Genomic DNA, 106,034 nt, shown 5'->3' on the forward strand with positions numbered 1-106,034 from the left:
GGAGCGGCTGATGGCCAGCTGGATGAGGGAGGCGGCGAGCGGGCCCAGGATCATGATCAGGAGCATGCCGAGCAGGCCGGGGCCGTCGTCGTCGTCCGAGCGGCCGACCGGGATGAGCCAGGCGAAGTTCACCAGGAACATGATCACCGAGGCGAGCGCGCCGGCCACCGAGGAGATGAGGATGTCCCGGTTGTAGACGTGACTGAGCTCGTGGCCGATCACGCCTCGCAGTTCGCGCTCGTCCAGCAGGCGCAGGATGCCCTCGGTGCAGCACACGGCCGCGTTGCGCGGATTGCGGCCGGTCGCGAAGGCGTTGGGGGCCTCCGTCGGGGAGATGTAGAGCCGGGGCATGGGCTGACGGGCCTGCGTGGACAGCTCGCGGACCATCCGGTACAGCGCCGGGGCCTCGAACTCGCTGACCGGGCGGGCGCGCATCGCGCGAAGGGCCAGCTTGTCGCTGTTCCAGTACGCGTACGCGTTCGTGCCGAGGGCGATCAGGACCGCGATGACCAGACCGGCACGGCCGAAGAAGCTGCCGATGACGATGATGAGTGCGGACAGTCCCCCGAGGAGTACTGCGGTCCTGAGCCCGTTGTGCCGGCGGTGCACCGTACGCCCTCCAAGTCGTGCAGCAGGGAACCCTCAGGTCCAGTGGATCCTCCTGTACTGCTCAACGCCAGGCGGTCGGCGCGAGTTCCCTGGTGCGGGCGGTGCCGTGCCTCCGCCGTACGGGTGAGGCGGCCGGCGGCACGCGCGCGTGGGAGCGCGGACACGGCTGGAAGGGCTCGCGGGTCCTGTGTGCAAGGGCTCCGCGGCACTCCGGGTGACCGCGGCCGACGCCCGGGTGAGCCCGCCGCTCGGGGGCCGGGCCGAGCCGTTTCGACACGGCCTTGAGGAGGAGGCGCGGTTGGCCCGGTGGCCGACCGACGCGTCGATGTCTTCCGGGCCCAGCCCACGGTGTCGGCCACACTCCGGGCGGGCTCCGTCATGCTCTGCACGGCCCGTGCGGTGACGTCTCCTCCCCGCATCGTCAGGGATGGTGATGAAGTCGGCTCCGTCGCTGTCGCTGCTCAGGTCCATGTGGAGCACCGCCCCGGGGCCGTACGTCCGCCCGGCTCCAGGACGACGGCGGCCGCCCCGATGACCAGGGCACGCTCGCAGGCGCCCGCGGTGATCATCGAGGCCGAACCAGACAGGGCGCAGTGGTGAGGGTGTGTCGGGGCCGGGACCGGCGACCGGTCGGGGGAAGCCGTGTCATCTCCCACAGGGGCGAACGTTGCCCGCCGGGCGTACTGCGAGCTGGTGGTGCGGCGCGGACCGGCAACAGCCCCTCGCCCAGCGGTGTCAGACCGGAGCGGTCCTCCTCGCCCGGGACCAGGCAGATCACGCCCAGCGCGGAACGTGCGGCGGCGGTGAGCGCCGACAGCTCCTGCCCCTCGTACACGGGCTCCCAGGGGATGCCGGACGTTGCTCCACGCGCGCGTGGGGGCGCAGACGGGCGCTCGGGTGACGGCTTCTCAGAAGAGGGCGCCGGCCGCGAAGCGGAGGACCAGCTGGGGTGCTCCGGAAAGGGCGACGCCGAGTACGCCGGTGAGGGTGAGGGCGGCCGTGAGGGGGGCCGGGACGAGGTGCCGGGCGGGTTCGCCCTCGGGGGCGCGGAACAGCAGGGCCGTCCACTGCAGGTAGTAGAAGAGGGCGATCACCACGTTGACGGCCATGAGGACGGCGAGCCAGCCGAGGCCCGCGTCGACGGCCGCCGAGAACACGGTGACCTTTGCGAACAGCCCGATGACGCCCGGCGGCAGCCCGGCCAGGCACAGCAGGAAGAACGCCAGGAGGAGGGCCGTCAGCGGATTGGTGGCGTACAGGCCGCGGTAGTCGCTGATCCGGTTCAGGGCCCGGCTACGGCCCACCAGGGCGGCCACTGCGAACGCGCCGAGGTTCACGGCGGCGTACATCAGTGCGTAGGCCACCGTGGAGCCGATCGCCTTCTGCGGATCCTTGGCGTAGCCGGCGGCGGCGATCGGCACCAGCAGGTATCCGGCCTGGCCGACGGAGGACCAGGCGAGCAGCCGTACGGCGCTGTACGCGCGCGTGGCCTGCTGGCGCAGGGCGCCGACGTTGCCGACGGTCATGGTGAGGCCGGCCAGCACGGCGAGCGCGGGGCCCCAGATGTCGGCGTACGACGGGAACGCGATGACGGTGACGAGGATCAGGCCGGAGAAGCCGACCGCCTTGCCGACGACCGACAGGTAGGCGGCGACGGGCAGCGGCGCGCCGACATAGGTGTCGGGCACCCAGAAGTGGAACGGGACGGCAGCCGTCTTGAAGGCGAAGCCGATCAGGGTGAGGACGACACCTGTCTGGGCGAGCGTGTGCAGTTGTCCGCCGACGTGCGGCAGGCGCTGGGCGACCTGGGTGAGGTAGAGGGTGCCCGTGGAGGCGTAGACGAAGCTGATGCCCATCAGACTGACCGCGGTGGCCGTCACCGAGGACAGGAAGAACTTCAGGGCGGCTTCGGAGGACCGCTTGTCGCCGTGCCGGATGCCGACGAGGGCGAAGGCGGGCAGGGAGGCGACCTCCAGGGCGACGATCAGGGTGGCCAGGTCGCGGGAGGCGGGCAGCAGGGCTGCGCCGGCCGCGGAGGACAGCAGCAGGAACCAGAACTCGCCCGGCGGGACGCGCCGCTGGTCGTCCCTGAGGTTCGTGACCGACAGCAGCGCAGCGAGCAGGGCGCCGCCGAGCACGAGGAACTGGATGACGAGCGTGAAGTGGTCGGCGGTGTAGCTGCACGCGCGCGTGGGGCCGTTCAGGCAGAAGGTGCTGCGGTCGCCGTCCAGGAGGGGCAGCAGCATCAGCGCGGCCACGGCCAGCCCGGCGACCGAGACCCAGCCGAGGACGGCCTTGCGGGCCTCGGGCAGGAACAGGTCGGCGACCAGGACGGCGAGTCCCACCGCGGCGGCGATGACCGGCGGGGCGACGGCGAGCCAGTCGACGGACTGGACCAGCGACTCGGCGAGGGGCTGGGCGCTCATCGGGTGCCTCCTGCGAGGAGCTGGTGCACGGCCGGGTCGGTGAGACCGAGCAGCGCCCTCGGCCACAGTCCGGCGACGACGGTGAGGGCGACGAGCGGGGTCCAGGCGGCGAACTCGTAGCCGTGGACGTCGGCGAGCTTCGGGACCTCCGTCTCCACGCCGCCCATGCAGACGCGGCGGACCACGATCAGCATGTATGCGGCGGTCAGCAGGGTGCCGAACGCGCCGATCGCCATGAACGTGAGGAACGCCGGCCGGCTGAGGCCGGCGGCGGGCCTGAACGCGCCGAACAGGGCCAGCATCTCGCCCCAGAACCCGGCGAGGCCGGGCAGGCCGAGCGAGGCGACGGCGCCGAAGGCGAGCAGGCCGCCGAGCCGCGGGGCCTTGCCGTACAGCGCGGCGCCGCTCTCCTCGGCCAGGGCGTCGAGGTCGGTCGTGCCCGTACGGTCCTTCAGCCCGCCGACCAGGAAGAAGAGCAGGCCGGTGATGAGGCCGTGGGCGATGTTGGCGAAGAGGGCGCCGTTCACGCCGGTCGGGGTCATGGTGGCGATGCCCAGCAGGACGAAGCCCATGTGGCCGACGGACGAGTAGGCGATCAGCCGCTTGAGATCGCCCTTGGCGCCCCGCTTGGCCAGGGCCAGGCAGGCCAGGGACCCGTAGATGATCCCGACGACGGCGAACGCGGCGAGGTACGGCGCGAAGGTGTGGAAGCCATGGGGAGCGATCGGCAACAGGATCCGCACGAACCCGTACGTACCCATCTTCAGCAGGACACCGGCCAGCAGGACCGAGCCGACGGTCGGCGCGGCGGTGTGGGCATCGGGCAGCCAGCTGTGCAACGGCCACATCGGCGTCTTGACCGCGAGCCCGATCCCGATCGCCAGTACGGCGATGACCTGCACGGATGCGGTCAGTGACCGGCCGTTGTCAGTGGCGAGTGCCACCATGTCGAACGTGCCCGCCTTGATTCCGATCAGGAGCAGGCCGAGCAGCATGACGACGGAGCCGAGCAGCGTGAACAGGATGAACTTCCACGCGGCCCGGGCCCGGCCCTCGCCGCCCCAGCGGGCGATGAGGAAGTACATCGGGATGAGCACCATCTCGAACGCGAGGAAGAACAGCAGCAGATCGAGGACGGCGAAGGTCGCGAGGGTGCCGGACTCGAGCAGGAGCAGCAGCGCGACGAACGCCTTCGGGGACGGGCCCTTGGGCGGGTTGAAGTAGGAGTACAGCGCGCACAGGAAGGTCAGCAGCGCGGTCAGGACGACAAGGGGGAGGGAGATGCCGTCGATGCCGAGGTGGATCCGCACGTCGAGCGCGGGGATCCAGCTGATGTCGGTCGTGGCCTGCATCTTCGACGCATGGTCGTGGTCGAAGCCGAGCGCGAGGACGATCGCGGCGATGAGGATCACGCCGGTCACGGTCACGCCGTGGCGCAGCACGGCCTGCTCGGGTGACTTCCCCTTCAGTCCGGGCGGGGCCGGGAGGAGGGCGGCGACGGCGCCGAGGAGCGGGCCGACGACGACGAACGCCAGAAGGAACTGCATCACGGACTCATTGATATCGATCACGCCTGCTCACGCTCCCGTGGCGACGAGGACGACGGCGACCGCCAGGACGACGGTGCCGGCGAGCAGCGCGCTCACATAGGTCTGCACATTGCCGGTCTGCGCCCGCCGTACGGCGGCCCCGAGCCACCCGGGCAGGGCGGCGGCGCCGCGTACGTAGGTGTCGACGACCTCGCGGTCGAGGAACCGGACGAGGCTCGCTCCGGCCTGGACCGGGCGGACGAACAGCGCCGTGTACACGGCGTCCAGGTGGAAGCCGGCGGCTGCGGGCCGGTGCAGCGGGCCGAGCAGCAGCCGGCCGGGGTCCGCCGGGTCGGGGGCGTGAGCGATGTCGCCGTAGGCCGGCTCGTGGGTGGCGATGGCCTCGGCCTCGACCAGTCCGGCGTCGCCCTCGGGGTGGGCGGCGACCGCGCCCAGCGGGAAGCGGGCGGTGAGTTGCGTGGTGCGCTGCCAGGCGCCGTAGGTGAGCAGCCCGCCGACCAGGGCGAGGCCCGTGCCGAGGATGGAGGTGAGCAGGGTCGGGGTCAGGTCACGGCCGTCGAACCAGCCGGGCAGCGAGCGGTAGGCGAGCCCGCCGAAGGCCAGCGACGGCGCGGCGAGCACCCAGAGCACCACGGTCATCGTCAGCGGCTGGCGGCCGTGGTCGGGGGCCTCGGCGCCCCGGCCACGGAAGGCCAGCAGCCACAGCCGGGTCGCGTAGGCGGCGGTCAGCAGGGCGGTGAGCAGACCGGCGACGAGGACGATCCAGCCGGCGGTGACGGGCGCGTGCCCGGTGCTCCCGGTGGCGACGTGCTCGGCGGCGCCGAGGACCGACTCCTTGGAGAAGAAGCCGCTGAACGGCGGGATCGCGGCGAGCGCGAGCAGGGCCACGGTCATCGTCCAGTAGGCGTCCGGGACCCGGTCGCGCAGGCCGTGCATGCGGGACATGGCGGCCAGCGAGTTGGTGCCGGCGGCGTGGATGATCACGCCGGCGGCGAGGAAGAGCAGCGCCTTGAAGGCGCCGTGGGACAGGAGGTGGAAGACGGCGGCACCGCGGTCGCCGACGGCGAGGGCGCCGGTCATATAGCCGAGCTGGCCGATCGTCGAGTACGCGAGGACCCGCTTGATGTCGTCCTGGGCGAGCGCGGCGAGACCCGAGCCGGTCATGGTCACGGCGGCCATGACGGCCAGCACGATCATCGCGGCCTGGGAGGCCTCGAACACCGGAAGGAGACGGGCGATGAAGTAGACACCGGCGGCGACCATCGTCGCGGCGTGGATGAGCGCCGAGACGGGCGTGGGTCCCGCCATCGCGTCCGGCAACCAGGTGTGCAGCGGGAACTGCGCCGACTTGCCCGCGACACCCGCGAGGAGCAGCAGGGCGATGAGGGTCGGGTGGTGCAGGTTGCCGCTCGCGACGGCGCCGAGGACGCGGGTGATGCGGAAGGAGCCGGCGTCGGTGGCAAGCGCGAACAGGCCGATCAGGAACGGCACGTCGCCGAGCTTGGTGACCAGGAAGGCCTTCAGGGAGGCGGCGCGGGCCTCCGGGGTCTCCCAGTAGTGGCCGACCAGGAAGTAGGAGCAGATGCCCATGACTTCCCAGCCGACCAGCAGCACGATCAGGTCGCCGGAGTAGACGACCAGGAGCATCGCGGAGGTGAACAGGGAGACCAGAGCGGCGTACGAGGGGTAGCGCGGGTCGTCGCGCAGATAGCCCGTCGAGTAGATCTGCACGCAGGCGGCGACGAACGCGACCAGGATCGCGACGAGCGCGGCGAAGCCGTCGATGTGCAGCGCCAGCTCGATGGGGACCGAACCGGTGGGCGTCAGCCCGGTGTGGGCGTCGATGGCCCGGTCACCGCCCTGACGCACGGCGACCAGTGCGGCCAGCACGAGCGAGGCCAGCGGCGGCAGGACGGCCAGCGGGCGGACGAACCCGGGCGCGGTGCGGCCGAGCAGCAGTCCGGTCGCGGCGCCGAGGAACGGCAGGAGGGGGACGAGTACGGCGAGGGTGGTCGTGGTCACGCGGTGGCCTCAGCCTTCTCGGCCGCCGAGGAGCCCGGTCCCTCGGTGCCGGGGCCCTCGGCGGTGTCGCGGAGCTTGTCGATGTCGGAGGTGCCGCGGTTCCGGTAGACGGCGAGCACGATCGCCAGGCCGATGCCGATCTCGGCGGCGGCGATGGCGATGGTGAACAGGGTCAGCGCCTGGCCGGAGTGCAGGGTCTCCTTCGCGGCCCGGCTGAGCCAGACGTCGAAGGCGACCAGGTTGAGGTTGACGGCGTTGAGCATCAGCTCGACCGACATCAGGACCAGGATGGCGTTGCGGCGGGCGAGGACGCCGTACAGGCCGGTGCAGAAGAGGAGGGCGGAGAGTACGGCCGGGTAGGCGAGGTGCATCAGCGGGCGCCTTCCTTCTCGCCGGTGGTGTCCGCGGTGGCCGCGGGGGTGGCGTCCGCCTTCGCCTTGCGGGACAGGACGATCGCGCCGACCAGGGCCGCGAGGAGCAGCACGGACAGGGCCTCGAAGGGCAGCACCCAGGTCCGGAACAGGCTCTCGCCGGTGACCCGGGTGGTGCCGGCGGCCGGGCCGTCCAGGTCGATCCAGGTGGTGCGGAAGGCGTCGACGACCACCCACACCAGGGCGACGGCGGCGGCGACCGCGACGGCCAGGGCGGCCCAGCGGTTGCCGGAGTCGGCGTCCGGTGAGCGGCCGATGGGCGCCTTGGTGAGCATCAGCCCGAACAGGAGGAGGACGACGACGGAACCGACGTAGATCAGGACCTGTACCCAGGCGATGAACTCGGCCGTGAGCAGCAGGTACTCCACGGCGAGGCCGCCGAGGGCGACCACCAGCCACAGGGCGGCGTGCACCAGCTGGCGGGTGGTGACGGTGACGAGCGCGGCGCCGAAGGTGACCAGGCCGACGAGGAGGAAGGCGATCTCGACGCCGGTCGGGGACAGGAAGCCGTGGGTGCCGGAGGCGGTCACCGTGGCGGTGGCTGCGGCGAGGCTCATGAGTCGCCCTCCCCCGGCTCGGCCTGCGCGGCCGCCAGCTTCTCGGCGGTCTTGCGGGCGGCGGCGATCTCCTTGGGCTCCTCGGCCGCGGGGTCGAGGGCGGGCGGGGCCGGGACGGTCCACATCCACTCGCGGAGCTTGTCCCGCTCGTGGGTGAGGTCCCGGATGTCGGTCTCGGCGTACTCGAACTCCGGGGACCAGAACAGCGCGTCGAAAGGACAGACCTCGATGCAGATACCGCAGTACATGCACAGGGAGAAGTCGATGGCGAACCGGTCGAGGACGTTGCGGCTGCGCTCGCGGCCACCGGGGGCGGCCGGCGGGACCGTCTCCTTGTGGGAGTCGATGTAGATGCACCAGTCCGGGCACTCGCGGGCGCAGAGCATGCAGACCGTGCAGTTCTCCTCGAACAGGCCGATCACGCCGCGGGTGCGGGGCGGCAGTTCGGGCAGGGCGTCCGGGTACTGCTCGGTGACCGTCTTCCGGGTCATCGTGCGGAGGGTGACGGCCAGGCCCTTGGCGAGGCCACTGCCAGGAATGGGGGCCATGGTTAGCTGATCACCACCTTGACGATGCCGGTGAGGGCGATCTGGGCGAGGGAGAGGGGGACGAGGAGGGTCCAGGAGAGCTTCTGGAGCTGGTCCTCGCGCAGCCGCGGGTAGGTCACGCGGAGCCAGATGACGAGGAAGGCGAGGATCGCGGTCTTCAGCAGGGTCCACAGCCAGCCCAGGCCGTCGTGGCCCCAGGGGCCGTGCCAGCCGCCCAGGAACAGGACGGTGGTCAGGCCGCACAGGACGACGATCCCGGCGTACTCGGCGAGGAGGAAGAGGGCGAACCGCAGTCCGGTGTACTCGGTGTACGCGCCGAAGATGATCTCGGAGTCGGCGACGGGCATGTCGAACGGCGGGCGCTGCAGTTCGGCGAGGCCGGCGACGAAGAAGACGACCGCGCCGACGATCTGCCAGGGCACCCACCACCAGTGGAAGCCGTGCAGGATGCCGGGCAGCGAGACAGTGCCCGCCGCCATGGCGACCGAGGCCGCGGCGAGCAGCATGGGGAGTTCGTAGGCGAGCAGCTGGGCGGCCGTGCGCAGGCCGCCGAGCAGGGAGAACTTGTTCGCGCTGGCCCAGCCGGCCATGAGCGAGCCGAGCACGCCGATGCCCATCACCGCGAGTACGAAGAACACGCCCGCGTCGATGACCTGGCCGACCGCGCCCTCGCTCGGACCGATCGGGATGGCGAGCAGGACGAGGAGGTACGGCAGCAGGGCGACGGCGGGGGCGAGCTGGAAGACGCGGCGGTCGGCGCCGGCCGGGACCACGTCCTCCTTCTGCGCGAACTTCACGCCGTCTGCGATGAGCTGGGCCCAGCCGTGGAAGCCGCCCGCGTACATCGGGCCGAGCCGGCCCTGCATGTGGGCCATCACCTTGTGTTCGGTCTGGCCGATGATCAGCGGGAAGGTGAGGAAGACGACGAACACGACGAGGAGTCGCAGGGCGACGTCCAGCGCGCCGTTCACTGCGGGCCTCCTGTGCGGTGGGGATCGTCGGGTGTGTCTGGGGTGTCTGGGGTGACGGGTTTGCGGTTGTCGGAGGTGCCGGCGGCGGTGGGGGCGGCACGGTCGTCGCGGGTGGCGGGGTCGTCACCCGCGACGGGCCGTCCGGGTCGGCGCGGGGCGGGGCCGGGTTCCGCAGGGGTCGGCTCCGGTTCCGCGGGGATCGGCTCCGTGTCGACGGCGGCCGGCTCCGGTTCCGCGGGGGCACGCTCGGCCTCCGCATGCGTCCGCTCGCGCGCCGTAGGGGTCAGCTCCGGTTCCGCGGGGGCATGCGCGGCCTCCGCAGGGGTGGGCTCGGGCTCGGCAGAGGGGCGCTGAGGCTCCGCAGATGTCCGCTCCGGCTCCGCAGGGGTCCGGTTGGCTCCCTCGGTGGTGGTCCGCTCGGGCTCGCCAGGAGGTTGCTCGGCTTCCGCGGGAGCCGTCTCGGCCTCCCCAGGCGTCCGCTCCGACTCCGTCGGTTCGTCGAAGGCCGGCCGGGCGTGGTGCCAAGGGGCGTCCGAGCTGCGCGGGGCCTTGCTCCTGCGGGCGGGGCGAGCCGCGCTGTCCGGTGCAGTCGCCCTCCCCGAAGGCGGAGCCGCCGGCTCACCCGAAACCGGACCCGTCGGCTCACCAGAAGTCGCTGCCGCCGACTCACCCGAAACCGCACCCGCCAGCTCATCCGAAACCGGTGCCACCGGCTCCCCGGAAGCCGGTGCAGCCACCTCACCCGAAACGGGGCCCGCCACCTCACCCGAAACCGGTGCTGCCGACTCGCCCGAAACCGGTGCCGTCGGCTCCGGTGTTCCGGGCCGCTGTGAGGCCGAGCCCTCCGAGGCGCTGCGGGCGCGGCGCGGGCGGGCCGGCGCGGGGCCGGGCTCGTGGGCCACGGACGCCTCGGCCGCCGGGCCTTCGGCAGTCGCTGCGCGGGGCGCGTCGCCCTCGGCGGCTGCCTGCTTCTGCTCGGCCGCGTCCTTCGGCGCGGGCGCCCCGGTCTGGCTCACCGAGCCTTCGCTCGCACTGCGCATCCGCCGTGGCCCGGCACCAGCAGCCCCAATGGCATCAGAGGCACCAGCACCGGCACCGGCACCGGCACCGGCACCAGCAGGAGTCTCTCCCTGTTGGCTCGCGGAGCCCTCCGCCGTCGTGCGGGTGCGTCGTACCGGACGGTCTCCCGCCGCGCGGGCCGGACGCTCGGCCGCCGCGCGCCCCGCCGCCGCCGCACGGGCCGGGCGGGCCGGCGCAGGGGGAAGCTGGCCCTTCAGCGGGCCCCATTCATTCGGGTCCGGCACGCCGGGGGGCAGCATCTGGCGGCGCTTCGGGGCGCCGCCCGCGGCGGAGCCGTGAGCCGCAGCGGATTCGCCCGGCTCCTTCGCGCCCGGCCACGCCTTGGCGACGCGGGCGGCGAGGACGAAGTCCTTGCGGAGCGGGTGGCCCTCGAAGTTCTCGGGGAGGAGAAGGTGTTCCAGCGACGGATGGCCCTCGAAGCGGACGCCGAACATCTCATGGGTCTCGCGCTCGTGCCATGCGGCTCCCGCGTAGACGCCGACGGCGGACGGCAGCGTCGGCGCCTCGTGCGGGACGGTCGTGCGGACGAGGAGACGGCGGACCGGGGCGAGGGCGACGACGTGGGCCGAGACACGGAAGCCCGTGCCCGGTTCGTCGACCGCGCTCAGCCAGTCGAAGTAGGTGCAGCCCAGGGTCGTACGGGCTGTCTCCAGGGCGGTGAGCCAGGAGGACGGCGGGACGTCGACCGTCAGGACCTCGTACGACTCCTCGGCCACCGCCTCGGCGCCGAAGAGGCCCTCGACCGGGGCGGGCAGCCAGCCGACGGTGTTCATCGGGCGTCCCCCTCGGCCGCGGTGGGCGCCGGGGGCTGCACCAGGCCGCTGGTCAGGGCGGCCGCGGACGGCTGGGCGGAACCGGTGCCGTACCGCTCCCCCAGCGACTCGCGGGCGATCTTCTCCTGCAGCTTGAGGATGCCCTGGAGCAGCGCCTCGGGGCGCGGCGGGCAGCCGGGGACGTACACGTCCACCGGGATGATCTGGTCGACGCCCTTCGTCACCGAGTACGAGTCCCAGTAGGGGCCGCCGCAGTTGGAGCAGGCGCCGAAGGAGATGACGTACTTCGGCTCGGGCATCTGCTCGTACAGGCGCTTCACGGCCGGGGCCATCTTGTCCGTGACCGTGCCCGACACGACCATCAGGTCGGCCTGGCGGGGCCCCGGTGCGAACGGGATCACGCCGAGGCGGATGAAGTCATGGCGGGCCATCGACGCGGCGATGAACTCGATCGCGCAGCAGGCGAGGCCGAAGTTGAAGACCCAGAGGGAGTAGCGGCGGCCCCAGTTGAGGACCACCTTCATCGGCTCGGGGGCCAGGCGGGCCAGGGCGCCGAGCCTCCTGGGCTCCGGCAGGTAAACAGGATCCGGGGTCACGTCCATGCCAGGACGCCCTTCTTGTATGCGTACAGCAGGCCCACGGCGAGGAAGCCGAGGAAGACGAACATCTCCACCAGGGTCGTCGCGCCGTAACCGGGGGCGGCGAAGACCGTGGCCCAGGGGAACAGGAAGATCGAGTCGACCGCGAAGATCACGTACAGGAAGGCGTAGACGTAGTAGCGGACCTGGGTGTGGGCCCAGCCCTCGCCGACGGGGTCGACGCCGCACTCGTAGGTCAGCAGTTTCTCCGGAGTCGGCACGACCGGGCGCAGCAGGCGGCCGGCGCCGAAGGCGACCGCGACGAACAGCACGCCGACGAGCCCGAGCAGTCCGACCACCGAGTAGGACCGGAAATAGCCGACCGCGATGACGTTCGCCGCGGCGACCGTCGAGTCCCCCAACGTCTCCCGCACCGTCCGACCTCGCTCCCTGACCTCGTGACCTTGGTGAATCGATGAACTCGCGAGTCGGTGGACTCGTGAGTCTGTGAGTTGGTGAACTCTGTGATGCAACGTGATTCGACGATCTGTACGCACCGGAGTCTAGGCCCTGTTAAAGGGCGGGTAAGCAGCCCGTCACGGTGTGAGACAGGTGAGGTGTGCGGGGTGGGGATTTCCCCCGGCGGCGGAGGGCGGCGTACCGCATGGCGCGGGGGGCTCCGTGCACGGCAGGCTGACCGGCATGACCGCTACCAGCTCCGCCGACGGCCGGGTGGCCGACGGCACCGACCGGCTGCCGCCGATCCGGCCGGCGTACGACACGCACACGTGGAAGGAGGTCCTGCATCTCCTGCTGAACCTGCCGGTGGCGGTGTTCGGCTTCGTCTACGCGATCACCGCGCTGTCCGTCGGCGGGTCCCTGACGATCACCGTCGTCGGCCTTCCGCTGCTGGCGCTGAGTCTGCTGGGCGCCCGGCAGCTGGGAAAGTTCGAGCGGGCCCGCGCCCGGTGGCTGCTCGGGGTGCGGGTGGAGGAGCCGACACCGATGCCGCTCGCCCGCACCGGCGCGCTGACGCAGCGACTGTGGATGGCGTTGAAGGACCCGGTGGGCTGGCGGACGCTGCTCTACGACGCGATCCGGCTGCCGTGGGGCATCCTCACCTTCTGCACCGTGCTGACCTCGCTGTTCGTGCTGTGGCCGGTGCTTCCGTACGTGGCGCGGGGGCTGGCGAACGTGGACCGTTTCATGGTGCGCGGACTGCTGTCGCCGTCGGACGAGCTGGAACGCCGTATCGCCGAGCTGGAGTCGGACCGCGGGGTCGTGGTCGACACGGCCGCCGCCGACCTGCGGCGCATCGAGCGTGACCTGCACGACGGCGCCCAGGCCCGGCTGGTCAACCTGGCCATGGGGCTCGGGCTGGCCAAGGAGAAGCTGCTGGAGGATCCCGACTCGGCGGCGGCGATGGTGGAGGAGGCGCACGGCGAGGTGAAGCTGGCCCTCCAGGAGCTGCGCGACCTCGCCCGCGGCATCCATCCGGCCGTGCTCACGGACCGGGGCCTGGACGCGGCCCTGTCCTCGGTCGCCACGCGCTGCACGGTGCCGGTGAAGGTGACCGTGGAGCTGCCGGACCGTCCGGCGCCTGCCATCGAGGGCATCGCCTACTTCACCGTCTCCGAGCTGCTGCAGAACATCAGCAAGCACAGCGGGGCCCGGTCCGCGTCGGTGGACGTGTGGCGCACGGAGGACCGGCTGCTCATCCAGGTCCGGGACGACGGCCGTGGCGGCGCCCGGCTGGAGGGCGGCACCGGGATGCGGGGTCTCGCGGAACGGCTGGGCGCGGTGGACGGCCTGTTCGTCCTCGACTCCCCGCCCGGCGGGCCGACGGTGATCACGGCAGAGCTGCCCTGGCGGGGCCGCGCGGAGTAGCCGACGGCTACGGCTCCCGTCCGAGTGCAGCGGCTCCCCCAGGGGCGCGGGGAACCGGGCGAGCAGCCACGACGTACGTACAGCCTGTCGACGACAGAGCCCCCACACCCCCGGCGCACCCCCGGCGCCCCCCCCCTCGGCGAACCCCTCCCAACGGCCGCACCGCCGGAAGCCGGGGTGGGGAAAACCCCCGCCCCAAGACGCCGACGGACTCCATGGCCCGGCGCCCCCTCGGCGCACGACTCTGGAGACACGGCGGAACCGCCGCAGGACGAAGAGAACAGGACGGAATCGATGGCCACGGAGTACGGACACGGCTACGGGCGGGAGGACGGACACCCCGCCGGAACCGGCTTCCGCCTGCCCGCCGCGCTACGGGCGCCGTTCGAGGCGCGCAGCCGGCGTGAGCTCGGCTACGTCCTGCTGAGCCTGCCCCTTTCCATCGTGTTGTTCACCTGGACGGTCACCATGGCATCGCTCGGCGCGGGCCTGCTGGTGACCTTCCTCGGCATCCCGGTGCTCGCGGCGGCACTCGCCGGCTGCCGCGGCTTCGGCGCGCTGGAGCGGGCACGGGCGCGCGGGCTGCTGCGGCTGGACGTGGCCGAGCCGGAGCCGCTGCGGATGCGCAGGCCCGGGGCGCTGGCGTGGATGGGCGCGGTGCTCAAGAGCGGCACCTCCTGGCGGAACCTGCTGTACGCGCTGGTGCAGTTCCCCTGGGCGGTGTTCTCGTTCTCGGTGGCGGTGAGCCTGTGGACGGCCGGCTGGTCGCTGCTGACCTACCCGCTGTGGTTCTGGGTCTTCCCGATGTACGGCGGCCAGGGCGGGCTGCAGCTGTACGGCGACGAACACCACAGGGTCTATCTCGACAACCCGTTCGAGATCACCGTGACCGCGCTGGTCGGCCTGCTGTTCACGCTGGCCACGCCGTGGATCGTACGAGCCCTGACGACGGTGGACGGGCTGCTGGTGCGGGGGCTGCTCGGTCCGTCGCCGCTGTCGGCGCGGGTGGTGGAGCTGGAGTCGGACCGCGGGGTCGTGGTCGACGCGGCCGCCGCCGACCTGCGGCGCATCGAGCGTGACCTGCACGACGGCGCCCAGGCCCGGCTGGTCAACCTGGCCATGGACCTGGGGCTGGCCAAGGAGAAGCTCCAGGAGGATCCGCAGGCGGCGGCGCGGATGGTGAACGACGCGCACGGCGAGGTGAAGACGGCACTGCAGGAGCTGCGCGATCTCGCCCGCGGCATCCATCCGGCCGTGCTGACCGACCGTGGTCTGGACGCCGCGCTGTCCTCGGTCGCCTCCCGCTGCCCGGTGCCGGTACGGGTCGAGGTCGATCTGCCGGCCCGCCCGGCGCCTGCCATCGAGGGCATCGCCTACTTCACCGTCTCCGAGCTGCTGCAGAACATCAGCAAGCACAGCGGGGCCCGGTCCGCGTCGGTGGACGTGTGGCGCACGGAGGACCGGCTGATGCTGCAGGTGACCGACGACGGGGTGGGCGGCGTGGACGTCTCCCGCGGCTCGGGCCTGGCCGGCCTCGCCGGACGGCTGGACGCGGTGGACGGCGTCCTCGTGGTCGACTCCCCGGCAGGCGGCCCGACCCGGGTGATCGCGGAACTGCCCTGGCGGCCCTGACCCGGATCGCCGTCGTACACCCGCGAAGGCACGCGGGGTGCGCTCACACGGGCTGCCGGCCGTCTGCCGGAGGAGGGGCCGACGGCGAAGGCGGTGCCAGTCCGCCGGCCCACCCGAGGTCGCCGGCCGGCCGGTCCGGGAGTGTCGCGGCAGGCCCCCGCCTGGGCCACCGGCCCGGCGGCCCCTGTGCGCCCCTCCCCCACCCGGCCGGCACAACGCATGCAAAGGATCCCGAACCCACCGCGCCCGGACGCCCTCCACCCCCCGGAGGGCGCCGTTGTGCCGGTGGGGCGGGCGGCGCGGACCGAATGCTGGAATGCTGGGGTCTCCGTACGGACGGCGTCGTAGAGGAGCGGGCAGGGGCATGGGGGGCCGGGAGATCGTGGAGGACAGGGTGCGGGTGGTCATCGCCGAGGATTCAGTGCTGCTCAGGGAGGGCCTGACCCGGTTGCTGACCGACCGCGGGCACGATGTCGTGGCCGGCGTCGGGGACGCGGAGGCGCTGCTGAAGACCGTCGCCGACCTGGAGGCCCAGGGCACACTGCCCGACGTGGTCGTGGCGGACGTACGGATGCCGCCGACGCACACCGACGAGGGCGTACGGGCGGCCGTACGGCTGCGGAAGACGCATCCGGGGCTCGGGGTGCTGGTGCTGTCGCAGTACGTGGAGGAGCGCTACGCCACCGAGCTGCTGGCCGGTTCCAGCCGGGGCGTGGGCTATCTGCTCAAGGACCGGGTCGCCGAGGTGCGCGAGTTCGTGGACGCGGTGGTGCGGGTGGCCGGGGGCGGTACGGCGCTGGACCCGGAGGTGGTGGCGCAGTTGCTCGGCCGCAGCCGCAAGCAGGACGTGCTGGCGGGGCTGACCCCGCGCGAGCGCGAGGTGCTCGGGCTGATGGCCGAGGGGCGTACGAACTCGGCCATCGCCAAGCAGCTGGTGGTCAGCGACGGGGCCGTGGAGAAGCACGTCAGCAACATCTTCCTGAAGCTCGGGCTGACCCCGAGCGACGGGGACCACCGGCGCGTTCTGGCCGTCCTGACGTACCTGAACTCCTGAGGACCGGACCTCCGGAGCGGCTCCCGAGTCCTCGTCGGGCGGGTACCCGGTCGGTGAGGACTCAGGAGACAACCGAGGCACGCTCGGGAACTTCTTGATCGGAGCTCCGGCGGCGCGGGTCATCATGCGGGAGAGTGAGTAGCAGCGCCAACAGGCCGTCTCGAAACGCCGTCCAATCTTCGGATGGCCTCGGGAAGGCGACCCTAACCGACGTAGGGTTGATCCTGGGATGGTCCGTGGGACGACCACCCGACGGACAGCCGCCTCGAAGGAGGTCCAGTTCAGTGACCAGCCAGGTCAGCAGCCCAGCGGAGCACACCGACGGAACCGTCGTGGGAGAGCAGCGCAAACCGGGCGGAGCGAAGGACGTGCGGCGCCTGGACCGGGTGATCATCCGGTTCGCGGGGGACTCGGGTGACGGTATGCAGCTCACCGGTGACCGCTTCACCTCGGAGACCGCGTCCTTCGGCAACGACCTCTCCACCCTCCCCAACTTCCCTGCCGAGATCCGCGCCCCCGCCGGCACCCTGCCCGGCGTCTCCAGCTTCCAGCTGCACTTCGCCGACCACGACATCCTCACCCCCGGGGACGCGCCGAACGTGCTCGTGGCGATGAACCCGGCCGCGCTGAAGGCGAACGTCGGCGATCTGCCCCGCGGCGCCGAGATCATCGTCAACACGGACGAGTTCACCAAGCGTGCCCTGCAGAAGGTCGGCTACGACACCGACCCGCTCCAGGACGGCTCGCTGGACGGCTACAACCTCCACCCGGTGCCGCTGACCACCCTCACGGTGGAGGCGCTCAAGGAGTTCGCCCTCTCCCGCAAGGAGGCCGAGCGCAGCAAGAACATGTTCGCGCTGGGTCTGCTGTCCTGGATGTACCACCGGCCCACCGAGGGCACCGAGAAGTTCCTGAAGTCGAAGTTCGCCAAGAAGCCGGACATCGCGGAGGCGAACATCGCCGCGTTCCGGGCGGGCTGGAACTTCGGCGAGACGACGGAGGACTTCGCGGTCTCCTACGAGGTCGCCCCGGCCGCCAAGGCCTTCCCGGTCGGCACCTACCGCAACATCTCCGGCAACCTCGCCCTGGCCTACGGCCTGGTCACGGCCTCTCAGCAGGCGGACCTGCCGCTGTTCCTCGGTTCGTACCCGATCACGCCGGCCTCGGACATCCTGCACGAGCTGAGCAAGCACAAGAACTTCGGCGTGCGCACCTTCCAGGCCGAGGACGAGATCGCGGGCATCGGCGCGGCGCTGGGTGCGGCCTTCGGCGGTTCCCTCGCGGTCACGACGACGTCCGGTCCCGGTGTCGCGCTGAAGAGCGAGACGATCGCCCTCGCGGTCTCGCTGGAGCTGCCGCTGCTGGTCGTCGACATCCAGCGCGGCGGCCCGTCCACGGGTCTGCCGACCAAGACCGAGCAGGCGGACCTGCTGCAGGCGATGTTCGGCCGCAACGGCGAGGCGCCGGTGCCGGTCGTGGCGCCCCAGACCCCGGCGGACTGCTTCGACGCCGCGCTGGAGGCGGCCCGGATCGCGCTGACGTACCGCACCCCGGTGATGCTGCTGTCCGACGGCTACCTGGCCAACGGCTCCGAGCCATGGCGGATCCCGGACCTGGACGAGCTGCCGGACCTCAGAGTCCAGTTCGCCTCCGGACCGAACCACACCCTTGCCGACGGCACCGAGGTCTTCTGGCCGTACAAGCGGGACCCCAAGACCCTCGCCCGGCCGTGGGCGATCCCGGGCACGCCGGGTCTGGAGCACCGCATCGGCGGCATCGAGAAGCAGGACGGCACGGGCAACATCTCCTACGACCCGGCCAACCACGACTTCATGGTCCGCACCCGGCAGGCCAAGGTCGACGGCATCGAGGTCCCGGACATCGAGGTCGACGACCCGCACGGCGCCAGGACCCTGGTCCTGGGCTGGGGCTCCACCTACGGCCCGATCACGGCGGCGGTACGACGGCTGCGCGCGGCCGGCGAGTCCATCGCGCAGGCACATCTGCGCCACCTCAACCCCTTCCCGCGCAATCTCGGAAAGGTGCTCCAGCAGTACGACAAGGTGGTGGTCCCCGAGATGAACCTCGGGCAGCTCGCCACCCTGATCCGGGCGAAGTACCTGGTCGACGCCCACTCCTACAACCAGGTCAACGGCATGCCGTTCAAGGCGGAACAGCTCGCCACGGCTCTGAAGGAGGCCATCGATGACTGACGCCGGCAACGGACTGCTGCAGCTGGTCCCCAAGGCCGAGGCCAAGCAGTCGATGAAGGACTTCAAGTCGGACCAGGAGGTGCGCTGGTGCCCGGGCTGCGGTGACTACGCGATCCTCGCGGCCGTGCAGGGCTTCATGCCGGAGCTGGGGCTGGCCAAGGAGAACATCGTCTTCGTCTCCGGCATCGGCTGCTCCTCCCGCTTCCCGTACTACATGAACACCTACGGGATGCACTCCATCCACGGCCGTGCCCCGGCGATCGCGACCGGTCTGGCCACGAGCAGGCGGGACCTGTCGGTGTGGGTGGTCACCGGTGACGGCGACGCCCTGTCCATCGGCGGCAACCACCTGATCCACGCCCTGCGCCGCAATGTGAACCTGAAGATCCTGCTGTTCAACAACCGGATCTACGGCCTCACCAAGGGCCAGTACTCGCCGACCTCCGAGCTCGGCAAGATCACCAAGTCGACGCCGATGGGCTCGCTGGACGCGCCGTTCAACCCGGTGTCGCTGGCGATCGGCGCGGAGGCGTCCTTCGTGGCCCGCACCATCGACTCCGACCGCAAGCATCTGACGGAGGTGCTGCGCGCGGCCGCCGACCATCCCGGCACGGCCCTCATCGAGATCTACCAGAACTGCAACATCTTCAACGACGGCGCCTTCGACGCCCTGAAGGACAAGCAGCAGGCCGAGGAGGCCCTGATCCGCCTGGAGCACGGGCAGCCGATCCGCTTCGGGGCCGACGGCGCGCGCGGTGTCGTACGCAACCGGGCCACCGGTGACCTGGAGGTCGTCACCGTGACGGCGGACAACGAGGCGGACATCCTGGTCCACGACGCGCACGCCGCGTCGCCGACCACCGCCTTCGCGCTCTCCCGGCTCGCCGACCCCGACACCCTGCACCACACCCCGATCGGCGTCTTCCGCTCGGTCGAACGGCCCGTCTACGACATGGCGATGGCCGACCAGCTGGACACCGCGATCGAGCAGAAGGGCAAGGGCGACCTGGCCGCGCTGCTGGCCGGCGGGGACACCTGGACGGTCGTCGGCTGACCCTGCTGTTCGCGGTTACGAGTGTGACGAGGCCCGGGACTGGATTTCCCGGGCCTCGTCGTATGCCCGGCGGGCGTCGAGCACGTCGTCCATGCGCCGCTGGGTCCACTGCGCCAGCGCCCGCACCTGCTCCGCCGCCTCGCGGCCGAGCTCGGTCAGGGAGTAGTCGACGCGCGGTGGGATGACGGGCTTGGCGTCCCGGTGGACGAGGCCGTCGCGCTCCAGGGTCTGGAGGGTCTGCGTGAGCATCTTCTCGCTGACGCCACGCCCGCCGATACCGCTGATCGCCCGGCGCAGTTCGCTGAACCGATACGGGCGGTCGAGAAGCTGGATCAGCACCAGCACGCCCCAGCGGCTGGTGACGTGCTCCAGGACCAGACGATGGGGGCACATGGCCTCGCCGCCGCCCTTCCACTCACTTACCGACACGGTAGTACCTTACTTCAAAGTGGGTACTTTCGCTTAGTTAGCGCCCATCCTAGGGTGAGTGTCATACACAGACACACGGCACCCCAAGGAGTTCCCCACCATGAGCATCGTCGTCACCGGAGCCACCGGACACCTCGGCCGGCACGTCGTGGAGCAGCTGCTGGAGAAGGTTCCGGCGGAGCAGATCACCGCCGTCGTACGCGACCAGGCGAAAGCCGCCGATTTCACGGCCCGCGGGGTGAAGCCGGCCGTCGCCGACTACAACGCGCCCGAGACCTTCGACGGCCTGTTCGCCGCCGGTGACAAGGTCCTGCTGATCTCCGGCAACGAGTTCGACAAGGGACGGGTACAGCAGCACCAGGTCGTCATCGACGCCGCGAAGGCGGCCGGTGTGGCGCTGCTCGCGTACACCAGCGCTCCCGGCACCCTCACCGCGGCGCTGGCGGACGACCACCGCGCCACCGAGCAGGCACTGCTCGCCTCCGGCCTGCCGTACACCCTGCTGCGCAACGGCTGGTACCACGAGAACTACACCGAGAACCTGGCCCCGGTGCTGGAGCACGGCGCGGTCGTCCAGGCCGCGGGCGAGGGCCGCGTCTCCTCGGCCGCCCGTGCCGACTACGCCGCCGCCGCGGTCGCGGTGCTGACCGGCGAGGGCCACGAGAACACGACGTACGAGCTGGGCGGCGACGAGGCGTGGAGCTTCGCCGAGTACGCGGCCGAGCTGAGCCGGCAGACCGGCAGGGAGATCGCCTACACCCCGGTCTCCGTCGAGGCCTTCACCGGCATCCTGGCCGGCGCCGGGCTGCCCGGCCCGCTGGCCGCGGTCCTGGCCGGCGTGGACGCCTCGATCGAGAAGGGCGAGCTGGTGGTCTCCTCCGGGGACCTGTCGCGGCTGATCGGCCGTCCCGCCACCCCGCTGGCGGAGGCGGTCACCGCCGCGCTCAAGGGCTGAGCGATCCGGCAGCGCCCCTGCCTGTCATGACCGTATGGGGATACGGCCATGACAGGCAGGGGTGCTCGGCGCTACCTTCGTTCTCGCGTGCCGGATGTGAGAGGGAGGGGCCCGTGACCGGGAAGTCCAGGGGTGAGCACCGGACAGGACTGCTGAACGGCTTCGCGGCCTATGGCATGTGGGGCCTGGTGCCCCTGTTCTGGCCGCTGCTGAAACCCGCCGGGGCGGTGGAGATCCTCGCCCACCGCATGGTGTGGTCCCTGGTCGTCGTCGCCGTCGCCCTGCTCTTCGTACGGCGCTGGGCGTGGGCCGGACAGCTGCTGCGCCAGCCGCGCCGGCTCGGGCTCATCGCCGTGGCCGCCGCCGTCATCACGGTGAACTGGGGCGTCTACATCTGGTCCGTGAACTCCGGCCATGTGGTCGAGGCCTCCCTCGGGTACTTCATCAACCCGCTGGTGACCATCGCGATGGGCGTGCTGCTGCTGAAGGAGCGGCTGCGGCCCGTGCAGTGGGCGGCGGTCGCGACCGGCGTCGCCGCCGTCGTCGTCCTGACGGTCGGCTACGGCCGCCCGCCGTGGATCTCGCTCGTCCTCGCGGTCACCTTCGCCACCTACGGCCTGGTCAAGAAGAAGGTGGCCCTCGGCGGCCTGGAGTCACTGGCCGCCGAGACCGCGATCCAGTTCCTGCCCGCGCTCGGCTATCTGCTGTGGCTCGGCGCGCACGGCGACGCGAGCTTCCTGGACGACGGCGCCGGACACGCCGCCCTGCTCGCCTCCACCGGCGTCGTCACCGCGCTGCCGCTGGTCTGCTTCGGCGCGGCGGCGATCCGCGTGCCCCTGTCCACGCTGGGCCTGCTGCAGTACCTGGCCCCCGTCTTCCAGTTCCTGTGCGGAATCCTCTACTTCCACGAGGCCATGCCGCCCGAGCGCTGGGCCGGATTCGCCCTGGTCTGGCTGGCCCTGATGCTGCTCACGGGCGACGCGCTGCGCTGGGCGCGGAGGCCGAGGGAGCCACTCGGGGTGTCCCGGGTGGACACGCCGGACTCCGCGCCTGTGGATGCGTGAACCGGGGGCATGGGTGTGGCTTCCGTGGGGCTTCGGCTCCCGTGTACGCCGCCGATGTCGGTGCTCCGCGCTATAAGTGGTGAGCATGTCGACTCAGCCGCCCACCGAGGCCCCCGCCCCGCTGCACTGGAAACTCGTGATCGACGCGGCCGACCCGCACGCCCAGGCCGACTTCTGGGCCGCCGCACTGCACTACACGGCCGAGGACAACAGCGCCCTCGTCGAACGGCTGCTGTCCCTCGGCGCGCTGCCCGGGGAGGCCACCGTCGAGTACCACGGCCGCCCCGCCTTCCGTGACCTGATCGCCGTACGGCACCCCGACGACCCGTACGACCCGGAGACCGGCACGGGACTCGGACGGCGACTGCTGTTCCAGCGCGTACCGGAACCGAAGACCGTCAAGAACCGGCTCCACATCGACCTGCACGCCGCCGCCGGCCTGCGCGCGCACGAGGTGGCACGCCTGCGGGCGCTGGGCGCCCAGGTGCTGCGCGAGGTGAAGGAGCCCGCCGGCGAATGGGTGCAGATGACGGACCCGGAGGGCAACGAGTTCTGCGTGCAGTAGCGCTGCCGCCGGGACCGGTCCGGCCTGGCCGGCTGTCGGGCCCGGGGACGGGCGCCCCGCCTGGACGCTCATCCGGTACGGGCGGGGCGCCCCGCCTGGACGGGCGTCACGGCCGGGCTGACGTCAGGCCTGGAGGCTGCGTCATGTCCGGGCCGACGGCAGGGGCCAGGGACGGGCGTCCGGATCGGGCAGTCGTCAGGCCTGGGCCGCGCGGGCCGCCCGGTCGGTGAGGCGCACCATGCGGGCGCGGGCGGACTCCAGCGGGCGCGGGTCGTCGGCGGCGGGACCCGGCTCGGTGCTGAGCTCCGCCCACAGGTCGATCAGGTCCCGGCCCAGCCGCAGCCCCTCCTCCGGGTCGCGCACCGCACGCCAGGCGGTCGCCGCGCTCTGCACGTTGCCGTAGGCGGCCTCCGCGTCCCGCGCCTGCCGGCGCAGCCGGGCGAGGTCCAGGGACAGCTGGAAGGCACGGACCGGATCACCCGCCAAGTAGGCGATGTAGGCCGACAGTTCACGCAGGTGCAGCACCTCGGCATGGCGGGGGCCCAGCACGGCGGACGCCTCCGCGACCGTACGGTCGGCGAGTTCCGCCGCCGCCTCGATACGGCCGTCCCGGACGGCCTCGTTGATCCGCGTCATCGGCTCGGTGAGCAACTCGGCCCCCTCCGCGGTCTCGGTCACGGGCTCGTCCCTGAGCACCTCCTCGGCGACAGCGTCGAAGCCCCGGGCGGGGGTGTGGGTCGGCGCGGGTTCGGAGACGGAGGCCGTGAGAGCAGAGGCCATGGAGGCCAAGGCCGCGGAGGCGGAGGCCGGGGCCGCAGGGGCGGGGGCCGTTGCGGTCGGAGCCGTGGGGCCGGAGGACACGGAAGCCGGGGCCGCAGGGGCGGGGGCCGTTGCGGTCGGGGCCGGGGCGACGGAGGACACGGAAGCCGGGGCCGCAGGGGCGGGGGCCGTTGCGGTCGGGGCCGGGGCGACGGAGGACACGGAAGCCAGGGCCGCAGGGGCGGGGGCCGTTGCGGTCGGGGCCGGGGCGACGTAGGCCGCGGGCGTGGGCTCGGGATCGGGCTCCGAGGCGTCGGCGACGGGCACCGGCACTTCCCTGACGGGCATGACCGGTGCGGGACCGAACTGTCCCGTCGGCGCCTGCGCCGTGCCGGCCGGCACGGGGTCCGGCTGGGGCACGCCGGGCACGTCCCGCGGGCCGTCCACCACAGCCACGCCCGCCGGTGACGCCACGTCGGCCGAGCGCGGCCCACTCTGCGCGACAACGGCCGCCGGTGACGCCCCGTCCGCCGGGCGCGGCCCACTCTGCGCGACAACGGCCGCCGGTGACGCCCCGTCCGCCGGGCGCGGCCCGCCCGACCCGCCTGGCCCGCTCGGCGCAGCCACCCGTACCGCCCGTCCCGTGACCCGGCTGGAGCCGTCCGCCGAGACCTCCAGGGGAACCACGCAGCCCGCGCGGTCGTCGTGGATGGTGGCGCGTATCGGGGCGCCGAGGCTGATGGCCAGGCGCTGGAGGTGGTTGAGGACGGTCTGCTGGATCTCCTCGCCCGGCGCCGCCACCACCGACGTCCCACCCACCGACGCGCTTGCCGCGCCGAACACCCGCACGGCCACCACCGCCGGATGCGCCGCGGGCTGCTGCACCCGCTTCTTCTCGAAGCTGAGTCGGGCCATCGGTTTTTCCCTCACTCCCCCGGCGTCGCGATCCGGTCGTACGCGTCCTGTCGACCAGTGTGTCGGTTTCCCTCGAATTCCGCGTCACCGCAGCGTCACAGCCTCGCACCAGCCGCGCCCTGGACCTAACTGCTTGCGTATGCATAAAATGCACATGCTTCTAATCGTCGTACTGCAGCATTCATCTGGGGGATCCATGAGCCGCCGCTTCCTCTTCGTCCTGGGCAGCTCCCGCGCCGAGGGCAACACCGAGCTGCTGGCCCGCAGGGCCGCCGAGCAGCTGCCCGGTGACGTCGAACAGCGCTGGATACGGCTGGCCGAGCACCCGCTCCCCGACTTCACGGACCTGCGGCACGACAGCGGCCACGTACGGCCGCCGTCGGACAGAACCAACGGTCTGCTGCTGGACGCCACGCTCGCGGCCACCGACATCGTGATCGCGTCGCCGTTGTACTGGTACTCGGTGTCCGGTCTCACCAAGCGCTATCTGGACCACTGGTCCGGCTGGCTGCGCACCCCGGGCCTCGACTTCAGGGCGGCCCTGACCGGCCGCACACTCTGGGGCATCGCGGCGCTGGCGCACGACGAGCCGTCCGTCGCCGACCCGTACGTCGGCACACTCAACAACTCGGCCGCCTACATGGGGATGCGGTTCGGCGGGGTGCTGCTGGGCAACGGCAGCGCGCCCGGCGACGTACTGAAGGACACCGAGGCGCTGACACGCGCGAAGACCTTCTTCGCCCAGGACGCGCCCCTCGCCCGCTTCCCGTACGAGAAGGCCGTCGGCTAGGCCCTACGCACTGATGTCCTTCGTCGTGAACCGCGCCCAGGCCGCCGAGCCGAACACCGCCGCGTACAGCGCCTGCAGGCCGAGGTTCTTCTCCAGGTCGTCCCAGTAGACGGGGTCACGCATCAGGTCGGCGAAGGACAGCCAGTAGTGCGGGAAGAAGTACGGCTGCAGCGCGTGCAGCTGGGGTATCTGGTCCAAGATCTGGACGGTGATGAGCAGGCCGACGGTGGTCGCCATCGCCGCGATGCCGCTGCCCGTGAGCGTCGACATGAACAGACCCAGCGCCGCCACGCCGACCAGTGAGGCGGCGACCACCAGTGCGATCAGCAGGGCCCTGCCGAGGCCCTCGGCGAAGCTGATCCGGGTGCCGGAGATGGTCGTCAGGTCGCCCAGCGGGAAGAGCAGCGCGCCGACGATCAGAGCGGAGACGGCGACGACCAGGGTGGCCAGCAGACAGAAGGCCATCACAGTCGCGTACTTGGTGAGCAGCAGCCGCGTACGGCCGGCCGGGGCGACCAGCAGATAGCGCAGAGTGCCCGCCGCCGCCTCGCCGGCTATCGCGTCGCCCGCGACCACCCCGACGGCCATCGGCAGGAAGAACGGCAGCGTCGCGGCCAGCGCCGTGAACACAAGGAACAGACCGTTGTTGGTGATCTGGGTGAGGAACGCCGGGCCCTGGCCGCTGTGGTCCGCCGTCCCGCCGCCGCGCGTCTGGATCTTCACCGCGATCCCGACCAGCACCGGCACCGCGGTCAGCACGCCGAGCAGGGCGAGCGTGCGCCAGCGCCGGAGGGTCGTGACCAGCTCGCTGTGCAGCAGCCCGAGCGTCCACAGCGGACTCGGCCGCCGTACGGCGGTCGCCGCAGTCGTCTCAGCCCGCGACATCGAAGCCCTCCCCCGTCAGCGCCACGAACGCGTCTTCCAGCGAGGCCCGTTCGACCGTGAGGCCCCGGACCCGCACCCCCGCCGCGACCAGGGCCGCGTTCACCTCGGCGAGGTCGCGTGCGGGTGGTTCGCCGCCGACCCGGTCGCCGTCCGCGACGACGTCCCCGACGCCCTGCTCCTTCAGCACCCGGGCCGCCTCGGCCGGATCCGGGGTGGTCACCACCAGCCGGCCCCGCGCCCCGGCCGCCAGGTCGGCCACCGCGCCCTGGGTGACGAGCCGCCCCCGCGCCATGACCGCCGCGTGGGTGCAGACCTGCTCGATCTCGTCCAGAAGGTGGGAGGAGAGGAAGACGGTCGTGCCGTCGGCGGCCAGCTCCCGGATCAGGGTGCGGATCTCGCGCATGCCCTGCGGATCCAGGCCGTTGGTGGGCTCGTCCAGGACCAGCAGCCGGCGTGACTGGAGCAGCGCTGCAGCCAGGCCGAGGCGCTGTTTCATGCCGAGCGAGTACGCCTTCGCCTTCTTGCCCGCGGCCGCCGTGAGGCCCACCCGGTCCAGGGCGGCGGCGACGCGGGCGCGCCGGGTGCGAGGGTCGGCGGTCGGGTCGGCGGCGTCGTAGCGCAGCAGGTTCTCCCGGCCGGAGAGGAAGCCGTACAGGGCGGGGCCCTCGATGAGCGCGCCGACCTGCGGGAGGACGGCACGGGCCGCCCGGGGCATCGGGCGGCCCAGCACGCGGGCCGTGCCCGCCGTCGGCTCGATCAGACCCATCAGCATGCGGATGGTGGTGGTCTTGCCGGAGCCGTTCGGGCCGAGGAAGCCGAAGACGCTGCCCGCCGGGACGGTCAGGTCGAGGCGGTCGACGGCGAGCTGTCCGCCGCGGTAGCGCTTGGTGAGGCCGCGGGTGACGATGACGTCTGTCTCCGCCCGGGCCGGGGCACGCCGCTCCGCGTCCCCCGATTCCCCGGTCTCCCGCTCCGTGGCGGACGGTTCGTCCATCGGCTCCCCCTCGATTCGTCCTGCCCTTCGAAGACCCCACGACCCCCAAGTCCCCAAAGACCCCGAAAGGGTCAACGTGCAGTCACGGCTCGTGGTGCCCGAAAGGGGCTACTTTCCCGTGTTCGCCGCCTTGACCAGGGCGTCCTTGGTCACCGTGCCGACGTAGACCTTGCCGTTGTCGGTGATCAGGGCGTTGACCAGCCGGGTGGAGAAGACGGTGCCCTTGCCGAACTTGCCGGAGACCTTGTCGCCGAGCGAGCCGAGGAAGCCGCCGAGGTCACCGGCCTTGGAGCCGTTCGGCAGGCCGCCCTTGGCGCCGGTGTCGAAGGTGGCGATGGACGTCCAGCCCTTGCCGAGGACGGCGGTGCCGCCGAGGCCCTTGCCGAACTCGCCCGGCTTCGGCGCGTGCTGCCGCGCCGCGGGCTCCTTCTTCTCCTTCTTCCCCTCCGTCACCTTCGCGCCCTTGGGCGGGGTGAAGGCGAAGGTAGAGGCGTCCGGCTTCGCGAAGGAGACCTGCGTGAAGCCCGCGTCGAGGACGGCGGCGCCGCCGCTCTTCGGGGTCAGCGTGAACTTCAGCGGCATGCCCGTCTTCGCGTCGACGGCGATGCTGATCGCGCCGACCGTGGTGCCGGACTGCCGGGGCTTGATCAGCAGCTTGTAGGCGTCACGGCCGGCGACCTGCTCGGTGCCGTCGACGGTGACGGACGTGGTGTCGTCCACCGACTTCAGCGCCTCGTCGGCGAAGTCCTTGGGGGTGGCCGGGGGCTCGGCCCTGTGGTCTTTGCCGGAGTCGGCCGAGGTGCCGTGGTAGACCTCGTTGCTCCTGCTGTCGTAGCCCCACACGTCCGTGCCGTTGTGGATGAGGCTGTACTCGGAGCCGCTCTCCAGCAGCGACAGCTTCTGCTTCTGCGGGCCGTCCGCGGCGACGCGCAGCGTGTGCGTGCCGGAGACCAGCGAGGTGAGCCGGGACTGCGGGTCGGCGGAGGAGCCGCCGCCGGAGCCCCTGGCCGCCCCCGAGGCCAGGCTGTTCTCCAGGCCGCCCAGGTTGGGCAGGCCGAGGTCGGTGCTGGTCCGCACGGTGCCGGACAGCTGCTGCACGTCCGACTTGGCGATCTTCTCGATGAGCTGTTGTGCGGTGATCCTGGGCAGGTCGGGGTCACCGGAGGCGGCGAGCGCCGGGACCAGCCCGATCGTGGCCGCCGCCACCCCCACCACCGCGACCGGGACCGCGTAGCGGGCGGCCTTGCGGCGTCCGCCGCGCGGAGCTTCCTCCTGCGCGGCGTCCACCGCGTCGTCGGTTTCGTACGGTGCCATGTGTGCCTTACCTCCGTCGTCGGCGGCGGCTGTCCTCACGTTGGTCCACCAGAGCCGCCATTCTCACCCGAATCGGTGAGGAGTGGTGATGTCCGTGGTGTCCATCTCACCAAATCGGCCATGAAGAAGCGTCAGACCACGGAGCCAACTCCGTGTACGCCTGCGGTATGACACGTAGGGGCAGCGGCTCCCCCGACCCGTAGGGGTCTCACCGGAACGGAGGGGGCCGTACGGGGGCACGGACGTCTGCGGGTTGGGTATCGCACCAGGCCGTGCCGCTGGGCCGTACGGGTCGCACAGGGGCCGTACGGCCGGTCGCTGCCGCGCGGCGTGGCTCGCGCGGACGGCCGGGGTCAGCCGGCGCGGTGCACCACCGCGTCGCACAGCTCCATCAGCGCCGCCTTGGCGTCGCACTCCCGCAGCGGCGCCAGCGCGGCGCGAGCCTCCTCCGCATACCGGATGGTGTCCCGACGGGCCTGCTCCAGCGCGGGGTGGGCGCGCAGCGCGGCCAGCGCCTCGGCGTGCCGGGCGTCGTCGCTGAGGTCGGAGTCCAGCAGCCGGCACAGCGCGATGTCCTCGGGCAGCGCCAGCCGGGCCGCCCGCTCGCGCAGCCGCAGCACCGGGAGCGTCGGAATGCCCTCGCGCAGGTCGGTGCCGGGGGTCTTGCCGGACTCGTGCGAGTCGGAGGCGATGTCCAGGACGTCGTCGGCGAGCTGGAAGGCGACGCCGAGCCGCTCGCCGTACTGGGTGAGCACGTCGACGACCGTCTCGTCGGCGCCGGACATCATCGCGCCGAACCGGCACGACACCGCCACCAGCGAGCCCGTCTTGCCGCCGAGCACGTCCAGGTAGTGCTCGACCGGGTCGCGGCCGTCGGAGGGACCGGCGGTCTCCAGGATCTGACCCGTGACCAGCCGCTCGAACGCGAGGGCCTGGACCCGGACGGCCTCGGGACCGAGGTCGGCAAGGATCTGGGAGGCCCGGGCGAAGAGGAAGTCGCCGGTGAGGACCGCGACCGAGTTGCCCCAGCGCGTGTTGGCGCTGTCCACGCCACGCCGTACGGCCGCCTCGTCCATGACGTCGTCGTGGTACAGCGTGGCCAGGTGGGTCAGCTCCACGACCACGGCCGACGGCACGACTCCCGGCGCATAGGGGTCGCCGAACTGGGCCGCGAGCATCACGAGCAGCGGCCTGAACCGCTTCCCGCCGGCCCGCACGAGGTGCTGCGCGGCCCCCGTGATGAACGGCACCTCGCTCTTGGTGGCCTCGAGCAAGCCTTCCTCGACAGCCGTCAATCCGGCCTGGACATCGGCTTCCAGAGCCTGGTCCCGCACGCTCAGCCCGAACGGCCCGACGACGGTCACGAGGGGTCTCCTGTCTGCTGGTGTCTGCTGGCGATTACACGGTTTGTCGATAGGTCGCTGCCATCACTCGTCAGCGTATCCGGTCCTCTTTCGATCACCGATAGCGCCCACCGGTCCAGCCTGGGAGGTATCAGGTCAGGACCGGAATGTTTTTGATCATGTGAAATGAACGTATATTTATCGACTTAACAGAACTCTGTCCGCTTTGTCATGACTGAAGGGGCGAGTCGAGAGGCGAGCGCAGCAACGCCTGCGCCCCCAGGGCGACGACGGGTGCCGGGTCACGGGTTCCGCCATCCAGCCGACCCACTCGAATCCCCCATGTCCGACTTGAAGTACTTTGTCATTTCGTGAGTTGAGTCACTGGCGTCCACCGGCACCCCACCCCCGCCGATCCCCCCTTGCCCCCTTGCCCCGCTGGCGAGTTGAGGCTTGGCAACCGCAAAGGATCAAGCACCTCATAGGGCATAGATCAAGGTCAAATAGGACGTTGTGTGAATCCGGTACTTGTTCCCGACATGTGCTCTCGCATACGTTCCGGGCCGTCGGGCGGACGCCGAATCCTGCCACCGCCCGCATAACCATCCACGGACTCATTCCTATGGCAGGAGCGGGGGACCCAGGTAACTCGCCGGACCGGACGGCACACGTCGCACCGGAACGGCTTGGGGTGAAGCCGTGCCTTCCCGGGCACGGCCGGGCACCTCCCCGCCCGAACCCGACAGCTCACCTCGCAGGCGTCGGAGAGGAACTTCCCCATGCCTGCTGCCGCTCAGCACCGCCGTACCCGGAACAACCGCCTCGTCCGCGCCCTCGCCGCCGCCGGCACCGGTGCCGCCGTCCTCGCCCTGCCGCTCATCGGGGCGACCAGCGCCTCCGCAGCGACCCCGGCCGCCACCACGGTCTCCACCACCCCCGCCGGTTACCCGAACACCCTCGACGGCTGGATCCGCGAGTCCCTCGCGATCATGGCCCAGAAGGGCATCCCCGGCAGCTACAACGGCATCTACCGCAACGTCATGCGGGAGTCCTCCGGCAACCCCAGCGCCATCAACCTGTGGGACTCCAACGCCGCCGCGGGCATCCCGTCCAAGGGCCTGCTCCAGGTCATCGACCCGACGTTCAACGCGTACCACGTGGCCGGAACGTCCTTCAACATCTACGACCCGGTCGCGAACATCACCGCCGCCTGCAACTACGCGGCCAAGCGGTACGGGTCGATCGACAACGTCTTCGGCGCGTACTGACAGCTCCGCGGACCGGCAGGACAGACACCTACTGATAGGCCGGTCAGTCGGTCGGTGCCGGTCAGCCGGCCGGAAACAGTCGTTCGAGGACGACGGCGATGCCGTCGTCCTCGTTCGACAGGGTGATCTCGTCGGCCACCGCCTTGAGTTCGGGGTGCGCGTTGGCCATGGCGACCCCGTGTCCGGCCCAGTCGAACATCGGGATGTCGTTCGGCATGTCGCCGAACGCCAGAGCCTCCCTTGCGGCGATCCCGAGCCGCTCGGCGGCCAGCGCGAGGCCGGTCGCCTTGGTCACCCCGGACGGCTGCAGCTCCACGGTTCCCGGCCCCGACATGGTGACCGTCGCCAGTGAGCCCACCACCGCGCGCGCGACCGCCGCCAACTCGTCGTCGGACAGGTCGGCATGGCGCAACAGCACCTTGCTGATGGGCTCGCACCACAGGTCGTCGCGCCGGCCGACCCTTACCGCGGGCAGGGTCGGGTGCGGCATCAGATAGCCGGGCTCGATGAGCGTGAGCCCGTCGACACCGTCCTGGTCCACGGCCGCGTAGACCTGCCCCACCTCAGCCTCGATCTTGCCGAGCGCGGTCTCGGCCAGTTCCCGGTCCAGCCGGACCGACCACAACAGACGGCCGGACACGGCGTCGTAGACCTGCGCGCCCTGCCCGCACACCGCGAGCCCCGTGCAGCCGAGGTGTTCGAGCAGAGGCCGTACCCGCGGGGCCGGGCGGCCCGTCACCACCAGGTGCCGGACTCCGGCCCGCGCCGCCCGCGCGAGCGCGGCGAGCGACCGGTCGGAGACCGTGTCGTCGCCGCGCAGCAGCGTTCCGTCCAGGTCGGTGGCGATCAGAGCGTACGCGGGGGAGGCTGCCATGATCAGAGAATACGGATACCTCGCCTCGCCGACTCATCTTGTCGTCCTGCGTACTTGCGTACTGGTCAGCCCCAAGTGGTGCGCACCACCTCCTCGGTGGAGGTACGCACGCGCCACCTGCTTCTCGTCGTAGTGGTCGGCGACTTCGCCGGGTCCTCCGCTCGGCCGGCCCGGAGCCCGACGATCTCCACCCGCTCCTGCGGCACCCCGTCCTGCCGGACGCCCTGGAGCGACGCCGCCGGCAGGCCCGTGCCGCCGTCTTCCCGGAGGCTTCAGCCGTGGGTCGCCGCGAGGTGTTTCGTCAGGCGCGGAGAGGCGAACTCCGTACCGCAGACGAAGCGCATCACGGGGCCGTACGACGCCGCCGCCGGCAGACCCGTGAAATACAGCCCTGGGACGGAGGAGACGTAGCCGGGGCCGAGCTTGGGCGTGCCACGGCTCACGGCGAGCCGGGTGCGCAGTTCGTGGCCGAGGAAGTCCATCGCCGCGATGTCGACGCGGTAGCCGGTGGCGGCGATGACGTGGTCGGCGGTGAGCCGCTCGCTACGGCCGCCGTGGGTGCGGACGGTGAGGACGGGGGTGCCGTCCGGCGCCTCGGCGCCCACGACCCGCTCCACGTCCTGGACCAGCACGGCGCTCTGGAAGCGCTCGCGCAGCCACCAGGCGCCGAGCGGGCCGAGGACCCTGCGGACCAGGAAGTGGCGGGTGGCCTCGGGCAGATAGCGGTAGGGGTGCGGGTAGTAGCTGAACGCCCACAGCGACCATGCCCGGCCGAACGGGGACTCGGGGCGCAGCTTCGGCTGGTCCCAGGGCGGGGCGCCGAAGGCGACCCGGCCCCGGCCGCGCGCGACGACACGCACGCGTGCCCCCGCCTCGGCGGCAAGCGCCGCCGTCTCCAGTGCGGACTGCCCGGCGCCGACCACGATCAGCTCCCTGCCGGCGAAACGGCTCAGGTCGTGGTGCTGGGAGCTGTGCGAGACCGGGCCCGTGGCCGCCGGTCCGTCGGCCGCGGCCCCCGCCAGCTCCGCCGGGAGGTGCGCCAGGCCCGACAGTCCGGTGGCGACGACGACGGCGCGCGCGGTGAACGTCTCACCGGAGTCCAGCTTCAGTTCCAAGCCGCCGCTCTTGTCGCGGTCCACGGAGACGACCCGCACCCGCTCCAGGCCGGGGACCAGCTTCTGCTGGAACCACTCGCCGTAGGCGATGAACGTCTCCACCGGGATGATGTCCTCGTCGGACACCAGACGGCGGATCCCGGCCGCGTCGCAGTAGTCGGCGAGCGTGTGGCCGGGCTGCGGGCAGTTGAGGTTGGAGGCGGCGGGCGTCGACTTCAGGATCATGCCCTCGGGCATGTGGTCGCGCCAGCTGACCATGGGGTCGCCGAAGACGCGGACGGGGATGCCGCGCGCCCGTAGATGGGCGGCGGTGGACAGGCCGAACGGCCCGGCCCCGATGACTGCAACCGGTCGAGTCACGAAGTCCCTCCCCAGGACACGGTGCGCCACTCTTGGTGGCCTTGCCTACTTCGTGGAGGTGCTGCTGCCGCGGCGGTTGGTCCGCCACAGCTGATAGAGGTGCTTCGCGCCCGGGCGCACGAAGCGGGCGAGCATCGTGAGGAACGGCAGCGGGTCGTCACCCGCGAGCCAGGCCAGCTCCGTCCCGCTCGCCTTCGCCGGCGCGTGCGGCGTCGTATAGCCGCTGCGGCGGTAGGCGAGGAGTGCGGGCAGGTCGATGTTCTCCACGATGTAGCGGTGGCCGGCGCGCTGCTCCCCCTCAGGAACGGGGCGGCCGGTCAGATTCAGATGCATGGCGCGTACGACGTCCACTCCCGACTCGGTCTCGAAGAGCCGGAACTGGGCGCCCATGCGGGGGTTGAAGTCGAGGAGCTTGTACTGTCCGTCGCGCCGGTCGAAGCGCAGGTCGAGGTCGATGATGCCGCTGTAGCCGATCTGCTTGATGAAACGTGCGGCGAGGTCGGTGAGTTCCGGGTTGTCGACGACGTACGCGTTCGCCGTCATGCCTGCGTGCGGCGGCCAGGAGCGGACCTTGACGCCGGTGAACAGGGCGAGGGGGCTGGAGTCCTGGTCGAAGCAGGCGTGCACGATCCAGTCCTCGGCCTCCTCGCGCGGCAGGTACTCCTGGAGGATCACGCCCGGCCGCACCCCCCAGTCGCGGGCGAGGGCGAGCAGGCCCTCGCGGGTGGCGATCCGCGTGGTGCCGTTGACGGCGGGCCGGGTGCGCCGGACGAACGCCTCCCGGTTCTTGGCCACCACCGGGAAGCGGGCCGTGTCGGCGAAGGCGACGACGTCCTCGTACGACTCGGGGAACGCCGACGCGGGACTCGCGACGCCGTGCTCCACGCACAGTTCGTGCAGGCCCTGCTTGCTGGCGAGCCGGCGCGGCAGGGCGGGGTCGACACGCGGGAAGAGAAAGGATCCGGCCAGCTCGTGCTGGTGCTCGGCGACCAGTACGGCGGCCTCCTCGTCCGTCGGGACGAGAACGGTGGGGCGGCCGATACGGCGGCCGACGCGCAGCAGGCCCTCGACCAGGCGGCCCGGGTCCTCCGCACCGGTCGTCGGCCACACGAAGGCCTTCTTCAGATAGCGCGAGGAGGCCGCGGGCGTGTACGCGTCCTCGGTGATGGCATACATGGGCACGCCGAGCCGGCCCAGACTGCGGATCGCCCCGACGCCGCCGTGGTGCAGCGGATAGTCGCCGAACTTGACGATCAGTCCTGGTACGTCCCGGTCCGCCTCGAACGGCACACCGACGGTGTCTCCGGCCACGGGTCCCCCCACGTGTCCCCCCAATGGAACGGACCCACCCCGTCCGTGTCCCAAAGGACGCTAAGCCGGAATTGCCGCCTCCGACAAGGCTTTTCCGGACATTGCGAACTCTTTAGACAGAGTGCGAGCAACCTTTCGAAGACCCTTCGACACGCACCTTTCGGACACCGTGGCAGGTGCCGCAGGAGGCTCTGCCCAAGACACGCGTCACGGCCGTAACGTGTGGCGCGACCACATGGAACGAGCGCCGCGCACGGCCCGGATGAGAGTGAGGCAGCACCCCATGCCCCCCTTCGACGTCCCCGAGGGCGACCCCTTCGGCCCGCACAACCTTCCCTATGGCGTGTTCTCGCCCTCCGGCAGCACGGAGCGGAGGGTCGGCGTCCGGCTCGGGGACCACGTCCTCGACGCGGGCGCCGCAGCCGCCGCCCTCCGCTCGCCCCACCACGCACTGCTCGCGCGCCCCACCCTCAACGCGCTGCTGGCCGCCGGCCGCCCCACCTGGTCGGAGGTACGGCGCGCCGTCACGGCCTGGGTCACGGACCCCGCGCACCGCGAAGCCGTCGAGCCGCTGTTCCACCCCTTGTCCGAGGTGACCCTGCACCTGCCCTTCGAGGTGGCGGACTACGTCGACTTCTACGCCTCGGAGAACCACGCCCGCAACGTCGGCCAGATCTTCCGCCCGGACGCCGAGGACTCCCTCACCCCCAACTGGAAGCACCTGCCCATCGGTTACCACGGCCGCTCCGGCACGATCGTCGTTTCCGGCACGGACGTCGTACGGCCCTCCGGGCAGCGCAAGGCCCCGGCCGACCCGGCACCCGTCTTCGGGCCGTCGATCCGGCTGGACATCGAGGCGGAGGTCGGCTTCGTCGTGGGCGCGCCGTCCGCGCTGGGCAGTCCGGTCGCGCTGGCCGACTTCCGCGACCACGTCTTCGGGCTGTGCCTGCTGAACGACTGGTCCGCACGCGACATCCAGGCCTGGGAGTACGTTCCCCTCGGCCCCTTCCTCGGCAAGTCCTTCGCGACCTCCGTGTCGGCGTGGATCACCCCGCTGGAAGCACTGGAGCACGCGCGCGTGGCGCCTCCGCAGCGCACGCACCCGCTGCTGCCGTACCTGGACGACTCGGCGCCCGGCATCGAGCCCGGCGGCTACGATCTGCGGATCTCCGTCGCGATCAACGGCCACGTGGTCTCCGAGCCGCCTTTTTCGACCATGTACTGGACCGCCGCCCAGCAGCTCGCCCACATGACGGTGAACGGTGCCTCGCTGCGCACCGGGGACCTGTACGGCTCAGGCACGGTGAGCGGACCCGAGGAGCGCCAGCGCGGCTCACTGCTGGAGCTGACCTGGAACGGCCGCGACCCCCTCGAACTCCCGGACGGCAAGCGGGCCTTCTTGGAGGACGGTGACGTGGTGACCCTGTCGGCGTGGGCTCCCGGGGCGGACGGGCTCCGTGTCGGCCTGGGGGAGGTCAGCGGCCGGGTCGTGGCGGGATGAGCAGGCTTTTGTAGCAAGCAGTTGACACAAGTCCGCGGGGCCGGGCATCTTGTACTCACCGCTTGATACAAACGGTGAGTACAAGTGCTTCTCACGGGGACTTCCATGACCGATCTCGACGTGACCTCGCCGGCGACCGCCTCCCGGGCGCCGGCCGACCGCTACGCCCGCTGGACGGGCCTGGCCACGGGCGCCCTGGCGGCCGTCTGGCTGTCTCCACTCGACCACGGCGACGGCATGCTGTACGCCATCCCTGCGTTCGGCCTGTGCGCGGTCGCCGGCGTCCTGGTGGGCGACGCACTGGCCGCGCCGGCCCGGGGAGCCGTCCGCACCGCCGGGCTCGCACCACGCCGCGTCCGCGACTACGTACCGCCCCGGATGACCTGGCTGCTGGCCGTCCTCGCGGTCGCCCTGGTGGCAGTGCTGGCGACGGCGGGCGCGGTGGCCTCGCCCGACGACCTGGGGCGGGCAGGCCGTGAACTCACCCTGACCTGCCGGGGCATGACCGAGGGGCACGGCCCCTGGCCCGGTCTCGCCTACGGCCTGCCCATGCTGGCCTCCCTCGCCGTCACCACGGGCGCGTGCGGCTGGTCGCTGCGGCGGATCGCCACCCGGCCCGGCGACGAACAGTCCCGCCGCGACCGCTCGCTGGCGATCGTGGCCGCCTGGGGAATCGTCGTCTCCACCTCGCTGCTGGGCACGGCCACAACGGCCTCGGGCGCCCTGACGAGCATGACGTGCGACGGTGCGGCGGGTACCGCGGCCACCGCGGTCCTGCTGCCGCTCGCGCTGATCTCCCTGGTGACCGCACCGTGGATGCTCTTCACCGTCTGCTCGCCCCGGGCGGGGTGGCGCCGCGGAGCGGGGGCACGCCGGTGAGCGGCACCGCCGTCCGGGTCGACACGACCAGCCCCGTCCCGCCCTACGAGCAGATCCGCGCCCAGCTCGCCACCCTGATCAGCAGCGGACGGCTGGCCGAGGGCGAGCGGTTGCCGACGGTACGGCAACTGGCCGCGGACCTCGGCCTCGCAGCGGGCACCGTCGCCCGCGCCTACCGCGAACTGGAGGCGGCGGCCCTGATCCGGACCCGGCGCGGCGCGGGGACCCGGGTGGCTCCGCCACCACCGGGCGCCCGCCGCCACGAGACGGCCGCACTCGCCGACGGTACGCGCGACTTCGTGGCCTGGGCAGCAGCCTTGGGCTTCGGAGAGGACGACGTGGTGGAGGCGGTACGGCGCGCGTTCCAGGAGCGGGAGACGTAACGCTTCCGCACCCGACGGCGGCCACGCCGGGCGGGAAGGAAACCGGGCACACTCGACGGGAAGAAATGCGGGGGACCGCAGCCGCGGAATCGATCGACGCCGAGGCCTGACTCTCGCCGCCCCTCACCGTCATACTGGGCAGACACGCACCACACGCGACGCGCCCTCGACGCGTCACCCCGCACCACCGACACCCGCACAACTCTCCGACCAGGAACCGGAGCCCCGGCATGACCGTCTGCCTGCTCCTGCTGAGCGTCGTCGCCCTGACGGCAGCCCTGCCGGCGCCACGCGCGCTGACCCGTGCGGCCTGGCCCGAGCGGGAACCGGTGGTCGCGCTGTGGGTGTGGCAGTGCCTGGTCGCCACCGTCCTGCTGTGCTGCCTGGCGGCACTGGTGCTGGGCACGGCGGCCGTCTTCCACACCGTCCGCGACCGTGTCTTCGCCCCCGCGCCGCCCTCCGTCACCGCCGCCTACGACCTCTCCTCCGCGCCGGTGTGGGCCGCCGCCCTCACCGTGCTGCTGGCCTGCGGAGCCGCCTGGACGACGGCCCTGCTGGGCCGGGAACTCGTCGAGGCCCGCCGCAGCCGCGGCCAGGCCCGCGCACAACTGCGGGAGCGCGCCCCCGATCTGCCGGACGGACTGCCGGCGGCGCGCGGCCCCATGCTGGTGCTGGAGGACGAATACCCGGACGCCTGGTGGATGCCTGGACACCCGCCGCAACTGGTCGTCACGACGGGGGCGCTGCAGCGCCTCACCGACCACCAGCTGGACGCCGTCCTCACCCATGAGCGCGGGCACGCGCGTGCCCACCACGACTGGCTGCTGCACCTGTCCACCGCGCTCGCCACGGGCTTCCCGCGCGTGCCGCTCTTCGCGCACTTCTGCGACCAGACGCACCGCCTGGTCGAGCTGGCCGCCGACGACACGGCGTCCCGGCGCTGCGGGCACCTCACCACGGCCCTCGCCCTGATCGAGCTGAACCAGCACCGGGGCGTCCTGTCCTGCGACTCCAGCCGTCGCCTCCTCGGCGAGCGCGTGGACCGCCTGCTGGAGCCGCCACCGCGGTTGCTGCGCCGGCACCGGGCGCTGACGACGACGGTGGCCGCGCTGGTGCCCTTGCTGCCGCTCCTGATCACGTTCGCGCCGGGTCTGACAGCACTGTCCTGAGCGGACCGCCGGGTGGCAGATCTTCCCGCCCACGGCGGAATACGCGCAGCTCAGCGCCGTATCCAACGCCCCCTCACCTGGCGCAACACTTCAGCAACACCCCATTCCCTACCGCGTCGGTATGGTTTCGGCCATGCCACCCACCGACCGTCCCCGAGACCACGCGGGTCAGGGCGCAGCGACCACCGTCGCCGCCCACCGCACGCGTCGACGGCTGCGTGCGGACCGGGCCCGGCAGCTGGCCGACCTGCTGCGCCACCAGATCCTCACCGGCGCCTTCCAGAACGGCCCCCTCCCCCATGAGTCGACCCTCGCCGCCGACTACCGCGCCTCCCGCAACACCGTCCGTCAGGCCCTGGACCTCCTCCGGGCCGAGGGCCTGGTGGAGCGACTGCCCGGAGTCGGCACCGTGGTCGTCGCCCAGAAGTACCCGCACGGGCTCGACCGTCTGATGGGCCTCGCGGAAACCCTCCGCGAACACGGCCGCGTCACCAACGAGGTCCGCACCATGGGCCCCGCCCCCGCACCCGCCCCGGTGGCCGACCGCCTCCGCATCCCCGCCGACGCCGACGTCCTCTACATCGAACGCCTGCGCCGCCTGAACGGCCTCCCGCTCTCCCTCGACCTCACCTACATCCCACTCGACATCGGCACCGCCCTGCTCGGCGCAGACCTGGAGAACACCGATGTCTTCCGCCTCCTGGAAGCCATCACCGGCCAGCGCCTCGGCCACGCCGAGATCACCCTGGAAGCGGTGAACGCGGACCCCCACTCCGCCGCCGTGCTCCAGGCCCCGCGCGGCGCCGCCGTACTGATGCTGGAACGCCTCACACATCTCCCCGACGGCCGCCCCGTCGACCTGGAGTTCATCCGCTTCCGCGGCGACCGGATCACCATGAGCGGCCTGCTCCACCGGTCGTAACACGCCCCTTGCCTGCACGTTTCCTGGAGACAGCCATGCCCTTGGCGCCCCAGCGGGCCGACGTGCCCGTGACCATCGACGAGTCGAAGTGCATCGACGGCTGCACCCTCTGCGTGGACATGTGCCCGCTGGACTCCCTGGCCATCGACGAGACGAACGGCAAGGCGTACATGCACGTCGACGAGTGCTGGTACTGCGGCCCGTGCGCGGCCCGCTGCCCCACCGGAGCCGTCACGGTCAACATGCCCTACCTGCTGCGGTGAGAGGTACAACCACCATGAAACGAACGGCAGTCGCCGTATCCGCCGTCGCGCTCCTCCTTCCCCTGTCCGCCTGCGGCGGCAGCGCCGAAGCGGGCAGCGGCTCCACGGTCACCGTGACCGTCGGCTACCAGTCCAAGACCATCAACACCGTCACCGCGGGCACGTTGCTGCGCTCCCTCGGCTACTTCGAGAAGCAGCTCAACTCCCTGCATGACGGCCACACCTACAAGGTCGACTGGCAGGACTACGCCACCGGCGCCCCGATCACCGCCCAGATGACCGCCGGCAAGATCGACATCGGCTCGATGGGCGACTTCCCGCTGCTGCTCAACGCGGCCCGCGGCAAACAGCTCGGCCGCCCCACCCACCTGGTCTCGGTGACCGGCTACAACCTGCGCGGCGGCCTCAACACCGTCGTCACCTCGCCCCATTCGAAACTAAGCACCCTGAAGGACCTGAAGGGCGAGAAAGTCTCGACGAGCGTCGGTTCCGCCGCGGACGGCACTCTCGTACGGGCCCTGCAACGCGCCGGCATCGACCCGGACAAGGGCATCTCCAAACTGAACCAGCAGCCTGCCGTCGGCGCCTCGGCGCTCTCTGCCGGCAGCGTGGATGCCCTGTCGCAGTTCGTCGCCTGGCCGGGACTGCTCGCCTACCAGGGCAGAGCCAAGGCCCTGTACGACGGCGCCCAGCTGAACCTGCCCACCTTCCACGGTGTCACCGCCCGCGAGGACTTCGTCCAGCAGCGTCCGGGCGTCCTGGAGGCCTTTCTCAAGGCCCAGGCAGAGGCGACAGACTACCTCAACGCCCACCCCGTCGCCGCCTCCGAGAAGGTCGCCGAGGCCACCGGCCTGCCCGCCGAGGTGGTCTACCTCTACAACGGTGCCCACGGCATCGCCACCTTCGACCCGGCGGTCAAGCCGCAGCTCGTCTCCGCGCTCAAGCAGGACGTGTCCGTGCTGAAGGCCGCCAAACTGACCGGCGACATCGACGTGGACTCCTTCGTCGACGACCAGTACGTCAAGAAGGCCCTCGGCTCTTCCTACGCCAAGCGCCTGGCCGCCGCGGCCGCGCCGGCCGCGAGTGAGGTGTGGCCCAAAGGCAGCGAGAAGACCGTCTCCTTCAAGTCCGCGAAGGAACTGCTGGCGTACTTGGCCGCGCACCAGGCCGGCATCCGCGCCGCCTATGTGCCCGACGCGACCACCGGGACCCTCTGGTTCGCCGACAAGGCGGTGTGGGTGGCCGACGGCGATCAGCTGCTGCCCTTCGTCACCCCGGCGACGGCGCAGGCCTACGTCACCGCCCACGGCGGCGCCCGTACGGTGTCGTACCGCGACGCGCTGGAGCGGGCCTCATGACCCGGTGGCCCTTGGCCCGGTATGCGCTGCGGACGGCCTCCCTGACCGTCTTCCTCGGCCTGTGGCAGTTGCTGACCAGCCTGGACGTGAACCTTTGGCTGCGGTTCTCGCAGTTCCCGACCGTCACCGACGTGGCCCGCGCCTTCGCCGACCGGCTCTCCGGCAGCGACTACTGGACCGACCTCACCGACAGCCTCACCCGGATCCTCACCGGCTTCGCACTGGCAGCCGTCCTGGGCGTGGCGACGGGCATGCTCGTGGCCCGCTCGCGCCTCGCCGAGGATCTGCTCGGCCCGGTCCTGGAGGTGATCCGCCCGATCCCGGCGATCGCCCTCGTCCCCGTCGCGATCCTCCTCTTCCCCTCCAACGAGCAGGGCATCGTCTTCATCACCTGCACCGCCGCCTTCTTCCCGGTGCTGGTCTCCACCCGGCACGCGGTCCGTGCGCTGACCCCCGTCTGGGAGGAAGCGGTGCGCACCATGGGCGGCGGCCGGCTGCGGATCCTCGGTTCGGTGATACTGCCGGGCGCGCTGCCCGGCATTTTCGGCGGGCTGTCGGTGGGCATCGGCGTGTCGTGGATCTGCGTGATCTCCGCCGAGATGATCTCCGGCCAGTACGGCGTCGGCTACCGCACCTGGCAGGACTACACCGTGGTGAACTACCCGGGCGTCTTCGTCGGCATGGTCACGATCGGCGTCCTCGGCTGGATCACCTCCACGGCCGTGGAACTCCTCGGCCGGCGTCTGACCCGCTGGCTGCCCCGCACCTCGTACGTCCCCGGTGGCCGCGCCGGCGTGCCCCGGCCTGTGGCCGCCGCCCCCCTGCGCGCCGAGCGCGATCCCGAGTACCAGGCCCAACCCGAGCAGCAGGGCCACAAGGACACCGAGGAGGCCCGTGATGAGCACCTCGTCTGAGACCGTCACCGCTCCCGTCGCGCCGGCATCGGAGGCCGTACGCGGCACCCGGCTCACCTTCCGTTCCGCCGTGCTCGGCCGCCCGGACGCGCCGGTGCTGTACGACGTCGACCTGGACGTCTCCCCCGGCGAGATCCTGACCGTCGTGGGCCCTTCCGGCTGCGGCAAGTCCACGCTGCTGCGCACCCTCGCCGGGCTGCTGCCTGCCCTGGGTGGCGCCGCCGAGGTGGACGGCGCCCCGCTGGCGGGGCCCTCGGCGGGCCGTGCGCTGGTCTTCCAGGAGGACGCGCTGCTGCCCTGGCGCACCTTGCGCGGGAACGTCGAACTGCCACTCGCCATCAGCGGCGTACCGCGCTCCGCACGCCGGTCCCGGGCCGAGTCCTGGCTGGCCCGCGTCGGACTCAGCGCGCACGCGGGGCACTTGCCGCACCGGGTGTCCGGCGGGCAGCGCCAGCGCGCCCAGTTGGCCCGCGCCTTGGCGGACAGCCCGCGTGCCCTCCTCATGGACGAGCCCTTCGGCGCCCTCGACGCCCAGACCCGCTCCGGCATGCAGGACCTGCTGGTGGAGGTGTTGCGCGGCACCGGAGCGACCGTCGTCTTCGTCACGCACGACGTGGACGAGGCCCTCTTCCTCGGTGACCGCGTGGCCCTGCTCGGCTCCGGCCGGGTGGCCGCCGTGCGCGACGTACCCGGGCCGCGCGACCGTGGGGCCGTCGACGACCCGGCCCGTGTGGCCCTGCGCCGCGACATCCTCACTTCGCTCGCCTCCTGAAAGGCATCCCGGTGACCACCCCCGCGTCCACTTCCCTGGAGATTCCCGCCGTCGCCGACGCCGAGGAGCTGGCCTGCGACGTCCTCGTCATCGGCGGCGGCACCGCCGGCACCATGGCGGCCCTGACCGCCGCCGAGCGCGGTGCGAACGTGCTGCTGCTGGAGAAGGCCCACGTCCGCCACTCCGGCGCGCTCGCCATGGGCATGGACGGCGTCAACAACGCTGTCATCCCCGGTCGCGCCGAACCCGACGACTACGTCGCCGAGATCACCCGCGCCAATGACGGCATCGTCGACCAGTCCCCCGTCCGCCAGACCGCCGTCCGCGGTTTCGCGATGGTCCAGCGGCTGGAGTCGTACGGCGTCAAGTTCGAGAAGGACGAGCACGGAGAGTACGCGGTGCGCCAGGTGCATCGCTCCGGCTCGTACGTACTGCCGATGCCAGAGGGCAAGGACGTCAAAAAGGTCCTGTACCGGCAGCTTCGGCGGCGCGAGATGCGGGAGCGGATCCGGATCGAGAACCGGGTGATGCCGGTCCGGGTCCTCACCGCCGAGGGCCGGGCCGTGGGCGCCGTCGGCTTCCACACCCGTACCGGCGCCTTCGTCACCGTCCGCGCGGGGGCGGTCATCCTCGCCACCGGCGCCTGCGGCCGGCTCGGTCTGCCCGCCTCCGGCTACCTGTACGGCACCTACGAGAACCCCACCAACGCCGGTGACGGGTACGCCATGGCCTACCACGCGGGCGCCGAGCTGACCGGTATCGAGTGCTTCCAGATCAACCCGTTGATCAAGGACTACAACGGTCCGGCCTGCGCGTACGTCGCCAACCCCTTCGGCGGCTACCAGGTCAACCGGCACGGCGAGCGGTTCGTCGACTCCGACTACTGGTCGGGGCAGATGATGGCCGAGTTCGCCGCCGAGGTCGCCAGTGACCGCGGCCCGGTCTACCTCAAGCTCAGCCATCTCCCCGATGAGTCGCTCTCCGCCCTGGAGTCGATCCTGCACTCCACCGAGCGGCCCACCCGCGGCACCTTCCACGCCGGCCGCGGGCACGACTACCGCACCCATGACGTCGAGATGCACATCTCCGAGATCGGCCTGTGCGGCGGCCACTCCGCCTCCGGTGTCCGCGTCGACGACCACGCCCGTACGACCGTCCCCCGCCTGTACGCCGCCGGTGACCTCGCCTGCGTCCCGCACAACTACATGATCGGTGCCTTTGTCTTCGGCGATCTCGCGGGCGCGGACGCCGCCCAGTACACCGCTTACGAGGGTGAGCTTCCCGCGGACCAGGTGCGCGCGGCGCACGAGCTGATCTACCGCCCGCTGCGCAACCCGGACGGCCCGCCGCAGACCCAGGTCGAGTACAAGCTGCGCCGTTTCGTGAACGATTACGTGGCACCGCCGAAGTCCGGTGCGCGCCTCTCCCTCGCCCTGGAGGCCTTCGAGCGGATGCGCGCCGACATCGCCGCCATGGGCGCCCGCACCCCGCACGAGCTGATGCGCTGTGCGGAGGTCACCTTCATCCGTGACTGCGCCGAGATGGCCGCCCGCGCCTCTCTCGCCCGCACCGAGTCCCGCTGGGGCCTCTATCACGACCGTCTCGACCACCCCGGCCGTGACGACGTCTCCTGGTTCCACCATCTCGATCTGCACAAGTCCCCCTCTGGTGCGATGGAGTTCACGGCCCGTCCCGTGGCTCCGTATCTGGTCCCGGTCGAGGAGTTCACGCCGGTCGGCGGTCCCTCCCGGCGGTTGGGCGAGGTCCATGCCGAGCAGGTGGCCACGGCCGGGCCGCGCGAGACGGCGCCGGTCGCCGCAGGGCCGACGTCCGCGCGTGCCACCGCCTCCGCCGACCGGCCCGGCGCGCCGGGCGCGGCCTCGCCCCGGCTTCTGCAGCTGCTGGAGCTGGCCGAGGCGGGACCCGAACTCGAACTCATCGGGCCGTACTTGACCGATGAGGATCCCGCCCTCCGGCGTACGGCCGTCTCGGTTCTCACCGAGACCGCGCCGCCCGGCACCGGGCAGGCCCTGGCCGGTGCTCTCGCCGACTCCGACGCCGAAGTCCGCGCGACCGCCGCGGCCTCACTGCGCGAACTGGTCGAGACCCTGCCGCCCGAACCGGCTCTGGGTACCGCCCTCACCGACGCCCTTGCCGCGGCCGACCCCGTGGTCCGCGCCGCCGCCGTCGATGTGCTGCGCGCTCTACGGCTCGGTGATGCCGCGGTGTTCGCGGCGGCGCTGGACGACCCCGACATCGCCGTCCGCGCCGAGGCCGTACGGGCGCTCGTCTCCGTCGACGCGGTCCGGCCGCTGGCGGGTGCCGTGGACGATCCCTCCCGGGAGGTCCGGGTCACCGTGGCCAAGGCCCTGGCAGCCGTCGGCCCGGCGTCCCTGACCGCGGCCGACCGGGAGTTGCTCACCGCCACCCTGGACCGGCTCACCGGGGACACCGATCCACTGGTGCGCGGTGCCGCCTTCGCCGCGCTGGCCGGCACCGGCTGCCCGGCCCCGCTCGCCCCCCGAGCCGTGGCCGCGCTGTCGGACCCGGCCTGGCAGGTCCGCTCCGGCGCCGCCACCGCGCTGTCGGTCGCGTCCGCCGGGACCGCCGTCCCCGCCCTGGCCAGGGCGCTGGCCGACCCGAACGCCGACGTACGCAAGGCGGCCGTGCTGGCCCTGACCCGGCACCGGGCCACGGCAGAGGCGCGCGCGGCCCTCGCGACGGCCACCAGCGACTCGGACGCGGACGTCAGGGCCTACGCGGCGCGGGGGCTGTGACTCCCCTGCCCAGTGACTCCTGTGCCCGGCGCCGGCTCGTGACGGGCTATATCCAGTCGTCGGGCTCCGGCTCCTCGTCCGGCTCCGGCCAGTCGGCGTCCCGCGCGTCGCCGGCGGCGGCCGGGGCCGGCCCGTCCAGGGAGGCCAGTGCGGCCAGCACGCCCTCCCCGTACGTCGCCAGCTTCTTCTCGCCGACACCGCTCACCGTGCCCAGCTCGCGCACCGAACCGGGCCGTCGGCTGACGATCTCCCGCAGGGTGGCGTCGTGGAAGATGACGTACGCCGGCACGCCCTGCTCGCGGGCCTGTTCGGCGCGCCAGGCACGCAGGGCCTCGAAGGCGGGCAGCAGTTCGTCGGGCAGTTCCGCCACGGCTGTCCTGGCCTTGCGGTCGCCTCCGGAGGCGCCCGCCGATCGCGACCGGGAGGCGGCCGGCTTCTTCGGCTCCTTGCGCAGCGGCACCTCGCTTTCACGCCGCAGGACGGAGCCGCTCGCCTCGGTGAGCACCAGAGTGCCGTACTCTCCCTCGACCGCGAGCAGTCCCTGAGCCAGCAGCTGCCGGATGACGCCACGCCACTCGGCCTCGGCGAGGTCCTGGCCGATACCGAAGACGGACAGCTGGTCGTGGTCGAACTGGATGACTTTCCCGGTGCGCTTGCCGAGCAGGATGTCGACGATCTGCAGGGCGCCGAACTTCTGCCCGCGCTCCCGCTGCAGCCGGACCACCGTCGACAGCACCTTCTGCGCGGCGATCGTGCCGTCCCAGGTCTCCGGCGGGGTGAGGCAGGTGTCGCAGTTGCCGCAGTCCGCAGCGTCCGGGTCCTGGCCGAAGTAGGCGAGCAGCTGGCCGCGGCGGCACCGGGCCGTCTCGCACAGGGCGAGCATGGCGTCGAGGTGGGCGGCGGCCCGGCGGCGGAACGCCTCGTCGCCCTCGCCGGACTGGATCAGCTTGCGCTGCTGTATGACGTCGTTCAGGCCGTACGCCATCCAGGCCGTGGACGGCAGTCCGTCGCGGCCCGCCCGGCCGGTCTCCTGGTAGTAGCCCTCGATCGACTTGGGCAGGTCCAGGTGGGCGACGAACCGTACGTCCGGCTTGTCGATGCCCATGCCGAAGGCGATGGTCGCCACCACGACCAGGCCGTCCTCGCGCAGGAACCGCGACTGGTGGGCGGCGCGCGTGCCCGCCTCCAGACCCGCGTGATACGGCACGGCCTCGACGCCGTTGGCGGTCAGGAACTCCGCCGTCCGCTCCACCGAGTTGCGCGACAGGCAGTACACGATGCCGGCGTCACCCGCGTGCTCCTGCCGGAGGAAGGCGAGCAGCTGCTTCCTGGGGTCGGCCTTGGGCACGATCCGGTACTGGATGTTGGGCCGGTCGAAGCTGGCGACGAAGTGGCGGGCCGTCGGCAGGTTCAGCCGCTGGGTGATCTCTTCGTGCGTGGCTCGGGTGGCCGTGGCGGTGAGGGCGATCCGCGGGACGTCCGGCCAGCGCTCGCCCAGGAGGGACAGGGTGAGGTAGTCGGGGCGGAAGTCGTGGCCCCACTGGGACACGCAGTGCGCCTCGTCGATCGCGAAGACGGAGATCTTCCCGCGTGAGAGGAGACCCAGCGTGGTGTCCAGACGCAGCCGCTCGGGCGCCAGATACAGCAGGTCCAGCTCACCGGCCAGGAACTCGGCCTCGACCATGCGCCGCTCGTCGAAGTCCTGCGTGGAGTTGATGAAGCCGGCCCGCACGCCGAGGGCGCGCAGGGCGTCCACCTGGTCCTGCATGAGCGCGATCAGCGGGGAGATCACGATGCCCGTGCCGGGTCTGACCAGGGCGGGGATCTGGTAGCACAGCGACTTGCCGCCGCCGGTGGGCATGAGAACGACGGCGTCGCCGCCCGCCACCACGTGCTCGATGATCGCTTTCTGCTCGCTCCGGAAGGCCTCGTATCCGAAGACCCGGTGCAGCGTGGCCAGCGCCTCGCTGTCGGCCGTGCCCGGCCCCTCGGTCACCTGTGGCATCTCGCTGATCCCGCCCGTCGCGCCCATCGTCCTGTCCCCCGTCGGTCCCCCGTGTGTCGTCTCTCGACCGCTGCCTCCACCATAGGGGTCCGGACCGACAGCCTCGGAGTTATCCACAGGCCGAGGGAGATCGGCGCGGGGCCTGACGTCATCGCACGGACCAGTCCGGTCACCCCATCGGGTGTCCCGGACGGCCCGGCGATCACACCGGGGACATGCTTCTCGGGCGGGAGTAGCGGAGGCCGGTCCCACAGACCGCCACACACCACTACATCAGCCCGTCCCTCTGCGGCTCTCTCGACCCGGCCAGGCCCGCTGCCCTCCTTTACGAGGACGACGGCGTCGGGGGAGGCAGGCTCACGGGCGTGGAATGGATCGTGAAGGCCGACAAGGACACGCCGCGGCCGCGGCTGTTCGGTCATGACTTCGAGGGTCCGCTGACCCCCCGTAGCTCGACCATTCCGACCCGCTACTCCCTGCATGCCTGGATCTGCAAGAACAACCCCAGCGGCTTGTTCTTCGAGTGGAACCCCGAAGTGAAGTGCCCGTACCCCGGAGCACCGGGCTGACGGCGTGCGAAGGCCCCGGTTCCCTGGGGAACCGGGGCCCGGTGCAGGGGAATCAGCGCACGAACACCCCTGCCTGGCTGGCCAGGTCCAGGAAGTACTGCGGCGCCACACCGAGCACCAGCGTGACCGCGACACCCATGGCGATCGCCACCATGGTCAGCGGGGACGGCACGGCCACGGTCGGGCCTTCCGGCTTCGGCTCGCTGAAGAACATCAGCACGATCACGCGGATGTAGAAGAACGCGGCGATCGCCGAGGAGATCACACCGATCACGACCAGCGGTGCCGCGCCGCCGGCCGCCGCCGCCTTGAAGACGGCGAACTTCCCCGCGAAGCCGGACGTCAGCGGGATGCCCGCGAAGGCCAGCAGGAACACCGCGAACACGGCCGCCACCAGCGGCGACCTGCGGCCGAGCCCGGCCCACTTAGACAGATGGGTCGCCTCGCCGCCCGCGTCCCGCACGAGCGTGACCACCGCGAAGGCGCCGATCGTCACGAAGGAGTAGCCGGCCAGGTAGAAGAGGACCGACGAGACGCCGTCCTTCGAGGTGGCGATGACACCCGCGAGGATGAATCCGGCGTGCGCGATGGACGAGTACGCCAGGAGCCGCTTGATGTCGGTCTGCGTGATCGCGACGATCGCCCCGCCGAGCATGGTGATGATCGCCACCGCCCACATGACCGGCCGCCAGTCCCAGCGCATCCCGGGCAGAACGACGTAGAGCAGCCGCAGCAGCGCGCCGAACGCGGCCACCTTCGTCGCCGCCGCCATGAAGCCGGTCACGGGCGTCGGCGCGCCCTGGTAGACGTCCGGCGTCCACATGTGGAACGGCACCGCACCCACCTTGAACAGCAGGCCCATCACGATCAGGGCGCTGCCGAGCAGCAGCAAAGCGTCGTTGCCCATGGTGTTGGCGAGTGCCGGGTCGATGTTGGTGACCGTGCCGTCGACGACCTGTGCGATGCGCGCGTACGACACCGAGCCGGCGTAGCCGTAGAGCAGGGCGATGCCGAACAGCGTGAACGCGGAGGCGAACGCGCCGAGCAGGAAGTACTTGACTGCGGCCTCCTGCGACATCAGCCGCTTGCGGCGGGCCAGCGCGCACAGCAGGTACAGCGGCAGGGAGAAGACCTCCAGGGCCACGAACAGCGTCAGCAGGTCGTTGGCCGAGGGGAACACCAGCATGCCGGCGATGGCGAAGAGCAGCAGCGGGAAGACCTCGGTGGTGGTGAAGCCGGCCTTCACCGCGGCTTTCTCGCTGTCGCTGCCCGGTACGGAGGCGGCCTGCGCGGCGAAGGAGTCGACGCGGCTGCCGTCCGCGGCCGGGTCCAGGCGCCGCTCGGCGAAGGTGAACAGACCGACCAGGCCGGCCAGCAGGATGGTGCCCTGCAGGAACAGGGACGGGCCGTCGACCGCGATGGCGCCCATGGCTGCGATGTGCGCCTTTGTCGTGCCGTAGCCGTCGGCCGCCAGCCCGACCACCGCGGCGAACGCGGCGCACAGGGCGACGACGGACAGGAACACCTGCGCGTAGTAGCGGGACCTGCGCGGGAGGAACGCCTCGATGAGCACTCCGACCAGCGCCGCGCCGACGACGATCAGTGTCGGCGACAATTGTCCGTATTCGATCTTCGGTGCCGGGATCTTCGAGATCGGATCGGCCGCGGTTGTCCACAGGCTGTGGACGGCTGCTGTGCTCACTTGGCCGCCTCCACCTCGGGCTTGGGGTCCTTTTTGTGTACGTCGGACATGGTCTGCTTGACCGCCGGGTTGACGATGTCCGTGACGGGTTTCGGGTAGACGCCCAGGAAGATCAGCAGCACGATCAGCGGGGCGACGACCACGAGCTCACGCGCGCGTAGATCGGGCATCGCCGATACCTCGGGCTTCACCGGGCCCGTCATCGTCCGCTGGTAGAGGACGAGGGTGTAGAGCGCGGCGAGGACGATGCCGAAGGTGGCGATGATGCCGATCACCGGGTAGCGGGTGAAGGTGCCGACCAGGACCAGGAACTCGCTCACGAACGGGGCGAGGCCGGGCAGGGACAGCGTGGCGAGGCCGCCGATCAGGAAGGTGCCGGCGAGCACCGGGGCGACCTTCTGCACACCTCCGTAGTCGGCGATGAGCCGCGAGCCGCGCCGGGAGATCAGGAAGCCCGCGACCAGCATCAGCGCGGCGGTGGAGATGCCGTGGTTGACCATGTAGAGCGTCGCACCGGACTGGCCCTGGCTGGTCATCGCGAAGATGCCCATGATGATGAAGCCGAAGTGCGAGATCGACGCGTAGGCCACCAGGCGCTTGATGTCCCGCTGGCCGACGGCGAGCAGCGCGCCGTAGACGATGCTGATCAGGGCCAGCACGAGGATCACGGGTGTCGCCCACTTGCTGGCCTCCGGGAACAGCTGGAGGCAGAAGCGGAGCATCGCGAAGGTGCCGACCTTGTCGACGACCGCGGTGATGAGGACGGCGACCGGGGCGGTGGCCTCCTGCATGGCGTTGGGCAGCCAGGTGTGCAGCGGCCACAGCGGCGCCTTCACCGCGAAGGCGAAGAAGAAGCCGAGGAACAGCCAGCGTTCGGTGCTCGTCGCCATGTGCAGCGAACCGTTGGCGCGGGCCTGCACGATCTCCTGGAGGCTGAAGTTCCCGGCCACTACGTAGACGCCGATCACCGCGGCCAGCATGATCAGACCGCCGACCAGGTTGTAGAGCAGGAACTTCACCGCCGCGTACGACCGCTGTGTCGAGGCCGCCGCCTCGCCCTGGGCGTGGGCGCGGTCTCCGAAGCCGCCGATGAGGAAGTACATCGGGATGAGCATGGCTTCGAAGAAGATGTAGAAGACGAAGACGTCGGTGGACTCGAAGGAGATGAGCACCATCGCCTCGACGGCCAGGATCAGCGCGAAGAAACCCTGGGTGGGCCGCCAGCGGCGGCTGCCGGTCTCCAGCGGGTCGGCGTCGTGCCAGCCGGCGAGGATGATGAACGGGATCAGCAGGGCGGTCAGCGCGACCAGCGCCACCGCGATGCCGTCGACACCCAGCTCGTACCGCACCCCGAAGTCCTTGATCCAGGCGTGCGATTCGGTGAGCTGGTAGCGGGCACCGTCCGGGTCGAAGCGGACCAGGACGGTGATCGCCAGGGCGAGCGTGGCGAGCGAGACGAGCAGCGCCAGCCACTTGGCGGCGGTGCGCCCCGCGGCCGGCACGGCGGCCGTGGCGACGGCCCCGATGGCCGGGAGCGCCGCCGTCGCTGTCAGCAGAGGAAAGGACATCGGTATCAGACCGCCCTCATCAGCAGGGTCGCGGCGACCAGGAGTGCCGCACCGCCGAACATCGAGACCGCATAGGAGCGGGCGAAGCCGTTCTGGATCCGGCGGAGCCGTCCGGACAGGCCGCCGAAGCCGGCTGCCGTGCCGTTGACGACGCCGTCGACCAGGGTGTGATCGACGTACACCAGGGAGCGCGTGAGGTGTTCGCCGCCGCGTACCAGGACGACGTGGTTGAAGTCGTCCTGCAGTAGGTCGCGGCGGGCCGCGCGGGTGAGCAGGGAGCCGCGCGGGGCGACGGCGGGGACGGGCTTGCGGCCGTACTGGGCCCAGGCGATGCCGACTCCGATGGCGAGGCACACGAGGGTCGCCGCGGTGACCATCCATGCGCTGACCGGGGAGTTGCCCTCGCTGTGTCCGGTGACCGGCTCGAGCCAGTGCAGGAAGCGGTCGCCGATGCTGAAGAAGCCACCGCCCAGGACGGAGCCGACGGCCAGCACGATCATCGGGATCGTCATGACCTTCGGGGACTCGTGCGGGTGTGGCTCGGCGTGCTCGCCCTGGTGCTCCGCGGCGGGTTCCGCGCTGGGTGCCTCCGGGGAGCGAGTGGGTTGGTTCTTCCAACGCTCCTCTCCGAAGAAGGTCATCAGCATCACGCGCGTCATGTAGAAGGCGGTGATGGCCGCGCCCAGCAGGGCCGCACCGCCGAGGATCCAGCCCTCGGTGCCGCCCTTGGCGAAGGCCGCCTCGATGATCTTGTCCTTGGAGAAGAACCCGGACAGGCCCGGGAACCCGATGATGGCGAGGTAACCGAGGCCGAAGGTGACGAACGTGACCGGCATGTACTTCCTGAGGCCGCCGTACTTGCGCATGTCGACCTCGTCGTTCATGCCGTGCATGACGGAGCCGGCGCCGAGGAACAGCCCGGCCTTGAAGAAGCCGTGCGTCACCAGGTGCATGATCGCGAAGACGTAGCCGATGGGGCCGAGGCCCGCGGCGAGGACCATGTAGCCGATCTGCGACATGGTCGAGCCGGCCAGTGCCTTCTTGATGTCGTCCTTCGCGCAACCGACGATCGCACCGAACAGGAGCGTGACCGCACCGACCACGGTGACCGCGAGCTGAGCGTCGGGCGCCGCGTTGAAGACGGCTCCGGAGCGGACGATGAGATACACGCCCGCCGTCACCATCGTCGCCGCGTGGATCAGGGCTGAGACCGGGGTCGGGCCTTCCATGGCGTCGCCGAGCCAGGACTGCAGCGGCACCTGGGCGGACTTGCCGCAGGCGGCGAGCAGGAGCATCAGGCCGATGGCGGTGAGCTTGTTCTGGGAGGCGTCCCCGGCGTGGCTGAGGACCGGGCCGAAGGCGAAGCTGCCGAAGGTGGTGAACATCAGCATGATCGCGATCGACAGGCCCATGTCGCCGACGCGGTTGACCAGGAAGGCCTTCTTCGCGGCCGTCGCGGCGCTGGGCTTGTGCTGCCAGAAGCCGATCAGCAGGTAGGAGGCGAGGCCGACGCCCTCCCAGCCGACGTACAGCAGCAGGTAATTGTCGGCGAGGACGAGCAGCAGCATCGCCGCGAGGAACAGGTTCAGGTAGCCGAAGAAGCGGCGACGCCGCTCGTCGTGCTCCATGTACCCGACCGAGTACAGGTGGATCAGCGAGCCGACGCCGGTGATCAGCAGCACGAACGTCATCGACAGCTGGTCCAGGCGGAAGGTGACGTCCGCCTGGAAGCCGGCCACCGGGACCCAGCTGAACAGGTGCTGCGTCAGCGTCCGGTGTTCGGCCGCCTTGCCCAGCAGGCCGGCGAAGAGGACGACGCCGAAGGCGAAGGAGACGAACGAGAGCACCGTGCCGATCCATTGGCCGACGGCGTCGAGCCGCCGGCCGCCGACCAGGAGGACGGCCGCTCCGAGCAGGGGCGCCGCGATGAGCAGCGCGATCAGTTTCTCCACGATTCTTCCGACCCCTTACAGCTTCATCAGGCTGGCGTCGTCGACCGAGGCCGAGTGGCGGGTACGGAACAGCGACACGATGATCGCGAGGCCCACCACGACCTCCGCGGCGGCGACGACCATCGTGAAGAAGGCGATGATCTGGCCGTCGAGGTTGCCGTGCATCCGGGAGAAGGTGACGAACGCGAGGTTGCAGGCGTTCAGCATCAGCTCGATGCACATGAAGACCACGATGGCGTTGCGCCGGATCAGTACGCCGGTCGCGCCGATCGTGAACAACAGGGCGGCGAGGTAGAGGTAGTTGACCGGGTTCACTTCGACGCCTCCTCGGGCCGCTTGAACGTCGCCGGTTCGATCGTCGTGCGCTCCAGGCGGTCCTCCGCGCGCTGTTCCAGTGCACGGAGATCGTTGAGCGCTTCCGCGGACACGTCACGGATCTGGCCGCGTTCGCGCAGCGTCTTGTTGACACTCAGCTCGGACGGGGTGCCGTCGGGGAGCAGGCCCGCGATGTCGACCGCGTTGTGCCGGGCGTAGACACCCGGGGCGGGCAGCGGAGGTAGGTGGATGCCCTCGCGGACGCGCTGTTCGGACAGCTCGCGCTGGGTCTTGGCACGCTCGGTGCGCTCGCGGTGTGTGAGCACCATGGCGCCGACGGCCGCCGTGATCAGCAGGGCGCCGGTGATTTCGAAGGCGAAGACGTACCTGGTGAAGATGAGGGAGGCGAGGCCCTCCACGTTGCCGTTCGCATTGGCCTGGCCGGCGCCGTCGAACTCCTTCAGGGAGGCGTTCCCGATGCCGGTGAGCAGCAGGACGCCGAAGCCGACCCCACACAGAAGGGCCAGCCAGCGCTGGCCCTTGATGGTCTCCTTCAGCGAGTCCGCTGCCGTCACGCCGACGAGCATCACCACGAACAGGAACAGCATCATGATCGCGCCGGTGTAGACGACGATCTGCACGATGCCCAGGAAGTAGGCGCCGTTGGCGAGGTAGAACACCGCCAGGACGATCATGGTGCCGGCCAGGCACAGCGCGCTGTGCACGGCCTTCTTCATGAAGACGGTGCACAGGGCGCCGATCACCGCGACGGTGCCGAGGGCCCAGAACTGGAAGGCCTCACCGGTGGAGGTGGTGTAGGCGGCGAGGTGCGTCATCATCGGCCGATCACCTTCTCCGAGGCCGGTTCGTCCTCACCGAAGGTCGACGCGGCCTCCTGCGGGACCTCGCCCTCGGAGGGGGCGACCTGGCGGACCGTGCCGGGCGCGGCGTGTGTGACCAGGCCCCGGTAGTAGTCCTGTTCGTCCGTTCCCGGGAAGATCGCGTGTGGTGTGTCGACCATGCCCTCTTCGAGGCCGGCGAGGAGCTGCTCCTTGGTGTAGATGAGGTTGGCGCGGCTGGAGTCGGCCAGTTCGAACTCGTTGGTCATCGTCAGCGCGCGCGTGGGGCACGCCTCGATGCACAGCCCGCACAGGATGCAGCGGGCGTAGTTGATCTGGTAGACGCGGCCGTACCGCTCGCCCGGCGAGTAGCGTTCCTCGTCGGTGTTGTCGGCGCCCTCCACGTAGATGGCGTCGGCGGGGCAGGCCCACGCGCACAGCTCGCAGCCGACGCACTTCTCGAGGCCGTCCGGATGGCGGTTGAGCTGGTGCCGTCCGTGGAACCGCGGAGCCGTGGTTTTCTTCTGCTCCGGGTACTGCTCGGTCAGCCGCTTCTTGAACATGGCCTTGAAGGTCACGCCGAAGCCGGCTACGGGGTTCTGGAAACCGGGCTTGGTCTCCTTGGGCTCCTCAGCCATCGGACGCCTCCTTTCCATCCGAAGGTCCGTCACTGACAGTGTCCGATCCGCCACTGACAATCAGCTCCCGTCCGCGACGCGGGCGGCGCCTCGGCACCGGCGGCAGTTCCTGACCGGGCAGCGGCGGCACGGGGAACCCGCCCGCCATCGGGTCGAATCCGGCCTGTTCGGCGGCGGACTGACCGGCCGTCCTGGTCTTCTCGCGGAACATGTCGGCGACGAAGGAGATCAGCAGCAGGGCGAGGACTCCGCCGCCCACGTAGAGGGCGATGTCGGCGAAGTCGTAGTGCTCGTTGCGCAGGGCCCGTACGGTCGCCACCAGCATCAGCCAGGTCACGGAGACGGGGATGAGAACCTTCCAGCCGAGCTTCATCAGCTGGTCGTAGCGGACCCGGGGGAGCGTGCCGCGCAGCCAGATGAAGAAGAACAGCAGCAGCTGGACCTTGATGACGAACCACAGCAACGGCCACCAGCCGTGGTTCGCGCCCTCCCAGAAGGAGCTGATCGGCCACGGGGCGCGCCAGCCGCCGAGGAACAGGGTGGTCGAGACGGCCGAGACCGTCACCATGTTCACGTACTCGGCGAGCATGAACATCGCGAACTTGATGGACGAGTACTCGGTGTTGAAGCCGCCCACGAGGTCGCCTTCGGACTCCGGCATGTCGAAGGGGGCGCGGTTGGTCTCGCCGACCATCGTGACGATGTAGAGGATGAAGGAGACGGGCAGCAGCAGGATGTACCAGCGGTCGTGCTGCTGTTCCACGATCCTGGACGTCGACATCGATCCCGAGTAAAGGAACACCGAGGCGAACGCGGCGCCCATGGCGATCTCGTAGGAGATCATCTGCGCGCAGGAGCGCAGGCCGCCGAGGAGCGGATAGGTGGATCCAGAACTCCAACCCGCAAGAACGATGCCGTAGATGCCGACGGAGGCGACCGCGAGGATGTAGAGCATCGCGATCGGCAGGTCGGTCAGCTGCATCGCGGTGCGGTGGCCGAAGACCGAGATCTCGTTGTCGGCCGGTCCGAAGGGGATCACCGCGATCGCCATGAAGGCCGGGATGGCCGCGACGATCGGCGCGAGGACGTAGACCACCTTGTCCGCGCGCTTGACGATGATGTCTTCCTTGAGCATCAGCTTCACACCGTCGGCCAGCGACTGGAGCATCCCCCAGGGGCCGTGCCGGTTGGGGCCGATGCGCAGCTGCATCCAGGCGACGACCTTGCGCTCCCAGACGATGGAGAACAGTACGGTCACCATCAGGAAGGCGAAGCAGAACACGGCCTTGATGACGACCAGCCACCAGGGGTCACGGCCGAACATCGAGAGGTCTTCAGCTGCGAGGTACGGGCTCATGCCTCCACCTCCTTGGGGGCCTGTTCGGCGAGTGCCGCCGGGCCGATGCGGACGAGGGAGCCGGGCTGTGCCCCGGTGCCGGAGGCGACGCCGGCGCCGACGGAGTTCAGCGGGAGCCAGACCACCCGGTCGGGCATCTCGGTGATCTGCACCGGGAGTTCGACGGTGCCTGCGGGTCCGGTGACGGCGAGGACGTCACCGTCCTTGACGCCTGTCTCGGCGGCCGTCGCGGAGGACACGCGCGCGTGTGCGGCGTGCCGGGTGCCGGCGAGCGCCTCGTCACCCTCCTGCAGGACACCCTGGTCCAGCAGCAGCCGGTGCCCGGCGAGTACGGCCTCGCCGACGGCCGGGCGGGGCAGCACGCCTGCGGACTCCTGGGGCTCGGCGGCGCGCGGGCCGTCCCAGGCGCCGAGCCGGTCGATCTCCGCGCGCGTGGTGCGAAGATCCGGCAGGCCCAGGTGGACGTCCATGGCGTCGGCCAGCATCTGCAGCACGCGCGCGTCGGTCGGTGCCAGGCGGCGGGTCATCTGCTCGGGCTTGAGGGCCGCCTCGAAGAAACGCACCCTGCCTTCCCAGTTGAGGAAGGTGCCCGCCTTCTCGGCGACCGCGGCGACCGGCAGGACGACGTCGGCGTGCTCGGTGACCTCGCTGGGCCGCAGTTCCAGCGACACCAGGAAGCCGGCACCGCGGAGTGCTTCACGCGCGCGTGCCGGGTCGGGCAGGTCGGCGACCTCCACCCCGGCGACCACGAGTGCGGAGAGTTCGCCGGTGGCGGCGGCCTCGACGATGTGGTGGGTGTCGCGGCCGTAGCGCAGCGGGAGCTCGGCGAGTCCCCAGACGGCCGCGACCTCCTCCCGCGCGCGGGGATCGGTCGCCGGGCGGCCGCCGGGCAGCAGCGACGGCAGTGCGCCCACCTCGATGGCGCCCCGCTCACCGGCCCGGCGCGGAATCCACGCCAGCTGGGCGCCGGTCGAGGTGGCGGCCCGTACGGCGGCGGTGAGGCCGCCGGCGACCGAGGCGAGCCGCTCACCGACGACGATGACCGCGCCGTCGGTGCGCAGGGCCTCCGCGGCCCTCGCCCCGGGCTCCTCCAGGCCGACGCCGCTCGCGAGGGCGTCCAGCCACTCGGTCTCGGTGCCCGGCGCGGCCGGCAGCAGGCTGCCGCCCGCCTTCTGCAGGCCCCGGGTCGCGTGCGTGGCCAGCGCGAACACCTGCTGCCTGTGCTTGCGCCAGGCCTTGCGCAGCCGCAGGAAGACGCCGGGTGCCTCCTCCTCCGACTCGAAGCCGACCAGCAGCACGGCCGGAGCCTTCTCCAGGGCGGTGTACGTGACGCCCGTACTGTCGAGGTCACGGCCTCGGCCGGCCACCCGGGACGCCAGGAAGTCGGCTTCCTCGCCGCTGTGCACGCGCGCGCGGAAGTCGATGTCGTTCGTGTCGAGCGCCACGCGCGCGAACTTGCTGTACGCGTAGGCGTCCTCGACGGTCAGCCGGCCGCCGATGAGGACACCGGCACGGGAGCGGGCTGCGGTCAGGCCCCGCGCCGCCGCCTCCAGGGCTTCGGGCCAGGACGCGGGCTCCAGGACACCGTCGGCGTTGCGCACCAGGGGCGTGTCGAGGCGGTCCCTGAGCTGCGCGTACCGGAACGCGAAGCGTCCCTTGTCGCAGATCCACTCCTCGTTGACCTCGGGGTCGTTGGCGGCGAGCCGCCGCATGACCTTGCCGCGCCGGTGGTCGGTGCGGGTGGCGCAGCCGCCGGAGCAGTGTTCGCAGACCGACGGAGAGGAGACGAGGTCGAAGGGGCGGGAGCGGAAACGATAGGCCGCCGAGGTGAGGGCACCGACCGGGCAGATCTGGATGGTGTTGCCGGAGAAGTACGACTCGAACGGGTCGCCCTCGCCGGTGCCGACCTGCTGGAGCGCGCCCCGCTCGATCAACTCGATCATCGGGTCGCCCGCGATCTGGTTGGAGAACCGGGTACAGCGGGCGCACAGCACGCACCGCTCGCGGTCGAGCAGCACCTGCGTGGAGATCGGTACGGGCTTTTCGTAGGTGCGCTTCTTGCCGTCGAAGCGGGATTCGGCGTTGCCGTGCGACATGGCCTGGTTCTGCAGCGGGCACTCACCGCCCTTGTCGCAGACCGGGCAGTCCAGCGGGTGGTTGATGAGCAGCAGCTCCATCACGCCGTGCTGGGCCTTCTCGGCGACCGGCGAGGTGAGCTGGGTCTTCACCACCATGCCGTCGGTGCATGTGATGGTGCAGGAGGCCATCGGTTTGCGCTGGCCCTCGACCTCGACGATGCACTGGCGGCAGGCGCCGGCGGGATCGAGCAGGGGGTGGTCGCAGAACCGGGGGATCTCGATGCCGAGCTGCTCGGCGGCCCGGATGACCAGGGTGCCCTTGGGCACGCTGATCTCGATGCCGTCGATCGTCAGCGTGACGAGGTCTTCCGGCGGGACCGCCGCCTCTCCGCCACCCGCGGGAGCGTTGGTGGTCACGGTCATGCGTTCACCTCCGGGCGGTCCGCCCAGGCCGTCGACTTGGCCGGGTCGAAGGGGCAGCCCCGGCCCGTGATGTGCTGCTCGTACTCCTCGCGGAAGTACTTCAGCGAGGAGAAGATCGGGGACGCGGCGCCGTCGCCGAGGGCGCAGAAGGACTTGCCGTTGATGTTGTCGGCGATGTCGGCGAGCTTGTCGAGGTCGGACATGACGCCCTTGCCGGCCTCGATGTCCCGCAGCAACTGCACCAGCCAGTACGTCCCTTCTCGGCACGGTGTGCACTTGCCGCAGGACTCGTGGGCGTAGAACTCGGTCCAGCGGGTCACCGCCCGCACCACGCAGGTCGTCTCGTCGAAGCACTGCAGCGCCTTGGTGCCGAGCATCGAGCCGGCGGCGCCGACGCCCTCGTAGTCCAGGGGGACGTCGAGGTGCTCGTCGGTGAACATCGGTGTAGAGGAGCCGCCCGGCGTCCAGAACTTCAGCCGGTGGCCGGGGCGCATGCCGCCGCTCATGTCGAGGAGCTGGCGGAGCGTGATGCCCAGCGGGGCCTCGTACTGGCCGGGGCTGGCGACGTGGCCGCTGAGCGAGTACAGCGTGAAGCCCGGGGACTTCTCGCTGCCCATCGACCTGAACCAGTCTTTCCCGTTTTTCAGGATCGCGGGAACCGACGCGATCGACTCGACGTTGTTCACAACAGTCGGACAGGCATAGAGGCCTTCCACCGCAGGGAAGGGGGGACGGAGCCGCGGTTGACCACGGCGGCCTTCGAGCGAGTCGAGCAGTGCGGTCTCCTCACCGCAGATGTACGCGCCGGCGCCCGCGTGCACGGTGAGCTGGAGGTCGAGCCCGCTGCCCAGGATGTTCTCGCCGAGGTAGCCCGCCGCGTAGGCCTCGCGCACGGCCTCGTGCAACCGCCGCAGAACGGGGACGACTTCACCACGCAGATAGATGAAGGCATGCGACGACCTGATGGCATAGCACGCGATCACCATGCCCTCGATGAGGCTATGCGGGTTCGCGAAGAGGAGCGGGATGTCCTTGCAGGTCCCGGGCTCCGACTCGTCGGCGTTGACAACTAGATAGTGCGGTTTTCCATCACCCTGCGGAATGAACTGCCACTTCATTCCGGTCGGGAATCCCGCGCCGCCGCGGCCACGCAGCCCGGAGTCCTTGACGTACGCGATCAGGTCGTCCGGCGACATGGCGAGCGCCTTGCGGAGCCCCTCGTACCCCTCGTGCCTCCGGTAGACGTCCAGAGTCCAGGACCGGTCCTCGTCCCAGAAGGCCGACAGCACGGGTGCGAGCAGCTTCTCGGGGCTCGAGTCCTTCAGTTCGGCTGCCACGGTCATCACTCCCCCTCCTCTGCGGTAGGCCCTGCGGGGTGAGCCGGGTCGGAGGCCGACGTCTCCTGCGGCGCGTCATGGGAGCTGAGGTGCTCGGCCGGCGACGGCTCGTGCACCCTGTCCTGCTGTTCCTTCTGCGGACCTCCGCGCGGATGGACCACGCGCGCGGGTGCGGTCTCTCCCCTTGCCAGGCGAAGGCCCACCAGCGACGCCGGTCCCGCACTGCCGCCCTCCTCGACGGCCCCGGGCCGCTCGTCGGGGAAGCCGGCCAGGATCCGCGCGGTCTCCTTGAACGTGCACAGCCGCGCCCCGCGCGTGGGCTGTACGGGCCGTCCCGCGCGCAGATCGTCGACCAGGCGCTTGGCGCTGCCGGGCGTCTGGTTGTCGAAGAACTCCCAGTTGACCATCACGACCGGGGCGAAGTCGCAGGCCGCGTTGCACTCGATGTGCTCCAGGGTGACCTTGCCGTCGTCGGTTGTCTCGCCGTTGCCGACGCCCAGGTGGTTCTGGAGGGTCTCGAAGATCGCGTCGCCGCCCATCACCGCGCACAGTGTGTTGGTGCACACGCCGACCTGGTAGTCACCGGACGGCCCCCGCCGGTACATGGTGTAGAAGGTGGCGACGGCGGTGACCTCGGCGGTGGTCAGGCCCAGCATGTCCGCGCAGAACTGCATTCCGGTGCGCGTGACATGGCCCTCCTCGGACTGCACGAGGTGGAGCAGCGGCAGCAGGGCCGACCGGGAGTCGGGGTAGCGCGCGATCACCTCGCGCGCGTCCGCCTCCAGCCGGGCCCGGACGTCGTCCGGGTACGCGGGCGCGGGCAGTTCGGGCATGCCCAGGCTGACGCCCCGCTCCGAAGAAGAGGTGGTCACCGGTCGACGCCTCCCATCACGGGGTCGATGGACGCGACGGCGACGATGACGTCGGCGACCTGGCCGCCTTCGCACATCGCCGCCATGGCCTGCAGGTTGGTGAAGGACGGGTCGCGGAAGTGGACCCGGTAGGGGCGGGTGCCGCCGTCGGAGACGGCGTGCACGCCGAGTTCGCCCTTGGGGGACTCGACGGCCGCGTACGCCTGCCCCGGCGGGACGCGGAAACCCTCGGTGACGAGCTTGAAGTGGTGGATCAGGGCCTCCATGGAGGTACCCATGATCTTCTTGATGTGGTCGAGGGAGTTGCCGAGTCCGTCCGGTCCCAGGGCGAGCTGGGCGGGCCAGGCGATCTTCTTGTCGGCGACCATGACCGGGCCGGGTGCGAGCCGGTCCAGGCACTGTTCGACGATCCTGAGCGACTGGCGCATCTCCTCCAGCCGGACCAGGAAGCGGCCGTAGGCGTCGCAGGTGTCGGCGGTCGGGATCTCGAAGTCGTACGTCTCGTAGTCGCAGTACGGCTGCGCCTTGCGCAGGTCGTGCGGCAGGCCGGTGGAGCGCAGGATCGGGCCGGTGGCGCCGAGGGCCATGCAGCCGGCCAGGTCGAGGTAGCCGATGTCCTGCATACGGGCCTTGAAGATGGGGTTCCCGGTGGCGAGCTTGTCGTACTCCGGGAGGTTCTTCTTCATCTTCTTCACGAACTCGCGGATCTGGTCCACCGCGCCGGGTGGAAGGTCCTGGGCGAGTCCGCCGGGGCGGATGTACGCGTGGTTCATCCGAAGGCCCGTGATGAGCTCGTAGAGGTCGAGAATCATTTCACGATCACGGAAGCCGTAGATCATGATCGTGGTCGCGCCGAGCTCCATGCCGCCGGTGGCGATGCACACCAGGTGGGAGGACATGCGGTTCAGCTCCATCAGGAGCACCCGGATGATCTTGGCGCGTTCGGTGATGTCGTCCTCGATGCCGAGGAGCTTCTCGACGGCGATGCAGTAGGCGGTCTCGTTGAAGAAGGACGTCAGGTAGTCCATGCGCGTGACGAAGGTGGTGCCCTGCGTCCACGTGCGGTACTCGAGGTTCTTCTCGATGCCGGTGTGCAGATAGCCGATGCCGCAGCGGGCCTCGGTGACCGTCTCGCCGTCGATCTCCAGGATCAGACGGAGCACTCCATGGGTGGAGGGATGCTGGGGACCCATGTTGACGACGATGCGTTCGTCGTCGGCGCGGGTCGCGGACTGGACGACCTCGTCCCAGTCGCCACCGGTGACCGTATAGACGGTGCCCTCGGTGGTTTCCCGGGCGGCTGCTGACTGGGTGCTGCTCACGAGTACGACCTCCGCTGGTCCGGAGCCGGGATCTGGGCGCCCTTGTACTCGACGGGGATGCCGCCGAGGGGGTAGTCCTTGCGCTGCGGGTGGCCCTGCCAGTCGTCCGGCATCATGATCCGGGTCAGGGCCGGGTGACCGTCGAAGACGATCCCGAAGAAGTCGTAGGTCTCGCGCTCGTGCCAGTCGTTGGTCGGGTAGACGGAGACGAGGGACGGGATGCGCGGGTCGGCGTCGGGGGCGCTGACTTCGAGGCGGATCAGCCGGTTGTGGGTGATCGAGCGCAGGTGGTAGACGGCGTGCAGCTCGCGGCCCTTGTCGTGCAGGTAGTGGACGCCGCTGACGCCGGTGCACAGTTCGAAGCGCAGGGCCGGGTCGTCGCGCAGGGTGCGGGCGACGCGGAGCAGGTACTCGCGTTCGATGTGGAAGGTCAGCTCGCCGCGGTCGACGACCGTCTTCTCGATGGCGTTGTCCGGGAGGAGTCCCTGTTCCTCCAGGGCGCCTTCCAGTTCGTCGGCGACCTCGTCGAACCAGCCGCCGTAGGGGCGGCTCGCCGGTCCCGGGAGCCGGACCGAGCGGACCAGGCCGCCGTAGCCGGAGGTGTCGCCGCCGTTGCTGGCGCCGAACATGCCGCGCTGGACGCGGATCTCCTCGCCGCCCTGGCCGCGCTGGCCGGGGAGGTTGGAGGCGGAGAGGTCCTTCTCGGGGTTCACCCCGTTCGCGGAGCCGTTCACCCCGTTCGCGGAGCCGTTCGCCCCCTTCGCGGAGCCGTTCACGCCGCCTGCGCCGTTTCCGTTCGCGTCGCTCACCGCAGCAGCCCCTTCATCTCGATCGTGGGCAGGGCCTTGAGCGCCGCCTCCTCCGCCTCGCGGGCCGCTTCCTCGGCGTTGACGCCGAGCTTGGAGGACTGGATCTTCTGGTGGAGCTTGAGGATCGCGTCCATCAGCATCTCGGGGCGGGGCGGGCAGCCCGGCAGGTAGATGTCGACCGGGACGATGTGGTCGACGCCCTGGACGATCGCGTAGTTGTTGAACATGCCGCCCGAGGAGGCGCAGACGCCCATGGAGATCACCCATTTCGGGTTGGGCATCTGGTCGTAGACCTGCCGGAGCACCGGCGCCATCTTCTGGCTGACCCGGCCGGCGACGATCATCAGGTCGGCCTGGCGCGGTGAGCCGCGGAAGACCTCCATGCCGAAGCGCGCCAGGTCGTAACGGCCGGCGCCGGTGGTCATCATCTCGATGGCGCAGCAGGCGAGGCCGAAGGTGGCGGGGAAGACGGACGCCTTGCGCACCCAGCCCGCGGCCTGCTCCACGGTGGTCAGCAGGAAGCCGCTCGGCAGCTTTTCTTCGAGTCCCATGTCTTTTAAGCCCCTCAGTCCCATTCCAGGCCGCCGCGCCGCCATACGTACGCGTACGCGACGAAGACGGTGAGCACGAAGAGCAGCATCTCCACGAGCCCGAAGATCCCCAGGGCGTCGAAGGTGACGGCCCAGGGGTAGAGGAAGACGATCTCGATGTCGAAGACGATGAAGAGCATCGCCGTCAGGTAGTACTTGATGGGGAAGCGCCCGCCGCCGGCCGGCGTGGGGGTCGGCTCGATACCGCACTCGTAGGCCTCGAGCTTGGCGCGGTTGTACCGCTTCGGACCGATCAGCGTGGCCATGACCACGGAGAAGATCGCAAAGCCTGCCCCGAGGGCTCCCAGTACGAGGATGGGCGCATACGCGTTCACCGCTCCTCGCTCCTCTCAGTCGGCGCTGACTGCTGGCGGTTGCACTGGTGCACTGCGCTCACTTCCGCCTCACCGGTCCCACGAGCCCCGTCGTCCCGGGCGAAGATCGAGAACATGTGAAGCAGGTCACAAGCCCAGTTGCCACGCATCTTATGCCCGCCGGTCTGTGATCTGCGACACGGGGTATTCCACAAGCTTTGTGATCTCCACCACCTGACGAAGGATCATGAAGTCGGATGATGGGTGATCTTCATACGCGAAGCGTTCAGTTGATCACCAGAAGTGACATTTTCGCTTGTCACCGCAGGCCGGAGGGTGCGTCTCCATATCAAGAGAGTTCCGCTGCATGCAAATTGGTGCTGGACGCAGGTGCCTGGTAGTGGGCGGCGTTCACACATCAGAGGGAGCCGTGGGTGCGGTGTGGACGGAGGTGCGGGCACGTGCATGCGTTCACGAGCGCCGCGCGCACGGGACGCCGCGCTACCGGTAACCGTTCCGTGACCTCCGCCACATCAATGAGAGGCTCCTAAGAACCGGGCTTGGCCAACGACCCCAACCGGTGGTAAGCGGGGGGCAATCCGGACGTAATGATCAAACACCGTGATCAAGGGCTTGATCACCGACGTCCGCAATGTCCGTTACGGCGTCAATAAAGAGCGACACGCCCGGGATTCTGGGTCTCGATTGAGCAACTGTGGCGCAGCACACGTTTCTTGAAGATATGAAGGAGCCCCTGGTACCGCTTGTTCCCATGTCCCACACCGCTCACATACGCAGCCACCGGAAGCCCCGCCGCAGCGCGTCGACCCTCGCGATGCGGGCCGGAGTTGCCGGTGGCGTCCTCAGCACCCTGGCAGTCGCCGGGGCGTCCGGCTCGGCGAACGCGGCCGAGCCGGTGACGCAGACCCTCGAACTGCCCACCCTGACGGCCGACCTGGCCGCTCAGGCGGCCAAGTCCGCGGACGCCACCCAGCAGGCCGCCGCGAACTACCAGCTGCAGGCCGAGCGTGACGCGGCCGCCGCAAAGGCCGCGAAGCAGGCCAAGGCGGACCTCGCCGAGGCGAAGCAGAAGGCCGCCGAGGCCAAGAAGAAGGCCCAGGAGGCCGCCCGCAAGGAGGCCGCAGCGCGCGCCTCCCGCAACGCGGAGCGTACGACGCTCTCCGCCACGACGGACACCGGCAGCACCTCCACGAGCACGTCCACGGCCACCGGCTCGGCCGCGGCCGTCATCAGCTTCGTCAAGGCGCAGATCGGCAAGGCGTACGTCTCCGGCGCCACCGGCCCGACGGCGTACGACTGCTCCGGCCTGGTGCAGACGGCCTTCAAGCAGGTGGGCATCAGCCTGCCGCGCGTCTCGCAGGACCAGTCGACCCAGGGCACCCAGGTGTCGCTGAGCGACCTGCAGCCGGGTGACATCCTGTACTGGGGCAGCGCGGGCAGCGCCTACCACGTCGCGGTGTACGTGGGCGACGGCATGTTCGTCGGCGCGCAGAACCCCTCCAGCGGCGTCGGGGAGCACCCGCTGTCGTACGACCCGCCGACCGGCGCCGTGCGGGTGCTCTGAGCACTCCCGCGCCTCTCAACGCGCGTAGGGCCGCAGCCGCTCGGGGGCAGCGGCCCTTGCGTTCGTTCCCGGCACGCCAGGGCGGTGTTCCTGACATGCTCGGCACGGGCCGCCGCCCGGCGGTCCGTCCATGAGCGAAGGAGACCGCGCGATGCCACGCGCGTTCGTACAGGGAAGGCCCGCCGACCACTACCCCCGCCACGCCCCGGAGGCCCGGCGTGGTGCGGTGCGCCGGATCACCGTGGCCGGTGAGGAGGTCCTGCACAAGCCGTGCCGGGACGTCACGGAGTTCGGGCCCGACCTCGCCGCACTCATCGACGACATGTTCCTCACCCTGTATGTCGCCGAAGGGGCGGGACTGGCGGCGAATCAGGTAGGGGTCGATCTCCGGCTTTTCGTGTATGACTGCCCCGATGACGATGGTGTCCGGCATGTCGGACACGTCGTCAATCCGGTGCTCGAAACGCCCACGCGCGGGCGACGACTGCTGGACGAGGGCGATGGCTGCCTGTCGGTACCGGGTGCCGTGATGGCCGTACCGCGGCCGGACCGGGCCGTCGTACGCGGGCAGGACAAGGACGGCCGGCCGGTCGTCATCGAGGGCACGGGGTATTTCGCGCGCTGCCTCATCCACGAGACCGACCACACCAACGGGTACATCTACCTGGATCGGCTCTCCAAGCGGGAGAAAAGGGACGCGCTGCGGCAGATGGCGGACCGGCGGGACGAGGTGTTCGCCCGCCGGGCCGCCAGGGCCGCGGAACTGAGCCGGGCCTAGCAGAGGCCCTGGGAAAGGCTCACGCCTTCGGGGCCACCTTGCTCAGGCCGTTGATGATGCGGTCCATCGCGTCGCCGCCCGTGGGGTCGGTGAGGTTCGCGAGGAGCTTGAGGGTGAACTTCATCAGCATCGGGTGCGTGAGGCCGCGCTGGGCGGCGATCTGCATGACCTTCGGGTTGCCGATGAGCTTCACGAAGGCGCGGCCGAGGGTGTAGTAGCCGCCGTAGGTGTCCTTGAGGACGCGCGGGTAGCGCTGCAGGGCGATCTCGCGCTGGGCGGGCGTGGCACGCGCGTGTGCCTGGACGATGACGTCGGCGGCGATCTGGCCGGACTCCATGGCGTAGGCGATGCCCTCGCCGTTGAAGGGGTTCACCAGGCCGCCGGCGTCGCCGACGAGCAGCAGTCCGCGCGTGTAGTGCGGCTGGCGGTTGAAGGCCATGGGCAGGGCGGCGCCGCGAATGGGGCCGGTCATGTTCTCGGGGGTGTAGCCCCAGTCCTCGGGCATGGAGGCGCACCAGGCCTTGAGGATCTCGCGCCAGTCCAGCTCCTTGAAGGCGGCGGAGGTGTTCAGCACGCCGAGGCCCACGTTCGACGTGCCGTCGCCCATGCCGAAGATCCAGCCGTAGCCGGGCAGCAGACGGTCCTGGGGGCCGCGGCGGTCCCACAGTTCCAGCCAGGACTCCAGGTAGTCGTCCTCGTGGCGGGGGCTCTCGAAATACGTCCGGACCGCGACGCCCATCGGGCGGTCCTCACGGCGGTGCAGGCCCATCGCCAGGGACAGGCGGGTGGAGTTGCCGTCGGCGGCCACCACCAGAGGCGCGTGGAAGGTGACCTCGCGCTTCTCCTCGCCGAGCTTGGCGGTGACGCCGGTGATCCGGCCGGTGCGGTCGTCGACGACCGGGCCGCTCACGTTGCAGCGCTCGTACAGCCGCGCCCCCGCCTTCTGGGCGTTGCGGGCGAGCTGCTCGTCGAAGTCGTCGCGCTTGCGGACCAGTCCGTAGTTCGGGTAGGAGGCCAGTTCCGGCCAGTCCAGCTGGAGGCGGGAGCCGCCGCCGATGATGCGCAGGCCCTTGTTGCGCAGCCAGCCGGCCTCCTCGGAGATGTCGATGCCCATCGCCACGAGCTGCTTCACCGCACGCGGGGTGAGGCCGTCGCCGCAGACCTTCTCACGCGGGAACTCGGTCTTCTCCAGGAGCAGGACGTCGAGACCGGCCTTGGCGAGGTGGTACGCCGTCGTGGAGCCGGCCGGCCCCGCGCCGACGACGATGACATCGGCCGTGTCCCCGGAGAAGGGCTCGGGGGCTCGCTCGGAGTGGGGCTCGGTCTCGACGGTCACGGCGGGATCTCCCCAAGTTCGAAATCTGCGTGCCGACCGGCACTGGACATGGGCAGTCTATTCAGCAGAATTGACCACCCGGCTGAAGGGCTGCCCTGTGAACCGACCCCTCCCCGCGGTACGGCTGCGCGTTCCGACCCACGAGGACGCGATCGCCTGGCACCAGGTCTTCGCCGACCCCGAGGTCATGGAGTTCTACGGCGGCAGGCCGGCCGCGCTGTCGGTCTACGAGGAACTCACCGCGCGCCAGCGGCGGCACGACGCGGAACTCGGCTTCTGTCTGTGGACCCTGCTGGACGAGTCCGGGGAGGTCGTCGGCTTCACCGGAGCGCAGCCGTGGCGGCCCGACTGGGGGCCGGTCGGCGAGATCGAGATCGGCTGGCGGCTGGGCCGGGCGCACTGGGGCAAGGGGTACGTCACCGCGGCCGCGCGCGAGACGCTGGAGCGGGTGCGGGCGGCCGGGGTGCCGGAGGTGGTGGCGATGGTCCGGCCGGGCAACGAGCGGTCGGTCGCGGTGACCCGGCGGCTCGGGATGCGGCCGGCGGAGACCTACCCGCATCCCACGCTGAACGAGTCGGCGCTCTGCTTCCGGCTCGCCCTCGACACCCGCACAAGTGACGCAGCGTAGTTGTCTGTTACAGAAAGCCACCAACTCCTTCCGGCTCGGGCGCACGGGAGTTACCCTTCCAGTACCGCTGGGGGTGACATCTGTGCGTATAACACCCAAAACACCCGAAGTGCGCGTGCCGCGGCTGGTCGGACTGATGGCCGTGGACGCGCGCGAAACGGCCCGGGCGCGGGGCCTGTTCCTCAACGCGCCGGACCGCCCGGACTTCCACCTCACGGTCGTCGACTACGTCGTACGCCAGTACCCGCAGCCCGGCGCCGAGGTGCCGCGGGAGTCGATGGTGTACGTGTGGTTCGACTTCGGTGAGGGAGAGGGCGGCGGGGGCGTGCGCGAGCCACGCATCCCGCGGCCGCCCACGGGCGGGCTCCAACGCGAACTCGGTGAGCCCGGCGACGCCTTCGAGATGATCAACCGCTGAGCCCGCCGCTCCGGAAAGAGACGGCTCAGCTCTCCTTGAAGCCCCGGTGCAGGGCGACCACACCGCCCGTGAGGTTGCGCCAGGCCACCTTCGACCAGCCCGCCTTCCGCAGCCTTTCGGCAAGGGCGGGCTGGTCGGGCCAGGCACGGATGGTCTCGGCGAGGTAGACGTAGGCGTCCGGGTTCGAGGAGACCACGCGCGCGACCGGCGGCAGGGCGCGCATCAGGTACTCGGTGTAGACGGTGCGGAACGGCGCCCAGGTCGGGGTGGAGAACTCGCAGATCACCACACGGCCGCCGGGGCGGGTCACCCGGTACATCTCCCGCAGGGCCGCATCCGTGTCCTGGACGTTGCGCAGCCCGAAGGAGATGGTGACGGCGTCGAAGGTGCCGTCCTTGAACGGCAGCTTGGTCGCGTCCCCCGCCGTGAACGGCAGCCAGGTGTACTTCTTCTTGCCGACGTGGAGCATCCCGACCGAGAAGTCGCAGGGGACGACGTACGCGCCCGTCCGCGCGAAGGGCAGCGAGGAGGTGGCCGTGCCGGCGGCGAGGTCCAGGACCTTCTGCGCGGGGCGCGCGTCGACCGCCTTCGCCACCTCCTTTCGCCAGTTCCGGTCCTGGCCGAGCGACAGCACGGCGTTCGTCAGGTCGTACCGTTCCGCCACGTCGTCGAACATCGAGGCGACTTCGTGCGGCTGCTTGTTCAGGGAAGCGCGGGTCACCCGCCCATTGTTGCAGCCGGGTCGCACGGCAGGAGCGTCGGCTTCCTGCGCGCCGCGGGCCTATCGGCGCCTGAACACCAGGCGGCCCGCCAGCACCGTCGCCACACATGTCGCCGTTCCTCGCTCGGTGAGTTCGGCCTCGTCGTGTACGTCGAAGACCGCGAAGCGGGCAGCGGAGCCCGGGGTGCGCGGGGGCGGCGTCACGGGCGGCAGGCCGGAGGCGAGAGGGTCCAGGGAGGGGACGCCGCCGGGGCGCCCCTGCCGGCCAGTGAGCACCAGGCCGGTGCGCCGCACGGCGTCCTGGACCGCGCGGTTGCGGAGCGGTTCGCAGGCTGCCGCGACCGTGCCGTGGGCCAGCATGCGCTGCACCCCGCGCCGGGCGCTCGCGCCCCAGCGGGCGTCGTCGAGCGCGAGCGCGGTCAGCGCGTCGCCGGTCAGCGGCTCGGTACCGAGGGCGTCGGCCTCCCGGGGATCCGGGTGGTACGTCTCCTCCAGCAGCTCGTTGCCGTGGAGGTTGACGAACCCGGACGTCAGGATGCCGGGCCAGGTGCGCACGCGCGCGTGCGGGTACGCGGCGGCAAGCTCCTCCAGGGGGCCGGCAGCCGCGACCCGCTCGCCCTCGACGGCGAGGGCGTGGCCCTGGGAGTCGGCGTGGATCGTCAGCAAGGCGCCCCTAGTTCGACGCCAGCAGTTTCAGTTCGGGGTGGGCCGTGCCGCCCTCGATGGCGGTCGACGAGATGTGGGACATCACCCGCTCGTCGACGGGGTCGTTCGCCGGGTCGTCGTGGACGACGAGGTGCTCGTACGTCGTGGCCCGCTGCGCCGGTACGCGGCCCGCCTTGCGGATCAGGTCGATGATCTCCAGGCGGTTGGAGCGGTGCTTGGCGCCGGCCGAGGAGACCACGTTCTCCTCCAGCATGATCGAGCCGAGGTCGTCCGCGCCGTAGTGCAGGGAGAGCTGGCCGACCTCCTTGCCCGTGGTCAGCCAGGAGCCCTGGATGTGCTGGACGTTGTCGAGGAAGAGGCGGGCGATGGCGATCATCCGGAGGTACTCGAAGATCGTGGCCTGCGTCCGGCCCTTCAGGTGGTTGTTCTCGGGCTGGTAGGTGTACGGGATGAAGGCACGGAAGCCGCCCGTACGGTCCTGGACGTCCCGGATCATCCGCAGGTGCTCGATCCGCTCGGCGTTGGTCTCGCCGGTGCCCATCAGCATGGTGGAGGTGGACTCCACGCCCAGCCGGTGCGCGGTCTCCATGATCTCCAGCCAGCGCTCGCCGGACTCCTTGAGGGGCGCGATGGCCTTGCGGGGGCGCTCGGGGAGCAGTTCCGCGCCGGCGCCCGCGAAGGAGTCCAGGCCGGCCTCGTGGATCCGGGTGATGGCCTCCTCGACCGACACACCGGAGATACGGGCCATGTGGTCGACCTCGGACGCGCCCAGCGAGTGGATGACGAGCTGCGGGAAGGCGTCCTTGATGGCCTTGAAGTGCTTCTCGTAGTACTCGACGCCGTAGTCCGGGTGGTGGCCGCCCTGGAACATGATCTGGGTGCCGCCCAGCTCGACGGTCTCCGCGCAGCGGCGCAGGATGTCGTCGAGGTCGCGGGTCCAGCCCTTGTCCTTGTCCTTGGGGGCCGCGTAGAACGCGCAGAACTTGCACGCCGTGACACACACGTTCGTGTAGTTGATGTTCCGCTCGACGATGTACGTCGCGATGTGCTCGATGCCGGCGTACTTGCGGCGGCGTACGGCGTCGGCGGCGGCGCCCAGGGCGTGCAGCGGGGCGTCGCGGTAGAGCACGAGCGCCTCTTGCGGGGTGATCCGCCCACCGGCGGCGGCACGGTCGAGGACGGACTGGAGGTCGGCCTTCTCGGTCACCGGGCGTCCCTTTCGCAAGGTTCGTAAGGGTTGTGGACGGACCGCACCAGCCTACGCCAGCCCCTTTCCCGCAAAGACGTCAGGCCGCGTACGCGCCGATCAGCAGGCCGGCCAAGGCACCGGCCAACAGGAACGGGCCGAACGGAATCACCGACTTGCGGCCCGCACGCCGTACGACGACGAGGGCGCCGCCGTACAGGGCACCGAGCAGGAAGCCGGCGAAGGCGCCGAGCAGGACCGTGGACCAGCCGTACCAGCCGAGTACGGCGCCCACGCCGACGGCCAGCTTCACGTCGCCGAAGCCCATGCCCGCCGGGTTGATGAGGTACAGCGCGTAGTAGCCGGCGCCGAGCGCGAGGGCCCCGTACAGCGCGGTGAGCCAGTGGCCGGCGTGCTCGGGCAGCAGCGCGGCGAGGCCCAGCAGGGCGAGGGCGGCCCCGGCGAGGGGCAGGGTCAGCGGGTCGGGCAGTCGCTGCACCCTGAGGTCGACCACGGCCAGCAGCACTCCGACGGGCGCGAGCAGCAGCCAGACCGCCAGTTCCGGCCGGGTACCGGTCGCGGCGGCGAGAGCGGCGCAGGTCAGCGCGGTGGCGAGGGCGGCAGGGAGCACCTCCGTGCGCTGTCCCTGTCCCTGTCCCTTCCCCTGTCCGTGTCCCTTCTCCTGCCCGTGCCCTTCTCCTCCGCACGCGCCGCACCCTGTCCGGCCGATCCAGCCCCGCAGCGGGTGGCCGTCCGGGCAGTGGTCCCGCCACGGCTCACCGGAGGGGACGGCGAAACGGTAGGCGGCGCGGGGCAGCAGCGCACCCGCCAGGGCACCCCACAGTGCGGCGGCGGCCATCAGCGCCCCTGTGCTCATCCGGTCCCGCTCCCCGTCGCGCTCACGGTCCTCATCCGACCTTCGACATACGGGCCTGCGCATTGCCCTCGGCCGCGCTGTCCGAAGTGAACTGCAGGTCGTCGCCGACCGGGGTCAGTTCGACCTGGCGCGGGCTCGCCACACAGTGCCCGGGGTTGTCCTGGGCGCCCACCGAGGTCGCGAGGATCCGGGACTTCGTCACCTTCTTCAGGGTGAGGACGTCCGTGCACACGCCGCCGACCTGGTCGGTGTTCCGGAGCCGTCCCAACTCCTGGCCGACCGCGGCCTGGTGAACGGTGATCCGGAAGGTGCCCGCGGGCAGCCCGAGTTCGCTGCCCTGCCCTTCCCAGGTGCCGAGGTAGCGGGCCGGGATCGCACCGGGCCGGGGGCTTTTGCCGGGGGCACTGCTGTACGCCGCGCTCGGTGCCGGGGAGCGAGGGGCGCTGCCCGCGCCCGCGTCACTGTCGTTCTGGAACCAGGGCCGCAGCACCGCGCCGAGCACCAGGGACACCACGGCCAGCGCTCCGGCGACCGCCAGCACCATCGTGCAGCTCAGCCGGCGACCCCGGCCGCCCTCTGCCGGCGCGGAGGCCGCCGCGAGGCTGACGGAGACCCGGCCGGGCGGCGGCGCGTCCCGCGGCGCGGGCACGACGGTCGGCGCCCCGGGTGGCACGCCGTCCACACCGGTCGCGGACTCCGGAGAAACCCCGGCCGCACCGCCCGCCGACCCGGAAGGCGCCGACGTCCCAGGGCCCTGCGGGTTCATCACGGGCGCGGGCCCGAAAGCACCGGCTCCAGTGAAGGAGTTCGCCTCGGCGGGGGCGGAGACCGCACCCGTGGCGGAGACCGGACCCGTGGCGGAGACCGGACCCGTGGCGGAGACCGGACCCGACGCCGAATCAGAAGCCGACGCCGGTGTCGGCGACCCCGTCACCGCAGGCCGGTCGAAGGCAACGGGCCCCGATCGCACCGTCTCCCCCGTGTCCAGGTTGAGCAGGCGGACGGCGCTGCGGCTGACCTGTTCCACCAGGGGGCCCGGCAGCCAGCCGCCGGCGATCAGGCGGGTGGCACCTTCCGGGGCGAGCCGTCGGCTCACGTCGGCGGGACGGGGCCGGGCCGCCGGATCCTTGGCCAGGCAGGCCGCGGCGACCTCGCGCAGCTCGCCGTCGAGCGGGCCGAGTTCGGGCTCCTCGTGGACGACCTTGTAGAGCAGCGCGGCCGAGGAGTCACCGCGGAAGGGTGCGTCTCCCGTGGCCGCGTGGACGAGGACCGCGCCGAGGGAGAATACGTCGGCCGCACCCGTGACGCCCTTGCCGAGGATCTGCTCGGGTGCCATGTAACCCGGGGAGCCGACCGAGACACCGGTGGACGTCAGGGACGCCGTGCCGTCCATGGCCCGCGCGATACCGAAGTCGATCAGCAACGGTCCGTCGAGGGTCAGCAGGACGTTGGACGGCTTCACGTCCCGGTGCACGAGCTCCCGTTCGTGTACGGCCGTCAGCGCCTCGGCGAGGCCCGCACCCAGGGCCCGTACGGTGTGCGCGGGCAGCGGGCCGGTGTCGGTGACGGCCGCGGCGAGGGACGGGCCGGCCGCGTAGGCGGTGGCGACCCAGGGCACCGGGGCGTCGGGGTCCGCGTCCAGGACGGGCGCGGTCCAGGCGCCGCCGACCCGGCGGGCGGCAGCCACCTCGCGCCGGAAGCGGGCGCGGAACTCCTCGTCCAGCGCGAAGTGCGGATGCACGATCTTGACCGCGACCGTACGGCCGCCCGCGCTGCGGCCGAGATAGACCCGGCCCATGCCACCGGCGCCGAGCCGGCCGAGCAGCCGGTAGGGCCCGACGGTGGCCGGCTCGTCCACGTCCAGCGGCTGCATGGCGCGCTCCCCCCAACGCCTCCGACCTCAAGGCCCGTACTCAAGGCTTGTACTCAAGGCCCGTACTGCAGGCCCGTGTCCGGGCCTGTCGTCATCAGCCTAGTGACACCTGGTCACCGACGCAGCAGGTCCACCTTCACGTCCGCCGGAAAGCCGGTCGTCGGGCCGATCCGGCGGGCGAACTCGGCGACCGCCTCCAGCTGCGGGGAGCCGAAGCTGAAGTCGAGGGTGGTGAAGTACTGCGCCAGCGTCGCCTCGTCGAAGGCCTCCCAGCGGGCGGCCTGTTCGGCGACCTTGGCGACCTCCTCCAGGGAGAGGTTGCGGGATTCGAGGAAGGCCCGGTGGACCTGGCGGGTGATGTCCGGCTCGCGGTCGGCGTAGTCGCGGCGGGCCGCCCAGACCGCGAAGACGAACGGCAGGCCGGTCCACTCCTTCCAGAGCGCGCCGAGGTCGTGGACCTCCAGGCCGTAGCGCGGGCCGTCCAGCAGGTTCGCCCGCAGTGCCGCGTCGCCGATCAGGACCGCCGCGTCCGCCTCCTGCATCATCAGGCTGAGGTCGGGCGGGCAGGTGTAGTAGTCGGGCCGGACGCCGTAGCGGTCGGCCAGGAGGAGCTGGGCGAGGCGGACCGAGGTGCGGGAGGTCGAACCGAGGGCGACCCGGCGGCCGTCCAGCCGGTCCAGCGGGACCTGCGAGACGATCACGCAGGACATCACCGGGCCGTCGCAGCCGACGGCGATGTCCGGGAAGGCGACCAGGTCGTCGGCGTTCTTCAGGAACTCGACGAGGGTGACGGGGCCGATGTCGAGGTCGCCGCGCACGAGCTGCTCGCTGAGCTTCTCCGGGGTGTCCTTGGTCAGCTGGAAGTCGAGGAGGGTGCCGGTTCTCGCGAGCCCCCAGTACAGGGGCAGGCAGTTCAGGAACTGGATGTGGCCGACGCGCGGCCGGGTGCGAGAATTGTCCACATCGGGACACTAGCCCCACTGCGGTACGGTGCCGGGACCGGCCCCGCGGTCACCACGACGTCAAATGACCCAACGGCCGTTCAAACGTCCGGGTGAAGTGATCTTTCCCTCTATTGCTTTCGGGTGCCCGGATGCTAGGCTTGCCGCAAGTTGCAGTTTGGTTTCCCTTGCAGTACAGAGCCTGCGGAGCATGTAACCGCAGGCTCTCGTCGTTTTCAGACGTATGCAGTTGCGCAGCACCGTTTCGCACGTGCAGGTTCTGGAGCAGGGCAACCCTTTTGGGCCCAAGGAGGGCTTATGGCTACCGGAACCGTTAAGTGGTTCAACGCCGAAAAGGGCTTTGGCTTCATCGCCCAGGAGGGCGGCGGCCCCGACGTCTTCGTTCACTACTCCGCGATCAACGCCTCCGGCTTCCGCTCCCTCGAGGAGAACCAGCAGGTGAGCTTCGACGTGACGCAGGGCCCGAAGGGTCCGCAGGCGGAGAACGTCACCCCCGTCTGATCACTGCCTGATCGCAGAACCTGAGAGCAGTACCCAAGGAGCCCCGCGCCGTTCCGGCGACGGGGCTCCTGCCTTTCCCCCGGCCGTTGATGAATTCTGCGCGAATTCTCTACGCGTACTGGATGACTATGTGTGCTGCATGACGAGAACGAAGGTCGTGCCCGGCTCCAGCGCTTCGTAGGAGTGCGGCACATCTCCCCTGTAGGTCATGTAATCCCCGGGACCGAGTTCGGCCTCCTTCCCCGCCGGGCCCGCCTTCACCCGGCCGGAGCTCACGATCAGATGCTCGACCGTGCCGGGGATGTGCGGTTCCGAGACGCGGGCCGCCCCGGGCTCGGCGCTCAGGCGGTAGATGTCCCGCCGGGCCGAAGGAGGGCTCGCGGACAACAGGGTGGCGACAAAGTCCGCATGCGCCGAGGCGACCGCCGGGCCCTCGCCGGCCCGGATCACCTGGACGCTCGTCACCGGCGGCTCCACCAGCGCGCTGAACGGCACGCCCAGCGCGACCGCGAGCGCCCAGAGCGTCTCCACGTTGGGATTGCCGCTCGCCGTCTCCAGCTGGGAGAGCGTGGACTTCGCGATTCCGGCGCGCTTGGCCAGCTCGGACAGGGAGAGCCCGGTGCGGGCGCGCTCCCGCTTGAGCGATGCGGCGATCCACTCCAGGGGGAGCCGGGCGGGAGGCTCGGACATGTCGTTCGCTCCATCGGTACGATCGTTCGGCTTGACGGACAGTAGGTCCACTGTCCATTCTAGAAAACATGCGTTCGCTTCTCCGAACACCCAGTGACCGTTCCCTGTTCCGCGACAGCTCTCTCGTCTGGCTCGCGAGCGGTGTCGTCGGCGTCTCCTTCGGTGCCGTGTCGGTCGCGGGCGGGCTACCGGTGTGGGTGCCGGTGCTGATGTCACTGGTGGTGTACGCGGGATCGGCCCAGTTCAGCGCGGTGGGGGTGCTGCTCGCCGGGGGCGGCCCGATCGCGGCCGCGGCGACCGGGCTGTTGCTGAACACCCGTACGGCCGCGTTCAGTCTGGCCGTCGCCGAGATCCTCGGGACCGGACGGGCGGCCCGTTTCCTCGGCGCCCACCTGGTCACCGACGAGACGGTCGCCTTCGCCCTCGCCCAGCCAGACCCGGTACGGCAGCGGCGGGCGTTCTGGATATCCGGGCTCGGCCTGTTCGCCGTGTGGAACATCGGGGTGCTGGCCGGTGCGCTCGCCGGCGGCGCGCTGGGCGACACGGCCCGGTACGGACTCGACGCCGCGTTTCCCGCGGTGCTGGTCGCGCTGGTGCTGCCCCAGCTGCGGGGGGAGGCGGCGGTACGGCGGTGTGCCGTGCTCGGTGCCGTCATCGCCCTCGCGGCGACACCCGCCGTGCCCGCCGGAGTGCCGGTGCTGCTCGCCCTGGCGGGGCTCTTCCTGCATCGCCGACAGCCCGTGGAGGCCGCCGTATGAACGCCGCTGTCCTCGTGATCCTCGTGCTGGCCCTGGGCACGTATGCCTTCCGGCTGGTGGGGCCGGTGCTGCGCGGGCGGGTCGAGATACCGGCCCGGGCGCAGGAACTCGCCTCCGCCGGGGCCGTGGTGCTGCTCGTCGCCCTCCTGGCCACCGGCGCGCTGACGGAGTCCGGCGGCTTCGCGGGCTGGGCCCGGCCCGCCGGGGTCCTGGTCGCGGCCGTGCTGGCCTGGCGCCGGGCACCGTTCGCGGTGGTGGTGCTCGGCGCGGCGGCAACGGCCGCGGTGCTGCGGCTGGCGGGGGTCGGCTAGGACCCGACGGTGCTGTCAGTGCGGCCGGATACGGTCCCTCCCCATGACCGACACCGATGACTTCCTCACCGCCACCCGCACCTTCTACGACACGGTCGCCGAGGACTACGCCGGCCACTTCCGGAATCCGCTCGCCGCCAGGCCGCTGGAGCGGGCGCTGCTCGCCGCGTACGCCGAAATGGTCGGTCCGGACGGGCTGGTGGCCGACCTCGGTTGCGGGCCCGGGGCCGTCGCAGCCCACCTCGCCGACCTGGGGTTGTCCGTCTCCGGCCTCGACCTCTCCGAGTCGATGCTCGCCATCGCCCGCCGCGAGTATCCCGCCCTGCGGTTCGAGCAGGGGTCGATGCTGGAGCTGCCGTTTGACGACGGTTCCCTCGCCGGGGCCGTCTCCTGGTACTCCAGCATCCACACACCTGTGGCCGAACTCCCTCGCCTCTTCGCCGAGTTCTCGCGTGTGCTGGCTCCTGGCGGTCATCTCCTGCTCGCCTTCCAGACGGGAGACGAGCCGCGCCGGCTGGCTCAGCCGTGGGGGCGTCCGGTGACCCTGGACTTCGAGCGGCGTCGTCCCGAGTTCATGGCGGGGCTGCTGGCCGACGGCGGTTTCGTCCTCCGCTCCAGCACCGTGCGCGAACGGGACACCGCGCTGGAGGAGTCAGCGGGCCAGGCGTTCCTTCTCGCCCAGAAGAAAGGCTGACCAGGCGGAGGGGGTGAGGGTGAGGTGAGGGGCGGCGGGTTGCTTCGAGTCACGGATGTGGATGGCGGTGGGGTGGGCGGCCATCTCCAGGCAGTCGCCGCCTTCGCCGTCACTGTGGGTGGACTTGCGCCAGGCATAGGCAAGTTCGAGGCACTGACCGCCTTCACCGTCGCTGTAGCTCGACTTGAACCAGCTCAACTGCTCTATGGTCATCGCTCTTCCAGCATCTTCTCGATCAGGTCCAGGGACTCGTGCGGGTTGAGGGCCTGAGCCCGGATGATCCCATAGCGAGCAGCGAGGATGCGGACCTCTTCGCGGTCGGTGATCAACTTCGGGTACCCCTGAGCCTCCATGTACCCAACCTGCCCCCGACCCTTGGGGATCAGCAAGGTGAAAGAGCCGCCAAGTGAGGGATGTTCCGCACGCCCCGTCGGCATCACCTGTACCTGCACATTTCGCATGCGACCGATCCTTAACAGCTGACAGAGCTGCTCCCTGTGCACCTTCGGGCCGCCGATTGGCCGTTCCAGTACGGCCTGTTCCATGACGAAACTGAACTCCGGTGGCGGCCACTGTTCAAAGATCTGTTGGCGCGAGAGCCTGTCCGCCACCCGCTTCTCGATGGTCGCCTCGTCCAGAGGCGGGTGCCTCTGCGTGAACACCGCCCTTGAGTAAGCCTCGGTCTGAAGCAGCCCGAGCATGCCCATGGTGCTGTAGTCGTGCAGGGAGACCGCCTCCGCCTCCAAGGCGGCGTAACTCCGATACCACTCCGGATGCCGCGTCCGCGCCTTGGTCATCGCCTCCTCCACCTCAGGAATGACCACTTTCAACAGCCCCTCTGCGCCGAGGATTTCATCCGCCTGCCGCAAGAACTCCGGCCTCGGCACCCGCACCCCCCTCTCCATCGCCGAGACCTGATCGGGGCCGTAGCTCACCAGGCTCCCGAACTCCCGTTGGTTCAGCCCCGCCCGCTCCCTCAACAGCTTCAACTGCCTGCCCACCGCCGCGAAGACCCCCACCGCCCCGCTCTCCTCAGCAGGCGTCTCCGGCCGCCGCTCCCGCTCCTCCGTCACTCCACCCTCCGACTGCTCGTACGCAAACCAGACGCACCCGTACGACTACGCTCAGTCGCCGGGTCTCCCCTGGTCAGAGTAGGGAGAAGTGACGACGCTCTGTCACGTGAATCCGCAAATCTCCACCCCCGCACATGAGCTCAGCCAACGGCTCAGTGCCACTGCCCTCGGCGCCCGGCTGGCCCGGCGTCTCACCGGCCACCAGCTCGCCACCTGGGGATACCCGCACGACAGCGACCCGAACTGCACCGCTCAGCTCCTCGTCGCCGAGCTCGCGGCGAACGCCGTCACCCACGGTCGTGTGCCGGGCCGGGACTTCGAGCTGCGGCTCCGGCTCCTGCCCGCGAGGGACACCTTGCGTATCGAGGTGAGTGACGCCCGAGGAGACAAGGAGCTGCGGTTCCTGGACGGCGGGCCGGAGGACGAGCACGGGCGCGGACTCGTGGTCGTACTGGTGCTGTCGGCCCGTTGGGGCGTCGCGCCGCGCACCGTCGGCAAGACGGTCTGGGCGGAGCTCTCGCTCAGCGGGCGGCGGCGACCGTGTCCGCGAAGGCCCGTGCCGGAGGGCTGAGGGCGTCCCAGCGGCGGACGGCCCAGCCGACCGGGAGGGGGCGCAGGCCCCGCAGCGGGACCAGCCGTAGGTCGCCCTCCCCCGGTACCGGCAGTCCTGGTACGGCGGGTACGACCGCCCGGCCCACCCCCAGCTCGGCCAGCAGCAGCGCCGTGTCCCAGTCGGCGACGCTCGTGTCGTAGGCGAACCGCACGCCCAGCTCGGCACAGGCCGCGTCCAGGTGGCCCGCGGAGGTGGAGTTGGGGGGCAGCCGGATGAGGCGTACGTCGGCCAGTTCGGCGGGGTCGAGATCCGGCCGTCCGGCGAGGGGGTCGTCGGCGCGGAGGGCGAGCAGCCAGGGCAGTTCCGCGACCGTCCGCTGCTCGATGCCGCGGACCCGGGGGCCGACGGTGATCCACGCCAGGTCGAGGGTGCCGTCGGCCAGGGCGTCGAAGGTGCCGCGTCCCGAACTGACCGTCCGGAACTCCAGGTTGACCTTGGGGTGACGGCGGCGGAAGGTGACCACCGCGTCGGACATGAAGTGCCGGACGGTGGTGGCGCCGGTGGCGACGCGGACGTGTCCGCTGTGGCCGTCGATGAGGTCGCGCAGCTGCCGTACCGCGAGGTCGAGGCCGGATATGCCCTCGGCCGCCGCCGCTTCCAGGATCCGCCCGGCCTGCGTGGGGACCACGCCCCGCGGTTGCCGATCCAGCAACGCGACCCCGGTCTCCTTCTCCAGCCGCTTCACGTGCTGACTGACGGCGGACTGGGTGCAGCCGAGGTCCCGTGCGACGGAACTGAGGCTGCCGGCGCGGCACACGGCCACGAACACACGGAGGTCTTCGAGGGTCACAAGACCCAAGCTAACACTTGGGGTTATCGAGAAAACCCAAGGATTGACTGGCTGTCAGGACCGTACGAGGATCGATGGCGGGCCGCGATCGACCCAGGCGGCAACCCGCTCCCCGCCCCGCCGAGCGTCCGGACCGAGGTGGGATCGGCGAGGAGCGGGTGCCGACCGTTCACGATCCCCGATCGATCACGATCACTGATCGCTGCGTGCGTCGATCGCTTCTTGGTCTGTGCCGTCCCGGCGGCTTGACTTGATGCCGGGCGGAAAAGCCGCTCGGTACGAGGAGAGGCAAGGGCATGGACGCCAAGGACGTGGTGCGGGGTTACTTCGACGCGCTGGCGGCGGGCGATCAGGACGCGGTCTGGAACGCATGGGCCGAGGACGGCAGTTCCTGGTACGCCGGAGACCTCCCGATCTCCGGCACCTGGCAGGGCCGGGACCAGGTGGTCAACGGGTTCCTCGCGACCGCCTTCGCCCATCTCGACCCCGACCGGGAGATCGGCCTGCGGGTCACCAACCTCTTCGGCGAGGGCGAGCAGGTGTTCGTCGAGTGGGACTCCTGGGCGACGGGCCGCACCGGCAGGCCGTACCAGCAGAAGAACAGCGGTGTCTTCCGCGTCCGGGACGGGAAGATCGTCAGCATGCGCGAGTACGCCGACACCCAGCACTGGGAGCGCGCGCTGGTCGCCCCCGCGCAGGCGTGAGGCCTCAGCTTGCGTACAGGCTCTCCACCTCGCGGGAGAAGTCCCGCGTGATCGCCTCACGGCGGAGTTTCATGGACGGCGTCAGATGGCCGGCCGCCTCGGTGAAGTCCACGGGCAGCACGGCGAAGCGGCGGATGGACTCGGGGCGGGACACCAGCTTGTTGGCCTCGTCGATCGCGCGCTGCAGGACGGCCTCCAGCTCGGTGTCCCCGACGAGGAGTTCCGGCGGCACCGGGTGCTTGCCGATCATCTGCCGCCAGTGGGTGATGCCGTCGGGGTCGAGTGTGATCAGCGCGGCGACGTAGGGCCGGCCGTCGCCGACCAGCATCACCTGGGAGATCAGCGGGTGCTGGCGCAGCCAGTTCTCCAGCGGGGCCGGGGCCACCGACTTGCCGCCCGCCGTGATCAGCAGCTCCTTCTTGCGGCCGGTGATGGTGAGATAGCCCTCGTCGTCCAGTTCGCCGAGGTCGCCGGTGGGCAGCCAGCCGTCCCTGGTCGCGGGCACGACTCCGCCGGCCTGGGGGTCCCAGTAGCCGCGCAGCACGTGGTCGCCGGCGACGAGGATCTCGCCGTCCGCCGCGATGCGGATCCGGGTTCCGGGGAGCGGCCAGCCGACCGTCCCCAGGCGGGGTTTGAGGGGTGGGGTGACGGTCGTGGCGCCGGTGGTCTCCGTCAGGCCGTAACCCTCGAAGATCTCGATGCCGGCGCCGGCGTAGAACGCGGCGAGGCGCCGGCCGAGCGGGGAGCCGCCGCAGATGGCGTGCCGGACGCGACCGCCCATGGCGGAGCGGATCTTGCGGTAGACGAGCGGGTCGTAGAAGCCGCGGGCCGTCTTCAGGGAGCGGCTCGGGCCGCTGCCGGTGCCGGTCTGCCGGGCCTCCAGCGCCTCGCCGTAGCGCCGGGCGACGGCGGCGGCCCGGTCGAAGACGGCGATCCGGCCGCCGGACTCGGCGTTCGCGCGGGCCGAGTTGTAGACCTTCTCCAGCATGTACGGGATGGTCAGCAGCGCGGTCGGCCTGAAGGCCGCCAGGTCCGGCAGCAGGTCCTCGGCGGCCAGGCTCGGCGCGTGGCCGAGGCGGACCCGGGCCCGGACGCAGGCGATGGCCACCATGCGCCCGAAGACGTGGGACATCGGCAGGAAGAGGAGGACCGAGGGCTCCTCGCCCTGGGCCCTGAAGACCGGGTGGAGCAGTTCGATGGCGTTGTCGACCTCGGCGAAGAAGTTGCCGTGCGAGAGGGCGCAGCCTTTGGGGCGGCCGGTGGTGCCGGAGGTGTAGATGAGTGTGGCGAGGGTGTCGGGGCCCAGCATGCCGCGCCGTACGGCGACTTCGCCGTCCGGTACCTGTGCGCCGGCCTCGGAGAGCCGGGTCACGTGCTCCTTGTCCATCACCCACAGGTGGCGCAGATCGGGCAGGTGCTGGAGTTCGGGGCCGATGGCGGAGGCCTGGGCGGTGGTCTCGGTGATCAGGGCGACGGCGCCGGAGTCGTGCAGGATCCAGCGGGTCTGGAAGACCGATGAGGTGGGGTAGACCGGCACGGTGACCAGGCCTGCGGCCCAGGCGGCGAAGTCCAGCAGCGTCCACTCGTAGCGCGTACGGGCCATGACGGCGATGCGGTCGCCCGGCACCAGGCCCTCGGCGATCAGTCCCTTGGCCACCGCGAGCACCTGCTCGGCGAAGTGCGCGGCCGTCATGTCCGTCCAGCGGCCGTCGGGCAGCTTGCGGCTGAGCACGGTCGCGGCGGGCGCGGACTCCGCGTTCTCGAAGGGCAGGTCGGCGAGGGAGCCGTGTTTGTGCGGGGATGTGAACGGCGGTACGGACACCTCGCGCACGGCGCCGTCCAGCCGCTGGACCCAGGGCTCCACGAGGACCGGGCGGCCGTCGTAGTCGGTGGCGGAGACGGGGGTTGTCGGGTACGGCGTGGACACGAGCGGCTCCTGTGGCGTGCGTGCACCTGCGGTGGACCCTCATAGATACGGAGAAAGGGGTTACCGCTGGTTAGGCAGGTGATCGTACGGCTCGGCTGTGAGGGGATTGTGCGAGTCCGGGGATGGTCCGGAGCCAGGGATGTGCAGCCTCGGGGGTTATGTGAGGGGGGTTCACCTTCCGCTGCTTCTGCGCCCGACATACCCTTACCGGCGGTAACCTTACTTCGGAGTAAGCAGCAGGGGGGAGAGGCGACCAGGCGCCGTAGGGGTGCGTCGCCGTTCCTGGGCGCGGCCTAGGCCTCAGTCGGCGGAACCCAGGGGCGTCCCCGCATCAGGTTGCCCATCCCCGACCAGGCGAAGTTCATCAAGGTGGCCGCGGCCTCCCGGGCGGTGATGCCGGGCGTGCCGTTGGCCCACGCGGCCAGCGATTCCGCCGCGCCGACCAGCGCCTCGGCGAGGCCCGCCACCTCGTGTTCGGCGAGGTCGGGATCGCGGTGGGCCTCCCGTGCGGCGACGGCGACCAGCCGGGTCACGAACGCGACGATCTCCTCGCGCATCGCGGCGACCTCACCCGTGAAGGGCTCCCCGTGCGTACGGGCCTGCAGATGCAGCACCGACCAGGCGTCGGGGTGCTCGGCGGTGTGCGCGAAGAAGGCCTTGAGCCCGTCCCAGAGCTGCTGGTCGGCGGGCAGGTCCGTGCGGACCCCGGCGCGGACGGCCTCCGTCAGGGCGGCGGCCTCGCGCCGGATGCAGGCGGTGAAGAGGTCTTCCTTGGAGTTCAGGTACAGATAGACCAACGGCTTGGAGACGCCCGCGAGTTCGGCGATCTCGTCCATCGAGGCGGCCATGTAGCCGCGTTGGCCGAAGATCCGCACGGCGGCGTCGAGCATCTGCTGCTCACGCACCGCACGCGGCATCCGTTTTGTCTTCGCCCCACCCATGGGGGCAAGACTAGTTGGACGCGGCTGCCCCGCCCTGCGCCCTCGCGGTGTCGTCGGCGAGGTCCTCCTGGCTGCGGTTGGCGTCCAGGTTGGTCTTCATCCGGTCGACCTTGTCGACGATCCGGACCGAGGCCCGCTCCCGCTCCTTGCGCAGCACCACCCAGCTGATCGGCGCCGACAGCACCAGCGACAGCAGCAGCACCCAGAGGAAGTTGGAGTCGCCGAAACCGCGCGGGAAGATGCCGGAGTAGACGGCTCCCCAGACGACCACGAGGCAGCCGGCGAAGACGCCGAGGCGCATCAGCGTGTAGCGGAGCATCTCAATCCACTCGTCCGATTCCAAAAGGGGTCATCGTCCAGTGAAGCACGACCGGGAAGGGATCTTGCAGGGGGGTGGGCCGGGGAGCGTCAGTTCAGGGGCAGCAGCATGATCACGTCGTCGCGGTCGTCGCCGGGCGCCACCCGGATGGCGTCCGGCACCCGGCCGACCTCCTTGTAGCCGCAGGAGCCGTAGAACCGCTCCAGGCCGAGGCCGCCCCGGCAGGTCAGCCGTATCGCGTCGATGCCGTCGAAGGTGCGGGCCGCGTCCGCGGCGGCAGCCAGCAGGTCGCGGCCGTACCCCTTGCCCTGGTGCCTCGGGTGGACCATCACCGTGTACAGCCACACCCAGTGTTTCTGGAGCCGGTGGGTGTTGAAGGAGAAGAAGGCGGTCGCGGCCGGCTCACCCGTCTCGTCACACCCGACGAGCAGCCGGTGACGGCCCTCGGCCATGGCCACGAAGTGGTGCACCAGCTCGGGCCGGACGTCCTCCCGGCTCACCGGCGGCACGAAGCCCACGGCGCCGCCCGCGTTGGAGACGTCCGTCCACAGGTCGAGGATGCCGTCGCGCAGGGCGGGGGTGATGGCGGGATCAAGGGTGAAGGTAAGCGGCATGGCGCCACTTTACTTATTACCCGGGGTCATCCGTCACCCGAGGGCGCGTGCGGCCACCTTCAGGTCGGCCACGAGCCCCTGGTACGCGGCCTTCCTGTCCGCGTCGTCCTGCGCCCGCAGCACCGACGACGGATGCACGGTCGGCACCAGCCGCTCGGGCCGGCCGTGGATCTCCCGCTCCAGTACGGTCCCGCGCACCTCGCCCACCCGGAACGACGACCCCAGCAGCGCCTTCCCGGCCGTCGCGCCGAGCACCACGATCAGTTCGGGCTCGACCAGCGCCAGCTCCGCCGCGAGCCAGGGCCCGCACGCGGTCATCTCCCGCAGGCTCGGCGCCTTGTGGATCCGGCGCTTGCGGGGTTCCGCCTGGGTGAACTTGAAGTGCTTGACGGCGTTGGTGACGTACGCGTCCGCCGGGTCTATGCCGGCTTCCTCCAGCGCCCTGTCGAGCAGCTTGCCGGCGGGGCCGACGAAGGGTCTGCCCTGACGGTCCTCCTGGTCGCCGGGCTGCTCGCCGACAAGCATCACGCGCGCGTGCGCGTTGCCCGTGCCGAAGACCGTCTGGGTGGCGGGGCCGTGCAGGGGGCAGCCACGGCAGTCCGCTGCGGCCTCGCGAAGCTCGGCGAGACCGGCGCCCTCCGGCACGAAGGGCTCCGCCGTGTAGGCGTCCTCGGGGGCTCGGGTGGTGGGCATGGAGTCCGAGTACCCGCCGTGGGGCCTCGGATCCATGTCGTCTGCCCGCCGGAAAAGTCAGACCCGCATCGGCTGGGGGGACTCGCGGCGCGCCGGGTCGGGGCCGTCGTACTCGCGGATGATCTCGTAGCGCGTGTTCCGCTCCACCGGGCGGAAGCCGGCGTCGCGGATCAGCTCCAGCAGGTCCTCACGGGTGAGCTTGTTCGGCGTACCGAAGTTATCGGCGTCGTGAGTGATCTTGTACTCGACGACCGAGCCGTCCATGTCGTCCGCGCCGTGCTGCAGGGCCAGCTGTGCGGTCTGCACGCCGTGCATGACCCAGAAGACCTTCACGTGCGGGACGTTGTCGAAGAGCAGCCGGGAGACGGCGAAGGTCTTCAGGGCCTCCGCGCCGGTCGCCATCCGGGTGCGGGCCTGAAGGCGGTTGCGGATCTTGCCGTCCTTCATGTCCACGAAGTCGTGCTGGTAGCGCAGCGGGATGAAGACCTGGAAGCCGTTCGTCTCGTCCTGGAGTTCGCGCAGACGGAGGACGTGGTCGACGCGGTGGCGGGGCTCCTCGATGTGGCCGTAGAGCATGGTGCACGGGGTCTTCAGACCCTTCTCGTGCGCCAGGCGGTGGATGCGGGACCAGTCCTCCCAGTGGGTGCGGTGGTCCACGATGTGCTGCCGGACCTCCCAGTCGAAGATCTCGGCACCGCCGCCGGTCAGCGACTCCAGACCCGCGTCGATCAGCTCGTCCAGGATCTCCGAGGCGGACAGACCGCTGATCGTCTCGAAGTGATGGATCTCCGTCGCCGTGAAGGCCTTCAGGGAGACGTTCGGGAGGGCCTGCTTCAGCTCCCTGAGCGAACGCGGGTAGTAGCGCCACGGCAGGTTCGGATGCAGACCGTTGACGATGTGCAGCTCGGTGAGGCTCTCCGACTCCATCCCCTTGGCGAGCTTCACGGCCTCCTCGATGCGCATCGTGTACGCGTCCTTCTCGCCCGGCTTGCGCTGGAACGAGCAGTAGGCGCAGGAGGCCGTGCACACGTTGGTCATGTTCAGGTGCCGGTTGACGTTGAAGTGGACCACGTCACCGTTCTTGCGGGTCCGGACCTCGTGCGCCAGGCCGCCGAGCCATGCCAGGTCGTCCGACTCGTACAGCGCGATGCCGTCCTCGCGGGTCAGCCGCTCACCGGAGCGGACCTTCTCCTCCAGCTCGCGCTTGAGACCGACGTCCATGCCAACACCTTTCTACGACAGCGCGGCCAACGGTATCCCTAGACCTCTTCGGGCAGCTCCCCGACCCGGTTCTCCCACTTCGTGGACAGCACGATGGTGGTACGGGTCCGGGAGACGCCCTTGGTACCGCTGAGCCGGCGGATGGTCTTCTCCAGACCGTCGACGTCCGAGGAGCGGACCTTGAGCATGTAGGAGTCGTCGCCGGCGATGAACCAGCAGTCCTCGATCTCCGGCAGGTCCCGCAGCCGCTGCGCGACGTCCTCGTGGTCGGCGGCGTCGGAGAGCGAGATCCCGATCAGGGCGGTCACACCGAGACCGAGCGAGGCCGCGTTCACCGTGGCGCGGTACCCGGTGATGACACCGGCCGCCTCCAGCCGGTTGATGCGGTCGGTGACGCTGGGTCCCGACAGGCCGACGAGGCGCCCCAGCTCCGCGTACGAGGCCCGGCCGTTCTCCCTCAGGGCCTGGATGAGCTGCCTGTCCACCGCGTCCATGCGATCGAAGCCTTCCGCTGAAGAGGTCCGAAGTTGAAGAGAGGTACGTGCTTGCTGAACTAGCTCGGTGTGCCGCCGCCGAGTTCGCCCTTCCACCGCCGGTACAGGCCGTGCTCCACGCCCGCCGCGTCCAGCACCCGCCCGGCGACGAAGTCCACCAGGTCCTGGATGTGGGTGGCACCCGCGTAGAAGGCGGGCGAGGCCGGTACGACGGTGGCACCGGCGTCGTCCAGGGCGACCAGGTGGCGCAGGGTCTGCCCGTTCAGGGGCGTCTCCCGCACCGAGACGACCAGCGTCCGGCGCTCCTTCAGGGTGACGCTCGCCGCGCGCTGCAACAGGTCCTTGGACAGTCCGAGCGCCACACCGGCCACACAGGCGGTGGAGGCGGGCACGATGAGCATCCCCTTCGCCGGGTACGACCCCGAGGACGGACCGGCGGCGAGGTCGCCGGCGCTCCAGTACCGCACCGCGCTGACGTCCACGTCGAAGGTCCCGGGCTTGCCGTCGGCGCCCCGGGCCAGCCAGTCCCGCAGGTCGTCGTGCCAGTGGGCGTCCCGGAACGAGATGCCCGTCTCGTCCAGCAGCGTCAGCCGCGAGGCCCGGCTGACCACCAGGTCGACCGCCTCGCCCGCCCCCAGCAGCGCCCGCAGCACGGCTGCCGCATACGGCGTTCCGGAAGCACCGGACACCCCCACGATCCAAGGCACGCGCTGCGTTTCTCCTGCGTTCACACCTTGAGCGTACCGGTGGGTCGGCGTGTGCTCAGGCCGGGTCGGGCGCCTTGGGGTCGACGGGGAGGCGAGAGGTGTCGACAGTGAGGCTTCCGAGCTTCGTCTCCACGGTCAGCTTGCCCCCGTACGGCAGTGTGTCCCGGCCCAGGTACCCGTCCGGGCCGGGATTCCAGAGCGTGACCAGGTGTCCCGTACGAGGATCGAAGATCAGGTAGTCCGGGATGCCGCGAGCCGCGTACTGCTTGTTCTTGACCTCGTAGTCGTTGCGGACGCTGCTCGGAGAAACCACCTCGACGGCCAGTTCCACCAGGTCGGGCGGATAGGAGGTGAAATTGCGGCTTCTCTCGGCTTCGGGGATGACCGCGAGATCGGGGCAGAACTCGAAGTCGTCACTGAACGGGATCGCCACGTCGCTGATGAAACCCCGCTCAGAGCCCAGCTGGGGTTCGAGCTGCGTCCACAGCCGCACGATCGTCTCGTTGTGGAACGGCCTGAGCGGACTCGTCACGATGTTGCCCTCGACAATCTCCGTCCGGTACCCGCGGAACATGTCCTCGTACCGGGCGAGCTGCGAGTGCAGGCGATCACTGTCCGAGACGGACACGTCGGCCTCCCTCTGTCTGCACTCGATGGTAGGCCGCACGCTATTCAGACGGTCAGACCTCGAACCAGGAGATCCAGCAGCGCACACCCGAACAGGGCAATCCCGATGAACCCGTTGACGCTGAAGAACGCCCTGTTGAGGCGGGACAGGTCATGCGGGCGCACGATGCGGTGTTCGTAGAGGAAGGCGCCGGCGACGATCAGCAGACCCAGCCAGAAGAAGGAACCCGCGCCGGTGACGACGCCGTACCAGACGAACAGGGCCGTCGTCAGCGTGTGGCAGGCCCGCGCGCCCCAGATCGCGGCCGGGATGCCGAAGCGGGCCGGGACCGACATGACGCCGGTCTCGCGGTCGGTCTCGACGTCCTGGCAGGCGTAGATGAGGTCGAAGCCGCCGATCCAGACGCCGACGGCGAGGCCGAGGATCGCCGCGTCCCAGTTCCAGGAACCGGAGATCGCGAGCCAGCCGCCGACGGGGCCCATGGACTGGGCCAGGCCGAGGATGGCCTGCGGGAAGTTCGTGAACCGCTTGCCGTAGGGGTAGACCACCATCGGGATGACCGCGACCGGGGCGAGGGCCAGGCACAGCGGGTTGAGCAGGGCCGCCGCGCCGAGGAAGACCACCAGGGCGATCAGGGCGCCGGTCCAGGCGTGCCGGACCGACATCGCGCCGGTCACCAGTTCCCGGTGCGCCGTGCGGGGGTTACGGGCGTCGATCTCGCGGTCGATGATCCGGTTGACCGCCATCGCGAACGTGCGCAGGCCCACCATGCAGACGGTGACCAGGAGCAGCCGGACCCAGTGGATGCTCCTGTCCCACTCGTACATCGCCGTGAGGGAGGCGATGTAGGCGAAGGGCAGCGCGAAGACCGAATGCTCGATCATCACCAGGCGCAGGAAGGCTTTCGTGCGTCCCGGCTGGGGGATCGCTGCGGAGGCGCTGCTCACAGCCCGTACTCCTTCCAGCGGCGGTCCACCAGGGCCGCCGTATCCGGGTCTGACTCCACCATGTCCGGCCAGCCGCCGTCGCGTGTGTAGCCCTCCTCCGGCCACTTCCTCGTGGCGTCGATCCCCGCTTTGCCGCCCCAGAACTGCTGGTAGGAGGCGTGGTCGAGGTGGTCGACGGGGCCTTCGACGACCGTGAGGTCACGGGCGTAGTCGGTGTTGCCGAGGGCCCGCCAGGCGACCTCGTGCAGATCGTGCACGTCGCAGTCGGAGTCCACGACCACGATCAGTTTGGTCAGGGACATCATGTGTGCCCCCCAGACCGCGTGCATCACCTTCTGCGCGTGCTTCGGGTACTTCTTGTCGATCGAGACGATCGCGCAGTTGTGGAAGCCGCCGGCCTCGGGCAGGTGGTAGTCCACGATGTCCGGGACGATGATCTTGAGGAGCGGGAGGAAGAAGCGCTCCGTCGCCCTGCCCAGCGGGCCGTCCTCCGTGGGCGGGCGGCCCACGACGATCGACTGGAGCAGCGGGCGCCTGCGCATCGTCACGCAGTCGATCTTCAGCGCGGGGAACGGTTCCTGCGGGGTGTAGAAGCCGGTGTGGTCACCGAAGGGGCCCTCGGGGAGCATCTCGCCGGGCTCCAGCCAGCCCTCCAGGACGACCTCGGCCTGAGCCGGCACCTGCAGGGGCACCGTCTTGCAGTCGACCATCTCGATCCGCTTGCCCGCGATGAAACCGGCGAAGAGGTACTCGTCGATGTCGCCGGGGAGCGGGGCGGTGGAGGCGTAGGTGACGGCCGGGGGGCAGCCGAAGGCGATGGCGACGGGCAGCCGCTCGCCCCGGCGCGCGGCCACCTGGTAGTGGTTGCGGCTGTCCTTGTGGATCTGCCAGTGCATGCCGATGGTGCGCTTGTCGTGGCGCTGGAGGCGGTAGAGCCCGAGGTTGCGGATGCCCGTCTCCGGGTCCTTGGTGTGCGTGAGCCCCAGGTTGAAGAAGGAGCCGCCGTCCTTGGGCCAGGTGAACAGCGCCGGGAGCCGGTCGAGGTCCACCTCGTCGCCGTGCAGCACGACCTCCTGGACCGGGGCGCTGTCGGATTTGACCTTCTTCGGCGGCACGTGCGTCATCGCGCCGAGTTTGCCGAACGCCTCACGCACGCCGACGAAGCCGTGCGGCAGCTCGGGCCGCAGCAGCCCGCCGATCTTCTCGGAGATCTCGCCGTACGACTTCAGGCCGAGCGCCTTCAGCAGGCGGCGGTCGGTGCCGAAGACGTTCATCGCGAGGGGCATCGCCGAGCCCTTCACGTTCTCGAAGAGCAGGGCCGGGCCGCCGGACTTCTGCACCCGGTCGACGATCTCCCCGACTTCCAGATACGGGTCGACCTCGGCCTTGATGCGCTTGAGGTCGCCCTCGCGCTCCAGCGCCCGCAGCAGGGAGCGAAGATCGTCGTAAGCCATGCGGTCAAGTATCGCCGACCTACCGCTTCATCCCTGCGCCCACCCCTGCCCCGCCCGGATCCGGCGGCATTTGGCGGCCAAGGGCGTCCAGGTGGTGGGCGTGGACTCCGACGCCGACCGCGCCCAGTCGTGTCGGTCTGCCGTACCGAGGCCGAGAGCGTAACCTCGGCGGCGGGCCGGCGGCCGTAGGTGACGAGCAGGTCGTGCCCGTCGCGCGCGGCGGCCTCGCGCAGCGCCCGGCTCACGCCGTCCACGGCGATGCACGGGTCCTTCGCGGCGGACCCTGCCGCATGCCGGACACCGGCGAGGCCGGCTGCTGCGGGCGCCTGTCTTCATCGCGGCCGCCTCTCCCCCGGTCGTCGACAGGCAGCGATCATGAAGGTGTCCCTCGTGACCACCCGCTACTCTGGCCCGGTCACCGGGCCCGTCTCACTTCGTCGGGGGATCGCACGCCATGCTCAGGTATCTGCCGTTCCTGCTGGTCCTGGCTCTGTGGATCTACGCCTTCGTGGACTGCCTGAACACCCCCGAGGAAGAGGTGCGGCATCTGCCGAAGGTGGTGTGGGTGGTCATCATCCTGCTCTTCGGCGAGGTGCTGGTCGGCCCGGTCGCCTGGCTGATCACCGGCCGGGTGCGGCACGCCCCGGCCGACGGCGCGGCACCCGCCTGGGTCGCGCCCGACGACAACCCCGAGTTCCTCAGGTCCCTGGGCAAGGACGACCGGGACACGTGATGGAACTCCGGCTGCTCGTCACCTTCGAGAAGGTCGCCACGGTACTGAGCTTCACCCGGGCCGCGGCCGACCTGGCGTACGCCCAGTCCAGCGTGACCGGTCAGATCCGCACCCTGGAGGCCTCCCTCGGGGTGGAGCTGTTCGACCGGCTCGGCAGCCGGATCCGGCTCACCGAGGCCGGCAAGCGGCTGCTGCCGTACGCCCGGCAGATCATCGAGCTGACCGAGGAGGCCCGGGCGGTGGTCGTCGAGCCGGAGGAGCCGTCCGGCACTCTGACCGTCGGCACGATGGAGTCCCTGACCTCCTACCGGCTGCCGCCGCTGCTGGAGTACTTCCACCACCGCCATCCCAAGGTGCGGCTCGCGCTGCGCACCACCATCGGCGACGAGACCCGGCAGGCGCTGCGTCAGGGCACCTACGACGTCGGGTTCCTGATGGAGGAGGAGACCGAGCACCCGGGCCTGGAGACCGCGGTGCTCACGGTGGAGCCGCTGGCCCTGGTGGCGGCGCCCGGGCACGCCCTGGCCGGTGCGGCGGTCACGACGGCCGGGCTGACCGCGCAGCCCCTGCTGGCCACCGAGCCGGGCTGCGCCTACCGGGACCTGTTCGAGCGGACGCTGACGACACTGAACCCCGTGGACTTCCTGGAGTTCGGCACCATCGAGGCCACCAAGCGCGCGGCGGCGGCCGGCCTCGGGGTCGCGCTGCTGCCCGAGGTGACGGTCGCCGCCGAACTCGCGGAGGGCTCTCTCGTACGGCTCGGCTGGGAGCCTCCGTTCACGCTTCGGACGCAACTGGCGTGGCGGGCCGGGAAGCGGCTTCCGGCGCATGCGCGGCTGTTCGTGGAGCAGGCGCGGAAACTCGTGGCCGAGCAAGCGTGACCTTGAGGCTCGCGGTCACGATCAGCGGGACGCCCAGCGCCTGCACGAGCCCGATGTGGTGGCCGTACACCGCCCAGTCCATGACCATCGCCACGGCCGGGTAGACGAAGGCGAGCACGGCGATCTTCGAGGTCGGCAGCTTGGCGTACGCGGCGTACATGAGGACGTACATCACGCCGGTGTGGATCAGACCGAGCCCGGCGAGCCAGCCCCAGCCCCAGCCGGTGCCGCTCATGGCGCCGAAGTCCGCGAAGGGCAGCAGCAGCGGGATGCCGACCAGGACCTGGACGAGGGCGATCAGATGCGGGCGCACACCGGTGATCCGCTTGGTGACCAGGGTGGACAGGCCGTAGAGCAGGGCGGCGGCGAGGGCCTGGCCGATGCCGGTCAGATACGACCCGCCCCTCGCGAAGTCGCCGGGTGTGACGCCCGAGACCAGGATCAGCCCGGCGAAGGCGACGCCGATCCAGCCGGCCTTGGCGGCGGTGAGCCGTTCGCGGAACAGCAGGGCGCCGAGGAGGACCACGTAGAACGGCTGGGTGTGGTAGACGACCGTGGCCACGGAGATGGACGTGTTCTTGTACGACTGGAAGAGCAGCACCCAGTTGAAGACGATGAACACCCCGCCGAGCACGGCGAGTCCGAGGGTGCGCGGGGTGAAGCCGTGGTCGCGCAGCCAGCCGCGGGCGGCGACATAGCCGCCGAGGGCGAGGGCGCCGAACAGGACGCGGAAGAAGACGACGTCGAAGGGCGGGGCTCCCGACTCGACGACGAAGACGCCGAGGGTGCCGGAGAGCATCATGGCGGTGGTCAGCTGGGCGGTGCCCTTGAGTTCCGGGGTCATGACACCGACGCTAGGGCCGGACACCGGCCGGGTTCCACGCGCTGGTGCGGGGCGCTGCCGATGGGGTCATCGGCGCCGCCGATACGGGCAGGTGACTGAGCAGCCGTCAACTTCTCGCCGTCCGGCGCCACTTCGTGACCCACGACGACTTGCCATCCCCCACCGGCGATGTTGTTAATGGTGGTCACCGAGTTGCGAGGGATCGCCTGACCTCTGGGGGACAGAAGCAGATGCAGACCGGCCAGCCACCCGAACCTCCGGCCCAGGATCCGCCGGCCGCACAGGCCGCACAGGCCGCCCCTGCGGCGCCTGCGGCCCCGCCCACCGCGCCCGCCACGGCTCCGCTCATGCCGGACGTCCCCGCGCCGCCCGCGCAGCAGGCACCGGACCGGGTCGATCTCCGGGTCAACAAGCGGATCCTGTGGATCGGCGCGGCGGTGTACCCGCTGGCGAACATCGCCCGCGTCTACACCTTCGTCCTGCGCCCCAAGCGCAAGGAGGCGGTGCTGAGGTTCCTGCGGTACACCGCGGGGACGCTGGCCGTCGGGTTCATCGCGATGCTGCCCGGCCTGCCCGCCCTCACCGCCGGCGGAGGGCAGAACTCCGGTGCCGCGGGCTATGTCACCTTCGTCTGGATCGTGGCCCTCTTCGCCGAGATCTACTTCCTCATCGACATGATCTCGGTCCTGGGCTCCGCACCGCACCACGTGCTCGCGGTGGAGACCTCGGGCGCGTCCACGGCGCTGGTCACCAGCCAGGACCCGCGCTATCTGGACCAGGTCGTCGGCCAGATCTCCTACGCCATCGATCATCCGGAGACCGAGTTCAAGGTGACGGTGGAGAGCCTCACCGTCTCGCCGAAGAACTACTACTTCGGCGACAACGTCAACATGTACGGCGGCAGCGGAAACGTGGGGATCGGCGCATGAGCGGCACCAACTACTACTACGGCGACAACGTGAACATGTACGGCGGCCAGGGCAACCAGGGCATCGTCAAGAACCAGGGCGGCGCCGGAGCCGGGCAGCAGGACCCGGCCCTGGTCGCCGCCCTCGCCGAACTGAACGGGCTCATCGCCCGGCTGCGGGCCCAGGTGTCGGCGCCCGACGCCCAGCTCCTGGACGAGTCCCTGCCCGCCCTCAGCCCCGACGCCGCCGTGCCCGCGCCGGAGCGGCACCGGGCGCTGCGGGCGATCGCCGGGATCGCCGCCGCCGTCGGAGCGGTCGGCCAGCCGGTGGCCGAGGCCGTACGGGCGATCACCGCGATGGTCAGCGGGTAGCCCCTACGGCGGCGGCACCGTCACGTCCGGGCCCAGCTCTGCGAGGACGCCCCCGACTGGCAGCTCGCCTCGGCCACGCCGCCTCCGAAGGCGAGGTCGAGGCAGCCGCCGTCGTAGACCGTGCGCAGGGAGTTGCCGTGGCCGGTCGTCCAGCGCAGATTGCTGCCGCCCTGCGAGCAGTCGCCGACGAAGACCGCCTGGCCGTTGCCGTTGGCGCTCAGGCAGGAGCCGGTCGAGACGTTGACGACCTTGACGCTGCCGCCGGTGGCACTGCGGAAGGTCCAGCGGGCCGTGGAGTCCGAGCAGGCGCCGAGGCCCGAGGAGCCGTAGACCTGGACCAGGCACTTGCCGTTCTCACCGTTCTTCAACCGGAACACACTCCCGCCGCCGGAGCCGCCGGAGCCGCCGGACCCACCGGAACCTCCGGAGCCTCCTGAACTGCCGGATCCCCCGGAGCTGCTGGGTCCTCCGGAGCTGCCGGGCCCGGATCCGGAGCCGCTGCCACTGCCGCTGCCGCTGCCGGCACCGTTCCCGGTGCCGGATCCGCTGCCGGAGCCGTCCGCCCCACTCTGCCGATCCGCGGTCGGGCTCCCGTCGTCTCCCGTGTCCCCGCGCTTCTTCTCCTTCTCCCCGCTCGCCGGAGAGGCGGAGCGCTTCTCCCCCGCGCCTTTCCCGTCCTTCCCGTCCTTCCCGCCGTTCCCGGGCGTTCCGGCCGGGCTCGCCGAGGAGGCGCCGGGGGAGGGAACGGCCGACGCGGAGACGGAGGCGCCCGGTGTGCCGGCGGCGCCGTCGCGGTGGGTGTCGGTGGCGTACGGCGCCAGCTGGAAGGCGAGGGTCGCGACACCGGCACCGGCCACGATCGGCACGACGGCCACCAGCACCCGTCTACGCCGCCGCTCCCGCTCGGGCCGCCGTGCGCCGGGCCGTACGACGATCTCGGGCTCGTGCCCGGCGCCGTCGGGCTCCGCCCCGTCGCCCTGGGGCTTCGGCACCTGTGCCGCGAACTCCGCGCGGGCGGTGAGACGTCCGGTGAGGGCAGCGGGCCACAGCGGGGCATCGGACGAAGGCACGTGCCCGGTGGCCAGCTCCAGCAACTCGGCCGCGCTGGGGCGGGCCTCGGGGTCCTTGTCCAGGCAGGAGGTGATGACCGACGCCAACTCTCGGTCACTCGCGCGCAGTTCCTCCAGGTCGGGCTGTTCGTGCACGATCCGGTACAGCACCCCGTGCCCGGACTCGTCCCCGAACGGCGGCCGTCCGCACCCCGCGTACGCCACCACGGACCCGAGCGCGAAGACGTCCACCGCGCCGGTCAACCGCCGTGCGCCAGAAGCCTGTTCGGGAGACATGTAGGCCGGGGTGCCGACCACCATGCCGGTCCGGGTCAGCTGGCTCTGCTCGGCGGCCCGTGCGACCCCGAAGTCGATGAGGGTGACCCCGTCGAGGGTCAGCATGACGTTGGACGGCTTGACGTCCCGGTGCACCATGTCGAGCCCGTGCACCGCGGCCAGCCCCGCCGCCGCCTCCCGCAGCAGCAGCCACAGCGACTCGGCCGGCAGTGGCCCGCCGTGCGCCTCGACGGCCTCGCGCAGCGTCAGCCCGGGGACGTACGCGGTGGCGAACCACGGCGGCCGGGCGTCCCGGTCCCCGGCGAGCAGCGGCGCGGTGGCCCCGGCGGGCAGCCGGGAGAGGTTGTCCAGTTCGTGTCCGAAGCGGCGGACGAAGTCCTTGTCCTCGGCGACGACCGACGGCAGGACCTGCTTGACGGCGGCGTACCGCCCCTCGTGCACACCGAGGTAGACCCGCCCCATGCCGCCGGCCCCGAGCCGCCCGACGAGCGGGATCGGCCCGATCCGCCGGGGATCGTCCTCCTCGAGCGGCCCGACCCCGTTGTGTTCCCCGTTCAACTCTTTCCCCTTGTTTCAGCGTGCGTAGGAACCGAGGCCCACCAGGCAGTACACATACTCGTTGACGGTCGCCCCGTTGAGCGTGTAGCGCGAGGAAAAGGCGTACTGGGTCCGGGGGTTGTCCTTGCAGCGACTCATGTCCGAGGTCAGCGGAATGGTCTCGATCACCTTGTAGTGCGCGTCGGACCCGGAGCAGGAGACCTCCTCCACACCGCTGACGGACTGCGCGGTGGTGGAGTCCGGCAGGGTGCCGTTGAGGCAGGTGCCCGAGGTGTAGGGGCTCGGATCCGGGCTCGGGGTGTCGTAGGGGCCGTCGGTGCCGTACGGGTCGCTGGAGTAGGTGCCGCCGGTGTCCGGAGCGCTGCTGTACGGAGTGCTGCTGTACGGGTCGCTGCTGTACGGGTCGCTGGTGTACGGCTCGTCGGTCGCCGTGGCGGTCGGGTACGACGGTGAGTACGGCGACGAGCTGAGTGTGTCGCCGGACGAGTCGTCACTGCCGCCGCCCCGGTTCGTGAGCACCAGGAGTAACACGACGACGGCGACGACACCGAGCACGCCCAGACAGGCGCGGCCCTGCTTCCTCCCGGAGCCCGCCCCGGCGGCGGCCGACGTGACGCGGATCCGCAGCCGCACCTCGCCGTCGGCGGTGCGCAGCCGTACGACGTCGCCGTCACGGACCGGGGGTATGCGGACGGGCGGTACGCCCGTGCCCGGCGGCAGTCTGAGGACCGTCCCGGAGGCGGCCTGCTGCGGGGTGAGGGAGACGGGGATCTCGGGGATTCCTTGATTCTCGGGTGACGACACCAGCCGCTCCTGGATGTGAGGATGAGGCAACCAGTGTGGCCGACAGCCCACCGAACTAAAATATCTTTCTAGAAAAGCACTTCAGTATGAGCCCGAAGCAGCAGCGTGGCGAGGCCACGGTCGAACAGCTCCTGGACGCCGCGCTGCGGGTCTACGCAGAGTCGGGTGAGCAGGGGCTGACGGTCGCGGCGATCACCCGGGCGAGCGGGGTGAGCCTCGGCAGCCTGTACCACCACTTCGGCAGCGTCGACGGGCTGCTGAACGCGCTGCTGCTGCGCTGGCTGGAGCGGCTGCTGGGCGAGCTGGTCAAGGCGCTGGAGAGCACACGTACGGCCCACACGGGCATCCGAGCCCTGGTCGGTGCCTACCTGGCCTTCGTCCAGGAGCACCGCGAGGCAGCGCTGCTCCTGCACTCCTCCTACGCCGACCGCCAGGGCATGGCCGACGGCAGGCGACTGCGCGACGCCCAGGAGGCCCGTCTCTCCCCGCTCGTGCAGTGGGCGGACCGGTACGTGGACTCCGGCGACCTCGCTCCGCTTCCGGCCCCCCTGCTGGAGTCACTGATCCTCGGCCCGGTCGTCGCCATCGCCCGCCGCTGGCTGTCCGGCATCGAGGACGTGGACCTGGACCAGGCGGCGGTTCTGTTGCCGGAACGGATCTGGCGAGCGGTGTCGGCGCAGGGCTGAGCGCCGCGGGGGTTCTGGCCGATGCCGGGTGCGGCACCCGGCCCGCCCTGCCCCGGCCCGCCCTGCCCTGGCCTGCCCCGTTGCCCCGCACTCCCCCACCCAGCACAGTGAAGCCATGGACGAACGACAGGACATCGGTGAGTAGCGCACGTGTCCCCACCATCGACCTGGGGCCCTGGCTGGGTGGTGGTGAACCGGCCCGCGCCGCCCTCGCCCGTACCGTCGACCAGGCGCTGCAGACCGCCGGGTTCCTGCTGGTCACCGGGCACGGGGTGGAGCCGGGGCTGCGGGCCGGGATCCGGTCGGCCGCGCGGGAGTTCTTCCTGCTGCCCGTCGAGGTGAAGCAGGCGTACGAGGCGAAGGTCGGCGGCCGGGGCTGGCTCGGGCCCGGCGCCGAGGCCAACGGGTACGCGGAGGGCACCGAGACCCCGCCCGACCTGAAGGAGTCGCTGACCTTCGCGACGGACGAGCCCTTCGAGGACCCCGTCGTCAACGCGGAGTGGTACGCGCCCAACGTGTGGCCGGCCGAGGTGCCCGCGCTGCGGACGCTGTGCAGGCAGTACCTGGCGGCGATGGCCGCCCTGGAGAAGGAGCTGCTGTCGCTGCTGGGCTACGCGCTGGGGCTGGAGCGCGACTTCTTCTCGCGGCACATGGGCCATCCGACGTACGGCTTCAACATCAACTGGTATCCGGGCACGGAGGTGACCGGCGAGCCGTTGCCGGGGCAGTTCCGGATCGGGCCGCACACCGACTTCGGGACCGTGACCATCCTCGACCGGCAGGCCGGGAAGGGCGGGCTGCAGATCTTCACCGACGCGGGGGGCTGGGAGGACGCGCCGTACGACCCGGAGGCGTTCACCATCAACGTCGGCGACCTGCTGGCCCGCTGGACGGGTGACCGGTGGCGGTCCGGGCGGCACCGGGTGCTGCCCCCGCCGCTCGACGCGCCGGCCGAGGAGCTGATGTCGCTCGTGTACTTCGGCGAGTGCACCCCGGGCACCCGGGTGGAGTCCGTGCCGGCGCCGCTGGGCCGGGTGGCGTACCCGCCGGTCGACTCGCATGTGTACCTGCGCGAGAGGCTCGATTCGATCACCATCGGCTGAACCCACACGCGCCCCTTCCGTCACTCCCGGTTATTCACTCCCGCGTTCGGCCTACCACCCGATCCGTTGAAAAGAAGCGGGCGGGCATGTCCCGGCCGCGTCCCACGGCATTGCCATCCAGGGGGCCTGTCTTCAGGGCCCCCCTTTTTTTGCCGATAGGAGACGCGTGCGAATCACTGACATCCAGCGCTGCGAGGTCCGGCCGGGACGGCTCGTCGAATGGACGCTGAGCCCGGCGACCGTGGCGGCGGCGACGGCACTGCCGGAGGACTCCCGGCCGCCCGCCTACATCCAGGAGTCGCACATCAGGACGGCCAGGTGCGTCCGGGAGGACGGGCTGTTCGTGCCGACCTGGCTGGGCACCGCCTTCGACCTGCCGGGCCCGGTCGACCTCGACGCACTCCAGCAGGCGCTGCGCACCTGGACGGTGCGGCACGAGACGCTGCGCAGCGGCTTCCGCTGGGCCGGCCCCTCCGGAGACGAACTGCGCCGCTTCACGCTGGACGCCGCGGACGTGTCCCTGCACCGGGAGGACGCGGGCGACTTCGACGACGCCGACGAGCTGGTCCGGCACCTCCAGGACCGCTTCGACACCGTCGCGGACGCGCTGCGCTGGCCGAACCTGATCTACACCGCCGTCGTCCGGGACGACGGCGCCAGCGTGTACATGGCCTTCGACCACAGCAACGTCGACGCCTACTCCCTGACCCGGATCGCCGCCGAGATCCACGAGCTGTACACGGCGGGCCTGGCCGGCACCGAACCCGGCTCCCTGGCGCCGGCGGCGAGTTACGTCGACTTCTGCGAGATCGAGCGGGCCGACGCGGACGGCATCGACGGCCGGCACGCGGTCGTCGACCGCTGGCGCGAGTTCATCCGGCGCTGCGACGGCATGCTGCCGGGCTTCCCGGTCGACCTGGGGGTGGAGCCGGGCGGCCCGCTGCCGAGGCAGCGCATGCTGTGCGAGCCGCTGACGGACGCGGCCGAGGCGGCGGCGTTCGAGGCGTACTGCAGGCCCTACGGCGGCAGCATGGTCGGGCTGCTGGCCGCGACCGGACTGATCGTGCACGAGCTGAGCGGGCAGTCGGTGTACCGGACCGTGGTGCCCTTCCACACCCGGGTGAAGTCGCGGTGGAACGACTCGGTGGGCTGGTACGTGGGCGGCGCCCCCATCGAGGTGCCGGTCGGCCGTACGGCGGGCTTCCCGGACACCCTGCGGGCGGTGCGTACGCAGCTGCAGGCCAACCGGTCACTGGCCCGGATGCCGCTGGCCCGGGTGCTGCGCCTGCTCGGCGCGGACTTCCGGCCGACCTCGCCCGACCTGTACTCGATCGTCTCCTACGTCGACACGCGGACCGTCCCCGGCGCCGAGCGCTGGGCGGAGCAGCGGGCGCACGCGCTGCTGCGGGTGTCGTACGGCGATCAGGTGTGCGTGTGGGTGAACCGGCTGCACGAGGGGCTGTGGCTGGCGAGCCGGTACCCGGACACCGACGTGGCGGCGAAGAACCTGCGGATGTACGTCGAGCGGCTGCGCGACCACATCGCCTCGGTGGCGCACGGAAGCCTGTCCGCGGTGTCCTAGGTGAACTGCCCGGGAAGGGGCTCTGCGGGCTCTGCGGGCTGCGAGGACGGTGAGGGCTCCTGACCCGGCAGGGCCTGTGAGCCCTCACCGTGACCGATCAGGCGTTCGAATCGGATCCGCCAGCTCTGCTCCGACTCCTCCTCGCCCTGGAACTCGTGCGTGAACCGCAGCGCGCAGCCGCCGCCCTCGTCCCGCTCCAGATGGAACCGGAGCCGCCCGCGCTCGACGGTGTACTCCGCGACCCGGTCCACGTCCCAGGCCGTGACCCGGCCGGAGCCCAGGTCCCGCAGGGTGACCGCACCGCCGAGCCTGGGTTCCAGAACGTCGACGGCGGTGCACCACGCCCCGAGTCCCTCGGGGGTGGCCACCGCCGGCCAGACGTCTTCCATGCGCCTCGGGAGCCGCACCAGGAAGTGGAGTATGTGCGTGTTCCCGTGGGTCTGGCTGGTGCCCTGTGCGATGGAACCGCTCATGACACCAGTGTGGGCGACCCTCGGCTCACACGCCCGCGTAGGAGTGCTTGCCGCTGACGAAGATGTTGACGCCGTAGTAGTTGAACAGCCAGCAGCCGAAGGCGAGCATCGCCAGGTAGGCGGCCTTGCGGCCCTTCCAGCCGGCCGTCGCGCGGGCGTGCAGGTAGCAGGCGTAGGCGATCCAGGTGATGAAGGACCAGGTCTCCTTGGGGTCCCAGTTCCAGTACCGGCCCCAGGCGTCGCCCGCCCAGATCGCGCCCGCGATGATCGTGAAGGTCCACAGCGGGAAGACGGCCGCGTTGACCCGGTAGGCGAACTTGTCGAGCGAGGCGGAGGCGGGCAGGCGCTCCAGCACCGAGGTCGCGAACGCGCCGGGCTTGCCGCCGGTCTGCAGCTTGTTCTCGTACGAGTCCTTGAACAGGTACAGGATCGTGGCGACCGCGCCGACGTAGAACACCGCGCCGCAGAAGATCGCGGTTGAGACGTGGATGTACAGCCAGTACGAGTGCAGCGCGGGGACCAGCTGGTCGCTCGCCGTGTACAGGACGGTGACGGCGAGACCGAGGTCCAGGAGGACCGTGGTGACGAGGAACAGCCCGAGCCAGCGCACGTTCTTCCTCAGCGCCAGCAGCGCGAGGTACACGCCGACGGCGACGGTGGAGAAGGTGATGTTGAACTCGTACATGTTGCCCCACGGCGCCCGCTCCACGGAGGCCGCGCGGCAGACGACACCGCCCAGCTCCACCAGGAAGGCGAGCACGGTGAGCGAGACGGCGATACGGCCGTAGAGGTCGCCCTGGACGTCCCCGCCGTGCGCGCCGGGCCCGTCCGGTACGTCACGGGCGCCGGACGCCGAGCGGACGACGACCTCGGGCCGCTCCAGCACGGCGGTGCCCCCCGCCCGCTTCACGGTGACGGCGGGCCCGCTCGCCTTCCGCGCACCGTCGGCGGTGAGCGCCGCCGCCGTCCGGGCGACCTTGCTGCGGCTGCCGAAGAGCCATTCGGCGATGTACGCGAAGAAGGCCAGGGTGTAGACGGCCATCGACGAGTAGATCAGCGTGTTGCTGATACTCGCGAGGTGTTCGTTGGTTGCGGCGGCGAGAGTCACTTCTCAGCCCCTTCGGCAGGTACGACGGGAGATTCGGGGGAGGCGTCGTCGGGTTCGTCGCCGGGGTCGGGAACCCCCGGCGCCCGGTCGTAGAGGGTTCCGGCGAGGGCGCCCAGTTCCTCGGGCACCTTGGCGGACTCGCTGCGGCCCAGTCCGGCCATCTCGACGACCGTGACGCCGTCGGCGCCGCGCACCGCGCGCACCCACACCCGGCGCCGCTGGATGAACAGGGACCCGGCCAGCCCGAGGATCGCGGCGAGGGCACCGCCGAGCGCCCAGCCGCTGCCGGGCTCCTGGACGATCTCGAAGCCGGCCCATTCCTTGATGTCCTTCTCGAAGGTGATGGACCCGGCGCCGTTCGGCAGCGTGAGCGTGTCGCCCGGCTGCAGGAGCTTCTTCAGCAGCTGGCCCTTGCTGTCCTTGAACGCCTTCATGTGCGTCTTGTCCAGCTGGTACACGCTCTGCGCCATGCCCGCGTTCACGGCGCCGAGGTTGCCGTGGTAGGCGTTCACCGCGAGCAGCGGGTTCACCAGCGCGGGGAACTGCGAGAGCATCGTGCCGCTCTTGGGGTCGAACGTCGGCACGAAGAAGGCCTGGAAACCGAGCTGTTCCGTCTTGCCCTGCGGGTTGCGGTAGCCGTCGTAGACCTTCACCACGCCGTTGGAGGTGACGTTGCCGTCGAGCGGCAGCAGCGGCACGGCGTCGTGGAAGACCTTGTTGCCCTTGCCGTCGCGGACGGTGATGACGGGCGCGTAGCCGTGGCTGACGAGGTAGACCTTCGAGTCGCCGATGTGCAGCGGCTCGTTGACCTTGATGGTGGTCGACTTCTGCTTGCCGAACGCACCCTCGCTGTAGTCGATCTTCGCCTCGAAGGTGCGCGGCGTGCCCCTGTTCGGGCCGGTGACCTCGTAGGTGCCCTTGAAGTCCTTCAGGTCGAAGCTGAACGGCACGAGGTCCTCGTTCCGGAACAGGCTGCCGGACTTGAAGTCGTCGTACTGCGGGAGCGCGTTGGCGAAGCCGTCGCCCTCGACGACCAGCTTGGTGCCGTCCGACTTGTACAGCTGGCCGGAGGCGAAGGCGATCAGCAGCACGATCAGGGCGATATGGAAGAAGAGGTTGCCCAGCTCGCGCAGGTAGCCCTTCTCGGCGGCGACGGCGTCACCGGCGACATGGGCGCGGAAGCGGCGCTTCTTCAGCAGGGCGAGCGCGGCCTCACGGACCTGCTCGGGATCGGCTTCCGTACGCCACGTCGTGTACGCGGGCAGCCGGGTCAGCCGCTTGGGCGCGCCCGGCGGCCGGCTGCGCAGCTGGCCGACGAACTGCCAGGTGCGCGGGACGATACAGCCGATGAGGGAGACGAACAGCAGGATGTAGATCGCGGAGAACCACACCGAGCTGTACACGTGGAACAGGCCGAGCTTGTCGTAGACCGGCGCGAGCGTCTTGTGGGCCTTGCGGAACTCGTCGACCTTGTTCAGGTCGGCGCCGGTCTGCGGGATCAGCGAGCCGGGGATCGCACCGAGCGAGAGCAGCAGGAGCAGCAGCAGCGCGACCCGCATGGAGGTCAGCTGCCGCCAGAACCAGCGGGCCCAGCCGATGACGCCGAGGCGGGGCGCGGAGGAGATCTCCTCCCGCGGCGCGGTGGACAGCCGGGAGCCGGCCGCGCCGAGGTCCTCCTGACCGTCCTGCTGGTCCCGGCTCTTGTCGGTTTCTGTCTTGCTCATCGGTCAGATCCCCACATCGAAGCCGTCGGACCAGATCTGCAACTGTTGCACCATGCTGTTCCACACCCCGGTCAGCAGCAGCACACCGGTCACGATCATCATCGCGCCGCCGAGGCGCATCACCCACACGTAGTGACGCTTGACCCAGCCGAAGGCACCGAGCGCCTTACGGAAGGCGACCGCGGTGAGAACGAACGGGATGCCCAGACCGATGCAGTAGACGACCAGCAGCAGTGCTCCGCGTCCGGCGCTGGACTCCCGCATGGCAAGCAAGCTCACGGAAGACAGCGTCGGGCCCAGGCAGGGGGTCCAGCCGATGCCGAAGAGCGCTCCCAGCAGGGGCGCGCCCACCAGGCCGGTCACCGGCCGCCGGTGGAAACGGAACTCGCGCTGGGTGAGTCCGGGCAGCAGTCCCATGAAGAACACGCCCATGAGGATCATGAGCACGCCGAGCACCTTGGCGAGCGTGTCCTGGTACGCCCGCAGATTCTGACCGAAGAAGCCGAACAGCGCCCCGGTCGAGATGAACACCGCACTGAAGCCGAACACGAACAGGGAGGCTCCGGCGACCATCCGCCCTCGCCTGGCCTCGGCCAGGTCCGTGCCGGCGACCCCGGTGACGTAGGAGAGGTAGCCGGGGACGAGCGGCAGGACACAGGGCGAGAAGAACGAGACGAGCCCGCCGATCAGGGCGATCGGCGCCGAGACGATCAGGGCGCCGTTGAGTACGGTCATGTTCCGGCCGGTCTCGGCCAGCGTCACGAGTGCGCTCACGTCACTTCTCCGCGAGGACCGGCTTGAGCATGTCCAGCAGGGAGGTGTCGTCGAGCGCCTCCAGGGCCCTCGCGGCGACCTTCCCGTGCCGGTCGATGATGAGCGTGGAGGGGATCAGCTGCGGGTTGAGCGTGCCCTTCTGGAAGCGGAGCATCAACTTGCCCGACGGGTCGTACAGACTCGGGTAGCCGATCCCGTGCTCCTTCTCGAAGGCGACCGCGGGTGTGGTGCTGGTGTCGCGGGTGTTGATGCCGACGAACTGCACACCCTTGCCGTCGTACTGCTTCGACACCTTGGAGAAGTACTGCGCCTCCTCCCGGCACGGGCCGCACCACGACCCCCAGACGTTGATGACGACGACCTGGCCCTTGTAGTGGGCGACGTCCAGGGTCTTGCCGTCGATGGTCTCGCCGGACAGGTCCGGGGCCGCAGCGCGCTTGCCCGCCGGCACGGTTTCGATGCCGTTGTTGCCGGTGACGAAGTTCGTGTTGCCACCACCGCCGGAGGTGCCGCCCTTGCCGCACGCGGACAGGGTCAGGGCCGCCACGGCGGCCACGGCACCGAGCAGGGCGGCGCGGCTACGGGTACTCATGTGAAAAGTTTCGCATGCCCGTTCCGGCGATCTGTGGCGCCCCCCTGCCGGGCGGAAAACCGCATTTCAGGGCGTATTTACACGGGACATTTCAGACAGCCGCCTACGCCAGGAAGCCCTTCCAGCCGGCGGTGGGCTTCTGCCCGACGCCCAGCGTGCGCAGCTTGGCGAGCACCTCGGGCTTCTGTACGTCCATCCAGTCGACGAACTGCCGGAAGGAGACCAGCCGCACGTCCGCGCCCTTCTCCTTCTCCCGCGCGATGTGCTTGAAGGCCTCCTCGACGGAGTCCATGTAGATGCCGCCGTTCCAGTGCTCGAAGTGGTTGCCTATGAAGAACGGTGCCCGGTTTGTCTCGTATGCCCGCTGGAAGCCGGATATGTACGCCTGAGCGGACTGCTTGCGCCAGCCCGGGTAGTTGTAGGCAGGCGCCTTGGTGGAGTTCACGGACTGGTTGGCGAGCATGTTGTAGTCCATCGAGAGCAC

Annotated in this window: 103 protein-coding genes, 2 pseudogenes and 1 riboswitch (1 of these 106 running past the window's edge); of the genes and pseudogenes, 39 read left to right on the top strand and 66 right to left on the bottom strand. The window is 70.7% G+C overall.

All coding sequences use genetic code 11. From position 1 onward, the window contains the following. Positions 1 to 609, bottom strand: the 5' portion of a protein-coding gene (gene htpX / locus ABZ624_RS26810) for a zinc metalloprotease HtpX (protein WP_360093944.1). The gene continues 255 nt to the left of window position 1, outside the view; 609 of the gene's 864 nt are visible here — the first part of the coding sequence; the start codon lies at positions 607 to 609; its stop codon lies off the left edge, out of view. 306 nt (positions 610 to 915) lie between these two features. Between htpX and ABZ624_RS26815 the strand changes: the two genes are divergently transcribed. Beyond that, entirely contained in the window at positions 916 to 1,209 is a 294-nt protein-coding gene (locus ABZ624_RS26815; RefSeq protein ID WP_360093947.1) for a hypothetical protein, read from the top strand. Positions 1,210 to 1,517: 308 nt separating this feature from the next. Here the strand turns inward: ABZ624_RS26815 and ABZ624_RS26820 are convergent, their stop codons facing one another. The 10 genes from ABZ624_RS26820 to ABZ624_RS26865 are packed head-to-tail and all read right to left on the bottom strand — an operon-like array spanning position 1,518 to position 11,979. Then, positions 1,518 to 3,035: an NADH-quinone oxidoreductase subunit N gene (locus ABZ624_RS26820; RefSeq protein WP_360093950.1), complete on the bottom strand. Its 1,518-nt coding sequence runs from the start codon at positions 3,033 to 3,035 to the stop codon at positions 1,518 to 1,520. Then, complete coding sequence (locus tag ABZ624_RS26825; protein ID WP_360093953.1) at positions 3,032 to 4,606, bottom strand: NADH-quinone oxidoreductase subunit M; 1,575 nt, start codon at positions 4,604 to 4,606, stop codon at positions 3,032 to 3,034. Before ABZ624_RS26825 ends, ABZ624_RS26820 begins: the two co-directional genes overlap by 4 nt. A gap of 6 nt (positions 4,607 to 4,612) precedes the next feature. Beyond that, positions 4,613 to 6,607 (bottom strand): NADH-quinone oxidoreductase subunit L, encoded by a 1,995-nt coding sequence (locus ABZ624_RS26830; protein ID WP_360093956.1) that lies wholly within the window; start codon positions 6,605 to 6,607, stop codon positions 4,613 to 4,615. Further along, positions 6,604 to 6,978, bottom strand: a complete 375-nt coding sequence (gene nuoK / locus ABZ624_RS26835; RefSeq protein WP_360093959.1) for an NADH-quinone oxidoreductase subunit NuoK — start codon at positions 6,976 to 6,978, stop codon at positions 6,604 to 6,606. Before nuoK (ABZ624_RS26835) ends, ABZ624_RS26830 begins: the two co-directional genes overlap by 4 nt. Further along, the gene (locus ABZ624_RS26840; RefSeq protein ID WP_360093962.1) at positions 6,978 to 7,595 is read right to left on the bottom strand and encodes an NADH-quinone oxidoreductase subunit J; all 618 of its coding nucleotides are present in this window, start codon (positions 7,593 to 7,595) and stop codon (positions 6,978 to 6,980) included. Before ABZ624_RS26840 ends, nuoK (ABZ624_RS26835) begins: the two co-directional genes overlap by 1 nt. Beyond that, complete coding sequence (locus ABZ624_RS26845) at positions 7,592 to 8,143, bottom strand: NADH-quinone oxidoreductase subunit I (protein WP_360093965.1); 552 nt, start codon at positions 8,141 to 8,143, stop codon at positions 7,592 to 7,594. Before ABZ624_RS26845 ends, ABZ624_RS26840 begins: the two co-directional genes overlap by 4 nt. 2 nt (positions 8,144 to 8,145) lie before the next feature. Beyond that, complete coding sequence (locus tag ABZ624_RS26850; protein ID WP_360093968.1) at positions 8,146 to 9,114, bottom strand: complex I subunit 1 family protein; 969 nt, start codon at positions 9,112 to 9,114, stop codon at positions 8,146 to 8,148. Beyond that, positions 9,111 to 10,967: an NADH-quinone oxidoreductase subunit C gene (locus ABZ624_RS26855; protein WP_360093971.1), complete on the bottom strand. Its 1,857-nt coding sequence runs from the start codon at positions 10,965 to 10,967 to the stop codon at positions 9,111 to 9,113. The genes ABZ624_RS26850 and ABZ624_RS26855 overlap by 4 nt, the downstream gene beginning before the upstream one ends. Beyond that, on the bottom strand, positions 10,964 to 11,569 hold the full coding sequence (locus tag ABZ624_RS26860; protein ID WP_360093974.1) for an NADH-quinone oxidoreductase subunit B family protein: 606 nt from the start codon (positions 11,567 to 11,569) through the stop codon (positions 10,964 to 10,966). Before ABZ624_RS26860 ends, ABZ624_RS26855 begins: the two co-directional genes overlap by 4 nt. After that, positions 11,560 to 11,979 carry an NADH-quinone oxidoreductase subunit A gene (locus tag ABZ624_RS26865; protein ID WP_360093977.1) on the bottom strand — a complete coding sequence of 140 codons (420 nt, stop codon included), beginning with the start codon at positions 11,977 to 11,979 and terminating at the stop codon, positions 11,560 to 11,562. Before ABZ624_RS26865 ends, ABZ624_RS26860 begins: the two co-directional genes overlap by 10 nt. A gap of 268 nt (positions 11,980 to 12,247) precedes the next feature. Here ABZ624_RS26865 and ABZ624_RS26870 point away from each other — a divergent pair, with 268 nt between their 5' ends. The 5 genes from ABZ624_RS26870 to ABZ624_RS26890 all read left to right on the top strand — a co-directional run bounded on the left by ABZ624_RS26870 (position 12,248) and on the right by ABZ624_RS26890 (position 19,385). Continuing rightward, the gene (locus ABZ624_RS26870) at positions 12,248 to 13,432 is read left to right on the top strand and encodes a sensor domain-containing protein (protein WP_360093980.1); all 1,185 of its coding nucleotides are present in this window, start codon (positions 12,248 to 12,250) and stop codon (positions 13,430 to 13,432) included. Positions 13,433 to 13,726: 294 nt separating this feature from the next. After that, on the top strand, positions 13,727 to 15,064 hold the full coding sequence (locus ABZ624_RS26875) for a sensor domain-containing protein (RefSeq protein WP_360093983.1): 1,338 nt from the start codon (positions 13,727 to 13,729) through the stop codon (positions 15,062 to 15,064). Positions 15,065 to 15,428: 364 nt separating this feature from the next. After that, on the top strand, positions 15,429 to 16,118 hold the full coding sequence (locus ABZ624_RS26880) for a response regulator transcription factor (protein WP_360093986.1): 690 nt from the start codon (positions 15,429 to 15,431) through the stop codon (positions 16,116 to 16,118). A 284-nt stretch (positions 16,119 to 16,402) separates the two neighbouring features. Beyond that, positions 16,403 to 18,331, top strand: coding sequence for a 2-oxoacid:acceptor oxidoreductase subunit alpha (locus tag ABZ624_RS26885; RefSeq protein ID WP_360093989.1), 1,929 nt, complete (start codon positions 16,403 to 16,405; stop codon positions 18,329 to 18,331). Continuing rightward, positions 18,324 to 19,385, top strand: coding sequence for a 2-oxoacid:ferredoxin oxidoreductase subunit beta (locus ABZ624_RS26890; RefSeq protein WP_360093992.1), 1,062 nt, complete (start codon positions 18,324 to 18,326; stop codon positions 19,383 to 19,385). Before ABZ624_RS26885 ends, ABZ624_RS26890 begins: the two co-directional genes overlap by 8 nt. A 15-nt stretch (positions 19,386 to 19,400) precedes the next feature. Here ABZ624_RS26890 and ABZ624_RS26895 read toward each other — a convergent pair whose 3' ends face one another. Beyond that, the gene (locus ABZ624_RS26895) at positions 19,401 to 19,778 is read right to left on the bottom strand and encodes a helix-turn-helix domain-containing protein (protein ID WP_360094228.1); all 378 of its coding nucleotides are present in this window, start codon (positions 19,776 to 19,778) and stop codon (positions 19,401 to 19,403) included. A gap of 136 nt (positions 19,779 to 19,914) precedes the next feature. Between ABZ624_RS26895 and ABZ624_RS26900 the strand changes: the two genes are divergently transcribed. The 3 genes from ABZ624_RS26900 (at position 19,915) to ABZ624_RS26910 (ending at position 22,398) form a co-directional block, all read left to right on the top strand. Further along, positions 19,915 to 20,769, top strand: a complete 855-nt coding sequence (locus ABZ624_RS26900; RefSeq protein WP_360093995.1) for an SDR family oxidoreductase — start codon at positions 19,915 to 19,917, stop codon at positions 20,767 to 20,769. Positions 20,770 to 20,882: 113 nt separating this feature from the next. Beyond that, a complete protein-coding gene (rarD, locus tag ABZ624_RS26905; protein ID WP_360093998.1) occupies positions 20,883 to 21,833 on the top strand; it encodes an EamA family transporter RarD in 951 nt (316 codons plus the stop codon). 85 nt (positions 21,834 to 21,918) lie between these two features. Next, a complete protein-coding gene (locus ABZ624_RS26910) occupies positions 21,919 to 22,398 on the top strand; it encodes a VOC family protein (protein ID WP_360094001.1) in 480 nt (159 codons plus the stop codon). 195 nt (positions 22,399 to 22,593) lie between these two features. On the opposite strand, the gene ABZ624_RS26915 is transcribed toward ABZ624_RS26910, so the two are convergent. Continuing rightward, complete coding sequence (locus ABZ624_RS26915; protein WP_360094004.1) at positions 22,594 to 24,072, bottom strand: tetratricopeptide repeat protein; 1,479 nt, start codon at positions 24,070 to 24,072, stop codon at positions 22,594 to 22,596. Between the two features lie 196 nt (positions 24,073 to 24,268). Here ABZ624_RS26915 and ABZ624_RS26920 point away from each other — a divergent pair, with 196 nt between their 5' ends. Next, the gene (locus ABZ624_RS26920; protein ID WP_360094007.1) at positions 24,269 to 24,862 is read left to right on the top strand and encodes an NAD(P)H-dependent oxidoreductase; all 594 of its coding nucleotides are present in this window, start codon (positions 24,269 to 24,271) and stop codon (positions 24,860 to 24,862) included. A gap of 3 nt (positions 24,863 to 24,865) precedes the next feature. Here the strand turns inward: ABZ624_RS26920 and ABZ624_RS26925 are convergent, their stop codons facing one another. The 4 genes from ABZ624_RS26925 to ABZ624_RS26940 all read right to left on the bottom strand — a co-directional run bounded on the left by ABZ624_RS26925 (position 24,866) and on the right by ABZ624_RS26940 (position 29,419). Next, positions 24,866 to 25,747 carry an ABC transporter permease gene (locus tag ABZ624_RS26925; protein WP_360094010.1) on the bottom strand — a complete coding sequence of 294 codons (882 nt, stop codon included), beginning with the start codon at positions 25,745 to 25,747 and terminating at the stop codon, positions 24,866 to 24,868. Next, complete coding sequence (locus ABZ624_RS26930; protein WP_360094013.1) at positions 25,734 to 26,741, bottom strand: ABC transporter ATP-binding protein; 1,008 nt, start codon at positions 26,739 to 26,741, stop codon at positions 25,734 to 25,736. Before ABZ624_RS26930 ends, ABZ624_RS26925 begins: the two co-directional genes overlap by 14 nt. 108 nt (positions 26,742 to 26,849) lie before the next feature. Further along, entirely contained in the window at positions 26,850 to 28,055 is a 1,206-nt protein-coding gene (locus ABZ624_RS26935; RefSeq protein ID WP_360094016.1) for a DUF2092 domain-containing protein, read from the bottom strand. A 353-nt stretch (positions 28,056 to 28,408) separates the two neighbouring features. Beyond that, complete coding sequence (locus tag ABZ624_RS26940) at positions 28,409 to 29,419, bottom strand: polyprenyl synthetase family protein (RefSeq protein ID WP_360094019.1); 1,011 nt, start codon at positions 29,417 to 29,419, stop codon at positions 28,409 to 28,411. A 580-nt stretch (positions 29,420 to 29,999) separates the two neighbouring features. Then, a riboswitch (cyclic di-AMP (ydaO/yuaA leader) is annotated at positions 30,000 to 30,172 on the top strand. Between the two features lie 5 nt (positions 30,173 to 30,177). On the opposite strand from ABZ624_RS26940, the gene ABZ624_RS26945 reads away from it, so the two are divergent. Beyond that, positions 30,178 to 30,666 carry a transglycosylase SLT domain-containing protein gene (locus ABZ624_RS26945; protein WP_360094022.1) on the top strand — a complete coding sequence of 163 codons (489 nt, stop codon included), beginning with the start codon at positions 30,178 to 30,180 and terminating at the stop codon, positions 30,664 to 30,666. Between the two features lie 61 nt (positions 30,667 to 30,727). On the opposite strand, the gene ABZ624_RS26950 is transcribed toward ABZ624_RS26945, so the two are convergent. From ABZ624_RS26950 to ABZ624_RS26960, 3 genes are all read right to left on the bottom strand, one after another. Then, positions 30,728 to 31,540 carry an HAD family hydrolase gene (locus ABZ624_RS26950; protein WP_360094025.1) on the bottom strand — a complete coding sequence of 271 codons (813 nt, stop codon included), beginning with the start codon at positions 31,538 to 31,540 and terminating at the stop codon, positions 30,728 to 30,730. A gap of 272 nt (positions 31,541 to 31,812) precedes the next feature. Beyond that, the gene (locus ABZ624_RS26955) at positions 31,813 to 33,015 is read right to left on the bottom strand and encodes an FAD-dependent oxidoreductase (protein ID WP_360094028.1); all 1,203 of its coding nucleotides are present in this window, start codon (positions 33,013 to 33,015) and stop codon (positions 31,813 to 31,815) included. 45 nt (positions 33,016 to 33,060) lie between these two features. Further along, a complete protein-coding gene (locus ABZ624_RS26960) occupies positions 33,061 to 34,305 on the bottom strand; it encodes an ATP-grasp domain-containing protein (RefSeq protein WP_360094231.1) in 1,245 nt (414 codons plus the stop codon). A gap of 304 nt (positions 34,306 to 34,609) precedes the next feature. On the opposite strand from ABZ624_RS26960, the gene fahA reads away from it, so the two are divergent. The 10 genes from fahA to ABZ624_RS27010 all read left to right on the top strand — a co-directional run bounded on the left by fahA (position 34,610) and on the right by ABZ624_RS27010 (position 45,264). Next, entirely contained in the window at positions 34,610 to 35,827 is a 1,218-nt protein-coding gene (fahA, locus tag ABZ624_RS26965) for a fumarylacetoacetase (RefSeq protein WP_360094031.1), read from the top strand. Positions 35,828 to 35,932: 105 nt separating this feature from the next. Continuing rightward, positions 35,933 to 36,706 (top strand): hypothetical protein, encoded by a 774-nt coding sequence (locus ABZ624_RS26970; protein WP_360094035.1) that lies wholly within the window; start codon positions 35,933 to 35,935, stop codon positions 36,704 to 36,706. Further along, on the top strand, positions 36,703 to 37,089 hold the full coding sequence (locus ABZ624_RS26975; RefSeq protein ID WP_360094038.1) for a GntR family transcriptional regulator: 387 nt from the start codon (positions 36,703 to 36,705) through the stop codon (positions 37,087 to 37,089). Before ABZ624_RS26970 ends, ABZ624_RS26975 begins: the two co-directional genes overlap by 4 nt. Positions 37,090 to 37,319: 230 nt before the next feature. Continuing rightward, complete coding sequence (locus tag ABZ624_RS26980; RefSeq protein ID WP_360094041.1) at positions 37,320 to 38,258, top strand: M56 family metallopeptidase; 939 nt, start codon at positions 37,320 to 37,322, stop codon at positions 38,256 to 38,258. A gap of 133 nt (positions 38,259 to 38,391) precedes the next feature. Next, a complete protein-coding gene (locus ABZ624_RS26985; RefSeq protein ID WP_360094044.1) occupies positions 38,392 to 39,180 on the top strand; it encodes a GntR family transcriptional regulator in 789 nt (262 codons plus the stop codon). Between the two features lie 35 nt (positions 39,181 to 39,215). Beyond that, positions 39,216 to 39,443, top strand: a complete 228-nt coding sequence (locus ABZ624_RS26990) for a ferredoxin family protein (RefSeq protein ID WP_031166915.1) — start codon at positions 39,216 to 39,218, stop codon at positions 39,441 to 39,443. Between the two features lie 14 nt (positions 39,444 to 39,457). Further along, positions 39,458 to 40,801, top strand: coding sequence for an ABC transporter substrate-binding protein (locus ABZ624_RS26995; protein WP_360094047.1), 1,344 nt, complete (start codon positions 39,458 to 39,460; stop codon positions 40,799 to 40,801). Further along, positions 40,798 to 41,715 carry an ABC transporter permease gene (locus tag ABZ624_RS27000; protein WP_360094050.1) on the top strand — a complete coding sequence of 306 codons (918 nt, stop codon included), beginning with the start codon at positions 40,798 to 40,800 and terminating at the stop codon, positions 41,713 to 41,715. Before ABZ624_RS26995 ends, ABZ624_RS27000 begins: the two co-directional genes overlap by 4 nt. Then, positions 41,699 to 42,487, top strand: coding sequence for an ABC transporter ATP-binding protein (locus tag ABZ624_RS27005; RefSeq protein ID WP_360094053.1), 789 nt, complete (start codon positions 41,699 to 41,701; stop codon positions 42,485 to 42,487). Before ABZ624_RS27000 ends, ABZ624_RS27005 begins: the two co-directional genes overlap by 17 nt. A gap of 11 nt (positions 42,488 to 42,498) precedes the next feature. After that, positions 42,499 to 45,264 (top strand): fumarate reductase/succinate dehydrogenase flavoprotein subunit, encoded by a 2,766-nt coding sequence (locus ABZ624_RS27010; RefSeq protein ID WP_360094056.1) that lies wholly within the window; start codon positions 42,499 to 42,501, stop codon positions 45,262 to 45,264. A gap of 46 nt (positions 45,265 to 45,310) precedes the next feature. Here the strand turns inward: ABZ624_RS27010 and recQ are convergent, their stop codons facing one another. Next, the gene (gene recQ, locus ABZ624_RS27015) at positions 45,311 to 47,296 is read right to left on the bottom strand and encodes a DNA helicase RecQ (protein ID WP_360094059.1); all 1,986 of its coding nucleotides are present in this window, start codon (positions 47,294 to 47,296) and stop codon (positions 45,311 to 45,313) included. Positions 47,297 to 47,634: 338 nt separating this feature from the next. Between recQ and ABZ624_RS27020 the strand changes: the two genes are divergently transcribed. Next, a complete protein-coding gene (locus ABZ624_RS27020; protein ID WP_360094062.1) occupies positions 47,635 to 47,838 on the top strand; it encodes a hypothetical protein in 204 nt (67 codons plus the stop codon). Positions 47,839 to 47,890: 52 nt separating this feature from the next. On the opposite strand, the gene nuoN is transcribed toward ABZ624_RS27020, so the two are convergent. The 14 genes from nuoN to ABZ624_RS27090 all read right to left on the bottom strand — a co-directional run bounded on the left by nuoN (position 47,891) and on the right by ABZ624_RS27090 (position 63,975). Beyond that, the gene (nuoN, locus tag ABZ624_RS27025; RefSeq protein ID WP_360094065.1) at positions 47,891 to 49,540 is read right to left on the bottom strand and encodes an NADH-quinone oxidoreductase subunit NuoN; all 1,650 of its coding nucleotides are present in this window, start codon (positions 49,538 to 49,540) and stop codon (positions 47,891 to 47,893) included. Further along, positions 49,537 to 51,108 (bottom strand): NADH-quinone oxidoreductase subunit M, encoded by a 1,572-nt coding sequence (locus ABZ624_RS27030; protein WP_360094068.1) that lies wholly within the window; start codon positions 51,106 to 51,108, stop codon positions 49,537 to 49,539. Before ABZ624_RS27030 ends, nuoN begins: the two co-directional genes overlap by 4 nt. A gap of 5 nt (positions 51,109 to 51,113) precedes the next feature. After that, positions 51,114 to 53,060, bottom strand: a complete 1,947-nt coding sequence (gene nuoL, locus ABZ624_RS27035; protein ID WP_360094071.1) for an NADH-quinone oxidoreductase subunit L — start codon at positions 53,058 to 53,060, stop codon at positions 51,114 to 51,116. A gap of 15 nt (positions 53,061 to 53,075) precedes the next feature. Continuing rightward, complete coding sequence (gene nuoK, locus ABZ624_RS27040) at positions 53,076 to 53,375, bottom strand: NADH-quinone oxidoreductase subunit NuoK (protein ID WP_023547474.1); 300 nt, start codon at positions 53,373 to 53,375, stop codon at positions 53,076 to 53,078. Then, the gene (locus ABZ624_RS27045) at positions 53,372 to 54,214 is read right to left on the bottom strand and encodes an NADH-quinone oxidoreductase subunit J (RefSeq protein ID WP_360094074.1); all 843 of its coding nucleotides are present in this window, start codon (positions 54,212 to 54,214) and stop codon (positions 53,372 to 53,374) included. The genes nuoK (ABZ624_RS27040) and ABZ624_RS27045 overlap by 4 nt, the downstream gene beginning before the upstream one ends. Continuing rightward, entirely contained in the window at positions 54,211 to 54,852 is a 642-nt protein-coding gene (gene nuoI, locus ABZ624_RS27050) for an NADH-quinone oxidoreductase subunit NuoI (protein WP_360094077.1), read from the bottom strand. The genes ABZ624_RS27045 and nuoI overlap by 4 nt, the downstream gene beginning before the upstream one ends. Beyond that, a complete protein-coding gene (nuoH, locus tag ABZ624_RS27055; RefSeq protein ID WP_360094080.1) occupies positions 54,845 to 56,209 on the bottom strand; it encodes an NADH-quinone oxidoreductase subunit NuoH in 1,365 nt (454 codons plus the stop codon). Before nuoH ends, nuoI begins: the two co-directional genes overlap by 8 nt. Then, a complete protein-coding gene (locus tag ABZ624_RS27060; protein WP_360094083.1) occupies positions 56,206 to 58,710 on the bottom strand; it encodes an NADH-quinone oxidoreductase subunit G in 2,505 nt (834 codons plus the stop codon). Before ABZ624_RS27060 ends, nuoH begins: the two co-directional genes overlap by 4 nt. Next, positions 58,707 to 60,056 (bottom strand): NADH-quinone oxidoreductase subunit NuoF, encoded by a 1,350-nt coding sequence (gene nuoF, locus ABZ624_RS27065; RefSeq protein WP_360094086.1) that lies wholly within the window; start codon positions 60,054 to 60,056, stop codon positions 58,707 to 58,709. Before nuoF ends, ABZ624_RS27060 begins: the two co-directional genes overlap by 4 nt. Next, a complete protein-coding gene (gene nuoE / locus ABZ624_RS27070) occupies positions 60,053 to 60,919 on the bottom strand; it encodes an NADH-quinone oxidoreductase subunit NuoE (RefSeq protein WP_360094089.1) in 867 nt (288 codons plus the stop codon). Before nuoE ends, nuoF begins: the two co-directional genes overlap by 4 nt. Then, complete coding sequence (locus ABZ624_RS27075) at positions 60,916 to 62,241, bottom strand: NADH-quinone oxidoreductase subunit D (protein WP_360094092.1); 1,326 nt, start codon at positions 62,239 to 62,241, stop codon at positions 60,916 to 60,918. The genes nuoE and ABZ624_RS27075 overlap by 4 nt, the downstream gene beginning before the upstream one ends. Then, the gene (locus ABZ624_RS27080; protein ID WP_360094234.1) at positions 62,238 to 62,975 is read right to left on the bottom strand and encodes an NADH-quinone oxidoreductase subunit C; all 738 of its coding nucleotides are present in this window, start codon (positions 62,973 to 62,975) and stop codon (positions 62,238 to 62,240) included. Before ABZ624_RS27080 ends, ABZ624_RS27075 begins: the two co-directional genes overlap by 4 nt. Before the next feature lie 71 nt (positions 62,976 to 63,046). Beyond that, entirely contained in the window at positions 63,047 to 63,601 is a 555-nt protein-coding gene (locus ABZ624_RS27085; RefSeq protein ID WP_007383964.1) for an NADH-quinone oxidoreductase subunit B, read from the bottom strand. A 14-nt stretch (positions 63,602 to 63,615) separates the two neighbouring features. After that, complete coding sequence (locus ABZ624_RS27090; protein ID WP_003992243.1) at positions 63,616 to 63,975, bottom strand: NADH-quinone oxidoreductase subunit A; 360 nt, start codon at positions 63,973 to 63,975, stop codon at positions 63,616 to 63,618. Positions 63,976 to 64,726: 751 nt separating this feature from the next. Between ABZ624_RS27090 and ABZ624_RS27095 the strand changes: the two genes are divergently transcribed. Next, a complete protein-coding gene (locus ABZ624_RS27095; RefSeq protein WP_360094095.1) occupies positions 64,727 to 65,539 on the top strand; it encodes a C40 family peptidase in 813 nt (270 codons plus the stop codon). 151 nt (positions 65,540 to 65,690) lie between these two features. Continuing rightward, positions 65,691 to 66,317, top strand: a complete 627-nt coding sequence (def, locus tag ABZ624_RS27100; RefSeq protein ID WP_360094099.1) for a peptide deformylase — start codon at positions 65,691 to 65,693, stop codon at positions 66,315 to 66,317. A 19-nt stretch (positions 66,318 to 66,336) separates the two neighbouring features. On the opposite strand, the gene ABZ624_RS27105 is transcribed toward def, so the two are convergent. Continuing rightward, positions 66,337 to 67,653, bottom strand: a complete 1,317-nt coding sequence (locus tag ABZ624_RS27105; RefSeq protein ID WP_360094102.1) for a geranylgeranyl reductase family protein — start codon at positions 67,651 to 67,653, stop codon at positions 66,337 to 66,339. A gap of 97 nt (positions 67,654 to 67,750) precedes the next feature. Between ABZ624_RS27105 and ABZ624_RS27110 the strand changes: the two genes are divergently transcribed. Together ABZ624_RS27110 and ABZ624_RS27115 are read left to right on the top strand one after the other, a co-directional pair. Next, a complete protein-coding gene (locus tag ABZ624_RS27110) occupies positions 67,751 to 68,281 on the top strand; it encodes a GNAT family N-acetyltransferase (protein ID WP_360094105.1) in 531 nt (176 codons plus the stop codon). Between the two features lie 109 nt (positions 68,282 to 68,390). Further along, positions 68,391 to 68,699, top strand: coding sequence for a PASTA domain-containing protein (locus tag ABZ624_RS27115; RefSeq protein ID WP_360094108.1), 309 nt, complete (start codon positions 68,391 to 68,393; stop codon positions 68,697 to 68,699). A gap of 25 nt (positions 68,700 to 68,724) precedes the next feature. Here ABZ624_RS27115 and ABZ624_RS27120 read toward each other — a convergent pair whose 3' ends face one another. From ABZ624_RS27120 to ABZ624_RS27145, 6 genes are all read right to left on the bottom strand, one after another. After that, on the bottom strand, positions 68,725 to 69,420 hold the full coding sequence (locus ABZ624_RS27120; protein ID WP_360094111.1) for a demethylmenaquinone methyltransferase: 696 nt from the start codon (positions 69,418 to 69,420) through the stop codon (positions 68,725 to 68,727). Between the two features lie 60 nt (positions 69,421 to 69,480). Further along, positions 69,481 to 70,086 carry a hypothetical protein gene (locus ABZ624_RS27125; RefSeq protein WP_360094114.1) on the bottom strand — a complete coding sequence of 202 codons (606 nt, stop codon included), beginning with the start codon at positions 70,084 to 70,086 and terminating at the stop codon, positions 69,481 to 69,483. 7 nt (positions 70,087 to 70,093) lie between these two features. Further along, the gene (gene mqnC, locus ABZ624_RS27130) at positions 70,094 to 71,293 is read right to left on the bottom strand and encodes a cyclic dehypoxanthinyl futalosine synthase (protein WP_360094117.1); all 1,200 of its coding nucleotides are present in this window, start codon (positions 71,291 to 71,293) and stop codon (positions 70,094 to 70,096) included. Between the two features lie 79 nt (positions 71,294 to 71,372). Then, on the bottom strand, positions 71,373 to 72,149 hold the full coding sequence (locus ABZ624_RS27135) for an A24 family peptidase (RefSeq protein WP_360094120.1): 777 nt from the start codon (positions 72,147 to 72,149) through the stop codon (positions 71,373 to 71,375). A 31-nt stretch (positions 72,150 to 72,180) separates the two neighbouring features. After that, positions 72,181 to 74,022: a protein kinase gene (locus ABZ624_RS27140; protein WP_360094123.1), complete on the bottom strand. Its 1,842-nt coding sequence runs from the start codon at positions 74,020 to 74,022 to the stop codon at positions 72,181 to 72,183. 113 nt (positions 74,023 to 74,135) lie between these two features. Next, a complete protein-coding gene (locus tag ABZ624_RS27145) occupies positions 74,136 to 74,984 on the bottom strand; it encodes a menaquinone biosynthesis protein (protein ID WP_360094126.1) in 849 nt (282 codons plus the stop codon). Positions 74,985 to 75,281: 297 nt separating this feature from the next. Between ABZ624_RS27145 and ABZ624_RS27150 the strand changes: the two genes are divergently transcribed. Further along, positions 75,282 to 75,485: a cold-shock protein gene (locus tag ABZ624_RS27150; RefSeq protein WP_003992177.1), complete on the top strand. Its 204-nt coding sequence runs from the start codon at positions 75,282 to 75,284 to the stop codon at positions 75,483 to 75,485. A 126-nt stretch (positions 75,486 to 75,611) separates the two neighbouring features. Here ABZ624_RS27150 and ABZ624_RS27155 read toward each other — a convergent pair whose 3' ends face one another. Continuing rightward, positions 75,612 to 76,175, bottom strand: coding sequence for an XRE family transcriptional regulator (locus ABZ624_RS27155; RefSeq protein WP_360094129.1), 564 nt, complete (start codon positions 76,173 to 76,175; stop codon positions 75,612 to 75,614). A gap of 68 nt (positions 76,176 to 76,243) precedes the next feature. Here ABZ624_RS27155 and ABZ624_RS27160 point away from each other — a divergent pair, with 68 nt between their 5' ends. From ABZ624_RS27160 to ABZ624_RS27170, 3 genes are read left to right on the top strand one after another with little or no spacing between them, the layout of a single operon-like run. After that, positions 76,244 to 76,933 (top strand): AzlC family ABC transporter permease, encoded by a 690-nt coding sequence (locus ABZ624_RS27160; protein WP_360094132.1) that lies wholly within the window; start codon positions 76,244 to 76,246, stop codon positions 76,931 to 76,933. Beyond that, positions 76,930 to 77,244 (top strand): AzlD domain-containing protein, encoded by a 315-nt coding sequence (locus ABZ624_RS27165; RefSeq protein WP_360094136.1) that lies wholly within the window; start codon positions 76,930 to 76,932, stop codon positions 77,242 to 77,244. Before ABZ624_RS27160 ends, ABZ624_RS27165 begins: the two co-directional genes overlap by 4 nt. Positions 77,245 to 77,287: 43 nt before the next feature. Then, positions 77,288 to 77,938, top strand: coding sequence for a methyltransferase domain-containing protein (locus ABZ624_RS27170; protein WP_360094139.1), 651 nt, complete (start codon positions 77,288 to 77,290; stop codon positions 77,936 to 77,938). Here the strand turns inward: ABZ624_RS27170 and ABZ624_RS27175 are convergent. Beyond that, positions 77,897 to 78,151, bottom strand: a complete 255-nt coding sequence (locus ABZ624_RS27175) for a DUF397 domain-containing protein (protein WP_360094142.1) — start codon at positions 78,149 to 78,151, stop codon at positions 77,897 to 77,899. The two genes, ABZ624_RS27170 and ABZ624_RS27175, sit on opposite strands and share 42 nt — an antisense overlap. Continuing rightward, positions 78,148 to 79,011 carry a helix-turn-helix transcriptional regulator gene (locus ABZ624_RS27180; protein ID WP_360094145.1) on the bottom strand — a complete coding sequence of 288 codons (864 nt, stop codon included), beginning with the start codon at positions 79,009 to 79,011 and terminating at the stop codon, positions 78,148 to 78,150. Before ABZ624_RS27180 ends, ABZ624_RS27175 begins: the two co-directional genes overlap by 4 nt. A 106-nt stretch (positions 79,012 to 79,117) precedes the next feature. Between ABZ624_RS27180 and ABZ624_RS27185 the strand changes: the two genes are divergently transcribed. After that, positions 79,118 to 79,582 carry an ATP-binding protein gene (locus ABZ624_RS27185; RefSeq protein WP_360094148.1) on the top strand — a complete coding sequence of 155 codons (465 nt, stop codon included), beginning with the start codon at positions 79,118 to 79,120 and terminating at the stop codon, positions 79,580 to 79,582. Here ABZ624_RS27185 and ABZ624_RS27190 read toward each other — a convergent pair. Continuing rightward, entirely contained in the window at positions 79,533 to 80,414 is an 882-nt protein-coding gene (locus ABZ624_RS27190) for a LysR family transcriptional regulator (RefSeq protein WP_360094151.1), read from the bottom strand. The genes ABZ624_RS27185 and ABZ624_RS27190 overlap by 50 nt on opposite strands. Before the next feature lie 296 nt (positions 80,415 to 80,710). Here ABZ624_RS27190 and ABZ624_RS27195 point away from each other — a divergent pair, with 296 nt between their 5' ends. After that, the gene (locus ABZ624_RS27195) at positions 80,711 to 81,118 is read left to right on the top strand and encodes a nuclear transport factor 2 family protein (protein WP_360094154.1); all 408 of its coding nucleotides are present in this window, start codon (positions 80,711 to 80,713) and stop codon (positions 81,116 to 81,118) included. A 4-nt stretch (positions 81,119 to 81,122) separates the two neighbouring features. On the opposite strand, the gene ABZ624_RS27200 is transcribed toward ABZ624_RS27195, so the two are convergent. The 11 genes from ABZ624_RS27200 to ABZ624_RS27250 form a co-directional block, all read right to left on the bottom strand. After that, the gene (locus ABZ624_RS27200; protein ID WP_360094157.1) at positions 81,123 to 83,045 is read right to left on the bottom strand and encodes a long-chain fatty acid--CoA ligase; all 1,923 of its coding nucleotides are present in this window, start codon (positions 83,043 to 83,045) and stop codon (positions 81,123 to 81,125) included. A 293-nt stretch (positions 83,046 to 83,338) separates the two neighbouring features. Beyond that, positions 83,339 to 83,986 carry a TetR/AcrR family transcriptional regulator gene (locus tag ABZ624_RS27205; protein ID WP_360094165.1) on the bottom strand — a complete coding sequence of 216 codons (648 nt, stop codon included), beginning with the start codon at positions 83,984 to 83,986 and terminating at the stop codon, positions 83,339 to 83,341. 10 nt (positions 83,987 to 83,996) lie between these two features. After that, positions 83,997 to 84,305 (bottom strand): DUF4229 domain-containing protein, encoded by a 309-nt coding sequence (locus ABZ624_RS27210; RefSeq protein ID WP_360094168.1) that lies wholly within the window; start codon positions 84,303 to 84,305, stop codon positions 83,997 to 83,999. 89 nt (positions 84,306 to 84,394) lie between these two features. Next, a complete protein-coding gene (locus ABZ624_RS27215; protein WP_360094171.1) occupies positions 84,395 to 84,919 on the bottom strand; it encodes a GNAT family N-acetyltransferase in 525 nt (174 codons plus the stop codon). 33 nt (positions 84,920 to 84,952) lie between these two features. Continuing rightward, entirely contained in the window at positions 84,953 to 85,612 is a 660-nt protein-coding gene (locus ABZ624_RS27220; protein ID WP_360094174.1) for a UdgX family uracil-DNA binding protein, read from the bottom strand. Positions 85,613 to 85,669: 57 nt separating this feature from the next. Beyond that, the gene (mqnE, locus tag ABZ624_RS27225) at positions 85,670 to 86,833 is read right to left on the bottom strand and encodes an aminofutalosine synthase MqnE (RefSeq protein ID WP_360094177.1); all 1,164 of its coding nucleotides are present in this window, start codon (positions 86,831 to 86,833) and stop codon (positions 85,670 to 85,672) included. A 38-nt stretch (positions 86,834 to 86,871) separates the two neighbouring features. Then, positions 86,872 to 87,327, bottom strand: coding sequence for an Lrp/AsnC family transcriptional regulator (locus ABZ624_RS27230; RefSeq protein WP_351246214.1), 456 nt, complete (start codon positions 87,325 to 87,327; stop codon positions 86,872 to 86,874). Positions 87,328 to 87,386: 59 nt separating this feature from the next. Beyond that, positions 87,387 to 88,034, bottom strand: coding sequence for a UbiX family flavin prenyltransferase (locus ABZ624_RS27235; RefSeq protein WP_360094237.1), 648 nt, complete (start codon positions 88,032 to 88,034; stop codon positions 87,387 to 87,389). 55 nt (positions 88,035 to 88,089) lie between these two features. Beyond that, on the bottom strand, positions 88,090 to 88,662 hold the full coding sequence (locus ABZ624_RS27240; protein ID WP_360094180.1) for a Uma2 family endonuclease: 573 nt from the start codon (positions 88,660 to 88,662) through the stop codon (positions 88,090 to 88,092). 44 nt (positions 88,663 to 88,706) lie between these two features. Then, on the bottom strand, positions 88,707 to 89,609 hold the full coding sequence (gene mqnP / locus ABZ624_RS27245; RefSeq protein WP_360094183.1) for a menaquinone biosynthesis prenyltransferase MqnP: 903 nt from the start codon (positions 89,607 to 89,609) through the stop codon (positions 88,707 to 88,709). Beyond that, complete coding sequence (locus tag ABZ624_RS27250) at positions 89,606 to 91,063, bottom strand: menaquinone biosynthesis decarboxylase (RefSeq protein ID WP_360094186.1); 1,458 nt, start codon at positions 91,061 to 91,063, stop codon at positions 89,606 to 89,608. Before ABZ624_RS27250 ends, mqnP begins: the two co-directional genes overlap by 4 nt. Before the next feature lie 454 nt (positions 91,064 to 91,517). On the opposite strand from ABZ624_RS27250, the pseudogene ABZ624_RS27255 reads away from it, so the two are divergent. Then, positions 91,518 to 91,772: pseudogene (locus ABZ624_RS27255) on the top strand (PLD nuclease N-terminal domain-containing protein); the annotation flags it as partial. Between the two features lie 23 nt (positions 91,773 to 91,795). Next, positions 91,796 to 92,677 carry a LysR family transcriptional regulator gene (locus ABZ624_RS27260; protein ID WP_360094240.1) on the top strand — a complete coding sequence of 294 codons (882 nt, stop codon included), beginning with the start codon at positions 91,796 to 91,798 and terminating at the stop codon, positions 92,675 to 92,677. Here the strand turns inward: ABZ624_RS27260 and ABZ624_RS27265 are convergent. After that, positions 92,574 to 93,521 (bottom strand): DMT family transporter, encoded by a 948-nt coding sequence (locus ABZ624_RS27265; protein WP_360094189.1) that lies wholly within the window; start codon positions 93,519 to 93,521, stop codon positions 92,574 to 92,576. The genes ABZ624_RS27260 and ABZ624_RS27265 overlap by 104 nt on opposite strands. 230 nt (positions 93,522 to 93,751) lie before the next feature. On the opposite strand from ABZ624_RS27265, the gene ABZ624_RS27270 reads away from it, so the two are divergent. After that, complete coding sequence (locus tag ABZ624_RS27270) at positions 93,752 to 94,450, top strand: DUF6232 family protein (RefSeq protein ID WP_360094192.1); 699 nt, start codon at positions 93,752 to 93,754, stop codon at positions 94,448 to 94,450. After that, positions 94,447 to 94,800, top strand: a complete 354-nt coding sequence (locus ABZ624_RS27275; protein WP_360094195.1) for a hypothetical protein — start codon at positions 94,447 to 94,449, stop codon at positions 94,798 to 94,800. Before ABZ624_RS27270 ends, ABZ624_RS27275 begins: the two co-directional genes overlap by 4 nt. Before the next feature lie 20 nt (positions 94,801 to 94,820). Here the strand turns inward: ABZ624_RS27275 and ABZ624_RS27280 are convergent, their stop codons facing one another. Beyond that, complete coding sequence (locus ABZ624_RS27280; protein WP_360094198.1) at positions 94,821 to 96,704, bottom strand: protein kinase; 1,884 nt, start codon at positions 96,702 to 96,704, stop codon at positions 94,821 to 94,823. Between the two features lie 15 nt (positions 96,705 to 96,719). Beyond that, positions 96,720 to 97,508, bottom strand: coding sequence for a hypothetical protein (locus ABZ624_RS27285; RefSeq protein ID WP_360094201.1), 789 nt, complete (start codon positions 97,506 to 97,508; stop codon positions 96,720 to 96,722). 86 nt (positions 97,509 to 97,594) lie between these two features. Here ABZ624_RS27285 and ABZ624_RS27290 point away from each other — a divergent pair, with 86 nt between their 5' ends. The 3 genes from ABZ624_RS27290 (at position 97,595) to ABZ624_RS27300 (ending at position 100,879) form a co-directional block, all read left to right on the top strand. Then, positions 97,595 to 98,194, top strand: coding sequence for a TetR/AcrR family transcriptional regulator (locus ABZ624_RS27290; protein WP_360094204.1), 600 nt, complete (start codon positions 97,595 to 97,597; stop codon positions 98,192 to 98,194). A 137-nt stretch (positions 98,195 to 98,331) separates the two neighbouring features. Continuing rightward, a complete protein-coding gene (locus tag ABZ624_RS27295) occupies positions 98,332 to 99,297 on the top strand; it encodes a 2-oxoglutarate and iron-dependent oxygenase domain-containing protein (RefSeq protein WP_360094207.1) in 966 nt (321 codons plus the stop codon). Between the two features lie 166 nt (positions 99,298 to 99,463). Continuing rightward, on the top strand, positions 99,464 to 100,879 hold the full coding sequence (locus ABZ624_RS27300) for a condensation domain-containing protein (RefSeq protein ID WP_360094210.1): 1,416 nt from the start codon (positions 99,464 to 99,466) through the stop codon (positions 100,877 to 100,879). On the opposite strand, the gene ABZ624_RS27305 is transcribed toward ABZ624_RS27300, so the two are convergent. The 6 genes and pseudogenes from ABZ624_RS27305 to ABZ624_RS27330 all read right to left on the bottom strand — a co-directional run. Beyond that, positions 100,876 to 101,352, bottom strand: a complete 477-nt coding sequence (locus tag ABZ624_RS27305) for a hypothetical protein (RefSeq protein WP_360094213.1) — start codon at positions 101,350 to 101,352, stop codon at positions 100,876 to 100,878. The two genes, ABZ624_RS27300 and ABZ624_RS27305, sit on opposite strands and share 4 nt — an antisense overlap. 25 nt (positions 101,353 to 101,377) lie before the next feature. Next, positions 101,378 to 102,460: a c-type cytochrome biogenesis protein CcsB gene (gene ccsB / locus ABZ624_RS27310; protein WP_360094216.1), complete on the bottom strand. Its 1,083-nt coding sequence runs from the start codon at positions 102,458 to 102,460 to the stop codon at positions 101,378 to 101,380. After that, positions 102,457 to 104,184, bottom strand: coding sequence for a cytochrome c biogenesis protein ResB (locus ABZ624_RS27315; RefSeq protein WP_360094219.1), 1,728 nt, complete (start codon positions 104,182 to 104,184; stop codon positions 102,457 to 102,459). The genes ccsB and ABZ624_RS27315 overlap by 4 nt, the downstream gene beginning before the upstream one ends. 3 nt (positions 104,185 to 104,187) lie before the next feature. After that, positions 104,188 to 104,958, bottom strand: a complete 771-nt coding sequence (locus tag ABZ624_RS27320; protein ID WP_360094222.1) for a cytochrome c biogenesis protein CcdA — start codon at positions 104,956 to 104,958, stop codon at positions 104,188 to 104,190. A 1-nt stretch (position 104,959) separates the two neighbouring features. Next, positions 104,960 to 105,550, bottom strand: coding sequence for a TlpA disulfide reductase family protein (locus ABZ624_RS27325; protein WP_360094225.1), 591 nt, complete (start codon positions 105,548 to 105,550; stop codon positions 104,960 to 104,962). A gap of 103 nt (positions 105,551 to 105,653) precedes the next feature. After that, positions 105,654 to 106,034 (bottom strand): annotated as a pseudogene (locus tag ABZ624_RS27330) (hypothetical protein); the annotation flags it as partial.

The sequence above is a fragment of the Streptomyces sp. NPDC007205 genome (genome assembly GCF_040634095.1).
GTDB lineage: Bacteria > Actinomycetota > Actinomycetes > Streptomycetales > Streptomycetaceae > Streptomyces.

Excerpts from the sequence above, each read along its gene's own strand:
- ABZ624_RS26820 (WP_360093950.1), bottom strand. The coding sequence starts at position 3,035 with ATGAGCGCCCAGCCCCTCGCCGAGTCGCTGGTCCAGTCCGTCGACTGG.
- nuoK (WP_360093959.1), bottom strand. The coding sequence starts at position 6,978 with ATGCACCTCGCCTACCCGGCCGTACTCTCCGCCCTCCTCTTCTGCACC.
- ABZ624_RS26840 (WP_360093962.1), bottom strand. The coding sequence starts at position 7,595 with ATGAGCCTCGCCGCAGCCACCGCCACGGTGACCGCCTCCGGCACCCAC.
- ABZ624_RS26845 (WP_360093965.1), bottom strand. The coding sequence starts at position 8,143 with ATGGCCCCCATTCCTGGCAGTGGCCTCGCCAAGGGCCTGGCCGTCACC.
- ABZ624_RS26855 (WP_360093971.1), bottom strand. The coding sequence starts at position 10,967 with ATGAACACCGTCGGCTGGCTGCCCGCCCCGGTCGAGGGCCTCTTCGGC.
- ABZ624_RS26860 (WP_360093974.1), bottom strand. The coding sequence starts at position 11,569 with ATGGACGTGACCCCGGATCCTGTTTACCTGCCGGAGCCCAGGAGGCTC.
- ABZ624_RS26870 (WP_360093980.1), top strand. The coding sequence starts at position 12,248 with ATGACCGCTACCAGCTCCGCCGACGGCCGGGTGGCCGACGGCACCGAC.
- ABZ624_RS26875 (WP_360093983.1), top strand. The coding sequence starts at position 13,727 with ATGGCCACGGAGTACGGACACGGCTACGGGCGGGAGGACGGACACCCC.
- ABZ624_RS26880 (WP_360093986.1), top strand. The coding sequence starts at position 15,429 with ATGGGGGGCCGGGAGATCGTGGAGGACAGGGTGCGGGTGGTCATCGCC.
- ABZ624_RS26890 (WP_360093992.1), top strand. The coding sequence starts at position 18,324 with ATGACTGACGCCGGCAACGGACTGCTGCAGCTGGTCCCCAAGGCCGAG.
- ABZ624_RS26895 (WP_360094228.1), bottom strand. The coding sequence starts at position 19,778 with ATGTGCCCCCATCGTCTGGTCCTGGAGCACGTCACCAGCCGCTGGGGC.
- ABZ624_RS26900 (WP_360093995.1), top strand. The coding sequence starts at position 19,915 with ATGAGCATCGTCGTCACCGGAGCCACCGGACACCTCGGCCGGCACGTC.
- ABZ624_RS26910 (WP_360094001.1), top strand. The coding sequence starts at position 21,919 with ATGTCGACTCAGCCGCCCACCGAGGCCCCCGCCCCGCTGCACTGGAAA.
- ABZ624_RS26915 (WP_360094004.1), bottom strand. The coding sequence starts at position 24,072 with ATGGCCCGACTCAGCTTCGAGAAGAAGCGGGTGCAGCAGCCCGCGGCG.
- ABZ624_RS26920 (WP_360094007.1), top strand. The coding sequence starts at position 24,269 with ATGAGCCGCCGCTTCCTCTTCGTCCTGGGCAGCTCCCGCGCCGAGGGC.
- ABZ624_RS26925 (WP_360094010.1), bottom strand. The coding sequence starts at position 25,747 with ATGTCGCGGGCTGAGACGACTGCGGCGACCGCCGTACGGCGGCCGAGT.
- ABZ624_RS26930 (WP_360094013.1), bottom strand. The coding sequence starts at position 26,741 with ATGGACGAACCGTCCGCCACGGAGCGGGAGACCGGGGAATCGGGGGAC.
- ABZ624_RS26935 (WP_360094016.1), bottom strand. The coding sequence starts at position 28,055 with ATGGCACCGTACGAAACCGACGACGCGGTGGACGCCGCGCAGGAGGAA.
- ABZ624_RS26945 (WP_360094022.1), top strand. The coding sequence starts at position 30,178 with ATGCCTGCTGCCGCTCAGCACCGCCGTACCCGGAACAACCGCCTCGTC.
- ABZ624_RS26950 (WP_360094025.1), bottom strand. The coding sequence starts at position 31,540 with ATGGCAGCCTCCCCCGCGTACGCTCTGATCGCCACCGACCTGGACGGA.
- fahA (WP_360094031.1), top strand. The coding sequence starts at position 34,610 with ATGCCCCCCTTCGACGTCCCCGAGGGCGACCCCTTCGGCCCGCACAAC.
- ABZ624_RS26970 (WP_360094035.1), top strand. The coding sequence starts at position 35,933 with ATGACCGATCTCGACGTGACCTCGCCGGCGACCGCCTCCCGGGCGCCG.
- ABZ624_RS26980 (WP_360094041.1), top strand. The coding sequence starts at position 37,320 with ATGACCGTCTGCCTGCTCCTGCTGAGCGTCGTCGCCCTGACGGCAGCC.
- ABZ624_RS26985 (WP_360094044.1), top strand. The coding sequence starts at position 38,392 with ATGCCACCCACCGACCGTCCCCGAGACCACGCGGGTCAGGGCGCAGCG.
- ABZ624_RS26990 (WP_031166915.1), top strand. The coding sequence starts at position 39,216 with ATGCCCTTGGCGCCCCAGCGGGCCGACGTGCCCGTGACCATCGACGAG.
- ABZ624_RS26995 (WP_360094047.1), top strand. The coding sequence starts at position 39,458 with ATGAAACGAACGGCAGTCGCCGTATCCGCCGTCGCGCTCCTCCTTCCC.
- ABZ624_RS27000 (WP_360094050.1), top strand. The coding sequence starts at position 40,798 with ATGACCCGGTGGCCCTTGGCCCGGTATGCGCTGCGGACGGCCTCCCTG.
- ABZ624_RS27005 (WP_360094053.1), top strand. The coding sequence starts at position 41,699 with ATGAGCACCTCGTCTGAGACCGTCACCGCTCCCGTCGCGCCGGCATCG.
- recQ (WP_360094059.1), bottom strand. The coding sequence starts at position 47,296 with ATGGGCGCGACGGGCGGGATCAGCGAGATGCCACAGGTGACCGAGGGG.
- ABZ624_RS27030 (WP_360094068.1), bottom strand. The coding sequence starts at position 51,108 with ATGTCCTTTCCTCTGCTGACAGCGACGGCGGCGCTCCCGGCCATCGGG.
- ABZ624_RS27045 (WP_360094074.1), bottom strand. The coding sequence starts at position 54,214 with ATGATGACGCACCTCGCCGCCTACACCACCTCCACCGGTGAGGCCTTC.
- nuoI (WP_360094077.1), bottom strand. The coding sequence starts at position 54,852 with ATGGCTGAGGAGCCCAAGGAGACCAAGCCCGGTTTCCAGAACCCCGTA.
- nuoH (WP_360094080.1), bottom strand. The coding sequence starts at position 56,209 with ATGAGCCCGTACCTCGCAGCTGAAGACCTCTCGATGTTCGGCCGTGAC.
- ABZ624_RS27060 (WP_360094083.1), bottom strand. The coding sequence starts at position 58,710 with ATGACCGTGACCACCAACGCTCCCGCGGGTGGCGGAGAGGCGGCGGTC.
- ABZ624_RS27085 (WP_007383964.1), bottom strand. The coding sequence starts at position 63,601 with ATGGGACTCGAAGAAAAGCTGCCGAGCGGCTTCCTGCTGACCACCGTG.
- ABZ624_RS27095 (WP_360094095.1), top strand. The coding sequence starts at position 64,727 with ATGTCCCACACCGCTCACATACGCAGCCACCGGAAGCCCCGCCGCAGC.
- def (WP_360094099.1), top strand. The coding sequence starts at position 65,691 with ATGCCACGCGCGTTCGTACAGGGAAGGCCCGCCGACCACTACCCCCGC.
- ABZ624_RS27135 (WP_360094120.1), bottom strand. The coding sequence starts at position 72,149 with ATGAGCACAGGGGCGCTGATGGCCGCCGCCGCACTGTGGGGTGCCCTG.
- ABZ624_RS27140 (WP_360094123.1), bottom strand. The coding sequence starts at position 74,022 with ATGCAGCCGCTGGACGTGGACGAGCCGGCCACCGTCGGGCCCTACCGG.
- ABZ624_RS27150 (WP_003992177.1), top strand. The coding sequence starts at position 75,282 with ATGGCTACCGGAACCGTTAAGTGGTTCAACGCCGAAAAGGGCTTTGGC.
- ABZ624_RS27155 (WP_360094129.1), bottom strand. The coding sequence starts at position 76,175 with ATGTCCGAGCCTCCCGCCCGGCTCCCCCTGGAGTGGATCGCCGCATCG.
- ABZ624_RS27160 (WP_360094132.1), top strand. The coding sequence starts at position 76,244 with ATGCGTTCGCTTCTCCGAACACCCAGTGACCGTTCCCTGTTCCGCGAC.
- ABZ624_RS27165 (WP_360094136.1), top strand. The coding sequence starts at position 76,930 with ATGAACGCCGCTGTCCTCGTGATCCTCGTGCTGGCCCTGGGCACGTAT.
- ABZ624_RS27170 (WP_360094139.1), top strand. The coding sequence starts at position 77,288 with ATGACCGACACCGATGACTTCCTCACCGCCACCCGCACCTTCTACGAC.
- ABZ624_RS27175 (WP_360094142.1), bottom strand. The coding sequence starts at position 78,151 with ATGACCATAGAGCAGTTGAGCTGGTTCAAGTCGAGCTACAGCGACGGT.
- ABZ624_RS27195 (WP_360094154.1), top strand. The coding sequence starts at position 80,711 with ATGGACGCCAAGGACGTGGTGCGGGGTTACTTCGACGCGCTGGCGGCG.
- ABZ624_RS27205 (WP_360094165.1), bottom strand. The coding sequence starts at position 83,986 with ATGGGTGGGGCGAAGACAAAACGGATGCCGCGTGCGGTGCGTGAGCAG.
- ABZ624_RS27210 (WP_360094168.1), bottom strand. The coding sequence starts at position 84,305 with ATGCTCCGCTACACGCTGATGCGCCTCGGCGTCTTCGCCGGCTGCCTC.
- ABZ624_RS27215 (WP_360094171.1), bottom strand. The coding sequence starts at position 84,919 with ATGCCGCTTACCTTCACCCTTGATCCCGCCATCACCCCCGCCCTGCGC.
- ABZ624_RS27220 (WP_360094174.1), bottom strand. The coding sequence starts at position 85,612 with ATGCCCACCACCCGAGCCCCCGAGGACGCCTACACGGCGGAGCCCTTC.
- mqnE (WP_360094177.1), bottom strand. The coding sequence starts at position 86,833 with ATGGACGTCGGTCTCAAGCGCGAGCTGGAGGAGAAGGTCCGCTCCGGT.
- ABZ624_RS27230 (WP_351246214.1), bottom strand. The coding sequence starts at position 87,327 with ATGGACGCGGTGGACAGGCAGCTCATCCAGGCCCTGAGGGAGAACGGC.
- ABZ624_RS27250 (WP_360094186.1), bottom strand. The coding sequence starts at position 91,063 with ATGGCTTACGACGATCTTCGCTCCCTGCTGCGGGCGCTGGAGCGCGAG.
- ABZ624_RS27260 (WP_360094240.1), top strand. The coding sequence starts at position 91,796 with ATGGAACTCCGGCTGCTCGTCACCTTCGAGAAGGTCGCCACGGTACTG.
- ABZ624_RS27265 (WP_360094189.1), bottom strand. The coding sequence starts at position 93,521 with ATGACCCCGGAACTCAAGGGCACCGCCCAGCTGACCACCGCCATGATG.
- ABZ624_RS27270 (WP_360094192.1), top strand. The coding sequence starts at position 93,752 with ATGCAGACCGGCCAGCCACCCGAACCTCCGGCCCAGGATCCGCCGGCC.
- ABZ624_RS27275 (WP_360094195.1), top strand. The coding sequence starts at position 94,447 with ATGAGCGGCACCAACTACTACTACGGCGACAACGTGAACATGTACGGC.
- ABZ624_RS27290 (WP_360094204.1), top strand. The coding sequence starts at position 97,595 with ATGAGCCCGAAGCAGCAGCGTGGCGAGGCCACGGTCGAACAGCTCCTG.
- ABZ624_RS27305 (WP_360094213.1), bottom strand. The coding sequence starts at position 101,352 with ATGAGCGGTTCCATCGCACAGGGCACCAGCCAGACCCACGGGAACACG.
- ABZ624_RS27315 (WP_360094219.1), bottom strand. The coding sequence starts at position 104,184 with ATGAGCAAGACAGAAACCGACAAGAGCCGGGACCAGCAGGACGGTCAG.
- ABZ624_RS27325 (WP_360094225.1), bottom strand. The coding sequence starts at position 105,550 with ATGAGTACCCGTAGCCGCGCCGCCCTGCTCGGTGCCGTGGCCGCCGTG.